78 protein-coding genes, 1 tRNA gene and 1 pseudogene are annotated in these 96,735 nt (G+C 61.4%); 61 read left to right on the top strand and 19 right to left on the bottom strand.

Annotated features, from left to right (window positions below):
- Positions 1 to 261 precede the first annotated feature (261 nt).
- From ACMV18_RS08375 to ACMV18_RS08315, 13 genes are all read left to right on the top strand, one after another.
- A complete protein-coding gene (locus ACMV18_RS08375; RefSeq protein WP_420817474.1) occupies positions 262 to 843 on the top strand; it encodes an elements of external origin in 582 nt (193 codons plus the stop codon).
- Between the two features lie 2 nt (positions 844 to 845).
- The gene (locus ACMV18_RS08370; protein ID WP_420817473.1) at positions 846 to 2,819 is read left to right on the top strand and encodes a phage terminase large subunit family protein; all 1,974 of its coding nucleotides are present in this window, start codon (positions 846 to 848) and stop codon (positions 2,817 to 2,819) included.
- Positions 2,820 to 2,821: 2 nt separating this feature from the next.
- Positions 2,822 to 3,028 (top strand): phage head-tail joining protein, encoded by a 207-nt coding sequence (locus tag ACMV18_RS08365; protein ID WP_420817472.1) that lies wholly within the window; start codon positions 2,822 to 2,824, stop codon positions 3,026 to 3,028.
- Complete coding sequence (locus ACMV18_RS08360) at positions 3,028 to 4,575, top strand: phage portal protein (protein ID WP_420817471.1); 1,548 nt, start codon at positions 3,028 to 3,030, stop codon at positions 4,573 to 4,575. The genes ACMV18_RS08365 and ACMV18_RS08360 overlap by 1 nt, the downstream gene beginning before the upstream one ends.
- Complete coding sequence (locus tag ACMV18_RS08355) at positions 4,572 to 5,816, top strand: S49 family peptidase (RefSeq protein ID WP_420817470.1); 1,245 nt, start codon at positions 4,572 to 4,574, stop codon at positions 5,814 to 5,816. Before ACMV18_RS08360 ends, ACMV18_RS08355 begins: the two co-directional genes overlap by 4 nt.
- Before the next feature lie 27 nt (positions 5,817 to 5,843).
- On the top strand, positions 5,844 to 6,221 hold the full coding sequence (locus ACMV18_RS08350; protein WP_420817469.1) for a head decoration protein: 378 nt from the start codon (positions 5,844 to 5,846) through the stop codon (positions 6,219 to 6,221).
- Positions 6,222 to 6,320: 99 nt separating this feature from the next.
- The gene (locus ACMV18_RS08345) at positions 6,321 to 7,334 is read left to right on the top strand and encodes a major capsid protein (protein WP_420817468.1); all 1,014 of its coding nucleotides are present in this window, start codon (positions 6,321 to 6,323) and stop codon (positions 7,332 to 7,334) included.
- Between the two features lie 3 nt (positions 7,335 to 7,337).
- A complete protein-coding gene (locus ACMV18_RS08340; protein ID WP_420817467.1) occupies positions 7,338 to 7,646 on the top strand; it encodes a head-tail joining protein in 309 nt (102 codons plus the stop codon).
- Between the two features lie 5 nt (positions 7,647 to 7,651).
- Positions 7,652 to 8,305: a DUF6441 family protein gene (locus ACMV18_RS08335; RefSeq protein WP_420817466.1), complete on the top strand. Its 654-nt coding sequence runs from the start codon at positions 7,652 to 7,654 to the stop codon at positions 8,303 to 8,305.
- The gene (locus ACMV18_RS08330; protein ID WP_420817465.1) at positions 8,302 to 8,733 is read left to right on the top strand and encodes a hypothetical protein; all 432 of its coding nucleotides are present in this window, start codon (positions 8,302 to 8,304) and stop codon (positions 8,731 to 8,733) included. Before ACMV18_RS08335 ends, ACMV18_RS08330 begins: the two co-directional genes overlap by 4 nt.
- 40 nt (positions 8,734 to 8,773) lie before the next feature.
- Positions 8,774 to 9,712, top strand: a complete 939-nt coding sequence (locus tag ACMV18_RS08325; protein WP_420817464.1) for a phage tail tube protein — start codon at positions 8,774 to 8,776, stop codon at positions 9,710 to 9,712.
- Positions 9,713 to 9,732: 20 nt separating this feature from the next.
- Positions 9,733 to 10,083, top strand: coding sequence for a hypothetical protein (locus ACMV18_RS08320; protein WP_420817463.1), 351 nt, complete (start codon positions 9,733 to 9,735; stop codon positions 10,081 to 10,083).
- Between the two features lie 83 nt (positions 10,084 to 10,166).
- Positions 10,167 to 10,382 carry a hypothetical protein gene (locus ACMV18_RS08315; RefSeq protein ID WP_420817462.1) on the top strand — a complete coding sequence of 72 codons (216 nt, stop codon included), beginning with the start codon at positions 10,167 to 10,169 and terminating at the stop codon, positions 10,380 to 10,382.
- Between the two features lie 161 nt (positions 10,383 to 10,543).
- Here ACMV18_RS08315 and ACMV18_RS08310 read toward each other — a convergent pair whose 3' ends face one another.
- Together ACMV18_RS08310 and ACMV18_RS08305 are read right to left on the bottom strand one after the other, a co-directional pair.
- Entirely contained in the window at positions 10,544 to 10,966 is a 423-nt protein-coding gene (locus ACMV18_RS08310; protein WP_420817461.1) for a type II toxin-antitoxin system VapC family toxin, read from the bottom strand.
- Positions 10,963 to 11,208, bottom strand: coding sequence for a type II toxin-antitoxin system Phd/YefM family antitoxin (locus ACMV18_RS08305; RefSeq protein WP_420817460.1), 246 nt, complete (start codon positions 11,206 to 11,208; stop codon positions 10,963 to 10,965). Before ACMV18_RS08305 ends, ACMV18_RS08310 begins: the two co-directional genes overlap by 4 nt.
- A gap of 77 nt (positions 11,209 to 11,285) precedes the next feature.
- Here ACMV18_RS08305 and ACMV18_RS08300 point away from each other — a divergent pair, with 77 nt between their 5' ends.
- The 37 genes from ACMV18_RS08300 to rfbC all read left to right on the top strand — a co-directional run bounded on the left by ACMV18_RS08300 (position 11,286) and on the right by rfbC (position 47,404).
- Positions 11,286 to 13,928, top strand: a complete 2,643-nt coding sequence (locus tag ACMV18_RS08300) for a phage tail tape measure C-terminal domain-containing protein (RefSeq protein WP_420817459.1) — start codon at positions 11,286 to 11,288, stop codon at positions 13,926 to 13,928.
- A complete protein-coding gene (locus ACMV18_RS08295) occupies positions 13,925 to 14,425 on the top strand; it encodes a hypothetical protein (protein WP_420817458.1) in 501 nt (166 codons plus the stop codon). Before ACMV18_RS08300 ends, ACMV18_RS08295 begins: the two co-directional genes overlap by 4 nt.
- Positions 14,426 to 14,435: 10 nt before the next feature.
- Complete coding sequence (locus ACMV18_RS08290) at positions 14,436 to 15,287, top strand: hypothetical protein (protein ID WP_420817457.1); 852 nt, start codon at positions 14,436 to 14,438, stop codon at positions 15,285 to 15,287.
- A gap of 28 nt (positions 15,288 to 15,315) precedes the next feature.
- Positions 15,316 to 17,934, top strand: a complete 2,619-nt coding sequence (locus ACMV18_RS08285; protein WP_420817456.1) for a hypothetical protein — start codon at positions 15,316 to 15,318, stop codon at positions 17,932 to 17,934.
- A 43-nt stretch (positions 17,935 to 17,977) separates the two neighbouring features.
- On the top strand, positions 17,978 to 19,126 hold the full coding sequence (locus tag ACMV18_RS08280) for a hypothetical protein (protein WP_420817455.1): 1,149 nt from the start codon (positions 17,978 to 17,980) through the stop codon (positions 19,124 to 19,126).
- A 33-nt stretch (positions 19,127 to 19,159) separates the two neighbouring features.
- On the top strand, positions 19,160 to 19,465 hold the full coding sequence (locus tag ACMV18_RS08275; RefSeq protein ID WP_420817454.1) for a hypothetical protein: 306 nt from the start codon (positions 19,160 to 19,162) through the stop codon (positions 19,463 to 19,465).
- A 12-nt stretch (positions 19,466 to 19,477) separates the two neighbouring features.
- On the top strand, positions 19,478 to 20,020 hold the full coding sequence (locus ACMV18_RS08270) for a DUF1833 family protein (RefSeq protein WP_420817453.1): 543 nt from the start codon (positions 19,478 to 19,480) through the stop codon (positions 20,018 to 20,020).
- Positions 20,017 to 20,433 carry an NlpC/P60 family protein gene (locus ACMV18_RS08265; RefSeq protein ID WP_420817452.1) on the top strand — a complete coding sequence of 139 codons (417 nt, stop codon included), beginning with the start codon at positions 20,017 to 20,019 and terminating at the stop codon, positions 20,431 to 20,433. Before ACMV18_RS08270 ends, ACMV18_RS08265 begins: the two co-directional genes overlap by 4 nt.
- Positions 20,430 to 22,814, top strand: coding sequence for a host specificity factor TipJ family phage tail protein (locus ACMV18_RS08260; RefSeq protein WP_420817451.1), 2,385 nt, complete (start codon positions 20,430 to 20,432; stop codon positions 22,812 to 22,814). The genes ACMV18_RS08265 and ACMV18_RS08260 overlap by 4 nt, the downstream gene beginning before the upstream one ends.
- 84 nt (positions 22,815 to 22,898) lie before the next feature.
- Positions 22,899 to 23,198, top strand: coding sequence for a DUF6127 family protein (locus ACMV18_RS08255; protein ID WP_420817450.1), 300 nt, complete (start codon positions 22,899 to 22,901; stop codon positions 23,196 to 23,198).
- On the top strand, positions 23,195 to 23,443 hold the full coding sequence (locus tag ACMV18_RS08250) for a hypothetical protein (RefSeq protein ID WP_420817449.1): 249 nt from the start codon (positions 23,195 to 23,197) through the stop codon (positions 23,441 to 23,443). Before ACMV18_RS08255 ends, ACMV18_RS08250 begins: the two co-directional genes overlap by 4 nt.
- Entirely contained in the window at positions 23,440 to 23,949 is a 510-nt protein-coding gene (locus ACMV18_RS08245; RefSeq protein ID WP_420817448.1) for a lysozyme, read from the top strand. Before ACMV18_RS08250 ends, ACMV18_RS08245 begins: the two co-directional genes overlap by 4 nt.
- On the top strand, positions 23,946 to 24,431 hold the full coding sequence (locus tag ACMV18_RS08240) for a hypothetical protein (protein ID WP_420817447.1): 486 nt from the start codon (positions 23,946 to 23,948) through the stop codon (positions 24,429 to 24,431). The genes ACMV18_RS08245 and ACMV18_RS08240 overlap by 4 nt, the downstream gene beginning before the upstream one ends.
- Before the next feature lie 171 nt (positions 24,432 to 24,602).
- Positions 24,603 to 25,559 (top strand): transcription/translation regulatory transformer protein RfaH, encoded by a 957-nt coding sequence (rfaH, locus tag ACMV18_RS08235; RefSeq protein WP_420817446.1) that lies wholly within the window; start codon positions 24,603 to 24,605, stop codon positions 25,557 to 25,559.
- Between the two features lie 118 nt (positions 25,560 to 25,677).
- Positions 25,678 to 27,258 carry a recombinase family protein gene (locus tag ACMV18_RS08230; RefSeq protein WP_420817445.1) on the top strand — a complete coding sequence of 527 codons (1,581 nt, stop codon included), beginning with the start codon at positions 25,678 to 25,680 and terminating at the stop codon, positions 27,256 to 27,258.
- A 77-nt stretch (positions 27,259 to 27,335) separates the two neighbouring features.
- Positions 27,336 to 28,286: a ParB/RepB/Spo0J family partition protein gene (locus ACMV18_RS08225; protein WP_420817443.1), complete on the top strand. Its 951-nt coding sequence runs from the start codon at positions 27,336 to 27,338 to the stop codon at positions 28,284 to 28,286.
- The gene (locus tag ACMV18_RS08220; RefSeq protein WP_420817442.1) at positions 28,283 to 29,326 is read left to right on the top strand and encodes a plasmid partitioning protein RepB C-terminal domain-containing protein; all 1,044 of its coding nucleotides are present in this window, start codon (positions 28,283 to 28,285) and stop codon (positions 29,324 to 29,326) included. The genes ACMV18_RS08225 and ACMV18_RS08220 overlap by 4 nt, the downstream gene beginning before the upstream one ends.
- A 195-nt stretch (positions 29,327 to 29,521) precedes the next feature.
- Entirely contained in the window at positions 29,522 to 29,890 is a 369-nt protein-coding gene (locus tag ACMV18_RS08215) for a MarR family EPS-associated transcriptional regulator (RefSeq protein WP_420817441.1), read from the top strand.
- An 87-nt stretch (positions 29,891 to 29,977) separates the two neighbouring features.
- Complete coding sequence (gene rfbF, locus ACMV18_RS08210) at positions 29,978 to 30,751, top strand: glucose-1-phosphate cytidylyltransferase (protein ID WP_420817440.1); 774 nt, start codon at positions 29,978 to 29,980, stop codon at positions 30,749 to 30,751.
- A gap of 100 nt (positions 30,752 to 30,851) precedes the next feature.
- Positions 30,852 to 31,952, top strand: coding sequence for a CDP-glucose 4,6-dehydratase (gene rfbG, locus ACMV18_RS08205; RefSeq protein ID WP_420817439.1), 1,101 nt, complete (start codon positions 30,852 to 30,854; stop codon positions 31,950 to 31,952).
- Positions 31,940 to 32,374 carry a WxcM-like domain-containing protein gene (locus tag ACMV18_RS08200; RefSeq protein ID WP_420817438.1) on the top strand — a complete coding sequence of 145 codons (435 nt, stop codon included), beginning with the start codon at positions 31,940 to 31,942 and terminating at the stop codon, positions 32,372 to 32,374. Before rfbG ends, ACMV18_RS08200 begins: the two co-directional genes overlap by 13 nt.
- Positions 32,371 to 33,258 (top strand): SDR family oxidoreductase, encoded by an 888-nt coding sequence (locus ACMV18_RS08195; RefSeq protein ID WP_420817437.1) that lies wholly within the window; start codon positions 32,371 to 32,373, stop codon positions 33,256 to 33,258. The genes ACMV18_RS08200 and ACMV18_RS08195 overlap by 4 nt, the downstream gene beginning before the upstream one ends.
- Positions 33,255 to 34,535 carry a protoporphyrinogen/coproporphyrinogen oxidase gene (locus ACMV18_RS08190; RefSeq protein WP_420817436.1) on the top strand — a complete coding sequence of 427 codons (1,281 nt, stop codon included), beginning with the start codon at positions 33,255 to 33,257 and terminating at the stop codon, positions 34,533 to 34,535. Before ACMV18_RS08195 ends, ACMV18_RS08190 begins: the two co-directional genes overlap by 4 nt.
- Positions 34,532 to 35,971: an O-unit flippase-like protein gene (wzx, locus tag ACMV18_RS08185; RefSeq protein WP_420817435.1), complete on the top strand. Its 1,440-nt coding sequence runs from the start codon at positions 34,532 to 34,534 to the stop codon at positions 35,969 to 35,971. The genes ACMV18_RS08190 and wzx overlap by 4 nt, the downstream gene beginning before the upstream one ends.
- Before the next feature lie 10 nt (positions 35,972 to 35,981).
- Entirely contained in the window at positions 35,982 to 37,055 is a 1,074-nt protein-coding gene (locus ACMV18_RS08180) for a glycosyltransferase family 2 protein (RefSeq protein WP_420817434.1), read from the top strand.
- Positions 37,052 to 37,978, top strand: coding sequence for an NAD-dependent epimerase/dehydratase family protein (locus ACMV18_RS08175; RefSeq protein WP_420817433.1), 927 nt, complete (start codon positions 37,052 to 37,054; stop codon positions 37,976 to 37,978). Before ACMV18_RS08180 ends, ACMV18_RS08175 begins: the two co-directional genes overlap by 4 nt.
- Positions 37,975 to 38,937 (top strand): glycosyltransferase family 2 protein, encoded by a 963-nt coding sequence (locus tag ACMV18_RS08170; RefSeq protein ID WP_420817432.1) that lies wholly within the window; start codon positions 37,975 to 37,977, stop codon positions 38,935 to 38,937. The genes ACMV18_RS08175 and ACMV18_RS08170 overlap by 4 nt, the downstream gene beginning before the upstream one ends.
- A 12-nt stretch (positions 38,938 to 38,949) precedes the next feature.
- Positions 38,950 to 40,269 (top strand): hypothetical protein, encoded by a 1,320-nt coding sequence (locus ACMV18_RS08165; protein WP_420817431.1) that lies wholly within the window; start codon positions 38,950 to 38,952, stop codon positions 40,267 to 40,269.
- Positions 40,266 to 41,102 carry a hypothetical protein gene (locus tag ACMV18_RS08160; protein WP_420817430.1) on the top strand — a complete coding sequence of 279 codons (837 nt, stop codon included), beginning with the start codon at positions 40,266 to 40,268 and terminating at the stop codon, positions 41,100 to 41,102. The genes ACMV18_RS08165 and ACMV18_RS08160 overlap by 4 nt, the downstream gene beginning before the upstream one ends.
- A gap of 150 nt (positions 41,103 to 41,252) precedes the next feature.
- Positions 41,253 to 41,969 (top strand): WecB/TagA/CpsF family glycosyltransferase, encoded by a 717-nt coding sequence (locus tag ACMV18_RS08155; protein WP_420817429.1) that lies wholly within the window; start codon positions 41,253 to 41,255, stop codon positions 41,967 to 41,969.
- Between the two features lie 4 nt (positions 41,970 to 41,973).
- On the top strand, positions 41,974 to 42,996 hold the full coding sequence (locus ACMV18_RS08150) for a dehydrogenase (RefSeq protein WP_420817428.1): 1,023 nt from the start codon (positions 41,974 to 41,976) through the stop codon (positions 42,994 to 42,996).
- The gene (locus tag ACMV18_RS08145) at positions 42,984 to 43,580 is read left to right on the top strand and encodes a D-sedoheptulose-7-phosphate isomerase (RefSeq protein ID WP_420817427.1); all 597 of its coding nucleotides are present in this window, start codon (positions 42,984 to 42,986) and stop codon (positions 43,578 to 43,580) included. Before ACMV18_RS08150 ends, ACMV18_RS08145 begins: the two co-directional genes overlap by 13 nt.
- Positions 43,577 to 44,281 carry a sugar phosphate nucleotidyltransferase gene (locus ACMV18_RS08140; protein ID WP_420817426.1) on the top strand — a complete coding sequence of 235 codons (705 nt, stop codon included), beginning with the start codon at positions 43,577 to 43,579 and terminating at the stop codon, positions 44,279 to 44,281. Before ACMV18_RS08145 ends, ACMV18_RS08140 begins: the two co-directional genes overlap by 4 nt.
- Entirely contained in the window at positions 44,278 to 44,856 is a 579-nt protein-coding gene (gene gmhB, locus ACMV18_RS08135) for a D-glycero-beta-D-manno-heptose 1,7-bisphosphate 7-phosphatase (protein WP_420817425.1), read from the top strand. Before ACMV18_RS08140 ends, gmhB begins: the two co-directional genes overlap by 4 nt.
- Before the next feature lie 51 nt (positions 44,857 to 44,907).
- Positions 44,908 to 45,978, top strand: a complete 1,071-nt coding sequence (gene rfbB, locus ACMV18_RS08130; protein WP_420817424.1) for a dTDP-glucose 4,6-dehydratase — start codon at positions 44,908 to 44,910, stop codon at positions 45,976 to 45,978.
- Positions 45,975 to 46,844, top strand: a complete 870-nt coding sequence (gene rfbA / locus ACMV18_RS08125) for a glucose-1-phosphate thymidylyltransferase RfbA (protein WP_420817423.1) — start codon at positions 45,975 to 45,977, stop codon at positions 46,842 to 46,844. Before rfbB ends, rfbA begins: the two co-directional genes overlap by 4 nt.
- Positions 46,845 to 46,852: 8 nt before the next feature.
- Positions 46,853 to 47,404, top strand: coding sequence for a dTDP-4-dehydrorhamnose 3,5-epimerase (gene rfbC, locus ACMV18_RS08120; RefSeq protein WP_420817422.1), 552 nt, complete (start codon positions 46,853 to 46,855; stop codon positions 47,402 to 47,404).
- Position 47,405: 1 nt separating this feature from the next.
- Here the strand turns inward: rfbC and ACMV18_RS08115 are convergent, their stop codons facing one another.
- Both ACMV18_RS08115 and ACMV18_RS08110 read right to left on the bottom strand, forming a co-directional pair.
- On the bottom strand, positions 47,406 to 48,521 hold the full coding sequence (locus ACMV18_RS08115; protein ID WP_420817421.1) for a tetratricopeptide repeat protein: 1,116 nt from the start codon (positions 48,519 to 48,521) through the stop codon (positions 47,406 to 47,408).
- Positions 48,502 to 48,828, bottom strand: coding sequence for a helix-turn-helix domain-containing protein (locus ACMV18_RS08110; protein ID WP_420817420.1), 327 nt, complete (start codon positions 48,826 to 48,828; stop codon positions 48,502 to 48,504). The genes ACMV18_RS08115 and ACMV18_RS08110 overlap by 20 nt, the downstream gene beginning before the upstream one ends.
- A gap of 396 nt (positions 48,829 to 49,224) precedes the next feature.
- On the opposite strand from ACMV18_RS08110, the gene cysC reads away from it, so the two are divergent.
- The gene (gene cysC / locus ACMV18_RS08105; RefSeq protein ID WP_420817419.1) at positions 49,225 to 50,190 is read left to right on the top strand and encodes an adenylyl-sulfate kinase; all 966 of its coding nucleotides are present in this window, start codon (positions 49,225 to 49,227) and stop codon (positions 50,188 to 50,190) included.
- On the opposite strand, the gene ACMV18_RS08100 is transcribed toward cysC, so the two are convergent.
- The 8 genes from ACMV18_RS08100 to ACMV18_RS08065 all read right to left on the bottom strand — a co-directional run bounded on the left by ACMV18_RS08100 (position 50,150) and on the right by ACMV18_RS08065 (position 80,770).
- Positions 50,150 to 52,747, bottom strand: a complete 2,598-nt coding sequence (locus tag ACMV18_RS08100) for a sulfotransferase (RefSeq protein ID WP_420817418.1) — start codon at positions 52,745 to 52,747, stop codon at positions 50,150 to 50,152. The two genes, cysC and ACMV18_RS08100, sit on opposite strands and share 41 nt — an antisense overlap.
- Before the next feature lie 25 nt (positions 52,748 to 52,772).
- The gene (locus ACMV18_RS08095; protein WP_420817416.1) at positions 52,773 to 54,161 is read right to left on the bottom strand and encodes an HlyD family type I secretion periplasmic adaptor subunit; all 1,389 of its coding nucleotides are present in this window, start codon (positions 54,159 to 54,161) and stop codon (positions 52,773 to 52,775) included.
- On the bottom strand, positions 54,158 to 55,828 hold the full coding sequence (locus ACMV18_RS08090) for an ATP-binding cassette domain-containing protein (RefSeq protein WP_420817415.1): 1,671 nt from the start codon (positions 55,826 to 55,828) through the stop codon (positions 54,158 to 54,160). Before ACMV18_RS08090 ends, ACMV18_RS08095 begins: the two co-directional genes overlap by 4 nt.
- A gap of 19 nt (positions 55,829 to 55,847) precedes the next feature.
- On the bottom strand, positions 55,848 to 57,698 hold the full coding sequence (locus tag ACMV18_RS08085; protein WP_420817414.1) for an aldehyde dehydrogenase family protein: 1,851 nt from the start codon (positions 57,696 to 57,698) through the stop codon (positions 55,848 to 55,850).
- A 3-nt stretch (positions 57,699 to 57,701) separates the two neighbouring features.
- Positions 57,702 to 58,862, bottom strand: coding sequence for an isocitrate/isopropylmalate family dehydrogenase (locus ACMV18_RS08080; RefSeq protein ID WP_420817413.1), 1,161 nt, complete (start codon positions 58,860 to 58,862; stop codon positions 57,702 to 57,704).
- A 20-nt stretch (positions 58,863 to 58,882) separates the two neighbouring features.
- Positions 58,883 to 60,358, bottom strand: a complete 1,476-nt coding sequence (locus ACMV18_RS08075) for a class I adenylate-forming enzyme family protein (protein WP_420817412.1) — start codon at positions 60,356 to 60,358, stop codon at positions 58,883 to 58,885.
- A gap of 69 nt (positions 60,359 to 60,427) precedes the next feature.
- Positions 60,428 to 79,318 (bottom strand): Calx-beta domain-containing protein, encoded by an 18,891-nt coding sequence (locus ACMV18_RS08070; protein ID WP_420817411.1) that lies wholly within the window; start codon positions 79,316 to 79,318, stop codon positions 60,428 to 60,430.
- 114 nt (positions 79,319 to 79,432) lie between these two features.
- Positions 79,433 to 80,770: a TolC family protein gene (locus ACMV18_RS08065; RefSeq protein ID WP_420817410.1), complete on the bottom strand. Its 1,338-nt coding sequence runs from the start codon at positions 80,768 to 80,770 to the stop codon at positions 79,433 to 79,435.
- Positions 80,771 to 81,024: 254 nt separating this feature from the next.
- Here ACMV18_RS08065 and ACMV18_RS08060 point away from each other — a divergent pair, with 254 nt between their 5' ends.
- From ACMV18_RS08060 to ACMV18_RS08045, 4 genes and pseudogenes are all read left to right on the top strand, one after another.
- A complete protein-coding gene (locus ACMV18_RS08060) occupies positions 81,025 to 83,010 on the top strand; it encodes an ATP-binding protein (protein WP_420817409.1) in 1,986 nt (661 codons plus the stop codon).
- Positions 83,011 to 83,019: 9 nt separating this feature from the next.
- Positions 83,020 to 83,757 (top strand): response regulator transcription factor, encoded by a 738-nt coding sequence (locus ACMV18_RS08055; RefSeq protein ID WP_420817408.1) that lies wholly within the window; start codon positions 83,020 to 83,022, stop codon positions 83,755 to 83,757.
- Positions 83,758 to 83,794: 37 nt separating this feature from the next.
- Positions 83,795 to 84,145 (top strand): annotated as a pseudogene (gene arsC / locus ACMV18_RS08050) (arsenate reductase (glutaredoxin)); the annotation flags it as partial.
- A 15-nt stretch (positions 84,146 to 84,160) separates the two neighbouring features.
- On the top strand, positions 84,161 to 84,856 hold the full coding sequence (locus ACMV18_RS08045) for a hypothetical protein (protein ID WP_420817407.1): 696 nt from the start codon (positions 84,161 to 84,163) through the stop codon (positions 84,854 to 84,856).
- Between the two features lie 9 nt (positions 84,857 to 84,865).
- On the opposite strand, the gene ACMV18_RS08040 is transcribed toward ACMV18_RS08045, so the two are convergent.
- The 4 genes from ACMV18_RS08040 to ACMV18_RS08025 form a co-directional block, all read right to left on the bottom strand.
- Positions 84,866 to 85,324: a MarR family winged helix-turn-helix transcriptional regulator gene (locus ACMV18_RS08040; protein WP_420817406.1), complete on the bottom strand. Its 459-nt coding sequence runs from the start codon at positions 85,322 to 85,324 to the stop codon at positions 84,866 to 84,868.
- Positions 85,321 to 85,806 (bottom strand): glutathione peroxidase, encoded by a 486-nt coding sequence (locus tag ACMV18_RS08035; protein WP_374259134.1) that lies wholly within the window; start codon positions 85,804 to 85,806, stop codon positions 85,321 to 85,323. Before ACMV18_RS08035 ends, ACMV18_RS08040 begins: the two co-directional genes overlap by 4 nt.
- Before the next feature lie 121 nt (positions 85,807 to 85,927).
- Complete coding sequence (locus tag ACMV18_RS08030; RefSeq protein WP_420817405.1) at positions 85,928 to 86,800, bottom strand: pirin family protein; 873 nt, start codon at positions 86,798 to 86,800, stop codon at positions 85,928 to 85,930.
- A gap of 60 nt (positions 86,801 to 86,860) precedes the next feature.
- Complete coding sequence (locus ACMV18_RS08025; RefSeq protein ID WP_420817404.1) at positions 86,861 to 87,460, bottom strand: FMN-dependent NADH-azoreductase; 600 nt, start codon at positions 87,458 to 87,460, stop codon at positions 86,861 to 86,863.
- Positions 87,461 to 87,550: 90 nt separating this feature from the next.
- On the opposite strand from ACMV18_RS08025, the gene ACMV18_RS08020 reads away from it, so the two are divergent.
- The 3 genes from ACMV18_RS08020 (at position 87,551) to ACMV18_RS08010 (ending at position 91,669) form a co-directional block, all read left to right on the top strand.
- Positions 87,551 to 88,483, top strand: coding sequence for a LysR substrate-binding domain-containing protein (locus ACMV18_RS08020; protein WP_420817403.1), 933 nt, complete (start codon positions 87,551 to 87,553; stop codon positions 88,481 to 88,483).
- Between the two features lie 8 nt (positions 88,484 to 88,491).
- The gene (locus ACMV18_RS08015) at positions 88,492 to 90,420 is read left to right on the top strand and encodes an acyltransferase family protein (RefSeq protein ID WP_420817402.1); all 1,929 of its coding nucleotides are present in this window, start codon (positions 88,492 to 88,494) and stop codon (positions 90,418 to 90,420) included.
- Between the two features lie 121 nt (positions 90,421 to 90,541).
- Complete coding sequence (locus ACMV18_RS08010) at positions 90,542 to 91,669, top strand: HD-GYP domain-containing protein (protein ID WP_420817401.1); 1,128 nt, start codon at positions 90,542 to 90,544, stop codon at positions 91,667 to 91,669.
- Positions 91,670 to 91,714: 45 nt separating this feature from the next.
- On the opposite strand, the gene ACMV18_RS08005 is transcribed toward ACMV18_RS08010, so the two are convergent.
- Together ACMV18_RS08005 and ispB are read right to left on the bottom strand one after the other, a co-directional pair.
- Positions 91,715 to 91,791: transfer RNA gene (locus ACMV18_RS08005), tRNA-Pro, on the bottom strand.
- A 15-nt stretch (positions 91,792 to 91,806) separates the two neighbouring features.
- Positions 91,807 to 92,787, bottom strand: a complete 981-nt coding sequence (gene ispB, locus ACMV18_RS08000; protein ID WP_420817400.1) for an octaprenyl diphosphate synthase — start codon at positions 92,785 to 92,787, stop codon at positions 91,807 to 91,809.
- Between the two features lie 136 nt (positions 92,788 to 92,923).
- Between ispB and ACMV18_RS07995 the strand changes: the two genes are divergently transcribed.
- Positions 92,924 to 94,219, top strand: a complete 1,296-nt coding sequence (locus ACMV18_RS07995; protein ID WP_420817399.1) for an FAD-dependent monooxygenase — start codon at positions 92,924 to 92,926, stop codon at positions 94,217 to 94,219.
- A 26-nt stretch (positions 94,220 to 94,245) separates the two neighbouring features.
- On the opposite strand, the gene ACMV18_RS07990 is transcribed toward ACMV18_RS07995, so the two are convergent.
- Positions 94,246 to 94,536, bottom strand: a complete 291-nt coding sequence (locus ACMV18_RS07990) for a hypothetical protein (protein WP_374257934.1) — start codon at positions 94,534 to 94,536, stop codon at positions 94,246 to 94,248.
- Between the two features lie 30 nt (positions 94,537 to 94,566).
- Here ACMV18_RS07990 and ACMV18_RS07985 point away from each other — a divergent pair, with 30 nt between their 5' ends.
- A complete protein-coding gene (locus tag ACMV18_RS07985) occupies positions 94,567 to 95,868 on the top strand; it encodes a glutamate-5-semialdehyde dehydrogenase (protein WP_420817398.1) in 1,302 nt (433 codons plus the stop codon).
- 34 nt (positions 95,869 to 95,902) lie between these two features.
- A complete protein-coding gene (locus ACMV18_RS07980; RefSeq protein ID WP_420817475.1) occupies positions 95,903 to 96,649 on the top strand; it encodes a sulfite exporter TauE/SafE family protein in 747 nt (248 codons plus the stop codon).
- The last annotated feature ends 86 nt before the right edge of the window (positions 96,650 to 96,735 follow it).

The raw sequence follows: 96,735 nt of genomic DNA, 5'->3' as shown, positions 1-96,735 counted from the left end.
GCGGGTTTGCAGGGTTTCGATGAACGGGTGGTCCAGGGCGATCGATTCGAGCAAGAGCTCAACTTCGTCGGGGGAGAGTGCGGTGGGTTGCTTGGGTTTGGCCATTTGGGGCTCCTTGGTGGGTTGCTTGTCAATCAACATCCGCATTCACGCGCTGTGCGCCCCAGAAGCCAAGCGCTTTTTAATCCCGGGTGATTCACTCGCCTTTGCCTGACCCATACCTCCAGGAGGCCACCCACTTGCACTGAAGTGATCAACACCATGGGACTGTCCATTCGCGCCTACGCGCGCCACCGAGGCGTGTCGCACGTGGCCGTCAAGAAGGCCATCGACACCGGGCGCATCAGCCAGCTGCCGGACGGCACCATCGATCCGGTGGTGGCCGATACCCAATGGGCGGCCAACACCACACCGACCCGACGGTCGGTGGCCGATGTCGCCAGTGACAAACCGGCCCCGCAGGTTTCCGCACCTGCCCGCGAGATTCCGCAGGCTGCCGCACGACCACAACGGGAAACGCCAGAGCCGCCCACCCCGGCGCTGTCGTCCGGTGGCACGTCGCTCCTGCAGGCGCGCACCGTCAACGAGGTGGTCAAGGCGCAGACCAACAAGGTGCGCCTGGCCCGATTGAAGGGCGAACTGGTCGACCGTTCTCAGGCCGTGGCCCATGTATTCAAGCTGGCCCGTGCTGAGCGCGATGCCTGGCTCAACTGGCCGACACGCATTTCGTCGCAGATGGCCGCAGGGCTGGGCGTCGATCCGCACGTTTTGCATGTGGCGCTGGACGCTGCGGTGCGCCAGCAACTGCAAGACCTGGGCGACTTGCAGGCCAAGGTAGATTGATCATGGACGAGCTCTATTACGAAGGCTGGGATGCCATCGAGCGCGCCTGGCGCGAGGGTCTGACGCCCGATCCGCTGCTCACGGTGTCGGAATGGGCCGACAAGCACCGGGTGCTCTCCAGCAAGGCTGCCTCCGAACCGGGCCGCTGGCGCACCAGCCGCACACCCTACCTGCGCGAGATCATGGATTGCCTGTCCCCCATGTCGCCGATCGAGCGGGTGGTGTTCATGAAAGGCGCCCAGGTCGGCGGCACCGAATTGGGCTTGAACTGGGTGGGTTATGTGATCCACCATGCGCCGGGCCCAATGATGGCGGTGTGGCCCACAGTCGAGATGGCCAAGCGGGCTTCCAAGCAGCGGATCGATGCGCTGATTGAGGAGAGCCCCGCCATCCAGGAGCGCATCGCCCCGGCGCGCAGTCGCGATTCGGGCAACACGATTCTCGCCAAGGAGTTCCACGGTGGCGTGCTGGTGATGACCGGTGCCAACAGCGCGGTGGGCTTGCGTTCCATGCCGGTGCGCTACCTCTTCCTCGATGAGGTCGATGGCTACCCGCTGGATGTGGAAGGCGAAGGCGATGCGATTTCCCTGGCCGAGGCGCGTACCCGCACCTTTGCGCGGCGCAAGATCCTGATCGTTTCGACCCCGACGATTGCCGGGGCCAGTGCGGTCGAACGTGAGTTCGAAGCCTCGGACCAGCGCCGCTACTTCGTGCCGTGCCCACACTGCGATCATCCCCAGTGGCTGCGGTTTGAACAACTGCGCTGGGAAAGGGGCCAGCCGGAGACGGCGGCCTACATCTGCGAGTCCTGCAGCCAGCCGATTGCCGAGCATCACAAGACCTGGATGCTGGACAACGGCCAGTGGCAGGCCTGCGCACCAGAACAAGCTGGACGCACCGCTGGATTTCATCTCTCCAGCCTCTACAGCCCGGTGGGCTGGCGCAGCTGGATCGAGATCGCCCGTGCCTGGGAGTCGGCCGCCATGTCCGATTCCCGCTCAGCCTCGGCCATCAAGACCTTCAAGAACACCGAACTGGGTGAGACCTGGGTTGAAGAGGGCGAAGCGCCCGACTGGCAACGATTGCTGGAACGTCGCGAGGACTACCGCATCGGCACCGTGCCTGCGGGTGGCTTGCTGCTGACTGCCGGTGCCGACGTACAGAAGGACCGCATCGAAGTCTCGGTCTGGGCCTTCGGGCGTGGCAAGGCCGCGTGGCTGGTGGAGCACCGGATCCTGATGGGCGACACGGCTCGTACCGAGGTCTGGTCAGCCCTGGCCAAGCTCGTGGGTGAGACTTGGACGCACAGCAGTGGTTGCCAACTGAGCCTGGCGCGCCTGGCCTTGGATACCGGCTACGCCACCCAGGAGGCCTACGCCTTCGTGCGCAGCGTGCGCAATACCCGGCTCATGCCGATCAAGGGCATTGCCGGTGGTGCGGCGCTGATCGGAACGCCCACGGCGGTGGACGCCACCGCCAGTGGCAAGAAACTGCGCCGAGGCATCAAGGTGTTCCCGGTGGCTGGCGGCATTGCCAAGCTGGAGTTCTACAACAACCTGAGGAAGAGCGCCGAGGTTGCCGAAGACGGCATCACGCCGATCTACCCGGCTGGCTTTGTGCACCTGCCCAAGGTCGATGCGGAATACCTGCATCAGCTCTGTGCTGAGCAGCTGATCACGCGCAGAGACCGCAACGGCTTTGCTCACCGCGAATGGCAAAAGATGCGTGAGCGCAACGAGGCCCTTGACTGCTACGTGTACGCCCGGGCGGCGGCAGCGGCTGCGGGCCTGGACCGGTTCGAAGACCGGCACTGGCTCGAATTGGAAAAACAACTCGGTGTCGGTCCACCAACCGATATCGCTCCCCTCAACACCCCCGAGGCCACTCGAGAACAGAAGTTTGACGGTGGCCTCGTTACTTCTGGCAGCGCCAAACCGAACCCGCGTCGGGTGGTGCGAAGCCGATGGATGACCTGAACATGACTTACACACCAGAACACCTGCAGGCCCTGCGTGAAGCGCTGGCCTGCGGCGAGCACCGTGTGACCTACGAGGGCAAGAGCATTGAGTACCGCAGCGTGGCCGATTTGAAGGCGGCGATTGCGGAGGTCGAAGCCACCATCGCCCGTGAATCCGGTGCGCCCAAATCGCGCCAGATCCGTATGACCACGAGCAAGGCGCTCTGATGGCCTGGCTCAAAGCCATGACCCGCATCAGTCGCCGCATGTTCGGTGGCACGCCCGTCTATGACGGCACCGGTGGCGGTCGGCGCGCCCTGGCCTGGATGCCCAGCAACCCGGGGGCGGTGGCGGCCCTGTCGCTGGCCCAAGACGAACTGCGTGCCAAGAGCCGTGACCTGGTGCGCCGCAACGCCTGGGGAGCCGCTGGCATCGAAGCCTTCGTGGCCAACGCCATTGGCACCGGCATCAAGCCGCAGAGCATGGTGCAAGACCAGACCACGCGAGAGGCGATCCACAGCCTGTGGTGGGATTGGTGTGAACAGGCCGATGCCGCAGGACTGACCGACTTCTACGGCCTGCAGGCACTGGCCACCCGCGCCATGCTCGAAGGCGGCGAAGCAATGATCCGACTGCGTTACCGCCGCACCGAAGATGGTCTGCCGGTGGCGCTGCAGATTCAGGTGCTGGAAGCGGAGCACCTACCGACCACCATGAACCGGGATCTGCCCGGCGGTAACGTTATTCGCGCTGGCATCGAGTTCGACCGCCTGGGGCGCCGGGTGGCTTACCACCTGTACCGCTCGCACCCAAATGATGGACTGCTGGCACCCATGTCTAGCAGTGCCGGCGGTGGCATGGAGACAGTGCGAATCGACGCCAGCGAGGTGATTCACCTCTTCCGCCCTTTGCGTCCCGGCCAGATTCGGGGTGAGCCGTGGCTCACCCGGGCGCTCGTGAAGCTCAACGAGCTGGACCAGTACGACGATGCCGAACTGGTGCGCAAGAAAACCGCTGCCATGTTCGCTGGCTTCATCACCCGCATGGCACCCGAAGACAACCTGATGGGTGAATCGGGAGCTGATGCTAACGGCGTGGCGCTCGCGGGCATGGAGCCCGGCACGCTGCAAATTCTGGAGCCGGGTGAAGACATCAAGTTCTCGGCCCCTGCTGATGTCGGCAGTTCCTACGCCGAATTCATGCGCCAGCAGTTCCGTGCGGTGGCCGCTGCCATGGGCATCACCTACGAGATGCTCACCGGGGACCTGACGCAGGTGAACTACTCCTCGATCCGGGCGGGCCTGCTGGAGTTCCGTCGCCGCTGTGAAGCCCTGCAGCACGGTGTGATCGTGCACCAGCTGTGCCGGCCGATCTGGCGCGCCTGGATGGACCAGGCGGTACTCGAAGGTGCACTCGATCTTCCCGGTTACCGCAAAGACAAACGGCAGTATCAGTCAGCCAAGTGGATCCCGCAGGGCTGGAGCTGGGTCGATCCGCAAAAGGAATTCAACGCCATGAAGCTGGCGATCCGGGCGGGCCTCATGAGCCGATCCGAGGCCATCTCCGGCAATGGCTACGACGCCGAAGACGTGGACCGCGAGATCGCGGCGGACAACGCTCGGGCCGATGCACTGGGTCTGGTCTTCGACTCCGATGCGCGGCATGACCAGGCAGCCGCTGCGCCGCCCTCCGAAACCCCAGAAGCGCAGTCCACAGATCCGCAGTCCAGTGATCCAGAGGCCGCGTCACCCAACAACCAGGACCCCCAACCATGACATACCTTGCCTCCCGCCTCTTCGGGACGCCTTTGCTGATTCACCGACCCAAGCTGGACGTGATCCTGTCGGTGGTCGGCCAGCGCATCGGTATGGCCGATATCCCCGCGATGCCAGCCATGGACATGGCCGTGTACCAACGGCCACCCGCAGCCGCAGCGCCCGAGGGCATTGCAGTGATCCCCGTCCATGGCTCGCTGGTCAAGCGCTCGCTCGGCATGGAAGCCGCCTCGGGTTTGACGTCCTACGGCGAGATCAGTGCCATGCTGGATGCGGCGCTGGCAGACCCGCAGGTGAGCGGCATCCTGCTCGACATCGACTCCCCGGGTGGCGAAGCCTCGGGCAGCTTTGAGTTGGCCCGCCGCGTGCGCGAGGTGGCTGCGGCCAAACCCGTCTGGGCGGTGGCCAACGACGCTGCGTATTCGGCGGCCTATGCGATTGCCGCCAGCGCCCAGCGACTGTTCGTGACGGAAACCGGTGGGGTCGGATCCATCGGGGTCATTGCCCTGCATGTCGACCAATCGGTCAAGGACGCCAAGGACGGCTACCGGTTCACGGCCATCACGGCAGGTGCTCACAAGAACGACTACTCGCCGCACGAGCCCTTGTCCGATGCCGCCAAGACCGAGCTGCAAGGTGAAGTGGATCGGCTGTATTCCATCTTTACCGAGCACGTGGCCGCCATGCGTGGCATGGATTTGGACGCTGTGCGAGCGACAGAGGCCGGGTTGTACTTCGGCAGCAATGCCGTCGCCCAAGGGCTCGTCGATGGTGTCCAAACGCTGGACGCCACGCTTGCCGAATTCCATCGATTCATCAACGCCCGTAACCATTCGCCGTCTCAGGTGCGGGGCGTCATCCGTGCTGAGGCGGCACTTCCCCACAAGGAGTTATCCATGTCTGACCCACAAGACGCCCTCGACAACAACCTCTTTGAAACTATCAGCACCGACGAAGCCGCCGTGCTGGTCGCTGAAGCCCGACGCGAAGTGACCCAGGCTGCCCAGGCCATCGCTGAGGTTTGTCTGCTGGCCGGCTGCCCCGACCGCGCGGCCGAGTTCATCGCCGCCGGTAAGACCGAAGCTGATGTGCGGCGCGTACTCATCGATGCCCGTGCGGCACGGTCTGAGGCCGATGACATCCGCTCGACCATCACCGTGGATGCCGGCACTCAAAACCTCGATCGCCCGGAAGCCTCGCCCATTGTGGCCGCCGTCAAAAAACTCACGGCCCAGGCCTGACGCACCCGACCCAGAAAGGACTGAACCATGCCCCCCATCACCGAACAAAACAACCTCGGCGACCTCTTGAAGTACGAAGCCCCCAACCGCTACTCGCGTGACGTTGCCACCATCGCCGCTGGCCAGAACCTGCCCCCGGGCACAGTGCTGGGCCGCAATGCCAGCGATGGCAAGCACTACGCGATCGACCCCGCCGCCACCGACGGCACCGAGTCCGCCATCGGGGTACTCGCCAACGCGATCGATGCCACCAATACCGACCGCAGCGACGCCATCCTGATTGCGCGCCACGCCATCGTGGCCAAGACCGCGCTGGTCTGGCCGATCGCGCTTACCGGCGCTCAGCGCACGGCTTACGAGCAGCAGCTGGCCGATCGCGGTGTGCTGGTGCGCGAATCCGCTTGACTTCCGCCTGACCATCGCCACGTACAGCCCATCCTTCCATCCCATCGAACCCGCCTGGCCATTTGGCTTGCGCGGGTTTCGTCATTCTTGGAGCCCCGAATGAACAACCCGTTTCTGAACCCCGGTTTCTCGATGGCCAGCCTCACCGCCGCCATCAACCTCATCCCCAACCGCTACGGCCGCCTGGAAGCCCTTAACCTGTTTCCGGCCAAACCCGTGCGCACTCGCCAGATCATCGTCGAGGAGTACGCTGGTCGCCTGAACCTGCTGCCCACCAAGCCGCCCGGCTCGCCCGGCACCGTGGGTGAGCGCGGCAAGCGCAAGCTGCGCTCCTTCGTCATTCCCCATATTCCGCACGACGATGTGGTGCTGCCGGAAGAGGTTCAGGGCATCCGTGCCTTTGGGTCGGAGACCGAGATGGAAGCGATTTCTGGTGTGCTGGCTCGGCACCTCGAGACCATGCGCAACAAGCACGCCATCACGCTCGAGCACCTGCGCATGGGAGCACTCAAAGGCGAAATCCTGGACGCCGATGGCAGCGTGATCAGCAACCTGTTCAACGAATTCCAGATTACGCCGCAGTCGGTCAACTTTGACCTGGCCAATGCCAACAGCGAGGTTAAGGGCCACTGCTACGACTTGCTCACCAAGGTCGAGGACGCCCTCCAGGGTGAATTCATGACTGGAGTGCATGTTCTTTGTTCGCCGGAATTCTTCCGGGCACTGACCACCCACAAGGAGGTCAAGACCGCGTACACCAACTGGCAGCAAGGTGCGGTTCTGATCAACGACGTGCGCTCGGGCTTCACCTACGCCGGGGTCACCTTCGAGGAATACCGTGGCCAGGCCGCCTACCTGCAGGCCAATGGAGATCTCGGTACCCGCCGCTTCATTGCAGCCGGTGAAGCTCATGCCTTCCCGCTGGGCACGGTCGATACCTTCGGCACCTACTTTGCCCCGGCCGACTTCAACGAGACGGTCAACACGCTGGGCCAGTCGCTGTACGCCAAGCAGGCGCCGCGCCAGTTCGACCGGGGTACCGACCTGCACACGCAGAGCAACCCGCTGCCCATGTGCCACCGTCCGGGCGTGCTGATCAAGCTGACCGCCTGATTCATGCAAGTCTCGTTTGAGCGAGCGGTTTCACGGCTGTTTGCCCGGCTGGGGGTGCTTGGCACCTACCGGCTGGCCGATGGTCGAGAGATTGCCACCCGCTTCATCGCCAAACAGGCCGATGTGGTCGAGTCCTTCGGCGACACGCGGCTCGCGCTGGCCACCCACCGCTTTGATGTGATGGTCTGCGACGTGGCCGCGCCCCGCGAGGGTGATCGACTCACGGTTGCTGGCCAAACCTACCAGGTGATGGGTGAGCCCTTGGCGGATCGTGACCGGCTGATCTGGACGCTGACCGGAGCACCGCTGTGAAGCTCATGGCTGCACTCACCGGCAATCTGGACCAGATCCTGGCCGACGAAGTGCGCATTGCTGAGCAGGCGGTGACACATTCCATCCGCGAGGCGACCGATGGCCTCAAGACCGAGCTGCGCAGCCAGATCACCGGTGCGGGCCTGGGTCAGCGCCTGGCCAACACCTGGCGCGGCGAGGTTTATCCCAAGGGTCAGATGAGCATCAAGGCGGCGGGCCTGGTTTACAGCCGAGCGCCTGTCATCGTCGGCGCACATGAACAGGGCGCCACCATCCGTTCCAAGGATGGGTTCTGGCTGGCGATTCCGCTACCGGCTGCTGGCAAAGGCCCACGCGGCAAACGCATGACGCCGGGCCTGTGGGAGCGGATGCGCGGCCAACGCTTGCGCTTTGTCTACCGCCGGGGCCAACCCTCGCTGCTCGTCGCAGAAAACCAGCGCGCCCGCAAAGGTCAGCGCGGCGGCTTCTCCGCCGCCCCACAAAAGACCCAAGCCAGCGGCCGAGGGTTGGTCACTGTGCCGATGTTCCTGCTTGTTCCCCAAGTGACCTTGAAGAAGAAATTCGACATCGACAACAGTTCTCGTCGCTGGATCAGCGCGCTGGCACAACGCATTGCCAACCGTTTCGATGAGGCCGACCGGAAAGGTTCAGCGTCATGAGCCAACGAGAAAACGCGATCGGCGCACTGTTCGCCGTGCTCGGTGAGTTGTCCCTCGGCACCACGGTCAAGCGCAATGCCGCCTTGCCTGAACGCCTCGCTGACCACGCCATGGCCATCCTGCGCGACGGTGAGATGGGCGAGCCCGAGGTGTCGCTCTCACCGCTGACCTACCACTGGCAGCACCAGGTGGCCATCGAACTTTTTGTGGCCGACCCGGACGCTGGTGCACGTGATGCCCGCATGGACGGTCTGCTGGTCGAACTGGCTGCCCTGATTGAAGCCGACCGGACGCTTGGCAGCGTCATCGAGTACGCCGAAATCGGCCCGCCCAAATTCGATGAACTGGCCCCCGATGGGGGCGGTGGCATCAAGGCCTGCCTGCTGTCCGTGGTCTTGCACTACAGCAGCCCAGGTCCTTTGCACTGACGCCGCTCAACTGAATCACAACTCCGAAGGAGAACAACCTATGGCCCGTGCCTACGGCGCGAACGCCAGCCTCTTGGCCGCGTTCGAATCCACCTATGGCAGCAACCCAGTGGGCGACTACTGGAAGCTGCCTTTCGTTTCCACCACCCTCGGCTCCGAGCAGGGCTTGATCGCCAACGACCTGATCGGTTTGGGCCGCGACCCCAGTGCCCCGATCCGCGACGTGATCAAGGTCGAAGGCGACATCGTCGTGCCCATCGATGTGCGCAACATCGGCATCTGGCTCAAAGCCCTGCTGGGCGAGGCCAGCACCAGCGGCTCGGGCGTGGTCACGCACACCTTCACCTCCGGCAAGCCCAGCCTGCCTAGCCTCACGCTGGAGACGGGCCTACCTGACATCCCGGCGTGGTTTGTCGCGTCCGGCGTCATGGTCAACAGCCTGCAGGTGGGCTTTGCCCGGTCTGGTGCAGCGAACGCCACCGTGGGTCTGGTCGCCCAGGGCGAAGCCAAACAGGCCGCCACGCTTGATGGCACACCCGCCAGCCGCGACCTGATCCGTTTCAACCAGTTCCAGGGCGCCATCAAGCAGGGCGGTGCGGCACTTGGCAACGTGGTCTCGGCGCAGCTGACCTATTCCAACAACCTCGAGCGCATCGAGACCATCCGCTCCGACGGCAAGATCGACGGCGCCGATCCCACGGTGGCGAGCCTCACCGGCAATCTGGAGGTGCGCTTTGCCGACACCACGCTGATCGATGCGGCGACCAACAACACGCCGCTCGAATTGACCTTCGGCTACGCGATCGACGCCGAGCGGCGCCTGACTTTCATCGCGCACGAGGTCTACCTGCCCAAACCCAAGCTCTCCATTTCCGGCCCGGGCGGCATCCAGGCCACCTTCGAGTGGCAAGCCGCCAAGGCCGCCGGTGTGGCCCGCATGCTCACCGTCGAACTGGTCAATGACGTGACCACGTACTGACTCTCACCCAGGACATTCCCATGATCAAACTGAACATTCCGCGTGAACCGCACTGGATCACGCTCGCCGCAGGCGTGCGCCTGCAGGTCCGCCCCGCCACGACTGCCTTGGTGATGGCCGCGCGCCATGCCGCCTCCAAAGTGGCCGGTACCGACACCGCTGCTGCTGGGGAACGTACTGCGACCCTCATCACCGAACTGGCCAAGCTGGCCGTGATGGCCTGGGAGGGCGTGGCCGACGACAAGGGCAAACCGGCGGCCGTCACTCCCGAGGGTGTCGCCGCCTTGATGGAGCACTGGCTCCTGGCCGATGCCTTCGAGCGCGAATACCTCGCCGGCCTCTACACCCTGGATGCTGAAAAAAACGTCTGAAGGCCCGCACCGCGTGGCACTTCGGTGGTGGGCCGAGCTACTGCAACGCCTGCCCTGAACCGTGCCCCGAGTGTCCGTACACCATGAATGCGCCCCAAAGCCTGGAAGGCTGGCAAGCCGCCAGCGCGATTGAGGTCTGTGCCAGCCAGTTGCGGATGGCGCAGGGTCGTGTGGTCGGACTGGATCTGAACGCCTGGATGTTGGCCTGCGAGTGCACGGGTCTAGATAAGGCCACGGCGATCGATCTCTTCCCGGCGGTCGAGGCGGGCCTGATGTCAGGGATCTTGACTGAGGATTGATGGCGGAACTTTGTGCTCTGGCTCGAAAAGAGCGCTGCGAATCGTGCCGCCTTGAAGCTTGGGCGCTGACTGCTCAATTTGGTCGAGTTGGGGTTCGGAAAGAGCCTCTTCATCCGCTTCGTATTGGGGAGGGCAATGGCCTGTCAGTTGAGTCATCTGCATCACTGGTCCTGCCACGGGTCGTGCACGTCGATATCGGCGTGCGCGAAATCACGGACGTTACGCGTCACGAGTTTGCAGTCGTACGCACGTGCCGTGGCCGCGATGATCGAATCGAAGGCAGCCATGGATTTGCCTTGTGCCTCGGCCAGCACGGTCATTTGTGCCCAGACTTCAGAAGCCTTTTGGTCAAACGCCAAGATTCGGTCTTCAAAGCCGGCTTCCAACTGTTCCAGCCAAAGGGTCAATTCCGAGCGGCGCTTGGATTGGGGCAGTCTGGCGACACCCCGTTTCAACTCCCCCCAGGTCATCGCGCTCATGAACAGTTCATGGGGTTTGCGCGCCTGGAACCACTGGATCACATTGGCGTCTGGCACGCTTTTGATCATCTCGGAGAGCACGCAGGTGTCCAGCAAATACCTCATAGAACGAGGTCCCGGATCGGCTCTCGTGAACGGTCAAGCACCAGCGGTTCGCCGCGCGGCGCATTGAGCAGGCAATCCATCAAGTTTGTGGTTTGGCCGCTCAAACGGCGGTAGTCCTTGGCCGCCAAGATGACAACGGCCTCTTCACCGCGTCGGGTGACGAGTTGCGGCCCTTCCTTGAGCGTGAGGTCCACGACCTCGCTGAACCGGCTCTTCGCTTCTTGTAGCTGCCATGTATGCATGATCGCCTCCATAACTAGTCAGACTGGTCATCAGTATCCATCTGCGCGCCAAATTTGTCAATGGAACCCAATAGCCCATGGCTGAACGCAACCTCTCCATCCGCTTGTCCGTGGTTGACGGCGGCAAGGTCAAGGCCGAGCTGTCCGAGATTGGTGAGAAGGGGGAGCGCTCGCTCAAAAAAATCGAGGCGGCGGCCACCCCGGCGTCCAGCGGTCTCAAGCTCCTGTCCAGTGCGGCCAATGATGCCAAGTTCCAGCTGCAGGCCGCCACCGACCGGCTCGGGATGCTGGGCTCGGTTCTGGGTAAGCTGGGTCCTGCGGGCCTGCTCGCCGGGGCCAGCATCGCGGCGCTGGGCGTGGGCATCACCGCTCTGGTCATGCCCGTGGCCCGTGTGGGCGACGAGTTCTTCAAGCTCTCGCAAAAAACCGGGGTGTCGGTCGAAGCGCTCACCGCGCTCGATTACGCAGCCAAGCTGTCGGATGTCAGCACCGAAGGCTTGACCAAGGCCCTGCAAAAGCTGTCGGTTGCCATGTTCGACACCCAGATCAATGGCGTAGAAGGCAGTGCCGCGCTCAAAGCACTGGGGGTGTCCGCCACCGATGTGAATGGCCAAATCCGTCCGACCGAGCAAGTCTTGCTGGATCTGGCCGACAAGTTCTCTGCCATGCCCGATGGCGCGGACAAGGCAGCCTTGGCCGTCAAGCTCTTCGGCAAGGAAGGCCTGTCCATCATCCCGTTCCTCAACCAGGGGCGCGAAGGCATCACGGCCTTGATGGAGGAAGCACAGCGCCTGGGCCTGGTCATGTCTGAAGACGTGGCCCGAGCGTCCGAGGTCTTCAACGACAACCTCACGCGCCTGTCGGCCATTTTCGAGGGCGTGCAACGCCAGATCGGTGCCGCCGTCATCCCGGTGCTGGCCGACTTCACCGATCAGGTGATCCTGGCCCAAGGTGAGACCGGCAGTTTCAGCAATGAGCTGCAGCGCATCACCGCCAACCGGGAGGCCACGCTCGCATTCTTGGAGTCGGTGGCCTCGGGTCTGGCCTTCATTGCCGAATCGGCCGTGTTGGCCAAGCGCGTGATTGCTCAGCCCTTTGACAGCCTGTCGGTGGTGGGCAAGGACATCGGGACCTGGTTCAAGACCGAGGTGCTCAAGAGCGCGAAGAACTATGGCTTTAACGCCCAGGCGGTGGACGCCGAAATCGCGAAGCTTCAAGCCGCCCGCGACGACTACGTGCGCGCCGCCAACGACCGGCTCTTCAACATCAACCAGAACCCCGGCTATGTGGACCGGGTACAGAAATTCTTCGACGAGCAGCGCCGTACGGTGCGGGTCATGGGCCAGAAATTTGTGCTGGACACCGAGGCACAGGCCAAGGAAGTCCAGGCGATTTACGACAAACTCCTGCCGACCCTGCCTCGCAAGCCCCGCCCAGCGCTGGACCTCTCCGGCTTCGAGAAGCCCAAGCCTGCCGAAAAGCTCAACGAAGGCGAAGCCTTCCTGAACCAGCTGCGCGCACGCCTCTCCCGCACCCAAGACGGTGAAGCGGCTGAGCTGCGTGCCCGAGCCCTGCAGATCGAAGCCAAGGGCTACAAGGGTGTAGCCGCCGAAGCTGAACAGTACATCCAGGTGCTCGAAGCCATCGAGCGCCAAAAGGAAGCGAACAAAGCCTTCGACGCCTATGAGAAGGAAGAGGCCGCCTCACGGAAGATCACCGAGGGCCTGATCGGCAGCAACCGCCAACGCATCGAAGCCTTGCAACTGCAGCGCGAGATGTTGGATCTGTCTGATACCGAGCGCGCTGTCCTGCAAGCCCGCACCGATCTGGAGAAAGCCGCTGCAGCCGCCCGCAAGGAAGCCAACCAGATCGAAGACGCGGGCTTGCGCGTGCAGACGCTGGAAGCCATCAACGACGCCTTGGCCCGCCAACGGCCCATCGTCGAAGACCTGGTGCGTGCCAATGCTGAATACCAGCGCAGCTTTGAATACGGTGCCAAGTCAGCGCTCAAGACCTACATCGACGACGCGACCAATGCGGCCAAGCGTGCCCAGCAGGTCACGGTTAGCGCCTTCCGTTCCATGGAGGATGCGCTCACCCGCTTTGTGATGACCGGCAAGCTGGACTTCCGCAGCCTGGCCGACTCCATCGTTGCCGACCTGGTGCGCATCCAGATCCAGCGCGCGATCACCTTGCCGCTGGCCAACTGGCTGGGCAGTGTCATCCCAGGTATGGGTGGAACCACCACTGGTGGTGCATTCCCCACTGGCAGCAGCGACCTGATCGGGACCATGGCCAACGTCGCGCACAGCGGCGGCGTGATCGGCACGGATGCGCTCATGACCCGCTCGGTCCATCCAGCCCTGTTCACGAACGCGCCGCGTTTCCACACCGGCGGCATCGTCAAAGGCGAAGTGCCCATCATCGCCCAGGAGGGCGAAGCGGTCTTCACCCGCGGGCAGATGCGCGCGCTGGGAGGGGCCTTGTCGGCCAGGCAGCAGCCACCCTCTGTGAACGTGCAGGTCAATCTGGTCAACAAGGCCAACGGGGTGGACGCCCGGATCGAGCAGCAGCGCCAGCCCGACGGCGGCCTGCGGCTGGATGTGTTCATCGAGCAGATCGAAGGCCGCATGGCGCGCGCCATCAGCCAGGGCACCGGTATTGCGCCGACGCTGGAGCGCCGCTATGGCCTGAACCCCGCCATGGGAGCGGTGCGATGACCACGGTGAACAACTTGTCCGTCTGGCCGGAGACCTTGCCACCGCCTCGGGTCGAGGGCTACAGCCTGTCCCCCCGGCCCAGCCTCTTGCGCACCGAGATGGAAACCGGTGCCGCGCGCCATCGGTTGCGCTCGCTCACTGCCCACTACCAGGTGCAGGCCGAGTGGCGTTTCTCGGAATTCCAGTTCGCGGTGTTCGATGCCTGGTGGGCCCTGAACACCCGGCTGGGAGAGCAGTGGTTCGTGCTGCCCCTGGCCGTGCCGCTGGATGTCCAGGCTGTCGAAGCCCGTTTCTTGGCTCCCTGGCAGGCCGAACTGCAGCCCGCCCGCCGTTGGCGTGTGGCCGCGCAACTGGAAATCCGCAACCTGCAGCGCCTGACAGCCGAAGAGCTTGAGGCGGCCAGCGTTTATGGCGATGCCGAGATGGCTCTGGCCGACCGGTTGCACCGCTGGCTGCATGAACAGATGGGCGCACAGAGCGCACCACCGTATTTCTGAAGGAACGAGCATGTCGATCAAAGACCAACTGCTCCGCTCGGTCACGCAACTGGAGACCGACAGCGGCCTGGTGCACAACTGGGCCCATGGCGACGCCAACACCCAGGTCCAGACCGAACGCGGCCCGGTGCGCTCGCCCGCCAAACTGATTGCCGACAAAGACGTCGAGATCAACCAGGCGGCGGGCAACTTGCTATCGCGTGCCCAGACAGCGGCCAGCCAGTCGGAGGCTTCGGCCAGCACGGCTTCCCAGCAGGCGAGCGCTGCCTCCGGCTCGGCCAGTCGTGCGGCCACCTCCGAAGCCAATGCTGGGGCTTCTGCCACGGCGGCGAATTCCAGCGCGACGGCTGCCGATACGTCGGCTGATGCCGCTGCGGTGTCGCAAGCCAATGCGGCGCTCAGTGAGTCCCGCGCTCGCCAATCGGCCACAGCCGCTGCCGTGTCGTCCTCGCATGCGGGTGACCAAGCGTTGGCTGCTGCCTCAAGTGCCACCAGTGCCCAGCAATCCGCCCAGTCCTCTGCCGATCAGGCAGCATCTGCAGCCCAGTCGGCCACCCAAGTCCAAGTGGCAGCTGCCACCGGTGCCGTCATGGCCAGCACCGCCAACACGGCGCAAGAGGCCGCCAGCAAATCGGCACAGAAAGCTGCGTCATCCGCCACCACCGCACGCGCCCAGGCCAAGAAGGCGCAGCAGTCGGCCGACGAAGCCTTTGGCTTCAAGACTGAAGCCCAGGCCGCCCAAGTGGCCAGCGGTGCCTATGTCGAGCAGGCTGACGCCCTGGTGGCTGGCCCCTACACCCAGATGGCAGCGCACCTGATTGCCACCCAGGCAGTCGTGGTTGAGCACCACGCCTTTGCCTAATCAGAACTGAATCCCCAAGGAGCTTCGAATGCCCGAATCTGCCAGCGGTCTGATGACCGAAGTGGCGGCGCTCACGCACGCCACCACCCAACTGCTCAACACCGTCAATGTCCGCAAAGCCACGCTGGATGCCAGCGTCGACGCGGCAGCCGGCAGCGCCTCGTCTGCCGCCAACAGCGCCCAGTCCGCCAGTCAGAGCGCATCGGCGGCAGCGACCACCTTGGATGAGACCGAAGCCGCTCTCGAAACCACCCAGACCTACCGCGACCAAGCGGTGGCGGTGGTCACCAGCAACGACGGCTCTTTCGAATCCGCCCCTGGCAAGGTGCCCGTGGCCGGCCTGGACGGCAAGGTCGACTTCGACTACCTACCCCTGGCTCAGCAAAACGCTGTTCTTGCCGAGGCCATCGTCTCCGCCACCCATGAAAACCTGCGCGACTTCTTCGATGACCGCGAGGTCAAAGCCCAGGTCCAAACCCACACCGGCCAGATCACGACCCTCACCACGCGCGTGACGACCGAGGTTGCCCGTCTGGACCAGAAGATCGACACGATTGAGCCGGGGATCCCACCGGCTTATCAGGGCTTGATCGAGCAGGACTTCCTGATCGATGGGTTCGAGTCCGCCTACACCGCCGAAATCCTGCGCGGCATGGGTGGCTCGGGCCTTTACAGCACCCGCAACTATTCGGTCGATGACGGCAACCAGGCACTGCACCGGCCGTTCACCGTCACGTCGACTGCCCAGTTTCAGCACAACCACCCCAACTACTACCGGATGGTGGGCCTGGGCGAGCTGTGCGCCATCGTCAACGGCTACTACGTGCGCACCACGCACAACGACCCCACGCTCATCGATCAGGATGGCCGCATCCTGAGCGCGCCGCCGGTGTCCGCCAGCGTGCTGGCCAAGCCCACCGGGGTGAGTCTGAATGCCAACGGCACGGTCAGTATCGACACAGCCAGCGACACCCAGGCGCGCTACATGCGCAACCTGTTCACCCAGCACCTGGAAGACACCCGGCTGGACCTGCTCTACATGGAGGTCTGGCTCGAAAAGCTTCCCTCGGGCGGCGACCTCAACACCCTGATCAGCTCGTTTCGCCACAAAGAAAACGCCAACCAGCTGCGCGACCTGCTCAATTTCGCTCAAAAGCTCAACTACTCCGGTGCCAAGGACCTCCCTGAGAACGGATCGTTTCGCTGCGGCGTCATCTCGTTGGTCAATGCCAACGGCACGCCCGAATACGCCTACATCAACTACCGGCTGCGAGCACGCGCGGTGGGCAAGCTCAGCACCCGCGTGCCCAAGACCAGCTACAGCACCGGCGACCAGACGCCGCAGGTGTCCTTCAGCGTAGTCTCGGCCGCCGTGGGCGGCACCCATGGCCATGCGCTGGATGTGCCGCTGACGCCCGCCGAGATGAACAGCCTCATTGGCGGGGCCACGCTCTACATCGAGTCCAGCTACAACTACTCGCCCGCCTCATCCGCTGCCGAAAACCACAGTCACCTCCATGCCCTGAGCTGGAATGGTTCGACCTTGCTCGCGACCAACCTCGGGGCTCGTCGCCCGGACGATCCGGCCAACCAGTTCCTGGCGGTCAGTGGCACGCCCAGCATTGCCAGCTACCGCAAGGCCGATGGGAGCATGGCGGGCCCCGTGGTCTGGAGCACGGTTGCCGTGCCGCACCAGCACCCGATGGACGTGCAGACGGTGCAAGACCGCTTCCCGTTTGACCTGCACAAGGCCATTAACCATGTCATCGACAACGACAACCGCTTCAAGCTGGTCAAGGACGTCGAAGCCCTCAACCGCCTGCGGGAGGGTGGCATGCCCACTGCCGGGTGGCTGCAACTGGCCGAATCAGGCCTGGCCCGTTTCACCCTGGACCAAGACAGCATGGACGCGATCTGCGCCCAGGTCTGGGGGCTCGATGGCGAGGGGGCCTTCATCCCCGAGGTGATCGATTCCTACGGCACCAACTTCACCACCTACAACGTGGTGGGCGATGCCCAGGCGAACCTGGCCAAGTACAACCGCACCTACAAGATCGGCAGCAACGATGCCGCCGGACGCACTACCGCAAGGCGCGGCTTCAGTGATCCGACCCTGTACGTGGCCAAGACCACACTGCCCTCGGTGGTGGAGGGCTACAGCTTCATGATCCCGCTGGAGCTGATCGTGCGCACGCCGCTGGAGGTTTGGAACCCTTGGGGCCTGAACCTGATCGACGGCAACCCCGCATCGGGCGGCACTGGGGCGGGCACACCCGCCAGCCCCTGGAACGCTGCCTACACCCAGCTTTGGTACAACTTGCTGCCGCCCAACTTCTTCTCGGCCGGGGCGTCCGACCCTGCCGACACCACCACGGGCGGTGTCTGGATCCAGGCCAGCAACGGCAGCGCCTACCCGGCGGACAACTCCGGGATCTTCATCACCATCGGTGGCGCAGCCGACTACCGCAACCCGGCTGGCAACGTCATCTCCACGGTGTTTCGCCAGCGCTACGCCATTGCGCCCGTCTGGCACGAGTTCACCTACGCCAACGTCCAGCTCAACAACTTCAAGAACTCGGTGCGCGCGCTGCTCAAGGGCATCGTGAGCGGCAGCGTGTCTGCCACCGACATCGACCACATCCTGTAACTCGATTACCCGATCACCTCCCACCTTCCACCGGAGCCCCATCATGAGTCTCGAAACCGAACTGCAAAACGTCATCGCCGCCACGTCGGCCCTGAACCAAACTGTGCAGGGCAAGATCGACGCGATCAATAGCACCGTCAACGCGGCGGTAGCCACCAACGATGCGCGTGCCACCAGCGCCATCAACAGCGTCACCGGCGCGGTCAATGCCGAGCTGGGCAACATCCGACCCTACAGCACCAACTACGTCTTCTGGAACACGCTCAAACCGGCTGACCGCATCCGCATCTTTCCGGCCATGGTCATTGGCCACTCCTGGCAAGACGGGCAGTACGTACCGGCAGACGCCGATGGCAAGAACCCGGTGGTCTGGGACAACGAAGCCGGTGGCTATCGCCCGGCCGACAGCATCAACCGCAACCCCTTTGTGGAGTGGGGCGCGATTGACGAGTGGAACGCCCACAGCACGGGTGATGTGGGTTATGGCTACGGCTCGGCCTATTCCCCGGTGCTCATGAATCCGGTGACCGGTCAGCCGCTGACGTTTACCAACGCGATGGGGGAGACGGACTACTACCGCTGCTACGCCGACTTCAGCACCGACGGCATTCCCACCTCGGCCTGGCGCACGATCTTGCCCTACGAAGACCTGCACGCCATCAGCAACCGCAAGGCCTATCTGGTGATGTCGGGCTCGGTGGTGGGCCACCCGGACCAGGTGGCACGCACCTTCGTGAACGTGGGTGGGACCGAGCATGGCAACTACAGCGCCACACACAGCTTCCAGCTTCAAGACTTGAATGGCGATGGCAACTGGGACACGGTGGTGCTCAATTGGGCCCGGCCCCACATCTGCCGCCATGCCAACGCCCGCTCGCCTGCGGGCAATCCGGCGCGGGGTGATTCGCAGGCCTCTACCGGCCTGGTCGCGGTGCAAGGGCAGCACTACGGCTCGGACGGCGGGCACCGCAACTTTGTCAATGCCACCACGAAGCAATTGGCCGATGACCCGACCATCGTGCCGGTGCCCTTCACCAACACTGACAGTTCGATCTACCAGGCCGCCTGGGCCATTCCGGTCGGTGACCTGGCGGTGGCCAACAACCTGCGCTGGCGTGTCTACAACTGGGGCTTCACCGGCCTCATCGTCGAGGGCTGGGGCCTAGCCTACATGTCCCCGGTGCAGCGCTGATCCGTATCCCTTTCAGAACCTGGAGATTTCCTCATGTACGTCAAACGCAAAGACACCGGCGAAGAACTGTTTCGTGGCCCGGCCAGCAGTGCCAAGGCCTTCTACGGCAGCGGCAAGCGCCTGCTGGACCGCATTGTCGACACCACCGACCCCGAGCACCCGGTGGAAATCCAGCCCGGTGTGGAAGTGGAACTGGAGCTCTGCTACGAAAACACCGCTCCAGAAAAGCTCCTCTACCTGGCTGACACCGACTGGTATGTGGTGCGGGAGCAGGAAACCGGCAAGCCCATGCCCGACGAGGTGCGCGCCCGACGCTCGGCTATCCGTGTCTCGCTGTGACAGGGGTAGTCCATGCCCGATCCCACCTTATCGGAGGCCATCCAGGAAGCCTACGCCCACGCCCCCAGTGACGCCATCATCCTGCACACCCTGGAGCTGCGTCACCCCGACTTCCGTGATGAGGCCGGTAATCCGACCGCCATCCGCGTGGTGCGCGACCAGGTCGACTTGACCGCCCGGCTCGAAGCCGATGCGCCACTCAACCCCGGCCAAATGGTCACCTTCATCGCCATGGGCTTTGAGTTGGACCTGCCGCCGGTGGACACCGCGCCGGTGCCCGAAATCGTGGTCACGCTCGACAACGTCAGCCGAGAAATCGTGCGCCACCTGGATGCGGCGGCCGAATCACAGGCGGTGATCGAGATCACCTACCGGCCGTATCTGTCCAACGACCTCGAAGGTCCGCAAATGGATCCGCCCATCACCCTGGTGCTCACCGAGGTGGAAGCCGACGTGCAGCGTGTCACTGCCCGTGCCCGCATGATGGACATCGGCAACAAGGCCTTCCCCAGCCGCAGCTACACGGCCCGGGAGTTTCCGGGGCTGACGCGATGAGCGTTGCAGCAGCAGAACTCACGGGCTTGATTGGACGGCCCTGGGTGGTCGGTGCCGCTGGTCCGGATGCTTTTGACTGCTGGGGTCTGTTCGTGACAGTACAGCGCCAGTGCTTTGGGCGTGAACTTCCGCAAAACCCGGTGGATGCCACCAACCTGCGCGCGGTGCTCGACGCCTTCAGCGGCCACCCCGAGCGCCAGCGCTGGCAGCCGGTGATCGCAGCAGAAGAGGGCGACGCCGTCCTCATGCGCCAGTCCCGCTACCCGGTGCACATCGGCGTCTGGCTGGACATCGATGGCGGTGGCGTGCTGCACGCCGTGCGCCATGCCGGGGTGGTGTTCCAAACCCTGGCCGCGCTCGATGCCCACGGCTGGCGCATCGAGGGCTATTACCGATTCCGTGAACCGACATGAGTTTGACCGCCTTACCCGTGGCAGCAGTACCTGCTTCCCAAGCCACCATCGTCTGGCCCCGCAACCCCTTCCACCCCGCCGACAAAGACCTCTACCCCGTTCAGCCCGGCAGCACGGTGGCCGACTGGATGCGCTCGCAGTTGATCACCGAATTCCCGCTGCCCACGGTCTGCCTGGTGAACGGCCAGCCACTGCTGCGCGGGTATTGGGCCATCCGTCCGTTGGCCGCACACGATGTGGTGGTCCTGGTCGGCCTGCCTGGTGGTGGTGGCGGTGGAGGCGGCAGCAACCCGCTGCGGGTGGTGCTCTCCATCGCCGTGATGGTGCTGGCCCCGTATGCCGCTGCCGGCCTCATGGGCTACGGCATGACGGCAGCAGGCATCGCCGCCGCGCAAGCGGCCATGGGTACCATCGGCTTTGGCCTATTGGCAGCAGGCGTCAGTGTGCTCGGTGCTTACCTGGTCAATGCCCTGGTGCCGCTGCCCAGCTCCAACGTACCCTCGGCACAAAACGCCCTGACACCCAGTCCCACCTATTCGCTGCAATCGCAGGGCAACTTTGCCCGGCTGCTGCAGCCCATTCCGGTCATCTACGGCCGCCACCTGGTCTACCCTGACCTGGGGGCTACGCCCTACACCGAGTACGTCAACAACGAGCAGTACCTGCACCAGTTGCTGGTCATCGGTCAGGGCGACTACGAGATCGAGGCTGTGCGCATCGAAGACACGCCCCTCCAGTCTTTCGAAGAAGTGCAGGCCCAAGTCATCCTGCCCGGCGGCCAGAACACGCTCTTCAACCACGACGTGGTCACCGCGCCCGAAGTGGCGGGCCAGGAGTTGCTTGCCATCGACGATCCGGCCAACACCCGGGGCGAGGCCATTGGCCCTTTCATCGTCAACCCGCCCGAGACGCTGATAGACACCCTGGGTATCGATATCCTGCTGCCCAGGGGGCTGTTCTATGCCAACGATGCCGGCGGCCAAGATGCCAAGGAAGTGCGCTGGACGGTGGAGGCCCGGGCGGTGAACGACGAGGGCGAGCCCACCACCGGCTGGCAGACGCTCATCAGCGGCACCAGCTACAGCGCCTGGAGTGGCTGGAACACCACCTGGTCCACCGCCAGTGCGGTCACCACCCAGACCTACCACTCTGACTCGGAGGGCGGTTATTACAGCACCAGCTACGGCCCGCCGCCCATGCCAGCCAACACCCTGACCGAGGAATACCAACTGGGCGACTGTGCCAGCCAGGACTACGAGTCCGGAATCTGCTACAGCTACTACATCCAGCGCCGCACCCGCAGTGCCTACAGCCAGCAAGAGGTGATCAGCGCCGCCACGCCCGACACCATCCGACGCAGCTACCGCTACCCGGTCACCCCTGGGCGCTACGAGGTCAAAGTCGTTCGGCTGGACCACAAAGACACCCGGGCTCGCGCCGGGCATGAGCTGCGCTGGGGAGAGGTGCGCGGCTACCTGGTCAACTCCAGCCTGCCTGCGGGCATCACCTTCCTGGCCGTCAAGATGCGCGCCACCGACAACCTGTCGATGCGCTCGAGCCGCCTCATCAACTGCCTGGTCACGCGCAAGCTGCCCATCTGGAACCCCAGCACCGGCTGGAGCAGCCCACAATCTACCCGGTCGATTGCCTGGGCCTTTGCCGATGCGGTACGCGCAAGCTACGGCGCCAAGCTGGCCGACAGTCGGATTGACCTTCCCGCCCTCTACCGGCTGGAACAGACCTGGAGCGCCAGGGGCGACCAGTTCGACGCCGTCTTTGACCAGAAAGTCACCGTCTGGGAAGCGCTCACTCGCATCGCCCGCTGCGGCCGGGCCGTGCCCTACCTGCAAAGCGGTGTGGTGCGCCTGGTGCGCGATGAACCCAAAACGCTGCCGGTGGCCCGATTCACCACCGCCAACATCGTCAAAGGCAGTTTCAAGCTGCAGTACGTGATGCCGGGAGAAGAAACGGCCGATGCCGTGACGGTGGAGTTCTTCAGCCCCAAGACCTGGAAGCCGGCCGAGGTGACGGTGTCACTGCCAGGCTCTCTTGAGGACAACCCTGCCACGGTGAATCTGTTCGGCTGCACCAGCCAGACCCAGGCCATGCGCGAGGGCAAATACATCGCTGCGGCCAACCGCTACCGCAGGCGGCTCATCACCTTCCGCACCGAGATGGAGGGTTTGATTCCCACGTTCGGCGACCTGATCGCCATCAGCCACGACATGCCCGCCCAGGGTATTGAGGGAAGCACAGCAGGGGAGAGCGCCGACATCCCTTGGAGCCAATTGGCCCGGGTCATGGCCATCCGCCCCCGGGGCGAGCAGGTCGAGATCGCCTGCGTGGTCGAGCACCCGATGGTGCACACCGCCGACCAGTAAGCCGCCCACCTCAACACCCAAAAACCCATCACCACCGGCCCGCCAGGGAAAACCTGCGCAGGCCATTTGCTTTGGAGACCGCCCATGACAGAAAACCACCACATCACCGAACCCGACGCCGCCATCACCCTGCGCCCCGAAGACCTGGACGACCTGCTCACCCGCGCTGCCGAACGCGGTGCCGAGCGTTGCCTGGCCCATCTCGGCCTGGAAAACGGCCATGCCGCGCGCGACATCCGTGAACTGCGCGACCTGCTCGAAGCCTGGCGCGAGGCCCGCCACACCGCCTGGCAAACCATCATCAAGGTCGCCACCACCGGGCTGCTAGCCGTCATCCTGGTCGGTGCGGCCATCAAGCTCAAGCTCATGGGAGGTACGCAATGAAGCCCCTGCCAATATCTCTGCCCACGCCCAGTCTGCTGACCAACTGGCCCCGCGTGCTGCGCCAGGCCTGGAGCATCCGCTTCTCGCTGCTGGCCGCTTGCTTCACGGCGGCCGAGGTGGTCTTGCCCTTCTTGGGCGACCTCCTGCCCCGGGGCCCGTTCGTGCTGCTGGCCTTTGCCGCCAGTCTGGGTGCCACCGTGGCGCGCCTGGTGGCCCAGCCCAAGATGCATGAGGTGGAGCCATGAACCGCCCGCGCACCGCCGCGGCTGCGCTGGGCCTGTCAGCGGCTGCACTGGTGGGCTTGGTGCTGCACGAGGGCTACAGCGACCGCGCCATCATCCCGGTCAAGGGCGATGTGCCCACCCTGGGCTTTGGCAGCACCACCCGCTCTGACGGCTCCCCGGTGCGCCTGGGCGAGACCACCACGCCACCCCAGGCCTTGGCCCGTGCGTTGCGCGATGTCCAGCAGTTCGAAGACGCCCTCAAGAGCTGCGTCACCGTGCCGCTGGCCCAGCATGAGTACGACGCCTACGTCAGCTTTGCCTACAACGTGGGCCCGCGCGCGTTCTGCCAGTCCACCCTCGTCAAAAAGCTCAACAGCCTGGACTACCCCGGCGCCTGTCAAGAGCTGCTGCGCTGGCGCTTCTTTCAGGGCAAGGATTGCGCGCTGCCCACCAATGCGCGCCTCTGCGGAGGTCTGGCCAAGCGCCGCGAAGCCGAATACCAGCAATGCCTCGGGGAGGTGCCGTGAGCGTGGTTGCGTGGCCCTACCGGCTGCTGGCCCTCGCAGTGATTGGCATCGCTCTGTTCGGCTTCGGCTGGCTCAAAGGCGCGAACCACATTCAAGCCCAGTGGGACGCTGCCACGGCTGCGCAGCAGCAGGCCAAAGCCCAACTGCAGAGCCAGCAGGCCGAAGCCTCCGTCCAGGTCGTCACCCAGTACGTCGACCGCATCCAGGTCGTCCGAGAAAAGGGCGACACCCTCATCCAGGAGGTACCCGTTTATGTCCCCGTTCAAGCCGATGCTGCTTGTACTGTCCACCGTGGCTTTGTCGGCCTGCACGACGCTGCCGCCGCCGGTGAACTGCCCGAGCCCACCCGAGATGCTGATGCGCCCGCCGAAGGACTTGCGCTCTCTGCCGTTGCCGCCACCGTCGTCACCAACTACCAAACCTGCCATGAAAACGCCGAGCAACTGAAGGCCCTGCAGGACTGGATCCGCCAGACACGCTAGCGAGCCGGCCCGTATCGCCAGCGCTGCGGCGTTGCATCACACCCCCGAAGACCCCGTCTTCATCATCTGCCAACCCAGGCAGGTGGTGGAGGCGGGGTCTTTTGTCATTTGTGGCGCGCATTTGCGCAGCGTTGACTTGGCTTTGTTCGCAAACAGCGCCTTCATCCGAGCATGCAGAACAAAGACGACCGTTCCACGCCAATACCGGCCACCACGCTCAGCGCACCCCAAGTCGCTGACCGCATGGGCCTGACCACCCGGCAACTGCAAGACCTGCGGCTGCGCGGCATTGGCCCTCCCATCGTGCAGCGTGGCTTGTCGATTCACTACCTGCCGGCCGATGTGCAGGAAATCGAGCGGCACGAGGCCGCGATGCTGATCGAGCAGATGTTGGCCAGTGCTCGGCCGTTGACCTTGCTACGGGCGATGGCGGACCATGCCGGTTTCAAGCTCTCGCCCATCCTGCAACAGGTCAACGTGCCAACCGAATCGGTGGTTCCCGATCCAATTTCGGTTTCGACACCCCCAGTCCCGACAGAAGAAGCTCCTCCAGCAACGGACTCGGTTTCCCTGGTCGCAGAGACCGAACCGGCGCCCGCTACGCCACCGGCGTTGACGGTCATCACATCCCCGACGACGGCCTGGTACCTCGTCCACACCAAACCCCGCCAAGAAGAAATCGCCCTGGCCAACCTGGAACGCCAGGGCTACGAGTGCTACCTGCCGCAGATGCGCATCGAGCGGATTCGGCGGCGCAAGGCAGAGGTCGCGACTGAGCCCATGTTCCCGCGCTACCTCTTCATCCGGCTGGACAGCAGCGACCAAGGCAAAAGTTGGTCACCGATCCGATCCACCCTGGGGGTGAGCCAGTTGGTGCATTTCGGGGCTCGGGCAGCCAAGGTGGATGACATGCTGGTCAATCTGCTGCGCCAGCGGGAGCGGGCCCTGCCGACTGAAGCCATGTTCCACAGCGGCGATTCGGTGGTCATCTCCGACGGCCCGTTTGCCGGCATCGAGGCCATCTACCAGACGGTCGAAGCCGAGCGCCGCGCCTTCATCCTGCTGGAAGTCCTCTCCAAACCCGTATCCATGCACATCGATGCCGGGCGCCTGCGCAAGGCCGGTTGAATCATCCGCGACCACCGTCGCTTTATTCGCTCTTCTTCCCTTCTTTCTGCGCCGAATGCCTTGATACGTATTGGCCTTCGAAGCAAACATGGCTCAAACGAACGAGCGCAGAAAGAACATGGCAACCACATCCGAATCCACCTCCGAACCACCGGCAACCCAAGCTTCCACAGCAGCCTTCCGCGCCGCCCAGTACGTGCGCATGTCCACCGAGCATCAGCAGTACTCCACGCACAACCAGGCCGACAAGATCCAGGAGTACGCCGACCGGCGCAACATTCAGATCGTGCGCACCTACGCCGACGAAGGCAAAAGCGGTCTGTCCATCGATGGTCGCGCGTCCCTTCAGCGTCTGATTGCCGATGTCGAATCCGGCAACACCGACTTCAACCTGATCCTGGTCTATGACGTCAGCCGATGGGGGCGATTCCAGGATGCGGATGAATCGGCCTATTACGAGTACATCTGCAAGCGCAAAGGCATCGCGGTCGCCTACGTCGCCGAGCAGTTTGAAAACGACGGCTCGCCCGTCTCGACCATCGTCAAAGGCGTCAAGCGCGCCATGGCGGGGGAGTACAGCCGGGAACTCTCAGCCAAGGTGTTTGCCGGCCAGTGCCGCTTGATCGAGATGGGCTTCCGGCAAGGCGGCCCCGCCGGCTTTGGCCTGCGCCGGGTGCTGATCGACCAGTCTGGGCAGGTCAAGGGTGAATTGAAGCGCGGCGAGCACAAGAGCCTTCAGACTGACCGGGTGATCCTGATGCCGGGGCCCGATTCAGAAGTCGCCACCGTCAACCAGATCTACCGCTGGCTGGTGGAGGGCGACCTGCCCCTGGCTGAAATCGTCAAGCGTCTGAACGACCAGCCCATCTATACCGACCAGGACCGCCCCTGGACTTACAGCACCGTGCGCCAGGTGCTGACCAACGAAAAGTACATCGGCAACAACGTCTACAACCGCCACTCCTTCAAGCTCAAGAAGAAGCATGTCGACAACCCGCCCGAGATGTGGATCCGCAAGGAAGGGGCGTTTGACGGCATCGTGCCGGTCGCCACCTTCATGGCCGCGCAGGAAATCCTGGCCGAGCGCAGCAAAAAGCTGACCGACGCCGAACTGCTCGACCACCTCAAGGCCCTGTACGCCGAATGCGGGCGCCTGTCGGGCTTCATCATCGATCAGGCCCCGGCGTTGCCCAGTGCCGCCACCTACATCCAGCGCTTTGGCAGCCTGACTCGGGCTTATGAGCTGGTGGGCTACCACTGTCCGCGCAGTACAGAGTTCCTGGAAGTCAACCGCCGCCTGCGCCAGCTGCACCCAGAAATCATCAGCCGCACCGAACTGACCATCGCCGAGCTGGGCGGCCACATCACCCGAGACCCCAAGACCGATCTGCTGACCCTCAACGACGAGCTGGTCATCAGCCTGGTGCTGGCCCGATGCCAGACGGCGGCCAACGGCCACCAGCGCTGGCGCATCCGGTTCGACCCAGCCAGGTTCGACCCCGACATCACGGTCGCTATCCGGCTGGACGCCGCCAACACGGCCGAGCTGGACTACTACCTGCTGCCACGGCTGGACCTGCCCGATCAGGAAATCCGCGTCAGCAACAAGAACAGCGCCGACTTCGAGTGCTTTCGCTTTGACGACCTGAACTTCTTCTACGGCATGTCGGAGCGGGAGCGCCTGGAGCGCCGTGTGTGATTCCCCAAAACCACCTCAGAAAGGAACCGACCGATGAAACCACTCCCGACAACCAACCAGCCTAAACGGAGGCCCACATGATGACCGGCACCCCCGACACCGTCACGCTCGTCCCCATCAACCGCATCGAGATCCTCAACTCCCGCGACCGCAACATGAAGGTCTTTGAGGAGATCGTGGACAACATCCGCGCCATCGGCCTCAAAAAACCCATCACCGTGGCCGAGCGCCCTGGCGACGACGGCGACCCACGCTACGTGCTGGTCTGCGGCGAAGGGCGATTGAACGCCTTCCGCATCCTGGGCGAGACCCACATCCCCGCCCTGGTGGTGGACGTGACCGATGAAGACGCCTTCATCATGAGCCTGGCCGAAAACATCGCCCGGCGCGGCTACCGCCCGCTGGAGATCCTGGCCGACATCGAGGTGCTGCGCAAACGCGGCTACAGCGCCGAAATCATCATCCAGAAGACGGGCCTCTCGCCCAAGTACGTCAAAGACATCGTCTTCCTGCTCGACCAGGGGGAAGAACGCCTGATCGAAGGCGTGCAGCGCGGCACCATCCCGCTCACCACCGCCCTGGAAATCGCCCGCGCCAACGAGAACGCCACCGAAGGCGACGGCCAGGCCAACCTGGGCGACCTGCTGCAAGAAGCCTACGAAAACGGCCAGCTCAAGGGCCGCCAGATCATCGAAGCCAAGCGCCTGATCGAAAAGCGCATGGAACACGGCCCGGCATCCCCCAACCGTGACCAGATCAAGCCGCCCACCTCCAGCTACAGCCTGGTGCGCACCTACCAGCGCGAGGTGGAGCGCCAGCGCAAGATGGTGCTCAAAGCCGAACACGCCCACCAGCGGCTGCTGCTGGTGGTGCAGGGCCTCAAAAAGCTCTTTGCCGATGAGCACTTTGTGAACCTGCTGCGCGCCGAAGGTCTGGACACCCTGCCCAAGTACCTGGCCGAGCGGATCAACACGCTGGGCAGCGTCAGCACACCCGACCACCCCGAACCCGAAGGAGCCACCCTGTGAACACTGCACGCCAAGCCACCACCCACGCCACCCACAGCAACCTGACCGAGATGTATCCCGGCGTCTACCGCCCTGGCAGCGCCATGGACGACCACGGTGACGACGGCCCAAATCTACCAACCGGGCCGCTGAACACCCTGCTTGGCTTCGAGCTGGAGACTTACCAGATCCCGCTGGACCAGCTGCTGCCCAGCAAAAAGGTGCCCGACGGGGTGATGAGCACCCGCAAGTACAAACAGATCGTCTCCAGCATCAACGAAGTGGGGCTGATCGAGCCGCTGTCCGTCATCCAGCCCGACCGCAAGAAACCGGAGTACCTGGTGCTGGACGGCCACCTGCGTGTGTTGGCCCTGAAGGAGCTGGGCATGAGCGTCGGCCCCTGTCTGTTCGCCAAAGACGACGAAAGTTACTCCTACAACCACCATGTCAACAGGTTGTCGACAATCGCCGAGCACTACATGATCCGCCGCGCCATTGATCGGGGCGTCAGCAAGGAACGCCTGGCCCGGGCGTTCAACGTCAACTTGAGCTCCATCAACCGGCGCATCAACCTGCTCGAAGGCATTTGCCCCGAAGCCATCACCCTGCTGCAAGACAAGCAGTTCACCCCAGATGTCACCCGCATCCTGCGCAACATGAAGGCCGCACGCCAGGTGGAAGCGGTAGAGCTGATGATCGCCAGCAACACCATCACCGTGGCGCATGCTGAGGCCCTGCTCAAGGCCACGCCGCCCGAGCAACGCACCGATGTCAAGCCTGCCGAGAAGGAGAAGAAGACCGCGCCCATCGAACAGATCGAAAAGTTGGAAAAAGAGATGAGCCAGGTGCAGGAGAAGTACCAGGAGGCTGAAAGTTCCTACGGCTCCGACCTGCTCAACCTGGTGGTGGCCAAGGGCTACCTCACCAAGCTGCTGGCCAACGAAGCCGTCAAGAGCTACATCGGCCGCCATGAACCCGAAATCCTGATCCACCTGGAGCTGGTGGTGAACACCGTCAGCATGGAAGAGGCGGTACAGCAGCAACAAGTTGCAGAGGCCTGAACTCTTCTACACCTGAAAACTATTTTTGATGACGGAGTGGACCGAACGGCTGAGCACCGGCTACAATGTTCAAGTTCTTACAGAACTTTGCTTTGCTACTCCCCGCGGCTGCGCTCCTCTGAGTGATACGGCACTGCGGTAGCCTGCCTGAAACACTTTCAAATCCACAGCGTACAGAGAACACTCGTCAATTTTATGACAAGTCGCCAAGCCAAACTACAAGAAGACACTTATTTCAGGGTGATGCGCATCCTGCAAGAAAACCCCGACCTCACCCAGCGCGAACTGGCCGAGAAACTGGGCATCAGTGTTGGCGGGCTGAATTACTGCCTGAAAGCGCTGATGGAAAAGGGCTTGGTGAAGATGAAAAACTTCGCCACTTCCAAGAATAAGTTTGGATACGTCTATGTGCTCACCCCAACCGGTATGGCAGAAAAGGCAGCAATTACCCACCGGTTTCTGGAGCGCAAGATGGAAGAGTACAACGCTCTGAAGGTGGAGATTGAAGCGCTTAAGTCCGAAGTGCGAGATGATATGACAGGAAAAAAATTGCAAAAGGGGTAGCTTCGATCCTCCCGTTATCGTTGCGCTACGGGTAGGTGCGTTTTAGTGCTCATCCGCCTAATAAATTCAGAACTGGAGTATTTTTAAATGAAAGCAGTAATCCTTGCCGGTGGTCTCGGGACCCGCTTGAGCGAAGAGACCTCGACCCGTCCTAAGCCCATGGTCGAGATCGGTGGCAAGCCGATACTTTGGCACATTCTCAAGATGTATTCCCATCACGGTGTTAATGACTTTATCATTTGCTGCGGCTACAAGGGCTATGTCATCAAGGAGTATTTCGCCAACTACTTCCTGCACATGTCCGACGTTACCTTTGACATGTGCAATAACCGAATGGAAGTCCACCATAAGCGCGCGGAACCATGGAACGTCACTCTCGTGGATACCGGCGACGACTCAATGACTGGTGGTCGCCTGTTGCGCGTGGCGGACTACGTCAAGGACGAGGAGGCCTTTTGCTTCACTTACGGTGATGGCGTCGGCGACATCGACATCAGCGCCACTATTGCATTCCACAAGGCACATGGCAAGGCCGCAACGTTAACGGCTACTTACCCGCCGGGCCGCTTCGGTGCACTTGACATCAAGCATGGTCAGGTCATGACTTTCAAGGAGAAACCCAAGGGTGACGGTGCCATGATCAACGGCGGATTTTTTGTGCTCTCGCCGTCGGTGCTGTCGGAAATCACCGGCGACTCGACGACCTGGGAACAGGAGCCACTAATCCGCCTAGCAGAGTCCGGCCAGCTAATGGCCTACGAACACACCGGCTTCTGGCAACCGATGGACACATTGCGCGACAAGATGTTGCTTGAATCCCTGTGGACATCTGGCAAGGCCCCGTGGAAACAGTGGGCCTGACCCGATACTGCGTCGCAACGCCGCCGTCTTAATTACAAACTTTCAGAAAATGCCCCGTCCATGCGGGCGAGTCGTGGCCACATTAGATAGGAAAGATTAAATGTTCGGAAATGTCTATCGTGACAAGCGGGTGTTCATCACTGGACACACGGGATTCAAAGGGTCCTGGCTGACCTCATGGCTGCTCAAGCTCGGTGCGCACGTTACTGGCTTCTCCGACTGCGTCCCCACCAATCCCTCTCTCTTTGAGGTCGGTGGCCTAAGCGAAAGGATAGATCACCAGATTGGTGACATACGTAATTTACCGCGACTGCGACAGGCGCTACTTGACGCCAGGCCAGAATTCGTTTTCCACCTAGCTGCGCAGGCTATCGTCTCGACGTCTTACGCCCAGCCGATCGACACGATTACTACGAACGTCGTCGGTACTGCCAACGTCCTCGAGGCATTGCGCGGCTTAGAGCATCCCTGCGTCGCTGTAGTGATCACGTCGGACAAGTGCTATGAGAACGTTGAATGGCCGTGGGGTTACAAGGAAACTGACCACCTCGGCGGCAAGGACATTTACAGCGGATCCAAGGGTGCTGCAGAAGTCATTTTCCATTCGTATTACCACTCATTCTTTGCGAAGGAAGGCCACCCGGTACGCATGGCGACGGGCCGGGCCGGTAACGTGATCGGCGGCGGCGACTGGGCTAAAGATCGCATCGTGGTCGACTGCATGCGGAACTGGTCTAAAGACCAGCCCGTGGAGATCCGCAGCCCGCGCGCTACGCGCCCTTGGCAACACGTGATGGAGCCGCTCAGTGGATACCTGACGCTAGGTGCCGCACTGAGCGCTTCCCCGTTCCTAGTCGGCGAATCGTTCAATTTTGGTCCGCGTTCTGAGCAGAACCGTACCGTGCTGGATCTTTTGAACGACCTCAGCGCGCACTGGCAGTTTGCACGTCCGGACGACGCCTACCGCGTTACAGCCGATATCCCTTTCCACGAAGCCGGCCTGCTGAAGCTCAATTGCGACAAAGCGCTCTTCCACCTCCGGTGGGAGCCGAACCTCGAGTACCGCGATTGCGTGAGATTCGTAAGCGAGTGGTACTACAACTTCTATAAGACCAATACGAACATGTTCGACTTTACGCTCAACCAGATCGAGCAGTACGAACATCGCGCTACCGAGCGGGGACTCGTATGGGCGCGCTGAACCGGTTGCCGGTGATTGTCACGTCGCTGCGTCGAATCGACCACCCAAAGGGAGCCGTTTATCACGCCATGAAAGCGTCGGACATTGGCTTCGCGGGTTTCGGCGAAGCCTACTTCACCACCGTTATCCCGGGCGAGACGAAGGGCTGGAAGCAGCACACGGTGATGCAGATGAACTTAGTAGTGCCCGTCGGTGAGGTGGAGTTTCATGTGCGCGCTGGCGATGACGGTGAGACGCAAAGCTATGTGCTGGGAGATTCGAACTACGCGCGGCTGACCGTGCCGCCCGGCCACTGGGTAGCATTAACTGGGCGAGGTGTCGGGCTCAACCTTGTGCTCAACGTGGCAAGCCTTCCGCACGATCCCGCTGAGGCCATCAACCTCCCGCTTGAGACCTTTCCGCTGAGGGAGGGCGACGCATGAAAGTCGCCCTCACCGGAGCTAGCGGCCTGCTTGGCTCGGCGTTTGTTGATGCACTGATAGCCGGCGGCCACGCAGTCCATGCCATCGACCGCAAGTCGATCGCTGGGCAGTCGCCTCACACGATCGCGGAGCGCTTAGACGGCGTGGATTGGTTGTTGCACGCCGCAGCCAATACCAACGTCGAACTTTGCGAAGTGGAGGTCGACGCATGCTACCGCGACAACCTCATACTATCCGAACAAGTAGCGGATGCGGCACGACTCGCGGGCGTGCCGTTAGTCTACATGTCGAGCACGGGAGTTTATGGCTGCGGCGCTATTACCCCGTTTGCCGAGTATGACGACGCCAATCCCACCACCCACCATCACCGTGCCAAGCTCCTGGGTGAAGCCGCGGTGCTTGCGCGCTCTGGCGCGAATCTGGTTATTCGCACGGGCTGGCTGTTCGGAGGCGAGCCGGAGAACCCGAAGAACTTCGTCGCGCGCCGGATCGAGGAGGCGCGCCGAGTGCGCGCCGAAGGCGGCGTTATGAAATCCAACCAGCAGCAGGTCGGTTGCCCGACTTTCACGCGCGACGTCGTCAGCCGCGTGCTAGCCCTCGTGGATTCCGGGCATACAGGTATCTTCAATTGCGTGAACACGGGCAGCGCCTCGCGCTTCGAGTATGTGAGCGAAATCGTGCGGCTCAGCGGTGAATCCGTAGTCGTCAAGCCCGCTGATGCCGGGATCTTTAACCGACGCGCGAAAGTCTCCGATAACGAAGCCGCCGTCAACTGGCGCATGACGCAGCTCGGATTCGAACCGATGCCGCGCTGGGAGCACAGCCTGGCGACCTACATAGCCAGTCTCCGCGGCATCACTCATCCCGAGGGAGGCGGCGTATGAGTGCCGATAGTGTGCAGGTTGCCATCCTGGGTGCTGGTATCGCTGGTCTAGGCGCCGCCCATCGAGCCCGCCAGATCGGGTTTCAAGACGTGGTGCTCTTCGAGGCTCGAGCTAGCGCCGGTGGCCTGCTGGACAACTTCACGATCGACGGCTTCCGCTTCGACCGCGCAGTACATTTGAGCTTCGCCAGTGAGCCTGAGGTGCGGCAGATCTTCGATCTCACGCCGTACCTGACGCACCCCGCTGACGCAAACTGCCATGAAGATGGGCGCTGGTTGAAGCACCCGGTGCAAAACAATCTTTACCCGTTGCCAGCCGAAGAGAAAGTGGCGTTGATTAAGTCTTTTTTGGCGCGACCAGCGAGGCTTGATGGCGACAACTATGAGCAATGGCTTCGCCACCAGTACGGCGACGGTATTGCCGATCGTTACCCGATTCGCTACACGCGGAAGTACTGGGCCACGTCGGCCAGAGAACTGTCCACGACGTGGATCGGCAACCGAATGCGCCGCGCTGAGCTTGACGAAATCCTCTACGGTGCGTTCACGAGCGAAACGCCGAACCACTACTACACTAAAGAAATGCGCTATCCCAAGCGCGGCGGGTTCAAGGCGTTCATCCAGCCGCTGATAGACGCATCGGATATCCGCTTCGATCACAGAGTCGAACGCATCGACACTGTGCGCCGCCTGCTGACCTTCGCTAACGGTCGCCGGGTCAGCTACGACGTCCTCGTCAGCACCCTGCCGCTGCCGCTGCTGACGACGATGTGCGCGGATGTTCCGGAGGCTGTTCGTGAGTGCTCCGGCACACTGCGGGCGACGTCGCTTGACCTGATCTCAGTCGGCTTCAATAAGCCCCTAGTCAAGGACCTCTGGTTCTACATCTATGATGAGGACCTACTTGCCAGCCGTGCATATTCGCCGTCGGTGAAGTCGCCAGACAACGCGCCGACTGGCTGCAGTTCGCTCCAGTTCGAGGTGTACTCCCGCGGCACAGACCCGAGGCACGCGTCCGAGGATCTGGTGGTGAATACTCGGCTGGCGCTGCGGCGCATGGGCATCGCCAGCGACGACGATATCCTGTTTATCGACCACCGACGGCTGCCCTACGGCAACGTTATCTTTGATCGAGGCATGGAAGCCCGTCGCGACGAGGTCTTGGCCTGGTGCGAGACCGTCGGTATCCGCTCCTGCGGTCGTTTCGGGCGATGGGACTACCTGTGGAGCAACCAGAGCTTCCTCAGCGGTTATCGTGCGTTGGATGACCTGACGTGAAACCGACCCTCCCTCCCTTCTCATCCGGTCCAAGCAGTTTCAAGCACCTAGCCTCCCAACGGAGTGATGTCGCATGGGGCTATCTGGCACAGTTCCTGAATATTGGTGCAGGTGTGCTGCTGCTGCCCGCAGTTCTGCGCTACCTGCCGACCGAAGACGTAGGGCTCTGGTTTGTGTTCATCACGCTGACCAGCCTCGCGCAACTGCTGGAATTCGGTTTCCAGCCCACCATCGCGCGCAACACAGCATATGTCTTCGCGGGTGCCCAGTCGCTGAACCAGCAAGGCCTGCCGCACGAGGTCCGGGCGGGCGCTACTGTGGCCCCATGGCTACTCGCTGACTTGGTACGTGCGTCGCGCGCGATATACCGCATCGTCGCCGCAATAGGTGGTCTGGTTTTGCTGGGGGGTGGGAGTCTCTATGTGATGTCAGTGGCGGCGCCCGAGCAGCCCCTACCTATCGTACTTGGTGCGTGGTTGCTCTATGCCGGCGGCTACGTGATCAACTTCTATTACGGTTATGTTAATGGCCTCATGCAAGGGCGAGGCGACGTGGTTGCAGCTAGCCAAGTGGTCATCGTCACCCGCGCGAGCATGCTGGTGGCCGGCGTCACGGCGTTGGTCACCGGTGCCGGGCTATTGGGTCTAGGCGCCTCAACTTTCCTCGCCTGCATACTCGGTCGCGTGGTTGCGATGCGTTTTTTCTTACGCGGCGACATCAGCCAGTCGACGGCGCGGACGGGTGACACGCGAGACACCATGAAGCTGCTCTGGCACAACGCAAGCCGGCTCGGTGTAGTGCAGATCGGCGCCTTCCTCATCCAGCGCGCGAATGTTCTTATTGCGTCGAGCTTCCTCGGAGTAGGCGCAGCCGCAAGCTTCGGCATGACTGTCACGCTTATGATGACCCTCAGCGGCGTAGCAGCGGTAATCCTGCAAGTGCGGATGCCTCGGCTCGCGGCGGCTCAGGCTGCGCGCGATATGCCCGCACTGCGCGCGCTGTATGGTGAGGTGGTTGTTGTGGCCTGGACCGCCTTCGTTGCGGGCGCCTTGGTGCTGATCTTCGGCGGGGAATGGCTACTGCACCTTATGGGCAGTAAGACTAAGCTGCTATCGCCGCCGCTACTGGCCCTGTTCGGGCTAGTCATGCTGCTAGAAATGAACCATAGCCTCGCCGCCGGCTACCTCACCACCCACAACCATGTGCCCTTCCTTCGCGCGGGCCTGTTCTCCGGCCTGCTCATCTGTGTACTGAGCGTGGCGGTGGTCCAGCAATTCGACGTGATAGGACTGATTTTGGCCCAGGGCTTAGTCCAGCTGGCATACAACAACTGGAAATGGCCCCGCGAGGCTCGCAAAGATCTAGGTGCGGGCTGGAGCGAACTGATCGTACTCGGCATGTGCAAGGCTATAGGCAAGCCGCCTGGCCGAACCTAATGACCCACCAATGACATCCCTATCCCAGATTCCGACTGCGCCGGACACAACTGACCTCGCCACGTTGACGCGGCGTGTCGACATCGATGCCTGCACCGCCGGCAATGAACACCCGAGGCTGACCATCGCTATCCCGACCTTCCGCCGCTTCGACCTACTGCAGGAAGCGTTGGCATCCGTCTTTCGGCTTCGGTTCAACTTCCCGGTGGAAGTCCTCGTCGTTGACAATGATCCGGAGAACGACGAGCTCGCCGTCGAGGCCATGAGACCCTTCGCCAGCCAGTCTATGACGTACTTCAAGAACCGCGTGAACGTCGGCATGTTCCCGAACTGGACGCGTTGCCTTGAGTTAGCCCGCGGTGATTATGTGACCATCCTCCATGATGACGACCTTCTGGAGCCCGCTTTCGCAGAGGAGATCAACCGCTGGCTGGGTCCCTGCGCCCGCCCGGGCGCGGCTATGGCTTGGCGTCACGGCGTACTAGACGAACGTGCCGAGCGCCCGGCGGCGAACGAGCAGTCTCCGCTGCATCGTCTGCAGGCGCTCCTAGAACCAATTCGGCGCGAGGTCAAGCGTAAATCAGTTGCGCAACTCTTTTTCGCCAATCCTTTTGCGGCAACGTTGGGCATCGTGCTTGATCGCTACAAGGCTCAGGCGATGGGCGGCTTCGATCCGGCTTGGTATCCCATCGCCGACTATGAATTCTGGTGCCGATGGGCGGCCGCGCACGGCCCAATACCGATCGCAAAGCGCCAAGTGGGCCTCTATCGGATGCGGCAGAACGAATCGATGCTGCCGGAGACCCGCAGGGCGTTCGTGACAAAGTCTCGCGAGTTGCGCGAGCGCCTAGTGGCCGAACGCCTTGTGCCGGCCTTTTTTGGCCGCCTGCTTGATCGGCTGGAACAGCACCAGCATGCTGCGATCGAAGATGATTGGCGCGTCGCAGGTCAGGCGCCGCTGTCGCGCTGGGCATCGGCGCGGATGATCAGCTGGCGCGGCTTGACAGCCTTGCTTGGTTGGGCATGGGCGCATCAAGCACGCAGAAATCGCGCTCACAATCGCAAGGCTTCGTTGTCGCCATGAAGATCCTGTTGCTAGGCGGGGCCGGGTTCATCGGCCTTAATTTGGCCGGTGCCCTGGTGCGTTGCGGCCACGAGGTGCACATCGCTGACCGTTCAACCGGCTTTGCGGATTACGGTCGCCCTGTCCCCAAAGTTGCTGGGCGCCACGTCATCCTGAGTAATGATATCGCTCAGTTGCAGACCACCATTGACGAGCTGGGCATCGAGTGCGTCATCGGCCTAGTCTCGAGCCTCATCCCCTCAAGTACGCTGGACGACCTCGAAACGGAAATGGCGCAGGTCATCACGCCAACGTACCGCCTGCTCGACCACCTGGCCAGACGCCGGATCAGTTTCGTCTATGTGTCTTCGGGCGGCACCGTCTACGGCCCTAGCGATAAGCTCTCCATCGCGGAGACCGAGCCCCTGCGCCCGATTAACTATTATGGCTGCTCCAAGGTACTGTTCGAACAGTACCTTGCCTTCGTCGGACGCGCGCAGCAACTGCGCCACATGATTCTTCGCCCTTCGAACCCTTTTGGCCCGTTCCAGAACCCGCACCGTAAGCAGGGCCTTGTGGCTGTGGCGGTCGACAAGGTGCTGCACGGCCAGCCAGTTGAGATCTGGGGCGACGGTTCGGTCGTTCGTGACTACCTCTGGGTTGAGGATCTCGCTGGTGCCATGGCCGATCTGCTATCGAAGGAGGAAGCTTGGGGCCGCATCTTTAATGTCGGGTCGGGTCAGGGTCATTCGATCCGAGACTTGCTGGCAATGATCGGGGCGCTGACAGGTAAGCCTGTTGAGGTCCGATATCTTGAAACCCGCGCTGTGGACGTGCCGCGCTTGGTACTAGATATATCCCGTCTGCGGGAGACTATCGACTTTCGGCCGCGCAACCTGCACGACGCGCTGGCGCTGTACCTTGACGGACTGCAACAACGATGAGGCCTAATCCCCTGCTCGCGATAGCGATCCCTACATACAACCGCAGCGACATTCTCCGGGAGAACCTCCGAGCAATGTTGCCAGAACTTCTTAAGCATCACATTTCAGTATACCTATCTGACGATAGTTCCGACGACCGCACGCGCGAGATGGCCGATGACCTCCGCACCGAGTTCCCGCTGCTGGTGTATCGCAAGAACGATCCACGCTTTGGCCACGACGCGAACTTCTTTGCCACGTTGGCCATGCCTAATACCGACTATGTCTGGTATCTGGGCGACTCTTTGTATTGCGAGCCCGGCACGTTGGGCTCTGTGCTGGCCGCACTGGCGCAAACGCGTCCTGACTTCTGTTTTATCAACGCGTACGCGCCGGAGCCGGGCTCGCGCCTCATCGAAGGCGAGGCCGTGCATCCCTTCCTGCTTGATCGGACCTGGTACCTGACGTTGTCCGGCGCGACGATCTATGGTCGCGCACCACGTGCGATGCAGATCCCCATAGACCGGCGAGCCGACTGGAAGAACTTTCCACAGCTGGGCCTAATCCTTGAGGCATGCGCCCAGGCACCCCGACGCATGCACTGGCTCGGCGCGCCGATGCTCAAGTTCAACCGGAAAAAGTCTAGCTACTGGTTGAAGTCCGCGTTCAGCGTCTTTGTTAAGGATTGGAGCAAGCTGATCCGATCATTTCCAACATTGTTCAGTCCGGCGGAACAGGATCATGTCATCCGCTCCCATGGCGTGCACACGCGCTTGTTCGGTCCGGTCAGTCTGATACAACTGCGGGCACTCGGAGCCTTGACACTTGAGGAGCTCGAGCGGTGCGGCCCAGACTTCGCGACCGCCTCGCCGATTGCGCCAGAGTGGGCGCGACTGGTGGCGCGACTGCCACAGCGCACGATTGCGATCATTTGGTCTCTTGCCTATTCGACGCATATCCTGCTGCGTCGTAACACTTGACGGAGACCGAGCATGATCCAGCGCAACCGCTCCACCGAAGTGGCTGGCCTGCTACCTCTGGTCAGCATAATGGCAGTCTTATTCTTTGTGATTCCACTGATACGCCTGCTGGTGTTCCGAACCACGGGTACCGTACTGCAGATGAGCCTGATCAGCGCGACATACCTGTTTATGGCCTTCGCGATGACCAGCTTGCGCGTCAGGAACTGGCGGACTCATAACTCCACCTTACTGCTGCTGGGCCTGCTGGTTCCGCCGGCGGTGGCTTATCTTTCATCTGTCCAGGATGCGGGGATGACCACGGTGCTGGCTTCGCTGTGGATCTATCTGGTCGGCCCAGCCATCTTGATTGCTCTGGGCGGCACACTCACGATTAATCAGATAAAACTTACGCCGCGTGAAACAGCGATACGTATTCGGCGCTGGTTGGTGCTGTCCACGATGTGCCTGCTAGCAGGCATTTCCGTCAACGCATTGGATGCTGCGCTGCTGGGCGAGCAGTTCTATGCCGTTTACGCGGACTACGGCTCAGCAGTTCCCTCTCTCATTACTGGCGTGCCTCTGCCGCGTTTGTCTGGTGCTTACTTTTCTGGTTTGGATTTGACTTTCGCCGCTATATTGCTGTTAACCCTGATCCGCGAGATAGAGGGGCGCATGCTGACGTTTACTAGCCTAGCGCTGTTCGTGGTGATTGCCCTGACATTCACGCGTAATAGCTACGTGATCCTGTTAACTTGGCTGTTAGCGCAACAGCTTACCCCGCGTCTGCTGAGCCGTGCTGGTGGTCTAGCTTTCCTTTTGATGCCGTTGGCTAGCATTCTGATAGCTTTGCTTTTGGGGGCTCAGGTTTCTACCGGAGATTTCGAAGTGAGCGCTGAGACTTCTAGCGTCCTTACGAGACTTACATCATGGACTTACATCTATGACACTTTGCTAAGTAACAGCGCGAACTTGGTGCTGGGAATAGGCATCACTCAGAACAATCTTGTGCCTGGTGAGTCAACAATTTACGCTATTGACAACTTTTTCTGGGAATTGGTGTGCTTTGGAGGTGGCGTTGCCATCCTGTCTTTCGGACTCATGTTTTGGCTAATCCGCCGCTACGCACTGCGACAGTTCCACGGGCTGGGACATATCACATTGGTGATCGCGGCGATCCTACCTGTTGCTGGCCTTTTCAACAACATGGTGGGCAGCACGCTTATGCAGGCGCTTTTTCTGTGCTGTGGGGCTCTTTGTGCCCAGTACCCTAAACCATCGTCGTGTCGTGCCACACAACGAGTTATGCGACAGGACGTTCCAAGATCGCCCCTCGCCATTTCCAAGTTATGAATCGTTCTCAAGTTGCCGTCTCGGCCCACTTAGTCTGGCTCCTTTACAATCCCGCCCGCTCCAGTAAGGGAGTCGATCTAATCAAGCAAATCGCCAGATCGACCTCTCTGGACCGAATCATCGTGGTCTGGAACGGAAAGGGGCTACCTCCCCTAGACACCACTTCACTGAAGTCCCTAGGCCGAATTGTTGAATTGTTAGAGGGTAGTAACTGCGGCCGTGAATTCGGCGGATATCAGGAGGGACTCGATCATTTGCAGCGTCAGGCAACGGGGGGGGTGTACTTCTTAAACGACACCGCGGGTGTACACAATTATTTGCCGCAATATTTTGTCCACGCAATGGTGTCTGCGGCGTTACGGTGCGGAGGTGGGAAGGGTGTATGTGTCGGCCACGTCGACCGTGCATTACAGATGCTAGAGATTAATGGCTTAACTAGTGATTTCTGGATCCGCTCCAACCTTTTCTACCTGGATTCCGTAGCGTTGGAATCACTGAAATGGAAAGTCTATTCTCCAGAAATCGATGCGCTGGTGCCAGGCGATTTGCCGGACCGGTTCTATGCCGTCACACTAAGTTCTCCGATGCAGGAACGGATCAATAGATGGATGTTCCAGCCCGGCAAGAAATCTTGGTACGGTGCTGCGACTCTAACCAGAGAAAATGTAGATTTCATGGCCGGAAAAGTCCGCTCTATTCTTCAGGAGTATTATTTCACAATGCGAGTCAGTCGCGCTAACGTACAGGTATCAAGAACCGATATGAATATGCTTCAATTGCTATGGTTCAAGTTGATCAACCGAATCGGCAGGATAACGGGCTACCTGAAGTGAATTTAGCCCATACATGCAACCAATAACAGTTTATGCGATTAAATGGAATACACACATCAAATTCTAAATAATGCACAAAGCCTGGCGGCAGTTCAAAAGATTCCGACGCAGCGCGCTGAGTCGTCCCGCTGACCTGGGTTGATCACAGTAATGAAGTTCTCCGTTATTACACTTTGTCCATCCCTGCCACCGCTTTTTTCTGGAGATGGCAAACTCCAGGCCATCTACCCAGTCAATGCTCAACTGGTTGGACTGGCCAACGAACGACCTGAATTCGCGCGCGCACTCGAGACTGGCCATTGCGTCGTCGATGGCCAGATCCTACTTTGGGCTGCCAACTTGCGCGCCCGCATCAACGGTCTTACTCGGTTTGAGAAGCTCAGTGGTAGCGACTTGGTCTATCGGATCTCGCAGGAATTGTCCCATTCCAGGCGCCGTCTGCTATTGGTTGGCGCCTCAGAGGCGGCAAATGCTGCGTCAGTTAGGATCCTGAAGGAGCGTTTTGGTCTCGACGTCCATGGCTACTCACCACCGTTTGCTCCCTACCCCATGCCGCGGGACTGGGTGGACAACCTGATGCATGTGGTGAGGGAGGTGCGCCCCGACGCTATCTTCGTTGCCTTCGGAGCGCCGAAGCAGGAACTGCTGATTGCGGACCTTATGCCCGAACTTCAAGCGACCGGCGTTGGCCTCATCATGGCTATTGGTGGCAGTCTGGATTTCCTGTCCGGAAGCGTCCGCCGTGCGCCGCGTTGGATCCAATCCGCCGGCCTCGAAGGACTATACCGTTTCATCCAGCAACCGAACCTCATGCGCCTTCGGCGCATCGCGGAGAGTCTTTCCGCGCTCCGATATTTCTGGAAGTAAAGTTATGTCAGCTAAAACTCATGCCCGCGCTCCTCTCCGTCTCGGCCTCGCAGGAGGGGGAACCGATGTGTCACCTTACAGCGACCTCCACCACGGGGCGGTACTCAACGCGACCATAAGCTTGTACACGCACTGCGATTTGACGATTCTCGAGTCGGGTCCTAGCCGCTTCTACGCTGCTGATTTCAACGTCGAATGTAGTAGCGACGCGACTGGTAACGAGATCGAGCTTGCGCTGCATCACGCAGTTCATTCGCGCTTCGTGCGCCAGTACCTCAACGGAAAGACGCCGACTGTCGAGCTAGTTACATATTCGGACGCCCCCCCGGGCAGCGGGGTAGGCTCATCTTCTGCATTAGTGGTAGCTATGGTTACTGCCTACGCGCATGCATTCAACGTGCCGCTCGGCGAGTACGACGTTGCACGCTTAGCCTTCGAGATCGAACGGATCGACTGCGGCATGGCTGGCGGCAAACAGGACCAATACGCTGCGGCGTTCGGCGGGGTGAATTTCATGGAGTTCGGCCCCAACAATAACGTGATAGTCAATCCACTGCGAATCGACAATCTGACGTTGCGTCGCCTTGAGTCGCAACTAATGTTGTACTTCACTGGTCGGTCGCGGGAGTCTGCCCAGATCATCACGTCTCAGATCAAGGCCGCGTCTGAACAGCACGAGGACGCGGTTAACGCTATGCACAGTATCAAGCGGTCAGCGCTCGATATGAAGAACGCGCTTCTGCGCCAGGATCTGGATCGCGTTGTCGAGGTGCTGGGCGCCTCCTGGCTAGCGAAAAAACGCATGGCACCAGGCATAACCAATAACGATATCGACCGCGTTGCCGAAGCTGCATACGAAGCGGGTGCGCGTGGGCTGAAGGTTTCGGGTGCCGGGGGGGGGGGGTTTATGATGATTGCCGTGCCGCCCAACCGCAGGTTTGACGTCAAGCGTAAGTTGGAAGCGCTGGGTGGTCAGTTTTATGAGTTCGAGTTTGAGAAGCACGGAGCAATCGCATGGAACATGTAAATCACAATTTCGATAGCGTCCTGCGGGACTCCATCGCCACAAAGCATCAGTTGTTGAACGACGCGGCGACAATGTCTAAGGTCAGCTTTGTGGCTGAAGCTATGCTGATGTGCTACCAACAGGGTAACAAAGTTATCTTTGCGGGAAATGGTGGCAGTGCGGCTGATGCACAACACCTAGCCGCCGAGTTCGTTAGCCGCTTCGACTTCGACCGCCCAGGTCTGCCATCGCTCTCTCTGGCCACCGATACTTCAATGCTCACAGCTATTGGTAACGACTACGGCTATGAGAAACTGTTCGCTCGCCAATTGGCTGCACAAGCCCGTCCGGGCGACATCTTCGTAGGTATCACGACGTCCGGCCGATCGAAGAACGTACTGGCTGCCTTTGAGGTCGCGGCCTCCATGGGAGTTAAAACCGTGGGCCTGTGCGGAGCATCAGGAATCGCAGGAGTATCAGTCGACTTCGAGATCAGAGTCCCATCGACGAATACCGCACGTATCCAAGAGTGCCACATCGTCATTGGTCATTACTGGTGCGGCTTCGTCGAGCGCCAGTACTTTCGCCCCGACAACGCGCAATGACTCAGGTGCGCTGCCTAATCCTAGCCGGCGGTCTCGGCACCCGCATCCGTAGCGCCCTTGGAGACTTACCCAAGTGTCTAGCGCCAGTCGGTTCTACTTCCTTTATTACATTGCTGGTTGCGCACCTGCGTCGCCAGGGTTTTCCAGACATTGTCCTGTCGCTGGGCCATGGATCTGACCAGGTCGCCCGCTACGTCAAGGTACACGATGACCTGAAAGAAATCACGCTTTGCCGGGAGCCTCTACCGCTGGGCACAGGCGGAGCCATTCTCTTCGCGATGGATGAACTCGGTTTGGAAGAAGCGATCGTAGTCAATGGCGATACTCTTCTAGACGCGTCTGCTGATGCCTTGTGGTCGGAGCTGCGTCAAGATTTGTGCGAGCACATCCGTTTGCTAGGTGTGGAAGTGCCCAATGTTGCCCGGTTCGGCGCTCTGCGCTTCGATGCCGAAGGGCGCCTGACTGGCTTTCAGGAAAAGGGCGTCGAGGGGAAAGGATACATAAATGCCGGTTATTATCGCGTAAATAGGCATGTGTTCGGTGACCGGAAGCCGGGTGAAGTATTCAGTTTCGAGAACGAAATTTTAACGTCTGCTGCACGCGAAGGCTCAGTACGCGTCGTAACGGTAAGTGGCCGTTTTACCGACATAGGCGTCCCCGAGGACTACTTGGCGTTCTGTGCACAGCACGCCACGGTATGATTGGGCGCTGCATATTTATTGATCGTGATGGTGTCGTGAACGTCGAAAGGAATTACGTTCATCGGATCGAAGATTTCGAGTTCGTCTCCGGCACGCCCGAAGCCATCCGCCGTCTAAACAACGCGGGCTGGACGGTAGTAGTTGTCACTAATCAGAGCGGAATTGGCCGTGGTTTTTACACTGAAGCCGATTATCAGCTGCTGACCGTCCACATCCGTAAAGAACTTGCCCGTTTAGGCGCGCACCTAGATGCCGTGTATCACTGCCCACACACGCCCGATTGGAACCCGCCGTACGGCTGCGATTGTCGCAAGCCGCGGCCTGGTCTAATCTTTCAGGCACAAGCGGCGTTCGGTCTGGATCTGCGCAGTGCCGTCCTGGTCGGCGACAAGAAATCGGACATCGATGCAGGCCGTGCGGCCGGCGTTCCAACATGCTTCTTGGTGGAGAGTGGTCACGCCCTCAGGCCAGGCGACCGGGAGTCGGCTGATGGTGTATTCACTTGTCTGGCCGATTGCGTGGACCTCTTGCTAAATCCCTCACCAACACCTTCCCTCTCAAGCCAAAATGATTGACGTTAATAACTTTCTTAAGATTCAATTCAATGCTATTTTGGGAGATGAAATATGACCATTTTGGTCACAGGTGGTGCCGGTTTCATTGGTGCAAACTTTGTGCATGATTGGCTCGCTGGCTCCAACGAGCCAGTGGTCAATCTAGACAAGCTCACTTATGCGGGCAACCTGCAAACCTTGGACAGCTTGGAGGGCGATGCGCGCCATGTATTCGTGCAAGGCGACTTGGGCGACCGCAACTTGGTGGATACCCTGCTGGCCCAGCACCGCCCCCGTGCCGTGCTGCACTTTGCCGCCGAAAGCCATGTGGACCGATCCATCCACGGTCCCGAAGACTTTATCCAGACCAACATCGTTGGCACCTTTCGCCTGCTCGAAGCCGTACGCGCCTACTGGTCCAACTTGCCCGAGGCCGAAAAATCCGCCTTCCGCTTCCTGCACGTCAGCACCGACGAGGTCTATGGCACCCTTTCCAAAGACGCCCCACCGTTTGCAGAAACCAACGCCTACGAACCAAATAGCCCGTATTCAGCCAGCAAAGCCGCCAGCGACCACCTGGTGCGCGCCTGGCATCACACCTACGGCCTGCCGGTGGTTACCACCAACTGCAGCAACAACTACGGGCCCTACCACTTCCCCGAGAAGCTCATCCCGCTCATGATCGTCAACGCACTGGCCGGCAAAGCGCTGCCGGTCTACGGCGACGGGCAGCAAGTGCGCGACTGGCTCTACGTGAAAGACCACTGCAGCGCCATCCGCCGCGGGCTCGAAGGCGGGCGCCTGGGCGAAACCTACAACATCGGTGGCTGGAACGAAAAGCCCAACATCGAGATCGTGCACACCGTCTGCGCGCTGCTTGACGAGTTGCGCCCCAAGGCCGACGGCAGCAGCTACAAATCCCAAATCACCCACGTGCCCGACCGCCCTGGCCATGACCGGCGCTACGCCATCGACGCGCGCAAGATCGAGCGCGAACTGGGCTGGAAGCCCGCCGAAACGTTCGAGACCGGCATTCGCAAGACGGTGCAGTGGTATCTGGACAACCCGGAGTGGGTAGCCAATGTTCAAAGTGGCGCATACCGAGAATGGGTGGCCAAGCAATATGAGGGAGAAGCCGCATGACACGTAAAGGCATCATCCTGGCCGGGGGCTCTGGCACCAGGCTCTACCCCGTGACGCAGGCAGTGAGCAAGCAGCTCATGCCGGTGTACGACAAACCCATGGTTTATTACCCGCTGTCCACGCTAATGCTCAGCGGCATTCGCGATGTGCTGTTAATCAGCACACCGCAGGACACACCTCGTTTTGCCGACCTGCTGGGCGACGGTGCACGCTGGGGGATGAACATTCAGTACGCAGTGCAACCCAGCCCGGATGGACTGGCGCAAGCCTTTATCATCGGTCGCAATTTTGTGGGCAATCACCCCAGCTCCCTGGTGCTGGGTGACAACATCTTCTACGGGCACGACTTGGTGAAGCAACTGCACAGCGCGAACGACCGCACCAGTGGCGCCAGCGTGTTTGCCTACCATGTGCACGACCCGGAGCGTTACGGCGTGGTGGCATTTGACGAGCAACAACGCGCCATCAGCATCGAAGAAAAGCCCAAGGTACCCAAGAGCAACTATGCGGTCACGGGTTTGTACTTCTATGACCAACAGGTGTGCGACATTGCGGCAGACATCAAACCCTCTGCACGTGGCGAGCTAGAAATCACCGATGTGAACCGCCGCTACCTGGAGCAAGGCCAGCTGAATGTGGAAATCATGGGCCGGGGCTATGCCTGGCTGGACACCGGTACCCACGACAGCTTGCTGGAGGCCGCCAGTTTTATTGCCACCCTGCAAAAGCGCCAAGGCCTGCAAGTGGCCTGCCCCGAAGAGATTGCCTTTCGCCAGGGCTGGATCAACGCCGAGCAGCTGGCAGCATTGGCAGACCCGTTGAAAAAGAACGGCTACGGGCAGTACCTGCTCAGCCTTTTGAGGTGAGCTGAGCCATGCCCTACACAGTGACTACAACAGCGCTGCCAGAAGTTCTGATCCTGGAGCCCAAGGTCTTCGGTGATGACCGTGGTTTCTTCTTTGAGAGTTTCAACCAACGCGACTTTCAGCAGGCCACCGGCTTGGACGTGCACTTCGTTCAAGACAACCACAGCAAATCCAGCCAAGGGGTGCTGCGTGGGCTGCATTACCAGATAAAGCACCCGCAGGGCAAGCTGGTGCGGGTGACGCAAGGAGCCGTTTTCGACGTGGCGGTTGACCTGCGTCGTTCATCAACCAACTTCGGCAAATGGGTGGGCGTTGAACTATCGGCAGACAACAAGCGCCAACTGTGGGGGCCGCCGGGTTTTGCGCATGGCTTTGTGGTCACCAGCGAGTCGGCTGAGTTTCTGTACAAAACCACCGACTACTGGTACCCGGAGCATGAGCGCAGCCTGCTGTGGTGTGACCCGACGGTTGGTGTTCAGTGGCCTGTGGATGGTGAACCCAAGCTTGCGGCGAAAGACGCAGCGGGCAAGGTCTTGGCCGAGGCAGATTGCTTTGCTTGAGTCACTGAAGTGATCGAATGGGCGGGCGCTGGAACCCATCACGAACCCACGGCCAAATTTCGACGTCCCAGCGATTTTTGACCTTCCGCACCATCTTCTTGGACAGCGTGTCCGTGATGCGGTCAACGAAATCCAATGATTGCCTCGCGTAAGGGGCACGCTTTTCAGCGTCTCGCTCGTAAGTCATCCCCTCATGCAGCGCCATCATCTCTGCGCGTTCCTTCAGCACGGGCGATGCATTGAACACCCAGTCGACAAAGTCGATCTCCTCCGGTGTCCAGTCACAGGCGGCGGAGTCGAGATAGTCAACCGCCCAGTCTGGGCCATGCACATTGGTGGCGTGCCAGTACAGGTGTTCTGACAGCACCGTGCGTCCGGTCAATCCCTCCGCAATGTAGGGGTTCGCGGCAATGCCCCGCCGCAGGTAGGTGCAGGCCGCCACATAGTCCCTCTCCCGAAACGCAATCAGCGCGGCCTGGTACCAGTGCGCCGGTGAGTTGGACGCGCCTTTCAGGTATTCCTTCATGGCGGCTTGGTGGTCGCCCTGGAGCAAGGCGATATCACCCAGCAAAAAACGCACACCGATGTTGTCCATGGGGCACCAGGCCAGCATCTGCTTGGCCAGCGTCATGGGGGCTTCGCCCGCTTTTGCTTTGTCCCGCCGGCGCATCAAGCCCAGCAGGGTGCCGTGCGCCAGGCGCAGGAAGGGCCGGTTGTCCACCTCACCCCAGGTGATCTGGCCTTTGAAGCCTTTGGGGATGTGGGCCAGTGCCTGGTTGTAGGCCCGTTCATACACCTCAGTGGCTTCATCCTGCAGGCCCAGTGCCCACAACCGGTTGGCCATGAAGTTCTGAATTTCCAGGTTGTAGGGCGTGGTGGCTTCCAGCTTGCGCGCTTGCATCAGCGCCTGCTTGTGGCTGAGCTGACCGGCCTCCAGCTTGTCGATCAGCACGTCCAGGGCTTCTTCGTCCTGCCAGTGGCGGCTGAAACGGCCGTACTGGGTGGGCTTGCTGGTTTCCGGGTCATCGAAGATTTCGATGGTGAAGGAAAGCGAGGAGGACTCAGGACTTGGGACTGAGGGTTGAGTGGGGGCCGGGTCAGGTTTTTTCTTGGGCATGGTCGGGTGTTGGAGCTTCAGGGTGGTTGGGCGCGGCAGCGGCCTGGCCCGCGTGGGTGGTGTAGATCCGGCCGTTGTTGGCCACATAGCGGCGCAGGTCTGGTGCCATGGCGTCCGGCACGATCAACACCGTCATCCCCATCGCCTCCGCCATGCGCTCGATGGACGACAACCGCGGATCGCGCTTGCCGCTTTCAATTTCCGACAAATGCTGCGGCGACATGCCCACCTTGGCAGACAACATCTCCAGCGTCAGACGACGCTGGTTGCGCTGGCGGCGCAAGAAGGCGGGGATCAAAGTGTCCATGGGGATAGCGTAGCGCAACCACGAGGCAATCGATCATACGATCGTGTGAATTCGTGTAGGGGTGCGATCTTTTTTGGCATGTGGTCAGTCCTGCGGGCTGGAGTGACACATTCAGGCGCTGTTCAGAGAAGAAGCCAAGTCCGCGTGCGCGGGGCAGTGGAAAAGTGGACAATCACCCGAAACGGTACTCACTGATCCTCAACAGTACCCAGGTGTTGAGAGAGTTGGTTCGAAACCAGTCGCCTCTGCACCACCATACACAAAGCCCTGAATCTCACCGATTCAGGGCTTTTTCTTTGTCCATCGCCGATAACCCTGAACCAGGTCACTCACACAAGCTGGCCACACAGGGTTAGGCCACCGTAGCATAGGCACATTGATCGATCATGATGTGCCATGAAGCCCCAACATCCTTCTCTTAGCCACAGTGGCGAGCAATTTGAGGCGCTCATCCGGTGGTGTTCGCCTGAGATCGGTCTGGCCGGTCGAGACTATGTAATTGATCGAGCATCGCCGTCAGCACGCTTGTGCATCACCCGCATCAAGTACAAGCTGGACGCCACATCAGGCGCCATGCTCCCCTGTCGTGAACTCCATGCGGGCGATATCGCGCTTTGCAATGTGGCGCTCACAACCGCCATGCCAACTGGCATGACGCTTTCGCTGGTCGACTCTGAGTCCGACGTGCCACGCCACACATCAGCGAATACGCTGGCATCGGTTGAGCTCAAGCATGTCCTGCGTCGGGCAGAAAACCTGCACACGCAAGCGCTGAGCGTGCAACGACACCATCGGGAATGGCTCCATGGGCATCCGGGCTGCGTACTGTGGTTCACGGGCCTGTCTGGCTCGGGCAAGTCCACGCTTGCCAACGCGCTGGAGCAGACCTTGCACGAGCAGGGCTGGCACACGTACATCCTCGACGGCGACAACATCCGCCAAGGGTTGAACAAGGACCTCGGATTCACCGATGCCGATCGCGTCGAGAACATTCGACGCATCGCTGAGGTGGCCAAACTGATGGTCGACGCGGGCCTGGTCGTGATGACGGCGTTCATCTCGCCCTTCCGCAAAGAGCGGGACATGGCACGCGACCTGATCGGTGCCGACCGCTTCCTGGAGGTGTACGTCAACACCCCGCTGGAAATCTGCGAGGCGCGGGACGTCAAAGGCCTCTACAAAAAGGCGCGCCAAGGCCTGATTCCCAATATGACAGGCATCAACAGCCCCTATGAGGCACCGGAACAACCCGGTCTGGTTTTGAGCGGGGCGGCAGAGACGCTGGATGATGCCGTTGAGTCGCTGATGGACTGGTTGTCCGTCAAAGCGGGTCAGCTGACTCCACAGGAAGCACCTCGCTGAGAGGCTGCTTGCCGGCCAGCATCTGCCGTAAACGCTGGACCTGCTCGGTGCGACCCCGTGCTTCTTCCACTTTGATCAGGTTCTCGGCCCAGCTGCGGTGTCCGCGATGGAAACGCAGCGAACGCCCCATCCAGGTGGCAGCATCGTCCAACTTGCCTTGCTGAAAGCAAGCTGCGCCACGGAAATGCATGGCAGCAGCATGACGAGGCTGCTCTTCGAGCAATCGTGCGAACAAGGACTCGGCTTCCTGTGCTTGCCCCTTTCGCAAGGCCGCCATGGCGTCCAGGAAGAGTCCAGGCTGTCGCGCCGGAACGGGCCACGCCTGGGGCGAGGCAGGCACCTGGGCCAAGGCGGCTTCCAGCGGCGCCAGATGGGCTTCGTACTTTTTCCACTTGGCTTTCGAGGTGGTGTAAACCGGTTGTCGAACCTGCCATACCGATGCCGTTTTCACGGCACGATCCAATGACTGAAACGCCAACACACCGGGCTCCCAGGCCAAGCCGAGAAAATCGATGATGCGGTGAGCCCACCCATCGACATCGTCCACCAATGCGTCGTAATCGACCTCCAGAATCTGGCCGGGGAACACATCGTGCCAGTGCGCCATCAGCCGTTGATGGTCCACCAGTTGCTCGCCGATCCATGTCAGGTCATAGGCAAAGCCCATGCCGCCAAACTTCGCACCGTAGTCGATGAAGTAGTTCGACATGGCCACGTCGCGTGGCTCTCGCTTGAGATGCAGGATGCGTGCATTGGGAAACAGCAGCTTGATCAGGCCCACGTGCTCGAAGTTGTGCGGCAATTTGTCCACGATGCGCTGGGCGTCCGGCGCGTAGGCGCGTAACTCGGACAGAAGTTTGTCGGCAAAACGCTTCGACTCCTCCTGCGTCATGTCGTCAACGCATTCCGGGTAGCGACGCCCGGTGCCCAGGTTCATCTCCCAGGCTTCGAGCTTTTGAATTTGCTGTGGAATCAGAGACAGTTCACCGGCGCCAAAAATCTGACTGTGGCTCCCCAGGATCTGTTCGACCAAGGTCGTCCCGGAGCGAGGCATACCCAACACAAAAACAGGTACTTCGGACGGGTTGCCGTAGCCCGCACGGGATGCCATGAACGCGGCAGAAAAGCGTGCCATCTCACGTTCGATGCGGTCACGGTGTTCTTCGGGCTGGTAGTGCAACAAGGCCTTGGTCGCCTCGTTGGCCTCGGTGGCCAGAGCCCAGGCCTTGTCGGCATCGCCCTTCTTTTCCCATGCAGAGGCCAGACTGAACAACAGATGCGCCTTGACCGGCCCTTCCATGCTGGGGCGCCGTGCTGCCACTTCCATCTGACTCAAAACGGCTGGATCTTCAGGCACCTGCCGGGCGTGGATGAGCTGGTTCCAGCCCATCATGGGAGCCACAGCCTTGAGGCGCTCAAACACTTCTGTGGCCTCCTCAACGCGGCCGATCTGCATCAGCAACTGCCCCAGCCCAGACAATGCGCGCGGGTAGTCAGGCGCCTCGGCGAGCGCAGCACGGTACGTGGCTTCGGCCTCCGACGTTTGGTCCAGATCCGCCTGCACATGGGCCTTGGCCGCCAACGCTTGCGCACGCACGCCGCCGGATTGACCTGCGGTCAATGCGAGCGCTTTGTCTGCTGCCTCCTGTGCATTGACATTCACCAGCCGATGATCACTGAGGGTGGCCAGTTGGGCCCACAGTGCCGCCGAATCAGGCTTCATGTCCAGGGCACGCTGCAAGGCTCGTGCAGCTTCACCATGGTGCCCGCGAACGCGCGCCAACTCGGACATCAAGGCCCACAGCGCAACAGAATCGGGATACTTGTCCAGAGCCTCGCGCAACAGGTCCGCAGCCTCTTCATGTTCACCCTTGCTGGACAAGGTGTTCACCAGGCTTTCGATGCCGGCAGGTGAAGCCACGGTGGCCAGATCTCTCAAGATCACTTTGGCCGCTTCAGGCTGACCCGCTGCAAACAGCGCGTCTGCACGGGTGGCCATCAACAACTCCCCTTCCGGGTCATCGCTGACCACCTTTTCAGGCAGGACCAGGAGCGCGCGCTCTGCCTCGCCAAGCTCCAGGTAAGCGCGGGCCAGATTCAGAGCAGCACCACTGGAGTCCGGCATGGCGCTGTGCGCTGCCTGAAGGTGCGTCAAGGCAGCCTGGGTGCTGCCTGCGGCGAGCAAGCAAGCCCCCAGGCGCGCATGCGCCAGCACATGATCGGGACGCACGGCCAACGCCGCCTGAAAGTATGGCAAGGCTTTGGGCAAGGCCCCCACCTTGAACCAGGCACTGCCGAGCGTGACGAGCACTTCGGACTGTTTGATCTCGGACGCCGGTGGCAGTGTGCTCAACACCTCTGCTGCAGATGAGGCGTCATCCATGAAGGACAAGGCCAGGGCCTCCATGCCTTTCGCAGCCACGCGCGCAGCGGGCAACTTGGCCAATTCCCGGCAGTCACGCAGCGCGGACTCGTACTGACCTTCAGCCACCCACTTCTGGATTTGCAGGAAGCGCTCGTTCAGTCCTGCGCTGGCAGATGAGGCTTGCTGGTTCATGATGATGTCCCTCAATTGGATGTTGTCAGCGCTCGGTCAGTGGATGCACGGCAGAGCCGATGAACGGCTCCAACAGCAGGGCCAAGACGGATCGCGAGCCGGTGATGATGGCAGCGGTGACTTGCACGCCAGGCCGCAAGGGATACTTGTCGTCCTGCCGCTGGAAATAGAGCGACTCGGGGGCCAGTCGCACGATGTAATAACTCGCGCCGGTTTTTTCGTCCGCCATGGCATCCGGGCTGACATGCACCACCTTGGCCATGATGGCGGAGAAGCCATTGCCACCACTGGCAATCGACAAGCGTGCCTTCTCGCCCACATTCACATAGCCAATTTCGGAGATGGGCAGCTTGGCTTCAACCAGCAAAGAGTCCCCTTCTGGCACCAATGTGGCCAAGGTGCCACCGGGCGGAATCACGGCACCCTTGTTTTTCACGAAAAGGGTCATGATGGTTCCGGCCACCGGCGCCTTGACCGTGGTGCGGGCCTGAGAATCATTGGGCTTTCGCAAGCGCTCACGCAATGAGCCTAACTCGGTACTGACTTCCTGCAGCTCTTTGCGCAGCGCGACCTCATCATTGCGCTTGAATGCAGCGTATTCAGCCTGGGCTTCGTCCAGCGCCACTTCTGCGCGACGTTGTGTGGCGATGGTCGTGTTGCGATCAGACTCGATTTGCGCTTGTTCCTTGCGCAACTGCAAGTGCTCATAGTCGTTGGTCAGCTTTTGCTTGAGCATCTGCTCGCTGATGGCGACTTGCTCGCCAATGAAGCGCGACCGCGACTGCAAACCTGCCAGACGCTCTTTGGCCTCCTGGATCTCCGCCCGCCGCTGCGCCACCTTCGATTCGTAGGACTGCTCCATGGCGGTCAAGCGCTGGCGATACGTGTTGAAGGCCGAGATGTCCTCTCTGGCGAACTGGGGAAAGTTTTTCTCGAGCTCTGCCGGGATGACCAAGGCCGTCTTGTGCTCCAGCAAGGCCGTCAAACGCAAGGCCTTGATTTCATAACTAGCGGCACGACTGCGCATGTCGCCAACATCTGCGTCAGGCGCCACATCTTCCAGTTCAGCAATCACCGCGCCCGCTGCAACACGCTGGCCTTCCGTGACCTGTATGTCTCTGACGATGCCGCCTTCCAGATGCTGAATCTTCTTGAGTTGCCCCGCGGGTGTGACTTGCCCTTGCGCATAGCTGGCCACGTCCAGATGGAAGAAGCTCCCCCACACCAGAAAGGCCAGCACCACATACACCAAGGCCCACAACAAGGGTGCACGCTGATAGGCCGCCACCAGCACTCGCACGCCAGGTAGACCCTGGAAGGCATGCACCACCGCCTGCCATCGAGAGTCCGCTTGATTCAGGCCAGACTCGAGCGCATCCAGGGTGCGCGTCAATCGACTTTGCTCGGCATTCATGCTTTGTCTCCTGCAATCTGGGGCACGTTGCGCACCACGGCAGGTACGGGCTTCTTGTCCATTTCCACCACCACGTCCGCCGCTCGCAGAATGAATGCTTCGTTGGAGGCCACCACGATGGTTCTCTTTTCGGTGAGCAGGCGATTCAACAGCTTGGCCACTGCGGCATGACCAGCCTGATCGAGCCCCTCGGTCGGATCATCCAGAAACACCACCTTGGGATCCCCCAGCACCGCACGAATCAGTGCAAAGCGCCGACGCATCCCCACTGCCATGCCCGACTCATGGCTGCTCATGGCACGGTCCAGGCCTTGTGGATCCTGTGCGAGGAAGCTTTCGAGGCCCATGTCGCGGATCAAGCCGATGACCTGTTCGTCCGCAATGTCACGGTCCAGCAGCAGGTTTTCGCGCAGCGTCCCATCAAAGAACACCGGCTCTTGTGGGGCATAGCCAATGTGAGCACGCCACCACTCTTGCGACAACTGCCGCAACTCAATGCCATCGGCACGGACCATGCCGCGCAATGGGGTCAGCAAGCCCAGCATGACCTTGATGAGGGTGGACTTCCCGGCCCCGTTGGGCCCCGAGATGGCAATCACCTGACCGGGCTGCGCTTCAATGTCGAGACGCTCAAACAGTGGCACCGGTTGCTGAGGATAGGAGAACGCCACATCCACCACTTCCAGTCGTCCACTGAGCGTGGCGGGTGCCGAGCCTGCACTCGATTCCAGCTCGGCGGCTTCCGCGGCCTGCAAGGCCTTGTCAGCACGGTCAGCCCGCAAAATGGGATCTGCCAGATACGCCGCACGGCTGCAAACCGCAAAACCGCGTGACACCAGAATGTTGGCGCCGATCAATGCGCCCGTCGTGAGATCGCCGCGAACCGCTGCTGCCGCCCCGAATGCATAGACCACCACCGTCAGAAGCTGGCCGACCATCTGAATGGTGTTTTGCATATTGGATTGTTCAACCATCCCGGCACGCCGTGAGCCCAGACTGGCACTCTGGACTTCGCCCCACCGCCGAGACAAGGGGCCCACCAGCGGCAAGGCACGGATCGTTTCCCCTGCGGTCAAGAGGAACTGAGACAGTTGCTGCGCCCGCGAGCTGGCTTTGGCATGTTCTTCGGCCACCACGCGCTGACGACGCTCCCCCAGTGCGCCCAGCACCAGCGCCCACACGCAGGCGGCCAAGCCAAACAGGCCCAATGGCCAATACAGCAAGGTGGCGGCCACCAGATAGAAACCGCAGAAAGGCAAGTCGAGCAAGGCCCCCAGATTGGTCACCGAACCCAGTTGCTGGATCGTTGCGGGGGCACCCAGCCCTTCGCGGCGCACGGCCAGTGGCACCTTGTTCAAGGCATCGAGGCGCGCACCGCTGAACGCGCCGAAGACACGCTGACTGGCGTGCATGTCGTTGTCGTGGCTCAGGGTCATCAGCACCGCTTGTCGCTGGCGACGCAACATCACTTCGAAGGCAATGGCGATCAACACCCCCAACGTCAAGGTCACCAGCGTGGGGGCGAGCCCAATCGTCACATAGCGGTTCATCAAGTGGATGCTGTAGAGCGACGAGCCCAAACCCAACAAGTTGATGACCACGGTGGAGACGATCAACTCCGGTGCGTTGGGACTGGCAAGCAAGCTTTTGATCAGTTTTTTCAACATGCATTCATCCAATCACAACTCAACTTGCAGGAAGGTAAACCGCCTGGGGGCGTGCATAGAATTCCAAGTCCCAGCGCCCATGCTCTGGTGGTCCGACGGCTGAACCTTTCCAGCCCGCGAAGGGGGCATCGGGATGGAGCCAGGCCCGGCTCCCCAGACGCAACATACCGGCTTGGGCTTGCGACAAGAACTGGCTTTGCTCGTCTGCCGAGCCACCGCACAAACATGCGATCAGACCGTGAGGGACTGCATTGACCTGCGCCATGGCTTCATCGAAATGCTGTGCCACCGAGATCACCGCGATGGGCCCGAAGGACTCCTGCTGATAGACCTCCGTTGACACGTCCGCACGCAGCACGGTTGGCTCGTACCGAAGCGAATCGGTTGGGGCACGCTGTCCCCCGCACAACAAGGATGCGCCCTGCGCCAAAGCAGTCTGGACGATGCCCTGCATGCGTTGCACGCGATGCGCGTGAATCAAGGGCGCCACGACGGTCTGGGGATCCGACAGGTCCCCAGCAGGCAAGGCCTGGGCATGAAACACGAAGCGCTCTGAAAATGCGGCCATCAGGTCGGCATGCACAATCATGCGGCGCACCGCCGTACAACGCTGGCCAGAGTAGCCAAAAGCAGCCATTGCCAGGTCTTGCGCAACCTGCTCCACATCGCAGCCAGGCCACACCACCGCAGCGTTGTTGCCGCCAAGCTCGGCTTGCAAGGGCTTCTGAGTCACGGCACAAATGGCCCGTGCGCGAGCCCCCGTGACCATGGAGCCTGTCAGGCTGACGGCATCGACACCGGCATGTCGCATCAAGGCTTCCCCCACCCGCCCGTCTCCGGCGAGCATCGTGACCCAACCGCGCGGCCAGCCTGCTTCGACCAAGGTTTGCAAAAGGGCCTCAGAGACTCGCGGGCACTCTGGCGCGGGCTTCCACACCACGGCATTGCCGAACGCCAGTGCCGGCGCCAGCTTGCCGACAGGGATGGCCACCGGGTTGTTCCAGGGCGTGATCAGTGCCACGCAGCCATGTGGTCGGTAGCGAACCTTCACCCCGTCAGCGAGCACGTGCTCGCGCTGTCGGCTCAACTCCATGGCGGATCGGAGATGTGCCAGCGCACGGCTGAATTCTTCTCGGGCATCTCGAATGGGCTTACGCACCTCATCGACCATGAGGCTGATCAAGGCGGACTGCTCTCGCTCCAGCACAGCGAGCCACGCAGTCAGTCGCGCCGCGCTGTCTGACTGACCAGACAGATGCGATCGGGCATGCTGCACCGCGTCGTCCACCTGTCGATCGACGATGGCGGGTTGGGCGGCACCCGACAACCAGTCACGGCAAGGCATGAACCGCGCGGCACGGGCCCCCAGCCAGCGATGAGTCAGCTCGGCATGCAGCACATCAGGGGAGGCCACGGCATCATCCAGCACGATGGATTGCCACCCCATGGCATAGGCATCCAACACACCTTGTCGGACGCACGCGTGCTTGTACAAGCCTGCCCAAATCAATTGTTCAATACCCCACGCTTGCAGCGTTGCCGCCAAATCGGTGCGAGCAAAGGGGCTGAAGAAGGCTTTCTCCATCACCCGCTCGCCGGGCATGGGGCTCAAGGCAGCCGGCGGCTGCGCACCGACTGTGCCCCGAACGCATTGGGCGGTATCCGCGCGCTGCCAGTGGGGCATGGCATGGCTCAAATCCGGGTTCACCACTGTGTGCACATGGATGACCGGCACACCGGCGGCACGTGCGCCCGCCAGTGCCAGGCTTACTTGTGCAATCAGGCTTTCACGATCAGGCGTCAGTCCGGCTCTGCGCAGGAAATCCTCCTGCACATCCACCACGATCAATGCCTGCTTCAATGCGTCCATCGGTCACGCCACGGCTCGCGCCAGGCTCATCAGTCTCGCATGGAGGGCGTGTGCCACCTTCTCACCCATTTCACGGGTGCCCACCAGTCGGGCATGTGGCTCCATCACATCGGCTGTGCGCCAGCCTGCATGCAACACGTCGTCCACCGCAGAACGCAGTGCGTGGGCGATGTCGGTCAGACCGAAGGACTCGTGCAGCATCATGGCCAGAGACAGCACCTGCCCAATGGGATTGGCTTTGTCTTGCCCCGCCAGATCATGCGCGGCGCCATGACCGGTCTGATAGACCGCACGCCCGTTCGGGCCGTAATTGGCCGAATACGATACGCCGCGCGACGCCATGAGCACGGTGGCGCCGTCTGCCAAGACATCGCCAAACATATTGGGCGTCACGACCACGTCGAAATGCTGTGCGCGGGCCACCATCTGATAGCAGGCGTTGTCCACCTCCAGGTAGCTGACCTCTATATTCCGACCCTGCAGCACCCGCTTGGCGGTGCTCTCCCACAGATCGCTCATCACGCCGGTGGCGCCGGGCTTGAAGACCACACACAGCCGCTGGCGTCGTTGCGCAGCCATGTCTGCGGCCACGCCGACGAGGCGTGCGATGTCCTGCTCCCGGTAATCGAATGTCATGCGGGCCACGCGTTCGCCCACATCGCCCTGCAGTGACGACTCTCCGAAATACAGGCCCCCGATGTTGTCCCGAACCACCAGCACATCGACGTCGCGGACCGCTTCGGGCCGCAGCACGCCCACACCGCTCAAGGAGGCCAGGGGAATCAGAGGCACCAGCTTGCAATACAGATCGAACCGGCGGCGCAGGGCGTAAACGAATCGGGCCCCACCGGGTCCGCACAGCACGGCTCCTTGGTGGGCGAACGTGTCTTCGCAAAACGCCACCACCTCGTCGGTCAGGCTGGTGCCCGCCGCTTTGACGGCGTCTTTGCCAATCAGACCGCCTTGTCGCACATCGAAGCGCACCGGCGAACATGCTTCGATCACGCCCAGCAGGTTCACGCAAATGTCGATCAGAGACGGGCCAATGCCCTCCCCTGGCAAAGTGCCAACGCGATAGACGGGGTGGCCAGCCACCTCTCTCACGGTTGCACGGTCGGTCTGGTGATCAGGGCCCGACGTGACAACAGAACTCAAACGCATCATGTGCTCGCGATCCGCCGTTATCAATGTAAGGTTTGCCCTTGACCCGGGTTAGACAACAACTCAGGCAGTGCTGTTCGGATCAGTTTACCTGCCGGATTGCGTGGCAGTTGCGGGACCAGCAAAAAGCGCTGAGGCGCCTGCCGACCCATGCGCATGTCACGGCAATAGTCTGTGAATTTGCGTTGCACCGCGCCACTGTGATTGAGCACGATGGCAGCCATCAGGACCTTGTTGCCCAAGGCGTTGTCGGCCACAAAAACCGCCACTTCCTTGACCTCGGGGTGCTGCTGAAGCACCGACTCGATTTGCTCGGGATGCAATTTCTGCCCGCCGATATTGAGTCGATCATCTGCGCGCCCCTCGATGCGCACCAGCCCATCGGATGTGACCATGCCGATGTCTCGCGTCATGAACCAGCCGTCCACAAAGCGGTCGGCGGTCCGAACTTCGTCGCGGTAATAGCTCTGGGGCATGCCGGGCACTTTGACGCGCAATTCACCGGTCTGGCCCACGGCCAATACCTCGCCGTTTGGACCCAAGGCTTGCACCAGCACCCCAGGCTTGCAACGACCGGCGAACTCCGGGTGCGAAGTCAACAGATCAGGGGAAGCGATCGACACGGCCCCTACCTCGCTCAAGCCGTATGGCAAGGAGATGTTGGGCGACAAGCGCGTCTTGGCGATGGCAATTTGCTGACGGGTGAGTGCACCGCCCACCATGCGCAGGTGCCGCATGGAAGGAAAGGCCGGACCCGGCTCGGTGTTCAGGGTGGCCATTTCAGCAATCAGCGCAGGCGCCATCAACGCATGCGTGACACCGTACAGCTGCACCGTCTGGAAGTAGGAGCGGATGTCATGAAGCCGGTTGAAAACCACCATCCCACCGGACAAGAGCGCCGCGAAGGCCGACAAATTGCCCAAGGTGAGATGCAAGTTGGAGGGCATCAGGCGAGTTTGTGCGTCGCAGTTGTCGACCGTGGTGGCAATGCGATGACCCCAGTACGCATGCGTATACAAGATGCCACCTGGCATGCCCGTGGTGCCGGACGTCAAGCCAATGCGAGCGGGTGTTTCCGGTGCAGGCCAATACGGAATGAAGCGCAGATCCGCCGACTCCAGCGGCTTGAGCACGGCCGCATCCAGGACCACCGCAGGCACACCGGGCGGCACTTGTGCGTCCGGCATGCAAATCAACCGACTGGCACCAAACTTCGCCATCAACCGTTGCTGCCCGGCAGGCGGGGTGGCGGGGTGAACCGGTAGGGAAACAGCGCCCAGCCGGGCCACGGCCAGCATGGCGGCCAGGTGCAAGGGAGAGTGATCCAGCGACATGCCCATCACTTCCCCTGGTGCCACGCCCTGTTCATGCAAGTGACGCGATGTCGCGACCACCAACTTCAAGAACTGCCCCCGGGTCATCACCTGCCCCTGGTGAATCAGGGCGGGAGCGGCTGGGTGTCGCTGAACCACACCCAGAAATTGATCGATCAGGTTCATAACTCGCAATAGATAAGACGGGGTGGCGCCCTCATGGGAGCGTCACCCCGCCACGCCTTTCACACCCGATCAAACGATGTGAGTCAGCTCTGGCAGCGGCTGATCTGGATGATAGGTCGCAGCATTCACGGCACCATCATCGTTCGTGATCAGGCCTTCGAGGTAGGTCTCCGCGTAAGTCCCTGTGACATCGGCACCACCAATCTGCGTGATCTCTGCCGTCACGGCGAAGCGCTCATTGTTTTCGGCGGTGGTGTCATGCACCGCCTCCAGCACGAAGCGCCCCGTTGCCGCGCCAGCATCGAAATGCAAGGTCGTTTCAATGGTGCTGCCAGCTGCGTAAGCAAGGCCTGTGCTCGGATCAATGAAGTCGTTGGCGCTGGCGCCATCTTCATTGGCACCCAAGGTGCTGGGCACGCCCACGCGGACCAACACATCCATGGACTGGTCGATCGGGCCATCGCGCAGGGCATCGAAGACGAAGCGAGCCTTGTTCTCGGCTTGCGTCAGGCTGCTGGCCACAAACTGCAGACCGAAGTCGTCGCCAACGATCACCCCATCGGTGGAGCGGCCCTGTTCCGCCACTTCCACATTGGCCCCTTGCGACACGCTGGTGGCGCTGTCGAGGTTCAGGACAAAGCGCTCGGAGGACTCGACCGTCATGTCGCCCTTGACCTGGACGCTGATGTAGTACCCGTCGTCGTCAGAAGACAGGGCCACGTTGCTCCCGGACACATCGACAAAGTCAGCCGCATTGGTGTCACCAGTGATGTGATAGCTGACACGAATGTCGTCCATCACAGGGCTGATGCCCGAGCTCCCCAACTCATCCACGTAGAACCGCAGTTCGGTCGTGCCATCGTTGCCTTCGACCACCGAGTGGTTGTCGCCCTGGCGCAGTCCGATCAAGGTGTCGTCGTCATCAGCGGTGACCACCGCCGTGGCGTTGACCGCGCTGCCGCCCAGCGGATTGCCGCTGGCGTCCAGCACATCCACCGAGTCGATCACGACCTTGAACTGCTCGGAAGGTCCGTACACGTTGTCGCCAGCCAGATCCACGTAGAAGATCTTGCTGCCCTCACCGTAGGCCATCTTGATGGTCGTGGAACCCGAAGGCAGCAGGTCACCCACGAAGTCGGCTGCGTTGGCGGGATGCAAGCCCTCCCCTTCCACGTGCCAGCTCACCAAGGCGGTGCGGGCGGCCTCGCTGCCCGACGCCGTCAGCTCGAAGCCAAAGCGGGTGGTCTGGCCTTGCGCGCCTTCTGCCAAGGTGTCATTGACGGCCGCGATGTCGACACGCACATCGTCGTTGACCAAGGTGGCGGTGACCGACGCATCGCCCACGATGTCGCCATTGGTCGGCGCGCTCAGGACGATGCGGAAGTCCTCGTCACCTTCTGCCAAGCCATCGCCGGCGGTCAGCACCGTCACGGTCTTGGTGGATTCACCGTCTGCAAAGGTGACCAGGCCCGATGGGAAGAAGCCGCCGAAGTCTTCGACGTTGAGGTTGGCCGAGGCCGACTCGATGGCCCACTTGACCGTCGAGATGCCCACGGTGCTGCCCGAGCGTGTCACGGTGAAGGTGAACGCACGGTCGTCGCTTTCATTGCCTTCTTGAATCTGGCGCGAGGCCATGCTGATCTGCAGCGCAGGGTCATCGTTCAGCAAGGTTTGTGTGGCCGATGCCGTGGTCAATGTGGAGCCGTAGCTGGCATCACTGAGGCTGACCGTGAATTGCTCGTCGAACTCGCCGGTGTCATCCGTCTTGGTGAAGACTTCGATGACCTTGGCGTTGGTGTCACCATCGGCAAACGACAGGGCACCAGTCAACCCGCTGACCGTGACGCCATCCACCACGATGTGGTCGATTTCGTCCGCAGACAGGGCGTGTGCACCCGAGCCTGCCACCGTCCAGGTCACCTCGGCCACACCCAAGCTCGATCCTGTCCGCGTGACTTGGAACAGGAAGGACTTGGTAGCGGCGTCGGCAGGCTCACCTTCGGCCGCACTGTTCGCTTGTTGTGCCACCAAGGCCAGGGTGTCGTCATCATCGACCACCGCGGCATCCACATGATCCGACAGCAGCGATCCGACCGACGGATTGCTCAGTTGCAGGCGCAGGGTGGCATTGCCTTCCTGCGCACCGTCGTTGGCCAATTGCAGCACGATGGTCTTGCTTGACTCACCTGCGGCAAACGTCACGACACTGTTCTCACCGCCCACGAAGTCCGCAGCTTGCAGCGCAGCGCTGGCCCCCGATGCGGTTGCAATCGCCCAGTTCACGGTCGACTCGGTGTTGTTGATCGTGTCGGGATCTGCCGAACGATGCACCGTGAAGGTGATGGTGTTGTGCGCAGCGTCGTCCTCGGTCAACGAGGTGACATCGGCGGTGACGGTGTAGCCCAGGTCGTCATTGGTGATGACGCCGGTGGCCGTTGCCGTCTTGATCGAGCTGCCAGCACCCGGGTTGGAGAGCGTGACAGTGAAGCCTTCGTCGTATTCCGCCGTGCCATCCCCCGCCAACTGCACCGTGACGTCCTTGTAGGTCTCGCCATCAGCGAACTCCACTTGGCCTGTCAGGGCGGCGCCGGATGCAAAGTCATCCGTGGTAGCGGCATGTGTGCCCGTACCTGCCAGGCTCCAGGTCACCGAGCTGTCGCCAGTGGTGTTGCCGTCGCGGACCACACGGAAGGTGATCGTGCCAGGTGTCGCGTCGGCACCTTCCAGTGTCGGTGCGATGGCGGCAATCGAGAAGCCCTCATCGTCATTGAGCAATGTGCCCACAGCCGATGTGGTCCCACTGGTGCCGTTGTTGCGGTCGTAGTCCAGATTGACCGTGAAGGTCTCATTGGGCTCCCACTGCACATCGCCCTTGACCGGCACGTTGAAGGTGTAGGTGGTGGCGCCAGCCGGGAAGGTGAACGTACCTGTTGTGGCACGGAAGTCGTTGGCGTCCGCCTGGCCGTCGGCAAAAGCCAGCGACCAGCTCACCGATGCGGCCAAGTCTGCAGCACCCGTGCGTGTCACCGTGAAGGTGATGTTCTTGTTGCCATCGCCTTCTGCCAACGAAGCGTTTGCCACGCTCAGGGTGTAGTCATCGTCACCGATGATGCCCTGCGCGTTATTGGACGACGAGACGATGGTCGTTCCGGCTGTGGGGTTGGACAGTCGGATGTGGAAGGTTTCGCCGTTTTCCATCAGCGAATCTGCCACCAGACCCACCGACACGGTTTGGGTGCCGTTGCCGCTGAAATTGACAGTGCCGCTCATCGGGCCCGTGAAGTCGTCGGCCGTGGCGGTGCCGTCCAGCACAATCTCCCAATCAACAGCAGACGAACCGCCGATCGGTCCAGAACGAACCACGTCGAACTGGTAGGACTTCGCTGCGGAGCCAGAACCCTCGATCTGCGTAACAGGCTTGCCGTCCCCGATGAAGACCGCAGCATCGTCGTTGACGATTTCGCCCACGGCACCGACACCCGATACCGTGTCATTCTCAGACCCGGTGCCCAGCGCGGTGACCTGAACCAGGAAGCGCTCATCGGCTTCTGCCGTGGAGTCGGCGCTGCTGGCGTTCACGGTGATGGCCACCGATGTCTCACCGGGCTGGAAGGTGACGGTCCCGGAAGGGAATGTGCCGCCGAAGTCCGACGCGTCGGCCAGGTTGCGACCGCCTCCCGACACCACCGACCACGTGACGGTTTGCGCTTGAGGCGTGGTATTGCTGCGCGTGATGAGGTAGTGGTACGTGCCGGCGCCCTCTGTGTAGCTGTTGGCCGCAAAGGCAGGATCGGCCACCACCGAGAACACGGTGTCGTCGTTCTGAACAGTGACAGTGGCCTGGGTGTCAATCGCATCATCCACACCGCTCAAGCGTGACAGCGCCAGGAGCATGGTCTCATCGTCTTCCACCGTCGCGTCGCCATGGACGTTGAAGGTGAAGGTCTCGGTTTGCTCACCATAGCCATCGGTTTGCGCCAACGTCGAAGTTTCGCCGCCGTCACCCATGGTCAGGGTACCCGTGAACGCGCCTGTACCCAAATCATCCGCATCGGTGTCGAGGTTGTACTGCGTCCAGGTCATGGACGACTGATCACCATCCAGCACACCCACACGGGTCACCGTGGCGGTGACCACGGTGTCGCCGCTGTCGCCCTCGCGGACCGAGAAGTCGTTGATGAGGATGCCCGTGTCATCGTTGACGATGGTGCCGGTTGCCGAGGCATGTGCCGGATCAACGTAGCCGATGCTGGGGTTGTACAACTCGACCCGGAAGTTTTCGCCGTACTCCACCTTGGAGTCGGACTTGATCGTCAGGGTGATCTGGCGGATCAAGTCGGACTGATCGGCTGGAGTGATCCACTGACCTTGGTAGTTCTGGTACGACCCGTTGAAATAGACCGTTCCCGATGTTGCCCCCACAAAGTCCGTCGCAGGATCCACCGGATGGTCACCAATCCCCACCACGCGCCATTCGACCGCTGAGCCTGACGTGTAGCCGTCTGTGCGGGTATTGCCCTCGTCAATGGCGCGATTCACATCAAACACAAAGGTGTGATTGCCCGAGTCGCCTTCAACCACCTTGCCGCTGGCATTCGCAGCATTCAGGCTGATGCCATACGTGACGTCGTCGTTCAACAGCGTCATGCCGATGGTCATGGTCTCACGTCCTGCCATGTCCGAGTGATAGACATACGAGCCCGGAGCCTCTTCACGCCAGTCCGGGGTGAAGAGCACGTTGGTCTCGTCGGACGTGAAGGTCAGCGAGAACGTCTCGTTGTTCTCGACCACGCGGTCCTTGGCAAACAGGTTGGCGATCGTGAGCTGGAGCGTTCCCTCCTGGCCACTTACCGCATCCGCAGGCAAGGTGATCGTGCCTTTGATCTTGTCCACACCGCCTTCATTCACCAGATAGGCGGCGTTGAAGTCATCCAGCGTTGCAGTGCCATTGAGCACCACTTCCCAACCCAGCGTGATGTCGGTGTTTTGAACACCGGCTCGCGCGAGCGTGAAGGTCACGCCGCCGCTGGCGCCCTCTGCGGTCTGATCGGCCGCACCACCCCAGGCGGAATCCCCTTCGCTGACACTCTGCGAAGGGCTCCACATCGCGCCGCTGTTGTACCCACCGTACCCCACCGTCGTAAACCCATTGACCCACAGGCGAACGTCATCGTTCTTCACGGTGACGGTGCTGGTGTAGTGCTCGGCGTCGCGATGCGTGGTGTTCCAATCGGTGATGTTCTGTGCCGTACCAATGCCTGTGGCGTCGTACTGCGTGGCGCCGCCCCATTCTTGATACTGCGCGCCGCCATTCCAGGCCGTGGGCAGATGCTCGGCGTCGTACAAGGTCACCGTGATCTGGTGGTCGTTTTCGACCAGATCGTCATCGGTCACGCGCAACACCACTGTGGCGGTCGTTTCGCCTTCTGCAAACGTGACGGTGCCACGCCAGATGGACGCGCCCCCGACGTAGCTCGCCATGGCACCGGACACCACCGAGAAGACGTTGGTACCGTTGTTTTCGGCGCTGGAATACAGCTCAAAGAAGGCTTGGCTGGCCGTGCTGTCGGCATTCGAGCGCGTGAAGGTCAATACCAGTTCGCGATCATTGCTCGTGTCATTGTTCGAAGGCGTCCACTCGTCGCCCGTGCCTTCGGAGAAGTTGCCACCATTCGCCAGCGCATGCACTTCGGATGCACTGGCGTTGTCGCGCCAGCCCATGGCCACAGAAACCGTGGTGCCATCGTCATCGCCGATGAGGAAATCTGCACTGCCACGGGTTTCGCTGACGCCTGGATTGCCTTCGTTGCCCTCCAGTGCCTTGGGATTGGTCAGCACGATCTTGAACTGCTCGGCGTCTTCTGCCAGCAAGTCATCCTTGATGGCCACGGTGACCACCTTCTGGCTTTCACCTGCGGCAAAGGTCACTGTCTTGCCCAGCGAACTCCATACGCCACCCACAGCCGATGCGGCCCACGTCACGCCATACGCAGAACCATCACTCAGGAAGTCTGCAGTCTCGGCCTGGTGAGCGCCCTCGCCTTGCGTCGCCAGATCGGCCGTTTCGACAAAGCCACCCGTGCCGTCGACACCCTTGACCTGGATCACCCAGTCCACCGATGCGGCAGCCGTGTTGTCACCTTCGCGATTGATCACGAACTGGTGCAAGGTGTAGCCAGCCGGCACCGACAAGCCAGAGGGCACGCCTTCAACCGCCATGCCATTGCCACCGGCTGTGTGCCAGCCATCGCTGTCATGCACAGCCTTGCTGCTGATCGACTCACTGAACACCGCGCCACTGACCGTGAACACCTGGTCGTCGTTGACGATCTTGCCGTAGCCCGCAGAACCCAGTTCGGCGTAAGACAGCGGCGCCACGGGGTTGGCCAACAAGGCCACGCCGTCGGGCACTTCGGTCAGCACCACACGGAAGTCCTCTGGTGCTTCACCGACGTTGTCGGCTCGCACACGGACGGTCACGTAGGCTTCCTTCTGGCCTTCGGCAAAGGTCACTGTCCCGCTGGGCAGACCGGTCAAAGCGTTGGCCGACTGATCGCCCACGATCACGAAGTCGTCTGGCGAAACGGTCCCGATGACCGACTGCCCAAAGTAGCCTGACACATAGTCACCATAGCCATTGCCGTCAGGCAGCACACCGGTGGTGGCGGTTGCCGAAGCCGTCAGGGACTGCACGGACCAGGACACGGTCATTTCACCCGCAGTTGCATATTCGCGGCTGATGACGAAGGTCCGGTCAACCCATTGACCATCGGTCGTCTCGTAGTCCACGCTGACCGGATGGCTGTTGGAGACGTCGCCCCCCACTGCCACCACGTCTACAGAGACCGTGCCATCGGCTTCGTTGACCGTGGTGTTGCGCACGACGATCACCGGGTCAACATGCGTGACCTCGTGTGTCATGGACAAACCATCGGTGTTGGCGCCATAGCCAGACACCGCCGAGCGCATGAGGATCTGCTCGGTACCCGCCGGCACACGGAGTTCGTACGTGAATGCACCAGTTGGTACACCGTCTTCATCCAGCACGGCTGCACCTGACATCACGGTGAAAGCCGGCGAGCTGTTGTGCAAGGTGTCCGAGCTGCTCAAGACCAGGCTGGAGTAACCCCAACTTCCCGCATCACGTGCGTCCAGCTCCTCACCAATCAGCGCCACCTCCCACGCCCCGGAGAAGGTCAACTTCACGGTGAACGACTGGTTGGTGCCCGCGTCGGCATTCAGCGAGTTGGAGTAGTAATTGCCAGAGAAGTAGACGTTGGGGGTGTTGCCGTTGCGGTTATTGATGTCAATGACCTGGCAGAAATAATATTGCCCCAAGGTGCTGTCATACACGTTCGACACCGAGGCCTGGGTCAGTTGAGGACTGTCATTGTCGACCAGCACGGTCTGCGCAGACTGCTCAGGCACCAGGAAGTCGTCTCCGCCTTCATGCGTCACCGTGATGCCAATTGTTTCGACAGCTTCATCGATCTTGTCGTCCACGATGGGGGTGCGAATCAAGATGGTGTCGACACCGGCATCCACCGTGATGGTGTCGGTGTAAGACATGTTGCCGCCGGAGAGCGTGCCACCTTGATTGATGGTGATGGCCCCTTGGCCGTCATCGAATCCGTCGATGTAGGTCTTGCCCACAAACGACACCTTGTCATTCAGACCGCCATAGCCATTGATCAAGGTGTTGTCGCCAAAGTCTGCCAGCACGGCTTGTCGACCACTGCTTGTGGTCCACGCAGAAACTCTCAGCTCATTGAATTCGCTGTTTCTCAAGCCCTCGACAGAGATGCCCACACATCCGTAGGCATCACTGTAGCTACTGAGATATTGACGGCTGTAGGCCCCGCTTGAATTTGGCCAACCATAGGCGTTCTGCCAGCGGGCCCCGTTGTCCGCGCCAACCCAGCCATTCAACGCAAAAGCGGTTCTGTCGACTTCAATGCGGTCATCGTCCCCGAAGCCGCTGAAGTCCAATGCCACATTGGGTGCGTTGTTGAACTCGATGACCACTTTGTTGTGTGCCAAGTCGATCAGTGCCGCGCCTGTGTCTTGATCGAATGCACTGCGGACGTCGTCCGCATCCAGATCACCGTTGCCGTTGTTGTCGATGTATGCGCCGTCAGCTTCCACCACCACATGGATGGTGCTGGTCACAAAGGAAACCTTATGAGCCAGGCTGTACTGACCATCCACGACACTGGTGTTGTCGCCAAAGGTCCCGAGGATAGCGGTCTGCCTACCGCTACCAGCTTGACTGCTCAAGCCCAGGAGGTTGGCCTCGCTGCCCGCCCGCACGCCGTGTACAGCCAATTCGACGCAGCCGTAATCGCTGTGGAAACCCTGGATGTACTTGATGCTGTGCAGGAAGCCGCCAGCGCTCGATGCATCGCTGCCGGTCCAGTGGTTCGAGTTGACCCCGCCGTGCCAGCCATTGAGGCCCATCGCGGTGCGGTCAATTTCGATGCGGTCGTCCGGACCGAAGCCTGACAAGTCCAATGCCTCGTTCGGGTTGTCATTGAAGTGGAGGACCACCTTGCTGTGGGCCAAGTCCACGAGGGCATTGCTACCGTCCGCTGCGAAATCAAAGGCGCGGTTGGCATCGGTGCGCTCGGCGCTGTCCAGCACACCATCGGCGTCCTGATCAATCCAGCCGCCCGTGGCTTCAACCACGACGTGCACCACGTTGCTCTGGACGAAGCTCACACGGTTCATCAAACCGCCGTTGCCATCCAGCAGGTTGGAGCCGCTCATCCATGCCAGCGAATCGTCGGTGCAGTTGTAATTCCCCGATTCAGATCGCTGGCTGCCTGACACCCGCAGATAAGCAGAGCTGCCATAACGGTAAGCGTTGACTTCAAAATAACCACTGCCCGATTGAACGTCGAATCCACGGTCACTGTTAGCATAGCCACCGGACCAGCTTCGATAATGATTGGCATACGACTCGTTTGCTTCGCCACCCGGCCAGCCTGCCGCTTCGAATGCGGTGCGATCGATCTCAATGCGGTCATCGCGGCCAAAGCCACTGAAGTCCAATGAGCTGTCCGGCGCGTCGTTGAACTTGACCACCACATGATGGTCACTCAGCCCGATCAGATCACTGCCGTCTTGGTCGAACGCGCGGTTGGCGTCGGTGGCCTCTTCCAGGTCCAGCACGCCGTCCGCATCGGTGTCGATGAAGGCGCCATCGGCTTCGACCACCACGTGAATGGTGGCATCACGCACGATGGAGATTTGACCCAACAGGCTACCGCGCCCGTCCATCAGGGTGTTGGCATCGTTGTCAGGACCCAATACGCCCAACGTGCCGTTGTCACCACCATATGAGCCACTGTGCTGCACGCGCAGCTCAACTTGGCCACCCCAACCATCACCACGACTGACATTCATGCCGAAGTAGAAGTTGCTTCCGCATGCATTCCAGTTGCTGTGTGCGGAGTAGACGTGGCCATCACCAGAATACGCATTGAAATATGCATTGCCATGCTCGTAGGTCGCCACATCCGCACGACCATCACTCAGCTGATCCAGATTGATTTCGATCTTGTCGTCGGCACCGAAGCCCTTCAAATCGAGTGCCACATCCGGCACATCATTGACTCGAATGGTCACGTGATTGCTGGAGAGGTGAATCAAGTCCGTGCCATCGGCCGCAAAGGCACGGTTTTCATCCACGGCTTCGCTGTCGTCCAACACGCCATCTGCATCCGTGTCGATGAACGCCCCGCTTTGATCGACCACCACGTGGATGTCCCGTGTGGTTTCACCCGCGTTGACGAAGCTCACACGGCTCAACAACGCGCCATTGCCATCGATGATCGTGTTGACGTCGTACCCCGTCCCAAACTTGGCCAACTCCGCGTTGGCACTGCCCACATGCACGGCCAGCGCATTGGTGCTCCAGCGATTGCCTGTGCCATCGGTTTGTCGATCAGCATGCAATGAAAAGTAGCCCGTGGTCAGTGACAAGCCCTTTGAGCTGGTTCGGCTGGTCGAGGCGCAGTCGATGTGCTGGTTCTGCCAGGTCTGGCCAATGCCCACACCATCAAAGCCATCCCATCCATTGGCCCTGAAGTCCGCCACGTCGATTTCAATGCGGTCATCACGACCGAAACCTTGCAGATCCAGCGCAACGTCCGGTGCATCGTTGAAGTGCAGCACCACGTTGTTGTGTGCCACGTCAATCAGATCCGCACCGGTGCTACTGAAAGCCAAGCTCGTTTCGGACGCGTCGTGCACGCCATCGGCATCCGTGTCGACATATGCTCCATCGCCGTCGATCACGACGTGCACAGTGGGGTTGTGCACGAAGGAAACTTGGTTCATCAGGCCACCGTCGCCATCGATGATGGTGTTGGCGTCGTTGTAATGACCGAAGGTCGCCAACCAGCGGTTGGTCCAGCCTGATTCGGCATTCGAGCCCTGCAGGTTCAGATAGGCGACCGACGAGCAATTGGCCCGCTGTGCAGACAGAGACAGGCAATAGCCACCGTTGTTGAGGGTCCGGCCACCTTGGCTGAGATCACTGTGCGCGTAGTAGATGCGCCCTGCGCTGTTGTAGGAGTAGCCAGTCTGCTGCCCCCACTGAGGCTGGCCGATTTCCCACCCGTTGCGACCAAACTGGTCGAGGTTGATTTCGACCTTGTCGTCGGCACCAAAGCCCTGGAAGTTCAATGCCTGGTCCGGCACATCATTGAACTGGATGGTGACGCGGTTGTTGGCCAAGCCAACCAGATCGCGCCCGTCGTCAAACGCAAGGTTCGAGCTGACCGCCTCAGATGCGTCCAGCACACCATCCGCGTCGGTGTCCACATAGGCACGCACCACGCCCGAGCTGTCGTCATCGACCACCACATGGATGTCATGCTGGACAACCGGGACAGTAGGCTCCGGAGGAATGGCGGAGAACGTGAAGGTCAATTGCTGGGTGGATTCGCCCACCTCGAAGGCAACCTGGCCATCACGCGTGGCCGAACCTGGCAAGAAGGCGCCATCGGTCAACTCTGCAATGTTCAGGTGATACGCCAGCACATCTTCCACCGATGCATCAGGTCGTGTCACCGTCACCGTCACGGTGCGAACGCCGTTCGCGTCGATGGTGTCCGAGTTCAGCGTGAACGACGGATTCAGATGGTTGGGTTCGTAAGTGCCAACTGCATCCACGACGTTGCTCGTGTCAAAGATCGCCTGCGCACCCAACTCGACATCGGCATTCACCGAGGTGTCCCCGGCGGCCAGGGTCAAGTCATGCGTCACCAGCAGGTTGCTCCACACATTCCCGTCTTGGGGAGCCACCACGGTGGAGGCATCCAGCCCATCCACAGACCAGATCAGGTCCACCGCGTAGGGGTCTTGCCCGTCTGGCACGGTGATATCAAACACCAGGAACTTGACAGCCTGACCGTCGCTGTTGCGCTCGGCGTACTGGTCAAAGTACGACTGGATGTCGCTGAGGTTGCTGGCTGAACCCACATGGTTCTGGAAGAAGCTCAGCGCGTCGTCATTGAGATCCGAAGTGCTGTGAAGATCGGCAACCCCGGCAAAAGAGCCTGTCAGCGCCCCCTTCGAACCCGAGAAGGACAGACCCAGCGCGTCTGGGTCCACCACCGTATCGGCTTTCACCGCAATGTAGATCCGCGAACCGCCCCAGAGGCTATTGAGCGTGTCGGCATTGGCCACACCACCCACCTTGTAGCCAGCCCCCGCCTTCAGGTCAGAGAACTCCAACCAGCTATCGAAGGAGTCGTCGCAGCCATTGCTGTTATCAAAGTGGTAAACCGCCTGCATCTGGTCGTCAACCGACTTGGCCGTTGAGGCCACGTTGAAGTTGAAGACAGGCGCATTCGTCTGCCAGGTGGTCCCGCCATCGGTCGAGAACTCAAAGTAGCGCGTGAAATCACCGGCTTCACCCGACGTGCTTGATACCGCAGCAGAACTGCTGCCACCGCCCAGATCTACCGTGAAGGTGTTTTCCTGTGTCAGCGCCTTGCCGAGGTGAACGGTGAACTGCGCATCGTTGTCCAGACCTTCAATCGCCGTGCTGCCCTGCACATCGACCCGGTAGCCATTGGCCACGTTGTCATCGTCGCGAATGGTGACACGCCCTTGATCCGTCACCACGGTCGCGCCGGTCGCGTTGTCAAGGTAAACCGAGAAGCCTTCGGTGGTTTCGAAGGTGCTGTCATCCTGGATGGCCAGGGTGATGTGCTGGGTTTGATTGGTCTGCGTGAAGTTGACGGTACCCGATGCTGCGGTGAAGTCTGACCCTGCTTGGGCCACGCCGATCGAACCTTCCTGGTTCGGGGCATCCTCGCCTGAGTAGTTCACCCCGTTGGTGCCAGCGGAGTAGCGTGACCAAGCATTGCTGTAGTCACCACCCGAATATTGCTCCGTGGGCGGCTGCGGCAAGCTGCTCCAACTGTCGTAGCTGCTCGTGACCTGGTTGCTGATCCACACCCCCGCCTCATCACGCTTGACGACGAACTCACCCAAGGTGATATAGCCCGCTTCGCTGGGGAAGTTGTAGTTCTGGACGATCGACGTGTTGGTGCCAAAGCTGAACTCGTCAATCAGATTGCCATTGCCTCCCGTGACTTCACGCACTTGCACGGTGAAGTGATAGTCCGGCTCGATCAAATCGTCGGCCACGGGACGGAAGGTGACGGTCTTGGGCGAGGTATCCCCTGCTGCCCAGGTGATTTGCCCTGAGGTCGCCTGGCCGGCCTGCATCTGGTCCGCAAACCCAGAGGTGTTGACGTACCACTCGATGGTGATGGCCTGACGCGGGTCACCCACACGCTGCAGCGTGAAGCTCTGCTCAATCGCAGTCTGAATGCCTGCTTGTGACGGGTTCACATCGCCGTTGGCATCTGGCGCCAGCCCTTCTGGCAGATTCGTGTGGACGTCCACAATCTGAATCTTGACGTCGTCGTTGACGATCGTGCCTTGCGCGGTGTTGTCCGTGCCAATCGACGTGCCGACAGAAGGATTGGACAGCGTCACGCTGAAGCGTTCATCGCCTTCCAACCTGCTGCCTGTCGTGTTCCACCACCAATAAGTGTGATTCGCAGAGAAGGTGTCCGGGTTGACGTTGACCGTGACCGTAGCAGTACTTACTCCTTCAGCAAACGTCGCCGTCCCATACGGCATGACCCTGTTGCCATACACGTCGAAATAGCCGACGAAGTCATCCACATTGACTTCGCTGCCACCCACAGACCAGTCCACCGTGGAAGACTGGTTCAGGTTGCCTGTTCGGGTGAGCGTGAAGGTATACGCATTGCTACCCGAATCGCCTTCGTCACGCACCAGCGACAGTGAGCCGCTGTCAAACGCCACTTCTGCGTCGTCGTTGGTGATGACGGTGTGGTCACTTGCGGTCGTGACGGACGTGCCCGCCGATGCGTTGGTCAACGACACCGTCAGGGTCTCATCGTTCTCCTTGATGGAGTCGCTCTTGACCTTGAGTGTGATGACTTGCGTCACTTCGCCCGATGCAAAGGTCACCGTGCCCGACGTGACACCGTCAAAGGTATCAGCGGCATCGATGCCCGTCGCGCTCCAGTTGGCGGTCGAGGTTTGCAGCAAGTTGCTGCCCGTTCGCGTCACCGTGAACGACACCTCCTTGTATTCGTCACTGCCATCCGTGCTGGCAACATTGGGAGAGGGGTCGGTCCCTTCCGCCACCGAAGCCACATTGGCCGAGATGCTGATGGCAGCGTCGTCGTCCTTCAACAGCGTGCTGCCACTGGTAGCCAACACCGCATTGCTGTTGGCCGGATCGGTCAAGGTCAGTGAGGCGGTCTTGTTGGTGTCGACCACGGAGTCTTGCTTGACCAGCAGCGCCACCACGCCACCGGTCTGGCCGGCGGCAAACGTGAAGGACCCCGAAAGAGGCGACAACACATCGGCAGATGTGAGGCCCGTGACGGCCCAATCCACAGTTTTGGCGACACCGGTGTTGCCTGCACGAACCAAGTCAAAGTAGACGTAGCGCGCCACGTCAGGGTCGTTGCCCTCGATCACGGTGGCCTGCCGTGCAATGGCGTTGTAGCCCACGTCATCACCCACCACCGTGACGGTGGTGCTGGTGACTTCGGTGTTGCCTGCGGCCACGGACAGGTCGAGGGTCATGCCCTCATCTGCTTCAATGTCGGTGTCGCCGTTGACGTACACCGTCACCGTCTTGCTGGTTTCTCCAGCCAGGAATGTCACCTTGCCGGACGGCATGCCGTCATTGGGCACGCTCACATCTTCCGGGCTGTTGACGAAGTCGTCTGCCGTAACGGGCACGGTGCCCGCCCCTGCGAGACGCCACGCCACGGCCGTTTCTTTGGTCGTGTCCCCTGTGCGCGTCAAGGTAAAGGTCAGCGGCGTCTGGCCGCTGTTGCCTTCGATCAGCGATGTGGTGCTGGCCACCACCGTGACCTTGTCATCATCGTTGGTCACCGTCATGGTGGCCGAGTTGTGCGCAGCGTCGAGCGTGGCGCCCCCTGTTGGGTTGGCCAGTGACACTGTGAGCACTTCCCCGCTTTCCAGCGTGTCATCACCGGTCACAGTGAATTGAACGTCGACGGACTCCTCTCCGCCTGTCAGCTGAATCACCTGATCCGGACGACCATCGGTGTAATGCAATGTGACCGAATCGTTGTATGCGGCGAATGTGGCGGACGCAGGTCCGGTCACATTGTTGGAACCCGATGGCAGCAGGTCAACCGAGACGGCACCAGACAGATCCCCGGTTCGGGTCACCGTGAAAGTGATGGCCTGCGTCTGCCCCGCCCCACCCTCGACAAACGATGCAGCCGTGCGACTGATCGACAACACGGCGTCGTCGTCATGCACCACACCGGTCATGCCGTTGGCCAGGAGGTTGGAATGATCGCCGGTGCCGCTGGTGAGATTCAGACGGAAGGCCTCTTCGCCTTCAGCCACCGTGTCGGCGTTGACCTGCACAGTGATGGTCTTGCTGTCGGTGGCGCCGGCAGCCCAGCTCACATTGCCCGACGCAACAGAAGCCAACTCCGCCGCGCTCAGTGCGCTGGCCAGTTGCTTGCCGCCATCCACAATGTCGACACCAGAGATGGTCCAATCAACATTTGAAGCCTGTCGGTCGGTGTCGCCGGTGCGAGTCAGGGTGTAGGTGTAGGTGCTGACACCACTGTTGCCTTCCTTGGCTGCGGACACCAAGGTGGCGTTGATTGCCACATCATCGTCGTCGAGCGTGCCGTTCGCCGTGGTGGTGGTCCCCAGTCGCAGGCCCGATCCAGCATTGGGGGCATCCAGCACCACCGCAAAGGTCTCATCGGCCTCCACCACCTTGTCCACCTTGGGTGTCACCGTGATGGTGGCCGTGTCGCTGCCGGCTGCAAAGGTCGCTGTCCCCGACACGGCATTGAAGTCGTCACTCGAAGCCGTCTTGCCGGCAAAGTCCAAGTGCCAGTTGACCGTGCTGGCGTGCGAGATGTCACCATCTCGCTTGATGGTGTAGGTGAAGGTTTGGCCCGCGTGTGCCGTTCCGTCTTCCAGCTTGGTTTGGCTGAGGTTGGCCGCAGCCGTATCGAACGACACGATCGCGTCGTCGTTCGTCAGGGTGACCACGGTGCTGGCCTGCGCACCAATCACATGCCCGGCGGTTGACGACCCCGTCAGCGACACCGTGAAGGTCTCGTCCGCTTCCTTCACATCGTCAGGATTGACCGCGATGGTGAACGTTGCGGTGCTGGCACCAGCCGCAAACGAGGCCGTGCCTGACAACTTGCCCAAGAAATCGGTGCTGCTGGTGGTGCCATGCTGGGCAGACCACGAGAAGCTGGCCGCGCGACTGGTATCCCCCGTGCGTGACACCTCCACGGTGACGACACTGGTTTCTCCGGCCTGACCTTCCGCATGCGTCAGCGTGGTCGACACCATCTGGATGACTGCGTCATCGTTGAGGATGGTCGCCTCGGCCACCGTGGCACCGGTTTTGAGGGTGGTGCCCGTACCGGGGTTGTCCAGAACGATGCGGAATTTTTCTGGATTTTCCAGAACGCTGTCGCCCAACAGGGGAATGCGGATCTCGGCTTGGACCTGACCGGGCAGCATTTCAATCGTGCCGCTGGGCAAGGTGGCCGACACCAGGTCGTCCTGGGTGGCCTGGCCGTTGATCAGCTCCACATGCCACGACGCACTGACCGCACTGCGGGTGAAGCCCTCACGCTGCACATAGGCCACCAAGGTGCCATTGGCACCTTCATTGCCTTCCAGATTTTCAAACGTGGCCGAAGCAAAGCCCACCAAGGCGTCATCGTTGATGATGGTCCCTGTAGCAGATGGCACGACCACACCAGCAGAGCCCGACACCACCGAGATGGTGACCTGATACTTTTCGGAGGCTTCCACCACGCTGTCAGCGCTGGGAGTGACCGTGACGATGGCACTGGTCTCACCACGCGGAATGGTGACCGTTCCGGTTGGGAAGGTGCCACCAAAGTCTGCGGCGTTGGCATCCAGGGTGGTCCCGCTGCCGTAGGACGACGCCGTCCAGCGCACGACCACGTCTTCCACGGCGGCTTCGGACAAGCTCACCCGGAAGGTGTGACCTGCTTCGGTACCCGCGGCTGAACCCTCAATCACCTGAGCGGCCACCGGCGCGATGCTGACGGCCACGCCGGTCGGGATGATGTTGGCTCGCATCGCATCGACGCCCAGCACCACGTTGTCAGCGCTCTCGTTGAGTTGCACCTCGAACGAACGCTCGCCGTTGACCTTCAAGCCCGTTTGAGCCTGGAAGGTGAAGGTGACCGTGTCAATGTCTGCACCGGAGTTGTTCGCCGGGAACGTGATGACCCGGTTGCCGGGCAAGGAAAAATCGCTGTCTGGCGCAGGGTTCTCGCCCACCCCCGTCACATCCCAGTTGACCGAATGGGTGAAATTGAGCGCGCCCGTGCGACTCAGGGTGACGGTGTACGTCACCATGCCATTGACCACGTCGCTGCCCGCCACGATGCTGTCGATGCTGATTTGCGCATCGTCGCTCGTCACGATGCCCACGGCGGGTGCGCCATCCACCTGAATGCCGGCATCTGGGGCCAAAGACAGATAGAAGCGCTGATCGCCATTGACCAGTTGGTCATTCACGGTCGAGATGGTGATGGTCTTCTCGGTCTCGTCCGCCGCAAACTCGATGGTGCCGCCCGTGTCATCGTCAGCCAGCGGGGTCCCGCCGCCGGCCACGGTCAGCAGGTTGTAGTTCAGGCTCACAGCCCGACCCAGACCCGTCTCACGTGTCACCGTGAATGACAGGGTATTGCCCTCCACCACGGTCTGCGCAGCAGCCGCAAACGAGAAGGTCGGCACGTCGTCGTTCAGCACCGTGGTCGATGCCGAAGCATCTGCATCCGAAGCCAAGGTCATCGTGGTCGATGCGCTGGTATCCAGTTGCACCGTCAGCGTTTCATCGTCTTCCGCCACGCGGTCTTGCAGGACGCGAATCGTGATCGTCTTACTCAATTCCCCTTCTGCAAAGCTGACAGCGCCAGCCAGATCAGATGGGTGAATATCGGCCGCGCTGACTGCCCCGGTCGAGGTGGTGTCCACACTCCAGGCCACGCTGTCAGCAGGCAAAGGCACATCGGCCGGATGCGAGGCAGGCACGGTCCGGGTCACCGTGAAGGTGACTTCCGTCCAGCGTGGATCAGCCGCAGTACCCTCGGTGACTTCCGCCACACCGGCAGAAATGGCGACAGGTGCGTCGTCGTCGTCGCGATAAGTCAGCACGGCCGACACAGGCTCGCCACCACCGACAGGGCCCGGTGTCACGGTGATCGAGACGGGGTGGTCAGGTCCGACCGTGGTGTCTTGATTGAGCTTGATCCGCACGACCTGAGAGGACTCCCCCGCCGCAAAGGTGACGCTGCCCGTCAAGCCCATGCTCTCGAGCTGGCTCGCCGTCAGCCCTTCGATGGCATAGGTCACGGTGTCATTGCCCAGCGTGTTGTCACGCGTGATGATGAACACCAGTTCTCCACCCTCAGGGACAAAACCATCCCCTTCGATGGTGATGCTGAGTTGGTAGGCTGTGCTGGCGGTTGGATTTTCGGGGGGCGTTGGCTGCACATCCGACTTCGGGGGCGCAGGCGGCAGCGTGGGCACATTGATCTGCCCCCACCCCACAGAGCCATTGGACGAAGCATCCTGCAGGTTGCCTTGCGTCACAGCACCTGGCACTTCGCCTGGCGCGAACAAGGCACCGTCCGTCTGAACGCTTTGCAACACATACGGTGTCAGCAAGCCCGAATTAATCAGAGGTGTACCGCCGGCCAGATGGGTGGCCAATTGACGGAAAACGGCTTCGATGCTGGCTGGCACACGCGGATCGATGCCCCGCGTGTCCACACTGCTCAGATCAAAACCCGACAGAAAGCTGTGCAGCAAGGCCTGAGCACGCAACAGGCCTTCCATGTCGTTGGACAACGATGGCAGGTGCGGAGGGGCATCCGACTCGTTGCGAGGAGAGGTGATGGCCTGTGGCAACTCCGGAGCATCGCCTTGCATCGGGGGCTGCCCCCCGTTGCTGCCAGACGGTGGCGTGGTCGGCCGAGCACCGCGAGGGCGTGGTGTGCCGGGTGCAGCTTGCGCCAGCAGCAGGCCATCCAAGGCCCCCCCTCCGACATCGGCCGGACCGTCCGGCTGCACACCGGTGTCCGCATGGGCCACCAGCACCGCCTCGTTTGGCACCGCATGCGTCTTGAACAGGGCAAACAGCGCCTGCAGATCTTCGATGGAGACCGATGACCATCCTTGCGCGTCCAGGCGATCCGCCAGCAGCATCAATTGCTCATCGCCAGACGCCATCGCCAGCGTGACCAATTGCGTCAGCATGTCCGCCGCGTTGTCCGGCATGTCGGACGCTGGCACCGTTGCGTCGAAACGGTCGTGCGCATCATTGTTCTGGACGGTCATCTCTATCTCCGAACGAGGCAGTGGCCGGTGGCGCATCTGCTCGCTTATCTTTGAAGGGCTGCGCCGAAGACACTGCTTCGGCCATCAATCGCACCGCGCTCCGAGCGCCGGGTGTCAGTTCTTGTCTGCCACGGCCACCGTTGTGGAAGCGGGCTGGAATTCAACAGCGTCGACGCTCAGTCGCCCCACGGCCTGCAGCAGCGTCAGACCGGCGATCGCGTGGTCTGCCTCGGTCGCGGCCAAATCACTTTGGGCGTTGATGAGCGACATCTCGGCAGACAGCACATCCAGCAAGGAGCGGCGCCCCAGTTGGCGCTCGGCCGAGGCCATTTCGAGGAACTTCGCGGCGATGTTCACCTGGTTTTGCAGGATGTCGCGGTTGCTGCGGGCCACCAGCAGGTTGCGCCAGGCGATGGTGACTTGCTCCAGGACCAGTTCGCGGGTGTCGTTTTCGCGATCACGGCTGGCGATCAGATCCTTGCGCACAGCATCCACAGACGAAGACCCTGCCATACCCAGGTTGAAGCCATACTGCAGCTGGAACATGATCTTGCGATCGTCCACGGATCCGGTCACCCCGTCCATGTCCTTGCGACGGGCTGCTTCACCGTAAACCTGCACACGCGGCAGATATTCCTTGGCACGGGTGCTGTCCACACGCTCTTGCAACGCAGCAGAGCGATAGGCACCAATCTGCAGTTGCTTGTTGTGATCGAGCGCCATCTGGCGCGCCTCGTCCAGACTGGCTGGCAGCGCAGCAGCCTTGGGTTGCGCCACTTCGTCGAAGGCCACATCCTTGGCCCGCTCACCGTATACCGCCTTCACCCGAGCTTCGGCAATCGACAGTGCCCCCTCTGCACGGATGCGACGCGCCTCCGCAGTGGCCAGTTGAACCTTGGCCTGCAGCACGTTGGACTCGTAGCCCTTGCCCAACTCCACCATGGAGCTTTCCAGCTTGGTCTGCTTCAGCACGCTCGCCTCGGATTGGCGGGCGTAGGCCAACACCTTGTTGGCACGCACCACGGTCCAGTGTGCCGTCAGCGCATCCAGCAGCACCCCCTCGGATGCCGCGGCATAGCTCGCACCGCTTTGCTTGACCACCGCATCGGCTTCGTTGGTCATGGCGCTGGCACGCCCGAAGTCATAGATCAGCTGCGTGGCACGCAAGCTGGTACGCGTCACGTCCTTGTATTCAGGATTGACCGTGTTCGGACTGTCATATTTCTGAGAGCCGCCCTCCAGGGACACGTCCAGTTGCGGCGTCCACGAGCGTCGGAAGGTTTCCTTGGCGCGCTCTTCTGCGGCGGCCTGGTCGCTGGCTGCGGCATGCACCCGTGGACTGGATTGCATCAAGTCCTGCAAAACGGCACTCAACCTCTGAGCTTGGGACGATTGGGCCAGCACCAGCAAGGACGCTGCGGCAATGGTTTTGATGACAAAACGGGCGGACATTGGGGGCTCCTCGACTCAGCAAACTCTTGACGTTGGCGGGAAGTGTTTGCCCCCTTCAGCTCGAGTGACGCGCAGACAAAACTACACAGGCGTTCTCAGGCCATACAGGCTCAAGGGGGAAAACGGCTCACTCATTCTGAGAGAAATCTCATTGCAAAATATTGCAAAGTCTTGCACCACATTCGTATAGAGATAAACACCAACTATTACCAAGTTATCGCCCCATCAACACCTGTTCGTTACACTAGAACGCAATGCGATATCTATTGCTCACGGTGTTGTTCTGGCTGCTCACCCCTCTGGGACAAGCGGCGCAACCTGTCTTATTGGCTGCTGATTTCCATCAGCAAGCGCTGGATGGCCACTTGGAAGCCAGTCCGCGCAACAGCACATTGATCAATGCGGAAGAGGCCTTACGCGCCTACCAATCGCGTCAATTTGAGCCACTCCCCGGATCGCTGGGACGGGGCTATCGGCCCGATGTGGTCTGGCTGGCGTTCGAGGTGACGGCGAGTCCGACTTGGGCCTCGCCAACTGTTCACCTGGAAATCGCCCCCGCCAGCCTGGATCACATCAGCATCTACACCGCAGCGAAGGGTCATGCTCCCAGTCTGGTCGGCGTGGTTGGGGACCAGATCCAGGCCACCTCGCCACACGCCCGGCAGCTCACCCCATCCGTTGAAATCCCCGTCGTGGCGGGCGCATCCCAAACCGTGCTGGTACGGATTCAGACCACCAGCACACAATCTGCCCTGCTCAGCCTGCGGTCGCCCTTGGCGCACCATGCCTCGCTGGAAAGCCAAGGCCTGCTCTCAGGCATCCTCGTCACCCTCAGTGTGGTGATGCTGGCCATGGCCCTCAGCATGGGCTGGACGTACCGACACAGCTTGTTCTGGCTGTGGGCCGTTCAGATTTTCTTCACCATCTCAGGCTGGGCACTGATGGACGGGCTGGTCTATCGGTACCTTGACTTTGTCCCCTCAGCCTGGATCAACCGGCTCACACCTGCCGCGAACATGCTGAGCATGTCGATTGGTACGCTGATGATGGCCAAGCTGTTTGACTTCGCAGCGATCTCCAAGTGGTGGGACCGTTTGTTTGTCGGCAGCGCGATGTACTTTGCGCTGGCCGCACTCCTGTCCGTCATGGATCTCGCCCCCAAGGTATTGGGCGCCTCACTTTTGCTGGCCCTGCCCCTTCCGCCCATTGGCATTGCCCTGACCTTGCTTCAGATGTGGCGGGGCCACACCGATGCCCGACTCTTCGGCCCCAGCTTCATGACCTACGGGCTGTTCACGGGCTATCACCTGACGGCGGCGCTGGGCTGGTCGGCCTTCACTGCCATCGGCTTTTGGGGATGGCAATGGGTTGGCTTGCTCAACCTGGCGTCCTTGCACGTTGCCATGTTCAAGCGTGCACGTGCACTGCAACAGGAGGGCCGACGCGAACGTGCGGCCCTGATGGCGCGACTGAAAGACCAGAACCGCGAACTGGAAGACAAGGTCACAGAGCGCACCCGACACCTGGAAGTCAAGCTCAAGCAAACCCGAGAACATGAAGAAGAACAACGACAGTTCATCGCCATGCTGTCACACGAAGTGCGCTCCCCGCTGGCCGTGATTGATGCTGCGTCCCAAGTGCTGGGTAGCCGCGTGGCAAACGACTCACCACTGCTGCCCCCCTTGCAGCGCATCCGGCGTGGTGTGGCCCGCCTGGCAAGCTTCTTTGAAAACAGTCTGACGCAGGACCGCATTGACAGCCACACCTTCCGGCTGCAACTGGAAACGATCGATCCGCACGCGCTGGGAAGCTGGATTCAAGACAGCGCAGACATGCAGTCAGCCGACCATGTCTTGACTGTGCACATTGCAGAATCGGTCCAACCCTTTGAAGGCGACTTGCCATTACTCAGAATTGTCCTCATGAATCTGGTTGGTAATGCCATGAAATATTCACCGGCAGGCTCCACCATTGACCTGGACATTCGTTCGGCCGATTCCTTCGTGCAATTCATCGTGCGTGATCAAGGTGATGGCATTGCCGCAGATGAAATCAGCGACATTTTCCAGAGATACCACCGAGGACGGGGCGCGCAAGGCAAACCCGGCGCCGGTTTGGGCTTGTCCTTGGTGCGACGCATTTGTGAACTGCACCATGGCAGCATTTCCGTGGATAGTCAGGAAGCCAGAGGGAGTACGTTCACCCTCTCCATCCCCCGCTCTCAGCACCCCGTCACCTGATCTCGCTACATGAAGCCTCGCATTGCGATTGTCGAAGACGACCCGGACCAACTGGCCAGCACGCAGGAATACCTGTCTGCCGAGGGTTACCCAACTTGGGGCGTGTCCAACGCCCGCGACTTTTATGTCCGGTTTGCGGCCGAACCTGTCGATGTGGTCATCCTCGACATCGGCTTGCCCGGCGACAACGGACTGACCATCGCCGAAGTGCTCAGCAAAAATCCCCGTGTGGCCACCATCATCGTCAGCGCGCGGGTGATGCTGGATGACCGACTGTCAGGACTCAAGGCTGGCGCGGATCGCTACCTGGTCAAGCCCGTCGATTTCCGAGAGCTGGCCGCCAACATCGACGCAGCCGCCCACCGACGGCACCAGGCTGGATCTCCGCCGCCAGCAGCAGTTCTCCCCGAAAGCGCCCCTGCGTCCCCCACGAGTGACGAGGTCCCCTGGCGACTCTCCATGCAGACCTGGACCTTGCTCACCCCACAAGGCGGCGCGCTGCCGCTGACCACCAAGGAATTTGCCTTGATGCAGCAGCTCATTCGCGCCAATGGCTCGGTGGTCTCCAAAAAGGAGCTGCTGCAGGAAGTCTTCGGCCTGCGCTCTGCACAAGGGAGTGAGCGACTCAGCGTCCTGGTGACACGGCTGCGCAAAAAAGCCACCGATGTGCTGGGAGAATCGCTGCCCATTCGCACCGCCCACCAATTGGGTTATGCCTTCACGGCACCCGCATCCTTGCAATCCTGAGGCTCCCTAGGGCGATCATCCTGTGACCTGTTTCACCATGAGTTCTGTCAAGATTTTTCACAATCCAAAGTGCGGCACGTCCCGCACGGTGCTGGGCATGATCCGCGATGCGGGCATCGAACCTGATGTGATCCTCTACCTGGAGACCCCGCCTTCACGGGCTGAACTGGTGCAGCTCATCCAGGCGACCGGCGGCAGCGTTCGCGATGTGCTGCGCGCCAAAGGTGATCTGTATGAGGAGTTGGGCCTGGCTGACCCCAAATGGACGGATGATCAACTGCTGGACTTCATGACTGCGCATCCTGCCTTGATCAATCGCCCCATCGTGGTGACGGACAAAGGCACGGCCTTGTGCCGCCCGGCTGACAAGGTTCTGGCGCTGCTCCCTGCTGCCTGAGACACCATGAGCCGACTGGTCACCGAATTGCTGCGCCTCTATGGCGCCGCCCCGCAAGACAACACCACAACGCGAGCCTTGTGCGTAGAGGTCAGACACCACGCAGCCTGGCGCCACCTCGCCGGACTGTGGGAAGGGGTGCAAGCAGACCTGAATTGGCCCGCCCCGGCCATCGCCGTCAACGGCACCGACGGTTTCCAACTGTGGTTTTCACTTCAGGACACCATACCGGTGGCCGACGGCGCCCTGGCGCTGCGCACCTTGTGCCAGAGATACCTGACCGACTTGCCGGCCAAACACATCCATGTTTGGCCAGTGATGTCGCCCAGTCCAGAATCTGCACGCCCCAGCTTGCCGCCCCAGCAGCGACACGCCGAGCAATGGTCGGCGTTCATTGCGCGCGACTTGGCGCCGGTGTTCGAAGACACCCCTTGGCTCGACCTTCAGCCCGGTGACGATGCGCAGGCTGACATGCTGGGTCAACTCCGCAGCATCTCCAGCGCCATGTGGTCGCAAAGCACGGCGCTGTGGCGCACGCCTGCGGCAGAGGAGTCCTGCGCGGAGACGCCGTCTGTGCCCATCTCATTCGCCGACCATGATCCCAAGGCCTTTTTGCTGCGCGTGATGAATGATCCCTCTGTCGACATGGCGTTGCGCATTGACGCGGCAAAAGCCTTGCTGACCCATTCATCGCCCCACTGAAGAGAAGTCTTACCCCGCAGCATTCAGCGCCAGCAAGTGCTGCACCAACCGGTCCAGACTGCCTTTGAGCGCCCGGCCTTCGTCCATCGGATACCCGATCTTGGCCAGCAGTTGTTGAGGGATGCAGGCACATTGCGCCTTCAGCGCCAGGCCCGATTCCGTCAGATGAATGTGCACCACGCGTTCGTCGTCTTGCGCGCGCTCGCGCCTCACCCAGCCTTGCTCGGCCATGCGCTTGAGCAAAGGCGTCAGCGTGTTTGACGCCAGTTGCGCGCGCTCACCGATGTGCGAGACCGAGCACGGCGCATCAGCCCACAAAATCATCAGGACGATGTACTGCGGATAGGTCATACCCAAGGGCTCCAGCAGGGGCTGGTACAGCCGGGTCACCAGCCGCGCTGCCGCGTACAGCGGAAAGCACAACTGGTTCTCCAGCAACTGAGGGTCAACCGTTTCACGCGTACTCATGCCAATCCCAGGGCGCGGCGAATGTAGGGCTCCAGTTTCTCAGGCTTGGTGAGGGTGGCAAAGCGCTTGACGGGTTGCCCATCCCGCCCGATGAGGAACTTCGTGAAGTTCCATTTGATTCGACGCCCCAGAAAGCCGGGCAAAGCCTGCGTCAGGTAGTTGAAAACAGGATGCGCCGCCGGCCCGTTCACATCCACCTTGGCAAACATGGGGAAGCTCACGCCGTAGTTGATCAGGCACGACGACTTGATGTCGTCGGCATTGCCCGGCTCCTGATTGCCAAACTGATTGCATGGAAAGCCCAGGATGACCAGACCCTGGTCCTTGTACTTCTCGTACAAAGTTTCCAGGCCGGCGTACTGTGGCGTGAAGCCGCATTTGCTGGCCGTGTTGACCACTAGCACCACCTTGCCCTCGTAGGCTCGCATGTCGATGGGCTGGCCTTGCAGGCTTTGCGCGCTCAGGTCGTAGAAAGCTGTCATGGTTGTTTGATTTGTTGAGGCAACGATCAAATCATCAGCGATTTAATCGCACACGATTTAATTGGGACAAAAATAACCACCCGTGACGGATGGTTATCGGTGCTGCGCCACGGCGGGGACGTCATCCACCCATGCGCCCTTCTCGGAAGTCCTGAATGGCCTGATAGATCTCCTGCTGGGAATTCATCACAAAAGGGCCGTACTGCACGATGGGTTCACGCAATGGCTGGCCTGCGATCAACAGAAAACGAGCCTCACCGCTTGCCTGCACGGTCACGCCATCGGTCGCCGCATCGTTGGCCAAGATGGCCATGCGCTCCGCTGGCACGGACTGCCCGGCAACTGACACAGCGCCGCGGTACACGTAGATGAATGCGTTGTGCTCGACCGGCAAGCGTTGCGAGAATTGCGCCCCAGGCGCCATGTGAACATCCAGGTACAGCGGGGCAGTCACCTCACGGGTCACGGCGCCCGTAACCCCGTGGGAGTGGCCGGCAATCACCGTAACCTCTGCCCCCTGACCATTGCTGAATCGTGGCAAAGCCTCTGATGCGATGTCGCGATACCAAGGCTCGCACAGCTTGTCTTTCGCAGGCAGGTTCAGCCACAGCTGAAAGCCTTCCATCACGCCGTCTTCCTGCTGAGGGATTTCGGAATGGATCAGCCCTCGCCCTGCTGTCATCCACTGCACATCGCCGTTTTCCAGCAAACCTTCATGCCCGGCGCTGTCTCGATGCAGCATTCGCCCGGCAATCATGTAGGTCACCGTTTCAAAGCCCCTGTGGGGGTGGTCCGGAAAGCCTGCGATGTAGTCATCGGGCTTGTCGCTGCCAAAGGCGTCCAGCATCAGGAAGGGGTCCAGGCGTCGCTGCCATTGGTGGGTGAGCACCCGATTGAGCTTGACGCCTGCACCATCTGACGTGGGGTGGCCGGCGACCTGCTGCTCCACTTGGCGGGAGTGGCTCACCACTTCGGTTTGAACAAGTTGTGTCATGGCAGGCTCCTCAGCAAATACGTCTTTCAGCGGGTCAGCAGGGCTGACCTGACCAGATGATCAGGCCAATGCGGCATTCAAATCGGCTTCGGCTTGTGCAAAGCCCTTCTCGACGGCTTCCGGCCCCATGTTCAAGCCTTCGGCAAAGATGAACTTCACGTCGGTCATGCCCAGGAAGCCCAGGATGGTCTGAACGTAAGGTGTTTGCGAATCCGCCGGTGTGCCGCGATAAATGCCACCGCGCGCAAACGCGACAAAGACCTTCTTGCCGTTGATGAGCCCCTCAGGACCGTTGGCGGTGTAGCGGAACGTCACGCCCGAACGGGCAATCGCATCAAACCAGCTCTTGAGTTGCACCGGCACCCCAAAGTTGTACATCGGCACGCCCAGCACGATCACGTCGTGGGCTTGCACTTCGGCAATCAGGGCATCGTCCATGGCCACGCGTGCCGCTTGCTCGGGGGTGCGTTGTTCTGCGGGGGTGAACAGTGCGCCCAACGCTGCACCATCCAGCACAGGGTGAGGCGTCACCGCCAAATCACGCACGGTCACCGAGGCACCCGGATTTTGAGCCAGCAGACGCTCGGTCACACGGTTGGCCACGCGAGTGGAGTTGGCGCCTTCGGTGCGAGCGCTGGCGTTGATTTGCAGGATCTTCATGGTGGGCTCCAAAGTGGATTGCGATGTGCTCACTGTATTGATCAACAAACCACTTGATAAGACCTTACAATGGGCATCATCATTCCACCCATGGAACAATCAATTCAAGCTGCGCCTCACATTGAAGCCAACGACCTGCTGATCTTTGCGCGCGTCGCAGACCTTGGCAGCTTCAGTCGCGCGGCAGAACGGCTGGGCTTGCCCAAATCCACCGTGTCACGGCGCATCAGCTTGCTGGAAGACCAGGTGGGTGAGCGCTTGCTGCTGCGCACCACGCGCCGCCAAACCTTGACCGAGTTGGGGCACCAGTTGCTGGAGCACGCGCGCCAGGTGGCCACCGAGGTCGACGCCGTCGCCGCCTTGCGTGAGCACCGCCAGGCCGCACCCGGCGGTCGCTTGCGCGTGTCCATGCCCAGCGACTTTGCCACCTTGCTGCTGCAAGAACATCTGGCCGCGTTTGTGGCCATGTACCCCCACATCACGCTGGAGTTGGATCTGTCGCCGCGTCGCGTCGATCTGCTGGGTGAAGGATTTGATGTGGCCATTCGCATGGGGCAACTGCCCGACGACAACCTGCTGGCCGCACGTCGCCTGACCGTCTTTCAAAACGGTTTGTATGCCTCGCCCCACTATCTGGCCGAACATGGCGAGCCTCGTGAGCCCACCGACTTGCTTCAACATCAGACCGTGCAACTGCCCAGCCGATCGATGGAGCGCCACACCTGGACGCTCACGCAAGGCCAAGCACGCTGGGAAGGCACCCCACCCAGCCGAGTGCACGCCAACTCGCCAGAACTGCTCATCCTCATGGCGCGCGCAGGATGCGGCATCGCTGCAGCGCCAGATCAGTTTGCGCGCCCCCTGGTCGCTCGGGGCGAGCTGCGCCGTGTGTTGCCCGACTGGTGCCTGCCTTCACACACGGCATGGGCTGTTTTTCCGGGTCGCAAACTGATGCCTGCGAAAACCCGTGTCTTTCTGGACATGCTGCAAGCCGCGCTGGCAGACCCAGCCGGCGCTCGATAATTCGGCCCATGCATTCCCTGAGAACCGACGTCCAAGTCCTGCGGGCCGTCGCAGTCCTGTCCGTCCTGATTTTCCATTTCGACTTGCCGGGCCTGGACAAAGGCTTTCTGGGCGTCGACATCTTCTTCGTGATCTCGGGCTTCCTGATGTCCCGGGTCATCATCGACAGCCTGGATCAGGCGCGCTTCAGCGCCAGCACGTTTTACCTGCGGCGTGCGCGCCGACTGCTCCCCGCCGCGTGGGCGACCCTGCTGGCCACCACCGTGGCTGCCCCGTGGATCCTGGGGCCAGCGGCATTGAAGGACTACGCCGCGCAACTGGGTGGGGCCATGAGCTTCAGCGCCAACATCGTGCTATGGCTGCAAAGTGGCTACTTTGACAGCAGTGCCGACCTCAAGCCCCTGCTTCACACCTGGTCGCTGGCACTGGAAGAGCAGTACTACTTCGTCCTGCCCGTGGTGCTCATCTGGGCCGGGCAACGCTGGCGGGGCGCTGTGCTGCTCACGCTCACCCTGATGAGCGCGGGTCTGTGCCTGTGGATGAACGACCGTGCACCGTCAGCGTCGTTCTACCTGCTGCCGTCTCGCGCCTGGGAGCTGATGATGGGCTCCCTCTGCGCCCTGCCGGCGTTCAGGCAAGGCCTGCGCCCATGGCCATGGCGCGTGGACAGTGCCTGGCTCGCCATCCCCCTCATGGCCGCCAGCTTGATCTGGGGCTGGGATGACGTTCACCCTCGCACCGATGCGCTCTTGGTGTGCCTGGCCACCGCCGTCCTGATCCTGTGGCCGTCGTCGGTGCTCAACCAAAGCAACCGCCCCATGCGCACCATGGTCTGGATCGGTGATGTGTCCTACTCGCTGTACCTGGTGCACTGGCCCGTGCTCGCGCTGGCCCGACACGTCTGGCTGGACGGTTTACCTGCGCAGGTGTCATGGGCCTTGCTGGGGCTGACCTTCCCACTGGCTTGGCTGTCGCACCGATACGTGGAGCAACCCTTTCGCAAGATCGACACCTGGCGCGGGCTCGGTCGGCAGCTGCTCTGGCTGGGCATCCCCATGGCGATGGCCTGTGCGGTGCTGATGTGGCGCATGGCGCAACCAGCCGGGCAACAGTGGTCACAAGCCTTGCAACCCAATTTTGGCTTTGGCCCCAGCTGCGAATACGAAACCGCCTTTGCGCCCCAAGCCGCCTGCCAGACCCATGCGCAAGCACGCACCCTGGTCTGGGGCGACAGCTATGCCATGCATCTGATCGCAGGCTTTCAGGCGTCATCGCCGAACAACCAAGGCGTCATCCAGGCCACGCGCAGTGTTTGCGCCCCCCTGTTGGACATGGCTCGCCTGATGCCCGACGACCCCGCCGACCGGGCCCGACGCTGCATGGCCTTCAACGAGTCGGTCCTGCAATGGCTGGCACGCACACCCCAGGTTGAATACGTGGTGCTCTCTTCACGCTGGCAATACCTGTTTGACGACCCCGTGGTGAATGCCCAAGGGCAAGCCATCACGCCAGATGCCAAGACCATCGCGCAGTCACTGGCCCGTACGGTGGCCCGTTTGCGCGCTCTGCACAAAAAGGTGGTGCTCATCTCGCCGCCACCGTCCCTCGGTACCGATGTGGATCTGGGTGTATGTGCCGAACGGCGAGCGCTGGGGCTGCTCACCATCAGTCAGCAAGTAGATGCCCATTGCGACTTCTCGCTCGCGGCATCCAGGCAGCGCCAGCAAGACGTCAGCACGCTGATGTCCGACCTGATCACGATCGCTCACATCGACGTCATCGACCTGGCCCACTTCAACTGCCCTCAAGGCACATGCCACAGCTTGGTGCAAGGCACGCCGGTTTACCGGGATATCGGACACCTGTCCCGGCAAGGCGCGGCATTGATGGGCCAACGATTGAATCTGGGTCAACAAGTGATTCAACACGCCCACTGATTTGCGCTGAAATACCCAAAATCCGGGCAATCCAACTACCACCTCACGGTGGTTGGTGATAGCGTGCACGAACGTGTGTTTCATCACGGCACCCACCGGTCCAACCAGGTGCGCGATCAACATGAATCTCGCAGCACAAGCCATCATCAGCAACACAGGGACACTGTCAGAGCGACTGTCAGCGCTGCACTCGCGCCTGTTGCAAACCATTCCCGGCGTCGACCGCATCGCCTGCACGCTCTACGAGTCGAAGGACGACACGCTCAAGACCTACATCAACAGCACCCGACAAGGCACGGCCATTCAAGGCTACGAAGCTCGACTCAGCCAGAGTGCAGCCCTGTTCGAACTGGCCCAGAAGGGCAACTTCCGTGTGCTGGACGACATTGAGCAGGCCATTCACTCCAATTCCACCCACTCGCAGTGGTTGCGCGAGCAGGGCTACCGATCGTCATTCACCGTTCCGTTCTACGACAACGCGCAGCTACTGGGATTCATCTTTTTTGACTCGATGCAGGCAGGCGCCTTCACCCCCCAGGTGCAGCGTGACCTAGTGCTGTACACCAGCCTGATCAGCATGCTGGTGTCCGGTGAGCTGGCCGCCATTCGCATGGTGGTCGAATCCACCCGCGTGGCAAGACAACTCACCGAGGTCCGGGACTTTGAAACCGGCGCGCATCTCGACCGCATGGCGCACTACGCCCGGCTGATTGCCCGCAAGGTGGCGCCCACCTACGGTTTGGACGATGAGTTCACCGAGGCCATCTTCCTGTTTGCACCGCTGCACGACATTGGCAAGATCGGCATCCCGGATCGGATCCTGCTCAAGCCCGGCAAGCTGGACGACGACGAACGTCGCACCATGAATGCGCACGTCGACAAGGGAGTCGCCATCATTGATCGCATCATCGGCGACAACTCGCAGCACCGATTCCCGGACTCCAGCATTCTGCGCAACATCATCGCCTGCCACCACGAAATGCTGGACGGCTCAGGCTACCCGAAAGCCTTGCAAGGCGACGACATCCCGCTTGAAGCGCGCATTGTGGCCGTGGCCGACATCTTTGATGCGCTCACGTCCGAGCGCCCCTACAAAGCCGAATGGCCTTTGGAGCAGGCGTTTGAAGAGTTGCACAGGCTGAGCGGCGAAGGCAAGCTGGATGCAGAATGCGTCCACGCGCTGGCATCGCAAGCCGACACTGTCAAGGACATTCGCGCACGGTATGCCGATGCGGCAGGTGCGCACTGAATGAAAAAAGCCCGCATGCATGAACACGCGGGCTTGAAGATGGTGTGGTCGGGGTGAGAGGATTCGAACCTCCGGCCTCTACGTCCCGAACGTAGCGCTCTACCAGGCTAAGCTACACCCCGAAAAGACTCTAAAACTCACGAAGATCGGTGAATCGAGTCGAACGTCAATTGTAGCAGAGCTTCCCTGAACTCCGAGGGAGGCAACAGGTCCAGACACTGCTTGGCAGCTTCTGCCTGCTGCTGCGCTGCCTCGCGGGTGACCTCCAGAGCCCCCGTCGCCTTCACCACAGCCACGATCTCGGGCATGCGATCCACTTCGCCATGAATGATGGCGTTGCGGATCAGTTCGCGCTGCTCGGGCGTGCCCCGCTCCATGGCGGCCAGCAGCGGCAGCGTGGGCTTGCCTTCACGCAGATCATCGCCAATGTTTTTGCCCAGGGCTTCGGTGCTGCCCTCGTAATCCAGCAGGTCGTCGATCAGCTGGAAGGCCGTGCCCAAAGCACGCCCGTAGGCAGCGCATGCCTCTTCCACGTCCGGCGCAGCATCGGTGATCAGCGCACCCAAACGTGCGCTGGCTTCAAACAGCTTGGCCGTCTTGTATTCGATCACGCGAAGGTAGTCGGCCACCGAAATGTCGGGGTCATGCATGTTCATCAACTGCAGAACCTCGCCTTCGGCGATCACATTGGTCGCGTCGGCCAGCACTTCCATCACGCGCAAGCGATTGGTCGACACCATCATCTGGAAGGCGCGCGAGTACAGAAAGTCACCCACCAGCACGCTGGCCGCATTGCCGAACATGGCATTGGCCGTCTTGCGGCCACGGCGCAGATCCGACTCGTCCACGACATCGTCGTGCAGCAGCGTGGCAGTGTGAATGAACTCCACCACAGCAGCCAGTTCATGACGCTCGGCGCTGTCCGAACCCAGAGCGCGTGCCACCAGCAAGAGCAGCATCGGGCGCACCCGCTTGCCGCCAGCATTGACGATGTAGTGCGAAATCTGATTGACCAGCGCCACCTGCGACGACAGTCGGCGATGAATGACCTGATCCACTTCGGCCATGTCGGCGGCCAAAAGGGTGCGGTAGCTGGCGGGGGATGGGGTGGTGGTCACGCGACAAGAAATCCGAAACGCCCTGACTCAGGGCAAACGCTGGATTATAGAAAGCCACGCGCCGCTTGTGCCCGGGTCAAACCACAGGACAATAGACCTACATCAGGCAGTCCTGCACTTCCTCTTTGACGGCACCATGACTTCGCACGCTCCCGACACGTCCTCCCCTGAACTCAGTCTGGCCATCATCGGCGCCGGCCCCGCCGGTCTGAGCCTGGCCCTGCAAGCGGCACGCGCTCTGCCCACCGCCCGCATCACCGTGTTCGATGCCCGCCCGGCCGACAAGGACGTGTCCACCGACGCGCGCACCCTGGCCTTGTCACAAGGAACCGTGCAAGAGCTACACCGCATGGGCATCTGGGATCCCATTGATGCCACGGGCCACACGGCGCCCATCCGCGCGGTGCACGTCTCGCAACAGCAGCCCACGGTCTTGTGGCCCGGCAAGGAACAGCCGGTCGTGCGCATCAGCGCCGCCGAGCAGCGCGTGCCCCAACTGGGCGCGGTCGTCAGCTACGGCACCTTGGTCGCCCCCTTGCAAGCCGCATGGTTGCGCGCTGTGAACGCCGACGAACATCGCCTGGCCATGCGGTTCAGCACCCCCGTGCGCGGACTGAAGCCCGTGGAAGGCGGCGTGGAAATCGACGCCGACATTGCCGAACGCTATGACATGGCCGTGGTGGCCGAAGGGGGCGTGTTTGCCGATCAACCCAAGCTGAATTGGCCCGAAGGCGTCAGCCGCGATTACGAGCAAACCGCCTGGGTCGGGCAGGTGCTGCTCGACGAGCACAGCCCCGAAGGCACCGCCTACGAGCGCTTCACGCCATCGGGCCCCGCCGCGCTGCTGCCGCTGCCTCCCGGCCAGGTGACACCCGGTGGCCCGATCGGGCGCCGTGCCGCGCTGGTGTGGTGCGTGCAGCAAGGCGACGACCCCGTGCGCGAACTCAACGACACCCAGCGTCTGACCTTGCTGAACACCCTCTTCCATTCGGACGTGGGCACCATCCGCCAGATGTCGGCACTCAAGGCTTTTCCGCTCGGTCTCAACGCCCACACCCGCCTCGTCAGTGACGGGGTGGTGGTACGCATCGGCAACGCCGCACAGACCTTGCACCCTGTCGCGGGCCAAGGCTTCAACCTCGGCATGCGTGACGTGCACGAGTTGCTGGCCGCGCTCAAGCGCGAAAGCTGGTCCAACCAAGACGATGCGGACGCACGACGCAACCAACTGCAGCGCGCACTCGGCCAGTTCGAGCGCAAGCGTCAGCCCGACCGACTGGCCTTGGTGGCCGCCACCGACTTTCTGGCCCGCACCTTCACCCAGCCTGCACCCATCCTGGCAACCCTGCGAGGCCTGGGCCTGGGGGCCATTCAAACCTTCAGTCCGGCCAAGCACCTGCTGGCCCACACCATGATGTTTGGCGTGCGCTGACACGCTTGGGGCACGTCACACCCGCGTCACCCCTCGACATCCACACTGGCGTCACACCCCTGGCCCGCCGCGATCACGCGGCGCACCCACCAGTGCCACAGCCCCCGCCCGCGTGCGGAGGCGACCATCAAGCCGCACACATAGCGCCCCTGCTGGTCTGACCACTGCAGCTTGTCGCAGGCCCCTCGCCTGCGTCGGCTCAACAGCATGCCCACCGGGCAGGGCTCCACCAGACAGCACACGCCGCAGCCATTGCAGGGCGCCCCCTCTGGGGGCTTGGTCGGTGCGTCCGGGTGAATGTGAATGACCTGATGCATAGTGAACAGAGTTTGCGACAATCTTGCACCATGAACACCGCGATCACCCCTTCCGCCGACCTGCCCGTTGACCAGTACATGGCCGCCGTGGGTCAGGCTGCCCGCGTGGCAGCCACCGTGATGGCCGCTGCCAGCACCGCTGCCAAGAACAACGCCCTGCTGGCTCTGGCAGCCCAGATCTGCACGCACGCCGGCGAACTCAAGGCCCGCAACGAATCCGACATCGTGGCGGCCGAGCGCAACGGCCTGGCCGCCCCCATGGTCGACCGCCTGCGTCTGACCGACAAGGTCATCGAGACCATGGCAGAGAGCTGCGAACAAGTCGCCGCGCTGCCCGACCCCATCGGCGAAATCACCAATGTGCGCCGTCGCCCCACCGGCATCAGCGTGGGTCAGATGCGCGTGCCCATCGGCGTGTTCGGCATGATTTACGAATCACGCCCCAACGTCACCATCGAAGCAGCATCGCTGGCCATCAAGAGCGGCAATGCCTGCGTGCTGCGCGGCGGCTCCGAAGCCATCCACTCCAATCTGGCGCTGTGGAAGCTGGTGCAAGCGGCCCTGACGCAAGCCGGGCTCCCCGCCAATGCGGTGCAACTGGTGCAAACCACCGACCGCGCCGCCGTGGGCCAACTGATTGCGATGCCCCAGTATGTGGATGTGATCATCCCGCGCGGCGGCAAGGGCTTGATCGAGCGCATCAGCGCGGAGGCCCGCGTGCCCGTCATCAAGCACCTGGACGGCAACTGCCACACCTATGTGGACAGCGAAGTGGACCTGGATCTGGCCGTCAAGGTCACCGACAACGCCAAGACCCAGAAGTACAGCCCCTGCAACGCCACCGAGTCGCTGCTGGTGCACGTGAAGCAGGCAGACTCTTTCCTGCCCAAGATTGGCGCCGTATTTGCCGCCAAGGGTGTGGAGATGCGCTGCGATCTGCGCGCCAAAGCCGTACTGAGCCAAGTCGGCGGCGCCAAGCTCGTGGAGGCCACCGAACAAGACTGGTTTGAGGAATACCTCGGCCCAGTGATCGCCGTGAAGGTGGTGGATTCGCTGGACGAGGCCATCGCCCACATCAACCACTACGGCTCGCACCACACGGACGCCATCCTGACGACCAACCACCCGAACGCCATGCGCTTCCTGCGCGAAGTGGATTCCTCGAGCGTGATGATCAACGCCTCGACCCGCTTTGCCGATGGTTTCGAGTACGGATTGGGCGCCGAAATCGGCATCAGCACCGACAAGTTCCATGCACGCGGCCCCGTGGGCCTCGACGGCCTGACCTCCATGAAGTACGTGGTGCTGGGTCAGGGCGAAGTGCGCAGCTGATTTGCTCGACCTCACCGCCACCCATGTGGGGCTGATGTTGCTGGCGTCTGCGGGCGCCGGCCTGGTCGACGCCATCGTGGGCGGTGGCGGGCTGATCATCGTCCCCTCGCTGTTCGGGCTGTTCCCGCAGGCCACGCCCGCCACGCTGCTGGGCACCAACAAGGCAGCCTCCATCTGGGGCACAGGCTGGGCGGCATGGCAATACGCCCAGCGCGTTCGGCTTCCCTCTGCACGCCTCTTGGGCGCCATCCTGGCCGCCATGTTGGGCGGCTTGCTGGGGGCCTGGTTGGCCACGCTGGTGCCAGCCACACGCTTTCGGGTCGCCTTGCCACTGGTGCTCGCCGCAGTCTGGGTGTACACCTTGTGGCGCAAGGACATGGGCCATGCCCATGCACCCTACCTCAACCCACGCTCTGAAGCGGTGCTGGCCACGGCCATTGGCGGGGCCATCGGCTTTTACGATGGCGTCTTTGGGCCCGGCACCGGCAGCTTTTTTGTGTTCGCGCTGGTGCGCCTGCTTGGCTGGGACTTTCTCCACGCCAGTGCCGCGGCCAAGCGCCTGAACTTCGCCACCAACGTGGCGGCGCTGGCCTGGTTCATCCCGGCCGGGCACGTGGTGTGGGCGCTGGCCCTGCCGATGGCGGTGGCCAATGTGGCCGGCAGTGCCGTGGGCACCCACCTGGCGCTCAAGCACGGGGCCGGCTTTGTCCGCGTGGCCTTTCTCTTGGTGGTCGGCGCCCTCATCCTGAAGACCGGGCTGGATGCGTGGCAGATGCGGTGACGCCGCGGGGCGGCGTGGCCCCCAGCACACCGTCCGTTTCCACGGCTGTCATCGGGTTTTGCCAAAAACTATCAACACCATCAAAC

Source organism: Aquabacterium sp. (assembly GCF_048860245.1).
Taxonomy (GTDB): Bacteria; Pseudomonadota; Gammaproteobacteria; order Burkholderiales; family Burkholderiaceae_C; genus Aquabacterium.
Note: the sequence above shows the minus strand (reverse complement) of the source record. Positions and strands in the feature narration are given on the sequence as shown.

Coding starts and splice junctions, on each gene's coding strand:
- ACMV18_RS08375 (WP_420817474.1), top strand. CDS start 262: ATGGGACTGTCCATTCGCGCCTACGCGCGCCACCGAGGCGTGTCGCAC.
- ACMV18_RS08370 (WP_420817473.1), top strand. CDS start 846: ATGGACGAGCTCTATTACGAAGGCTGGGATGCCATCGAGCGCGCCTGG.
- ACMV18_RS08365 (WP_420817472.1), top strand. CDS start 2,822: ATGACTTACACACCAGAACACCTGCAGGCCCTGCGTGAAGCGCTGGCC.
- ACMV18_RS08360 (WP_420817471.1), top strand. CDS start 3,028: ATGGCCTGGCTCAAAGCCATGACCCGCATCAGTCGCCGCATGTTCGGT.
- ACMV18_RS08355 (WP_420817470.1), top strand. CDS start 4,572: ATGACATACCTTGCCTCCCGCCTCTTCGGGACGCCTTTGCTGATTCAC.
- ACMV18_RS08350 (WP_420817469.1), top strand. CDS start 5,844: ATGCCCCCCATCACCGAACAAAACAACCTCGGCGACCTCTTGAAGTAC.
- ACMV18_RS08345 (WP_420817468.1), top strand. CDS start 6,321: ATGAACAACCCGTTTCTGAACCCCGGTTTCTCGATGGCCAGCCTCACC.
- ACMV18_RS08340 (WP_420817467.1), top strand. CDS start 7,338: ATGCAAGTCTCGTTTGAGCGAGCGGTTTCACGGCTGTTTGCCCGGCTG.
- ACMV18_RS08335 (WP_420817466.1), top strand. CDS start 7,652: ATGGCTGCACTCACCGGCAATCTGGACCAGATCCTGGCCGACGAAGTG.
- ACMV18_RS08330 (WP_420817465.1), top strand. CDS start 8,302: ATGAGCCAACGAGAAAACGCGATCGGCGCACTGTTCGCCGTGCTCGGT.
- ACMV18_RS08325 (WP_420817464.1), top strand. CDS start 8,774: ATGGCCCGTGCCTACGGCGCGAACGCCAGCCTCTTGGCCGCGTTCGAA.
- ACMV18_RS08320 (WP_420817463.1), top strand. CDS start 9,733: ATGATCAAACTGAACATTCCGCGTGAACCGCACTGGATCACGCTCGCC.
- ACMV18_RS08315 (WP_420817462.1), top strand. CDS start 10,167: ATGAATGCGCCCCAAAGCCTGGAAGGCTGGCAAGCCGCCAGCGCGATT.
- ACMV18_RS08310 (WP_420817461.1), bottom strand. CDS start 10,966: ATGAGGTATTTGCTGGACACCTGCGTGCTCTCCGAGATGATCAAAAGC.
- ACMV18_RS08305 (WP_420817460.1), bottom strand. CDS start 11,208: ATGCATACATGGCAGCTACAAGAAGCGAAGAGCCGGTTCAGCGAGGTC.
- ACMV18_RS08300 (WP_420817459.1), top strand. CDS start 11,286: ATGGCTGAACGCAACCTCTCCATCCGCTTGTCCGTGGTTGACGGCGGC.
- ACMV18_RS08295 (WP_420817458.1), top strand. CDS start 13,925: ATGACCACGGTGAACAACTTGTCCGTCTGGCCGGAGACCTTGCCACCG.
- ACMV18_RS08290 (WP_420817457.1), top strand. CDS start 14,436: ATGTCGATCAAAGACCAACTGCTCCGCTCGGTCACGCAACTGGAGACC.
- ACMV18_RS08285 (WP_420817456.1), top strand. CDS start 15,316: ATGCCCGAATCTGCCAGCGGTCTGATGACCGAAGTGGCGGCGCTCACG.
- ACMV18_RS08280 (WP_420817455.1), top strand. CDS start 17,978: ATGAGTCTCGAAACCGAACTGCAAAACGTCATCGCCGCCACGTCGGCC.
- ACMV18_RS08275 (WP_420817454.1), top strand. CDS start 19,160: ATGTACGTCAAACGCAAAGACACCGGCGAAGAACTGTTTCGTGGCCCG.
- ACMV18_RS08270 (WP_420817453.1), top strand. CDS start 19,478: ATGCCCGATCCCACCTTATCGGAGGCCATCCAGGAAGCCTACGCCCAC.
- ACMV18_RS08265 (WP_420817452.1), top strand. CDS start 20,017: ATGAGCGTTGCAGCAGCAGAACTCACGGGCTTGATTGGACGGCCCTGG.
- ACMV18_RS08260 (WP_420817451.1), top strand. CDS start 20,430: ATGAGTTTGACCGCCTTACCCGTGGCAGCAGTACCTGCTTCCCAAGCC.
- ACMV18_RS08255 (WP_420817450.1), top strand. CDS start 22,899: ATGACAGAAAACCACCACATCACCGAACCCGACGCCGCCATCACCCTG.
- ACMV18_RS08250 (WP_420817449.1), top strand. CDS start 23,195: ATGAAGCCCCTGCCAATATCTCTGCCCACGCCCAGTCTGCTGACCAAC.
- ACMV18_RS08245 (WP_420817448.1), top strand. CDS start 23,440: ATGAACCGCCCGCGCACCGCCGCGGCTGCGCTGGGCCTGTCAGCGGCT.
- rfaH (WP_420817446.1), top strand. CDS start 24,603: ATGCAGAACAAAGACGACCGTTCCACGCCAATACCGGCCACCACGCTC.
- ACMV18_RS08230 (WP_420817445.1), top strand. CDS start 25,678: ATGGCAACCACATCCGAATCCACCTCCGAACCACCGGCAACCCAAGCT.
- ACMV18_RS08225 (WP_420817443.1), top strand. CDS start 27,336: ATGATGACCGGCACCCCCGACACCGTCACGCTCGTCCCCATCAACCGC.
- ACMV18_RS08215 (WP_420817441.1), top strand. CDS start 29,522: ATGACAAGTCGCCAAGCCAAACTACAAGAAGACACTTATTTCAGGGTG.
- rfbF (WP_420817440.1), top strand. CDS start 29,978: ATGAAAGCAGTAATCCTTGCCGGTGGTCTCGGGACCCGCTTGAGCGAA.
- rfbG (WP_420817439.1), top strand. CDS start 30,852: ATGTTCGGAAATGTCTATCGTGACAAGCGGGTGTTCATCACTGGACAC.
- ACMV18_RS08200 (WP_420817438.1), top strand. CDS start 31,940: ATGGGCGCGCTGAACCGGTTGCCGGTGATTGTCACGTCGCTGCGTCGA.
- ACMV18_RS08195 (WP_420817437.1), top strand. CDS start 32,371: ATGAAAGTCGCCCTCACCGGAGCTAGCGGCCTGCTTGGCTCGGCGTTT.
- ACMV18_RS08190 (WP_420817436.1), top strand. CDS start 33,255: ATGAGTGCCGATAGTGTGCAGGTTGCCATCCTGGGTGCTGGTATCGCT.
- ACMV18_RS08180 (WP_420817434.1), top strand. CDS start 35,982: ATGACATCCCTATCCCAGATTCCGACTGCGCCGGACACAACTGACCTC.
- ACMV18_RS08175 (WP_420817433.1), top strand. CDS start 37,052: ATGAAGATCCTGTTGCTAGGCGGGGCCGGGTTCATCGGCCTTAATTTG.
- ACMV18_RS08170 (WP_420817432.1), top strand. CDS start 37,975: ATGAGGCCTAATCCCCTGCTCGCGATAGCGATCCCTACATACAACCGC.
- ACMV18_RS08165 (WP_420817431.1), top strand. CDS start 38,950: ATGATCCAGCGCAACCGCTCCACCGAAGTGGCTGGCCTGCTACCTCTG.
- ACMV18_RS08160 (WP_420817430.1), top strand. CDS start 40,266: ATGAATCGTTCTCAAGTTGCCGTCTCGGCCCACTTAGTCTGGCTCCTT.
- ACMV18_RS08155 (WP_420817429.1), top strand. CDS start 41,253: ATGAAGTTCTCCGTTATTACACTTTGTCCATCCCTGCCACCGCTTTTT.
- ACMV18_RS08150 (WP_420817428.1), top strand. CDS start 41,974: ATGTCAGCTAAAACTCATGCCCGCGCTCCTCTCCGTCTCGGCCTCGCA.
- ACMV18_RS08145 (WP_420817427.1), top strand. CDS start 42,984: ATGGAACATGTAAATCACAATTTCGATAGCGTCCTGCGGGACTCCATC.
- ACMV18_RS08140 (WP_420817426.1), top strand. CDS start 43,577: ATGACTCAGGTGCGCTGCCTAATCCTAGCCGGCGGTCTCGGCACCCGC.
- gmhB (WP_420817425.1), top strand. CDS start 44,278: ATGATTGGGCGCTGCATATTTATTGATCGTGATGGTGTCGTGAACGTC.
- rfbB (WP_420817424.1), top strand. CDS start 44,908: ATGACCATTTTGGTCACAGGTGGTGCCGGTTTCATTGGTGCAAACTTT.
- rfbA (WP_420817423.1), top strand. CDS start 45,975: ATGACACGTAAAGGCATCATCCTGGCCGGGGGCTCTGGCACCAGGCTC.
- rfbC (WP_420817422.1), top strand. CDS start 46,853: ATGCCCTACACAGTGACTACAACAGCGCTGCCAGAAGTTCTGATCCTG.
- ACMV18_RS08115 (WP_420817421.1), bottom strand. CDS start 48,521: ATGCCCAAGAAAAAACCTGACCCGGCCCCCACTCAACCCTCAGTCCCA.
- ACMV18_RS08110 (WP_420817420.1), bottom strand. CDS start 48,828: ATGGACACTTTGATCCCCGCCTTCTTGCGCCGCCAGCGCAACCAGCGT.
- cysC (WP_420817419.1), top strand. CDS start 49,225: ATGAAGCCCCAACATCCTTCTCTTAGCCACAGTGGCGAGCAATTTGAG.
- ACMV18_RS08100 (WP_420817418.1), bottom strand. CDS start 52,747: ATGAACCAGCAAGCCTCATCTGCCAGCGCAGGACTGAACGAGCGCTTC.
- ACMV18_RS08095 (WP_420817416.1), bottom strand. CDS start 54,161: ATGAATGCCGAGCAAAGTCGATTGACGCGCACCCTGGATGCGCTCGAG.
- ACMV18_RS08090 (WP_420817415.1), bottom strand. CDS start 55,828: ATGTTGAAAAAACTGATCAAAAGCTTGCTTGCCAGTCCCAACGCACCG.
- ACMV18_RS08085 (WP_420817414.1), bottom strand. CDS start 57,698: ATGGACGCATTGAAGCAGGCATTGATCGTGGTGGATGTGCAGGAGGAT.
- ACMV18_RS08080 (WP_420817413.1), bottom strand. CDS start 58,862: ATGATGCGTTTGAGTTCTGTTGTCACGTCGGGCCCTGATCACCAGACC.
- ACMV18_RS08075 (WP_420817412.1), bottom strand. CDS start 60,358: ATGAACCTGATCGATCAATTTCTGGGTGTGGTTCAGCGACACCCAGCC.
- ACMV18_RS08070 (WP_420817411.1), bottom strand. CDS start 79,318: ATGACCGTCCAGAACAATGATGCGCACGACCGTTTCGACGCAACGGTG.
- ACMV18_RS08065 (WP_420817410.1), bottom strand. CDS start 80,770: ATGTCCGCCCGTTTTGTCATCAAAACCATTGCCGCAGCGTCCTTGCTG.
- ACMV18_RS08060 (WP_420817409.1), top strand. CDS start 81,025: ATGCGATATCTATTGCTCACGGTGTTGTTCTGGCTGCTCACCCCTCTG.
- ACMV18_RS08055 (WP_420817408.1), top strand. CDS start 83,020: ATGAAGCCTCGCATTGCGATTGTCGAAGACGACCCGGACCAACTGGCC.
- ACMV18_RS08045 (WP_420817407.1), top strand. CDS start 84,161: ATGAGCCGACTGGTCACCGAATTGCTGCGCCTCTATGGCGCCGCCCCG.
- ACMV18_RS08040 (WP_420817406.1), bottom strand. CDS start 85,324: ATGAGTACGCGTGAAACGGTTGACCCTCAGTTGCTGGAGAACCAGTTG.
- ACMV18_RS08035 (WP_374259134.1), bottom strand. CDS start 85,806: ATGACAGCTTTCTACGACCTGAGCGCGCAAAGCCTGCAAGGCCAGCCC.
- ACMV18_RS08030 (WP_420817405.1), bottom strand. CDS start 86,800: ATGACACAACTTGTTCAAACCGAAGTGGTGAGCCACTCCCGCCAAGTG.
- ACMV18_RS08025 (WP_420817404.1), bottom strand. CDS start 87,460: ATGAAGATCCTGCAAATCAACGCCAGCGCTCGCACCGAAGGCGCCAAC.
- ACMV18_RS08020 (WP_420817403.1), top strand. CDS start 87,551: ATGGAACAATCAATTCAAGCTGCGCCTCACATTGAAGCCAACGACCTG.
- ACMV18_RS08015 (WP_420817402.1), top strand. CDS start 88,492: ATGCATTCCCTGAGAACCGACGTCCAAGTCCTGCGGGCCGTCGCAGTC.
- ACMV18_RS08010 (WP_420817401.1), top strand. CDS start 90,542: ATGAATCTCGCAGCACAAGCCATCATCAGCAACACAGGGACACTGTCA.
- ACMV18_RS07995 (WP_420817399.1), top strand. CDS start 92,924: ATGACTTCGCACGCTCCCGACACGTCCTCCCCTGAACTCAGTCTGGCC.
- ACMV18_RS07990 (WP_374257934.1), bottom strand. CDS start 94,536: ATGCATCAGGTCATTCACATTCACCCGGACGCACCGACCAAGCCCCCA.
- ACMV18_RS07985 (WP_420817398.1), top strand. CDS start 94,567: ATGAACACCGCGATCACCCCTTCCGCCGACCTGCCCGTTGACCAGTAC.
- ACMV18_RS07980 (WP_420817475.1), top strand. CDS start 95,903: ATGTTGCTGGCGTCTGCGGGCGCCGGCCTGGTCGACGCCATCGTGGGC.